Source organism: Arthrobacter sp. Y3225209 (assembly GCF_059090685.1).
Genome location: NZ_JBNHFW010000006.1, coordinates 1 through 113105, shown reverse-complemented (window position 1 = coordinate 113105; position 113105 = coordinate 1). Strand labels below are relative to the sequence as shown.

Sequence of the window (113105 nt, the reverse complement as noted above, 5' to 3'; positions counted from 1 at the left end):
CACCACCACAAGCCCGGTACCCAGTTCCCTGGCAGCACGGATGCCGGCGCTCAGGGCCGATTCGCCCTCCGGTGTGGGGACGTATCCGACGACGACGCTCATGGTCTCCTTCTTCCTGATGTGTACGGGCCGTGCCTTCGCACCTAATTCAACTCCGTGGGGTCGGTAAACCGGGTCCTGCGTGCCTTGACGGCACGGTTCCAGAACCAGGTCAGCACCCAGAGCACCAGGCCCAGGAGCAGCAGGATCCCGGCGATGCGGTATTCGATGGGATCCTGGGCCCACGGGCCGAGCAGGAAGGCACAGGTCAGGGCGCCGATGAAGGGCATGATGCCGGGGGAGCGGAAGTGCGGCCGGTCCGTTGGCGTCCGGCGAAGCACGATGCACGCAATGTTCACCACCGTGAAGACGGCCAGCAGCAGCAGCGCGGTGGTTCCGCCGAGGGCCGTGACCGTTCCCCGGCCCATGAAGTTGGTGACCACCACAATGAGGCCCACGGCAATCGCCGTCGTAAAAACAATGGCCGCCCACGGCGTCCGCCGTCCGTGCAGTACCAGCGAGAGCCCGCGCGGCAGCACATCCTGCCGCGCCATGCCGTAGAGCAGCCGGCTGGCCATCAGCATGTTGATCAGGGCGGTATTGGCTACGGCAAAGATGGACAGGAACGGATAGATACTGTCCACCGGCAGGTTCGGGGCTCCTGCCCGCACCACTTCCAGCAGCGGTGTTGCGCTTTCGGAGAGCTGGCCCACGGGGACCACGGCCACCGCCGCGATGGACACCAGCAGGTAGACCGTCACGGTGATGCTCAGGCCAGTCAGCATCACTTTCGGGAAGATCCGCACCGGGTCGTGGGTTTCCTCCGCCATGTTCACGCTGTCTTCGAAGCCAACCATGGAGAAGAAAGCCAGGGCGGTGGCGCCCGTGAGCGCAAGGAACACGCTCTTGCCCGCCTCGGTCTCGAACACCACCACGCGGGAGAAGTCCGCATTCCCCTGGCCCATGGCCCAGAAACCAATAATGATCACAATCAGCAGCCCGGTCAGTTCAATGGCTGTCAGGACGATATTGAAGCGCACACTCTCCGCGGCTCCGCGCAGGTTAATCGCGGCCAGCAGCAGCATAAAGGCGACCGCTATCCAGGTGACTCCGGTCTGCCCCCATTCCAGCCGGAATCCGACAATGAAGTTTTCGGCCAGGAACTTGGCCGCAGTGGACGCGGAGGTAATACCCGAACAGAGCACAGCGAACGTGACCAGGAAGGTCAGGAAATGTACCCCGAAGGCCTTGTGGGTGTAGAGCGCCGCTCCGGCCGCCTGCGGATACTTGGTGACCAGCTCCAGATACGACAGTGCCGTGATGGTGGCCACTGCGAAGGCCAGCAGAATCGGCGCCCACGCCGCTCCGCCGATCTCACCGGCGACCTGCCCGGTGAGGGCGTACACACCGGTTCCCAGAATGTCACCGACGATGAACAGCAGCAGCAGTTTGGTCCCCATGACCCGCTTGAGCTCGGTCTGACCGGTTTCCGCTTTGATGTCAGCCATGGCTGTCCTCCCGGACGTTCACCGATACCGCATTGGTCGGTATTCTGCGCGGTGCGCGAGGCTAAGGCAATGGCGCCGGGCCACCCGGCTGCCCGGCTGACCCGGGAATCACCCGGACGGCCCCGATCCTGCGCCGGCGTACGCCCAGGACCTCCAGCCGGCACCCCGGTGCAGCGACACTGTCCCCGGGGCGGGCCATGCGGCCAAGCTGTTCAAGGATGTATCCCGCCACCGTCTCGTACTGCCCCTCCGGCAGGCCGATTCCGGTCAGGCGTTCAAACTCCTGAAGGATCAGCGCCCCGTCCACCACCAGCTGGCCCTTTTCCTTCCGGAACCGGTCTTCCGGGTCGCGCCCGGTGTCATATTCGTCGTAAATCTCGCCCACGAGTTCCTCGACCAGATCCTCCAGCGTGACAATGCCGTCCGTTCCGCCGTATTCATCCACCACAACCGCAATATGGCTCTGCTCGGCCCGCATCCGCGACAGCGAGGGCACTACGGTGGCCGTCCCGGGCAGGAACAGCAGCGGGCGGACAATATCCGCGATGGTCCGAGTTTCGCCCCGGCTTCCGCCCGTGGCGTTCGCCCCGCCGTCCCCGTCTCCCCGCAGGAGGTCACGGACGTGGATGAAGCCGATGACGTCATCCGGGGAGTCCCGGATGACGGGGTACCTGGAATACGGCAGCGAATGGACTGCCACCCTTGCCTGGGGCAGTGTCAGGTCCGCCTGCAGGAAACGTACCTCGGGCCGCGGGCGCATCACTTCCTGGAGCAGGCGCTGGCCTGCGCCAAAAACGTCCGAGAGGATCCGCCTGCTATCCTCCGCCAGGACCGGACTGGCCGCGACCATGTCCCACAGTTCCTGCGAGCTAATGGGCGGGGTTTTGACCCGGGGGTCACCGCCCAGCAGGCGGACTACCGCGTCCGTGGATACGGACAGCGCCTTGATCACAGGGCGCATCACCACGGCAAAGACGTTCAGCGGCGGGGCGAGGATCCTGGTCACCCGCTCCGCGTTCTGCATTGCCAGGCGTTTGGGGACCAGTTCTCCCAGCACCAGGGACAAATAGGCGACGGCGAGGGTGAGCAGGATGAAGGCGGCAGCATCTGCGGCTGCCGGTCCCAGCCCCGCGCCGCGCAGCAGCGGTGCCACGGCCGGGGCCAGTGCCGAGGCGCCGTATGCGGCCGAGAAAAAGCCTGAAAGCGTGACGCCTATCTGGATGGACGAAAGGAAGAGGTTGGGGTTGCGGGCCAGCGCCGCGATCTTCTTTCCGCCGGTGCCCGTTGCTTCGATCCGGTTGATCTGGCTCTCGCGCAGGGACACCAGTGCCATTTCGGCACCGGCGAAGACTCCGCCAAGGAGGATGAAGAAGACAACCAGCAGGAGGTTAAAGCCAGTACCGCCGTCCATGACTCCGAGCGTACCGGCGCCCGGGCGTACAGGACACGTTCCACCGGAATCCCGGGGACGCGGGCGGCCAGTCCGGCGCGTATGCAGTGCCGTCAGCCGCCGCGGGAAGTAAGAAGGGCCGTCACGCGGGGGAGGCCCCGGCACCGCCGGCCCTTCGCCGGCTGATCCTCCGGCGCCGCGACCGGATGGCGGCGTCCTCCGCCGAGAGCAGCGGTTCAAGCTCCGTCCGGTCGCCGGTGACCGGCCGCCACCAGGACAGGGACGGATTCGAGTCCAGCAGGATGGTCCGCACCAGCAGGGTGAGCGGGATGGCCAGGACGGCACCCACCGGTCCGAGCACCACGGCCCAGAACAGGACCGAGATGAAGGTTACCGACTCGCTGAGATTCACCGCGTTGCCCACATACCGGGGCTGCACAATTGACTGGATGACGGCGTTGACGCCGCCGAAAATGATCACCACGGCAACCACCGTCGGCCAGCCCCCGGTGAGGTAGCCGAAAAACAGCGGCGGAATAATGGCGATGAAGTACCCGATGTTCGGTATAAAGCTGCAGATGAAGGACAGCAGCCCCCACAGCAGTGCCCCGGGAATCTGCAGGATGAGCAGGACCAGCCAGTTGAAAAGCCCCTGGAGCAGCCCCAGGACAGTGGTGGCAACCATGTAGCGGCGCACGCTGCAGGCATAGTCCTTCAGCGCCGTCACCAGGACGGGACGGTGGCCGCCCAGGTGCTCCAGCAGGGCGGGCATCCGGGAACCGTCCACGGCCATCAGGATGAGCAGCGTAAGGATAATGACCAAGGCCCCGACCAGCCCGGTGACGTTGCCCAGCAGACCCCCGATGAATCCGAGCAGCCGTTCGGGGGTCAGGCTCTCACCGGCTGCCTGCACCTGCTCCGGCCCGAAGCCCGCAGCGGTCAGTGCGTCCGCCAGCGACGCCCCGGCCTCTTCCAGCTGCCCGGCGTACTGCGGCAGCAGAGCCGAAAACCGGCCCAAGGCCGCCACCAGCACCGCGGCGAAACCGGCGAGCAGGGCAAAAACGGTGACTATCCCCGTTCCGGTTGCCAGACCACGGGGAACGCCGTGGCCATGCAGCCACTGACTCAGCGGATGGACGCAGAGGGTAAGTACCAGAGCAAGAAAGGCCGGGGTGAAAACATCCCTGACGGCGGCAAGGCCGAAGGCTGCTACGGTCCCTCCCGCCAGAGTGAGCAGGATAACGGCGCTCCGCGGAAGCGCGGACGCCCTGCCGGTACCTTCTGTCTCCGAAGCCACGGGGGCCTCCTTTTGCCTTGACGTAATCAAGGCAACCCGGATTCGGGGCACCGGCGCAACAGATAACAAAAAAGTCCCCCGGGAATCCAAAGATTCCCGGGGGACTTCGCTGTGCGCGGAGGGGGACTTGAACCCCCACCCTCGTTAGAGGACTAGCACCTCAAGCTAGCGCGTCTGCCATTCCGCCACCCGCGCAGAGAGTGGTTTATCTGCCTTGTCTGCAGCGTTTCCGCTGTTTGAAAGCTTCAAAAGCAACGGAAAAAACTCTAACACGCTTTTGGCCGTAACAACGAATCGGCCCAAGCCGGAGGGCGGTTGTGCACTTTCCAAGGTCCAAATGTGACCGTCCGCACCTCCATTCTGGCTAAGCTTGCTGGACAGCTACGAAGGAGAACCCGCATGCCCGATGATGTCCGTCCAGAGTCCGCGTCCGGACACCTCCGCGCCGAAGACGAGGTTGTTGGGATCTGCCGGAACCTGATCCGCTTCGACACCTCCAACTTCGGCGACAATTCCGGCCCGGGGGAACGGGCAGCGGCCGAATACACCGCAGGGCTGATTGAGGAGGTTGGACTCACGGCTGATCTGTTTGAATCAGCCCCCGGCCGCGCTTCGGTGGTCACCCGGATGGAGGGCAGCGACCCGTCCCTGCCGGCACTGGTGGTGCACGGGCATTTGGACGTGGTTCCTGCCCAGAAGCAGGACTGGACTGTTGACCCATTCAGCGGCGAGGAACGTGACGGCCTGATCTGGGGGCGCGGCGCCGTCGATATGAAGGACATGGACGCGATGATCCTGTCCGTTATGCGCTCCATGGCAGCCACCGGCACCAGGCCCCGCCGCGACATTGTCTTTGCCTTCTTCGCTGACGAAGAGGCGGGCGGGGACTACGGTGCCCGCTGGGCGGTGGAGCACCGCCCGGAACTGTTCGACGGCGCTACGGAGGCCATCTCGGAGGTGGGCGGGTTCTCGGCCACCATTGGCGGACGCCGCACCTATCTGCTGCAGACCGCCGAAAAAGGCATTTCCTGGCTCCGGCTGGTTGCCCACGGGCGCGCCGGTCACGGCTCCCAGATCAACACGGACAATGCCGTCACGCGGCTGGCCCGCGCCGTCGCCACCATCGGCAGCCACCCGTGGCCCATTGAACTGACCGACACCACGCGGGCCTTCCTGGACGGCGTGACGGAGCTGACCGGCGTCGAGTTCGATCCGGACAACCCGGACAGGATCCTGGCTGAACTGGGAACCGTGGCCCGGTTTGTGGGCGCTACCCTGCAGAACACCTCAAACCCCACCGTGCTGAAGGCCGGTTACAAGCACAATGTCATCCCGGGGACCGCCGAGGCCCTGATCGATGCCCGGACCCTCCCGGGCCAGGAAGAGGCAGTGCTTGCCACCATCCGGGAACTCGCCGGCGAGGGAATAGACGTCAGCTATGAACACCGGGATGTTTCACTGGAGGTCCCGTTCAGCGGCAACCTGGTGGATTCGATGGTCTCCGCCCTGCATGCAGAGGATCCGGGCGCACCGGTACTGCCGTACACCCTCTCCGGGGGCACGGACAACAAGTCGCTTAGCCGGCTGGGCATCACCGGCTACGGCTTCGCACCGCTGCGCCTGCCGGAGGACCTGGACTTCACCGGCATGTTCCACGGCGTAGATGAACGCGTACCGGTGGACTCACTCAAATTCGGCACGCGGGTACTCTCCCGCCTGCTGCAGGACTACTAGGCCCCCGGGCCAGACCGCCTTCTGCGAAAGGAGCGCCGCCGTGCCGGCCACCGAAATCCTCAGCCCCGAACTGCTGGAGCGGCTGCGCTCCCGCGCGGCCGGCTATGACGAAACCAATTCCTTCTTCACGGAGGACCTGGAGGACCTCCGCGCAGCAGGTTACCTTGCCCTGTTCACGCCGCTCACCGAGGGCGGGTCAGGTATGGGGGTGCCCGACGTCGTGGCCTGCCAGCGGCTGCTGGCAGGCGCGGCACCCGCCACCGCCCTGGCGGTGAACATGCACCTGGTGTGGTGCGGGGTTGCCCACCTGCTGGCCCTGCGCGGAGATGATTCCCTGGCGTTCATTCTCCGGGAGGCTGCCGCGGGGGAGCTGTTCGCCTTCGGGGTCTCCGAACCCGGCAACCCGGCGGTGCTCTTTGACTCGCACACCTCCGCGCGTCCGCTGGGGGACGGCGGCTATGCCTTCACCGGAACCAAGATCTTCACGAGCCTGTCCCCGGCATGGACGCGGCTGGGGATTTTCGGCAAGGACGCCACGGACCCCGGCGAGCCGCGGCTGGTCTTCGGATTCGCTGATCGGGGCACGGCAGGCATCAGCACGGCTGATGACTGGAACACCATGGGCATGCGTGCCAGCCAGTCCTGCACCACACGACTGGAGGGAGCCGAGGTTCCGGCGGGCCGGATGGTCCGGTCCACGCCCGTAGGCCCACACGGGGACGCTTTTGTATTCGGGATCTTCAGCATGTTCGAGACCCTGCTCTCTGCCGTGTACACCGGGATAGGCGACCGAGCCGTACAGCTGGCAGCCGAGGCAGCGGCGGGGCGCGTCTCGCCCGACGGGGTTCCGGCGTCGGCCCATCCGGAGACCCGGTGGAAGATCGCCGATGCGGCACTGCGCATGGACGGGGTGCACCTGCAGCTCGCAGCCGTCGCCCGGGACCTGGAAGAGGGCGTCGATCACGGGACCTACTGGTTCCCGCTGCTCTCGGGCCTGAAATACCGGTCCACGGAGACCGCCCGCAGCGTCGTGGAAACCGCGGTGCGCGTGGCAGGGGGAAAGGCCTACTCCCGCGGGCAGGAACTGGAGCGGCTGTACCGCGATGTCCTCGCGGGCATGTTCCATCCCTCCAGCGAGGACTCGGTGCATGCCAGTGTGGCCAATGCTGTCCTGGGGCCGGTGGACAGCGGGTAATCCGGGCTCAGGCGGTGCGCTGTACCCGCAGGATCCGGCGGCGCAGCCAGAAACGGCGGCCACCGCCGCTGTAAATCCGGCTTCGGTGCAGCTCCCACTTCCCGTATTCGGCGTGCTCAACCAGCCGTCGGCGCGCTTCGTGAAGCGGCTCAGTGGGATCTACCGACACCACCAGGTACTCATAGTCCCGGGCGTTTTCCGGCCGGCGGGAGACATCCGGTGCAAGAATTTGTTCGCGCATTTCCCTCCAATTTTGCCTACTTTACAGCTAACGTCTAGTGCATGAGCATAGATCCGCGCATCGCGCTCCAGTCCCTGATTACCGCCCTGGAGGAGCACCTTGCCGCCGCCGCAACCCGCCGCGGCGAGAAGGACCCGGTGGTGGAGAGCGCGTATCTGGCAATTGCGGATGCCTTCGAAGTCTACGAGGAAGTCCTCTACGACGCCTACGGGGAAGTCACCCCGCTGGAGATCTATGAGGACGATGACGAGGACTATGAAACCGGTGACGAGCTGGATCCGGCCGAAGACGACAGCATCGACGTCATCGGCCCGGACCTTACCGGCGATGCCCCGTCAACCCGGCCCGAAAGCCGACGCACTCCGGACACCGGAGACAACGGCAGCAACCGCCCGGCGGGCTGGTAATCCCGGAAGAACCCGCTGCCGGCACCGGGGACCCCGTCCGCGGGGCACGGAGTTCGTGTCATAGAGTTCTAGTGTGAATTGGTTTGAAGCGATCTTCCTTGGCCTGATCCAGGGCCTGACAGAATTCCTCCCCATCTCCTCCAGCGCCCACCTGCGCATTGTCGGTGAGTTGCTGCCCGGTGCACAGGATCCGGGTGCCGCCTTTACCGCCATCACCCAGCTGGGCACTGAAACGGCGGTGGCCGTGTACTTCTGGAAGGACATTGTCAGGATTATCAAATCCTGGTGGGGCTCCCTGGTGGGCCGGGTGCCGCGCAGCGATCCGGATGCCCGGATGGGCTGGCTGATCATTATCGGCACACTGCCCATTGTGGTCCTGGGGCTCCTCTTCCAGGACCAGATCGAAAACACCTTCCGCAGCCTGTGGATCGTGGCCACCATGCTGATTGTCTTCGGCATCATCCTGGCGGTGGCGGACACTGTTGGACGGCAGCAGCGCACCCTGGACAAGCTGACCTACAAGCACGGCATCCTGTACGGATTCGCCCAGGCCCTGGCACTGATCCCCGGCGTCTCGCGTTCCGGCGGCACCATTACTGCCGGCCTGCTGATGGGGTACACCCGTGAAGCGGCTGCCCGCTACGCCTTCCTGCTGGCCATACCCGCCGTCTTCGGCAGCGGACTCTTCCAGCTGGTGAAGTCAATCGACGAGCCCATGCCGTACACGGCGCTGCAGACCGGCGCCGCCACCGTGGTTGCCTTCGTTGTGGGCTTTGTCATCATCGGCTGGTTCCTGCGCTACGTCTCAACCCGCAGTTACCGCCTGTTCGTCTGGTACCGCATCCTGCTGGGCGTGTGCATCTACCTGCTGCTGGGCTTCGGCGTCATTACGGCCTAGCCGTGAGCAGTAGAGTTTGTTAGGTGATTGCCTGGAAATCCCCCTCCCTGCCCTCCCTGCCCGGAACCTCGGATGACATCCGTCTGTATGACACGGCTGCACAAAAACATGTGACCGTGCAGCCGGACGGTGCCGCCAGCATGTACGTCTGCGGAATCACCCCCTATGACGCCACCCATATGGGCCATGCCTCCACGTACGTTGCCTTCGACCTGCTCAACCGCCAGTGGCGGGACGCCGGGCACACCGTCACCTACGTGCAGAACGTCACCGACGTGGATGATCCGCTGCTGGAGCGCGCCAACGCCACGGGAGTGGACTGGCGGGAGCTCGCCGCGGAACAGACACAGCTCTTCCGTGACGACATGGAAGCCCTCAACGTCCTGGCACCGGACCACTACATCGGTGCGGTGGAGTCCGTTGAATGGATCGTCCCGGCAGTTGAAGCCCTCATGGACCGCGGACTGGCGTACCGGGTGCCCGGCAGCGCCGGGGAACCCGACGGCGATCTGTACTTCGACGTCGACGCCGCGTCAGCGCTGGCCCCGTCAGACCCGGATGCCTGGTGGCTTGGGCAGGTCTCCCACATGAGCCGGGAGGAGATGCTGCCGGTGTTCGCCGAACGCGGCGGCGACCCTGAACGGCCGGGCAAGCGCAACGCCCTGGATCCGCTGCTGTGGCGCCAGGCACGCACCGGCGAGCCGTCCTGGGACGGCGGCCGGCTCGGCCGCGGCCGTCCGGGCTGGCACATTGAGTGCTCCGTCATTGCCCAGCGGTTCCTTCCCCGGCCGTTTACCGTGCAGGCAGGCGGATCCGATCTGGTGTTCCCGCACCATGAGATGAGTGCCGGCCATGCCTACGCCTGTTCCGGTGCGCCGCTGGCCTCCCACTATGCCCACGCCGGCATGGTGGGCCTTGACGGCGAGAAAATGAGCAAGTCGCTGGGCAACCTGGTGCTCGTCTCGCGGCTGCGTGCCGACGGCGTGGAGCCGGCGGCCATCCGGATGGTTCTCCTGGGACACCATTACCGGAGCGACTGGTTCTGGACGGCCGACCAGCTGCGCGCGGCCGAACAGCGTCTCGCCGACTGGCGCAGGGCACTTGAATACACTGCCGAAGACGCCGCCAGGACCCTGCTGCAGCAGATCCGCGCCGCACTGGCAGAGGACCTGGACGCACCTGCCGCGCTGCGGGCCGTGGATGCCTGGGCATCCGCAGCCGTATCCGCGGGCACACCGGGCACCCGGGGCGGCGGGGAACTGGTTTCCGCCGCAGTCAACGCGTTGCTGGGCATCCGCCTCTAGGAACCCGCCCCCGGCTGCGCGCGTCCCGCGGGATGCTGCCGGCCGGGGGAGTGCTGTCAGTCCCGGCGCCGGCGCTTGAGGTAACGCTCGAACTCGCGGGCAATCGACTCGCCGCTGGCCTCGGGCAGCTCTGCGGTGTCCTTGGCTTCCTCCAGCTGGCGCACATACGCTGCCACTTCCGGATCCTCGGTAGCCAGCTCATCCACCCCGCGTTCCCAGGCTTCGGCCTCTTCGGTGAGCAGCTGGGTTTCCAACGGCACCTGCAGGAGTTCTTCGATGCGGTTGAGCAAGGCAAGCTGCGCCTTGGGCGACGGCGCCTGCCCTACATAGTGCGGCACCGCGGCCCACAGCGAAACCGAGGGAATGTCCGCCAGCCCCGCCATATGGGAGACCACGCCGACAATGCCGATGGGGCCTTCATAGGTCGATGGCTCCAGGGTCAGGGCATCCTGCAGGTCCGCTTCCTCGCACGTGGCGGTGACCGGAATGGGCCGGGAGTGCGGAACATCGGCGAGCAGGGCCCCGGCCAGGACAATACAGTCCACATCGAGTTCCTTGGCCAGGGCAATAATCTCGGCGGTGTAGGCGCGCCACTTGTAGGACGGCTCCACCCCGGTGACGAAGATGACGTCCAGGTTGCTGTCCGGGACTTCCGCCCTTGAAATCCGCGTGGTGGGCCACTTGATCCGCTGGGCCCCGGAGGCGGTGCGCCTGATCGCGGGCCGGGTGAACTGAAAGTCGTAGTATTCGTCGGCGTCTATGCTGGCTATTTTTTCGCTGTCCCAGTGCCTGCTCAGGACCTTCAGGGCGTCGGAGGCGGCTTCGCCGGCGTCGTTCCATCCTTCGAAGGCAGCCAGCATCACCGTGACGCGCCCTGAGGGCGAATCGTCACCAAAATAGTCCTGGAGGCCAGCGGCGCCAAAGCCATCAGTATTGCTCACACGACCACACTATGCCCCGGACCACCTCGTGTCAGGACCGCGTAGCGGGGCTTCGCGGAGAGCAAAAGAAACACACTCTGCCGCCGCCCCTTAGACTGAGGACATGCCCGAACACGCCTCAGCCAATTCCGTCCGCAGTTCCGCCGATCCGTCCCTGCAGGCTGTTTTCTGGGACATGGACGGCACCATCGTGGATACCGAACCGTACTGGATCGCCGCCGAGAAGGACCTTGCCCTGAGTTTCGGAGTGGAATGGACCGAGGCGCAGGCGGAGGCCATGGTGGGCCAGGCCCTGGAATTCGGAGCGGGTATGCTCCGTAAGGCAGGCGTGGACCTCCCCGTCCGCACGATTGTCGACCGCCTCATCAACCGCGTGGCCGATCAGGTGCGGCAGGACGTGCCGTGGCGCCCCGGGGCCCGCGAGCTGCTGGCCGGGCTGAAGGAGGCAGGCATTCCGTGCGGCATGGTCACCATGTCCGAACCGGTCCTGGCGAAGGTGATTGTCGAGTCCCTGCCGGCCGGCACCTTCGACCTGGTGGTCACCGGTGACATGGTCGACGCCGGCAAACCGCACCCGGAGGCGTACCTGCAGGCATTCGAGACGCTCGCCCGGACTGTTCCGGATCTTCGCCCCGACCGGGTAGTGGCCATCGAGGATTCGCTCCCCGGAACCGCCTCCGCCCGTGCCGCCGGCCTCGTGACCCTTGGCATCCCCAACTTCGTTCCGCTGCCACCCGGGACGGTGGAGCACGAATGGGATACGCTCGCCGGCCGGGGTGTCCGCGATCTGATCAGCCTGCTCCCCGCCACTGTCCCGGAGCCCGCCAGGTGAGCAGTACCGATCCGGCGGGAACCGGACGCAGGGAAGGCATACCGCTGGGCAGCATCGCCGGTGTGCCGATCATCCTGGCTTATTCGTGGTTCATTATCGCCGCGCTGATCGTCGCCGTGTTCGGCCCCCAGGTCCGCGGCGCGTTCCCGTACCTCGGAATCGGTGCCTACGCCGTCGCGTTCGGTTATGCCCTGCTGCTCCTGCTGTCCGTCCTCGCCCACGAAGTTGCCCACGCCCTCACCGCCAGGGCCTACCGCTGGCCCACCGCCAGGATTGTCCTCACCCTCTGGGGCGGTCACACACAGTTCGGCGACCTCCGCTCGACGCCGGGGCGTTCCCTGGTGGTCGCCCTTGCCGGACCGGCGGCCAATTTCGTCCTGGCAGCCATCGGTTTCGGCGTGCTGCAGCTGGTACCGGCCGGCAGCGTAGGCCAGCTGGTCACTCTGATCTTTGTCTACGCCAACCTGCTGGTGGCCATTTTCAACGTCCTGCCGGGCCTGCCGCTGGACGGCGGCCGGATTGTGGAGAGCGCCGTCTGGAAGGCTACGGGCTCGCAGGAGCGCGGCACCGTGGCAGCCGGCTGGGCAGGCCGCATCATTGTGGTGCTGCTGCTGGCGGCACTGTTTGTTCCTCCCTACCTGCGCGGTGAATCGCCGTCGCTGAGCCTGGTCCTGGTGGCTGCACTGCTCTGCGGTTTCCTCTGGATGGGCGCCGGGGCTGCCATCACCAACGCCCGGATGCGGCTGCGGCTGCCGCAGGTCAGCGCCGAAGCCCTGATGAAACCGGCCGTTTCGCTGCCTGCCGGGTCCACCGCCGCCGTCGCCGCGCACCTGATCCGCGAACACCCGGACGCAGCTGTGGTCATCACTGCGCCAACCGGTCAGCCGGAAGCCGTGGTGGACCGCGGTGCCCTGGCCCAGGTGCCGCCGGAACACTCGGCCACCGTCACGGTAAACGCCGTTTCCCGCCCGCTGGCCCCGGGTGCCTACATACCCGATGCCGCCTCCGGGCAGGAACTGGTGCAGTACCTTTCCAAGCTGACCGGCGGTGAGTACGCCGTGATCAACCGGGAGGGCCGGGTGGTCGGCCTGCTCCACAAGGCCGCAGTCATCGCCGCAATGACCGGCAAACCGGCCCGCCCGGCCCGGTAGCACCGGACCCGCAGCCTCCCGTATCCCACATTGACCCCGCCCCGCCCCTCACCGGTCCGAGGCAGTACAGACCCGCACAAGAACCAAAGGAAACACCATGAACTCCGATAACCAGGAGCAGGACACCGCCGCAGCGCCGCACGGAGCTGAAATCCGCAGGGGGCCGCTGCGCCCCGGCGAGCGGGTCCAGCTCACCGACGAAAAGGGACGCCGGAACACCATCACCCTCACCGAGGGCGGGGCATTCCACACGCACCGCGGCTACCTGCAGCACGACTCCGTCATCGGGCTGCCCGAAGGGTCCGTTGTCACGAACACGGCCGGCCACCAGTACCAGATCCTTCGCCCGCTGCTCTCCGACTTCGTCCTCTCCATGCCCCGCGGTGCGGCCGTGGTCTACCCCAAAGACGCGGCGCAGATCGTCACCATGGCGGATATCTACCCGGGCGCGCGGGTGGTGGAAGCCGGCGTCGGTTCCGGTGCGCTGAGCATTTCACTGCTGCGTGCCGTGGGTGACCAGGGCAGCCTGCACTCCTACGAACGGCGTGAGGAATTCGCACAGATTGCCCGCGGCAACGTGGAGACTTTCTTCGGCGGACCGCACCCGGCCTGGGACATCAGCCTGGGCGACTTCCAGGACGAAGTGGTGAAGACCCAGGCACCCGGCAGCGTGGACCGGGTGGTCCTGGACATGCTCGCCCCCTGGGAATGCACCGACGCCGTTGCCACCGTCCTGGCCCCGGGCGGTGTATGGATTTCCTACGTCGCCACGGTTACCCAGCTCTCCCGCACTGCAGAGGCCATCCGGGCCGACGGCCGCTTCACCGAACCCGATGGCTGGGAATCCATGGTCCGTGGCTGGCACCTGGAGGGGCTTGCCGTACGGCCGGACCACCGCATGGTGGCGCACACCGGTTTCCTTCTGACAGCCCGTCGGCTGGCCGAGGGTGCCACCGGCCTCGTGGCCAAGCGCCGGGCGTCCAAGACCAACTTCAGCGAAGAGGACATGAACGCGTGGACCCCCGCTGCGGTGGGCGAGCGGGAGGTCTCAGCCCACAAGCTGCGCCGGGCGGCACGGGACGCCAGTTCCACCGTCCAGCGGGGTGCGTTGGAAAGCGCTGAAAAGTTCCAGCAGGAGTCCGGCACCCCATAACGGGTAACTGCCGAAACACAAGAGACCTGACCCCGTGTTTCTCACGGCGCCCTGGGTTACTGTCGTTGGACAGACCCAGAGCAACGTGAAGGCGGTCGGCATGATGGCTGAACCCGAGAACACCGGACCGGGAACCGGGGAAACCCGGCCCGTATCCTCAGCGGCTGGAACCAGCACGGAAGCACGGCAGTTGAATGTCCTTCGTGACAAACTACGGAATCTGGACCGGCAGCTTGCTGCCCTGACACACAACAACGCCCGGCTCGTGGCCATGCTGGAGACCGCGAAGTCGGAGATCATCCGGTTGAAGGATGCCCTGGAGAACGAGGGTGCCACACCTTTCAGCTTTGGCACCGTGATCGGAGTCAACCAGCGCGGTGACGCGCAGCCCGGTGTGACCACCGCGGCAGCCGTCCAGGAGAGCCTGGACATCATCCAGTCCGGGCGCAAACTGCGCGTGGCGGTTTCCCCCCTCCTGGACCTGGGACAGATAGTCCCGGGCCAGGAGGTACTGCTCAACGAATCCCTCACCGTGATAGCTGCGCTCGGCTTTGAACGGGCGGGCGAACTGTTCACGGTGAAGGAACTCCTGGGATCGGACCGGGTGCTGGTGATCGGCCGGGCCGACGACGAGCGCGTGGTCCGGCTCAATGGTCCCCTTGGCCGGGAGAAAGTGCGGGTGGGTGACGCGCTGACCGTGGACACCCGCATCGGCTACGCGCTGGAGAAGATTCCGCGCAGTGAAGTGGAGAACCTCGTCCTGGAAGAGGTCCCGGACATCTCCTACGCAGACATCGGCGGCCTGGGTCCGCAGATCGAACAGATCCGCGACGCAGTGGAACTGCCCTTTATGCATCCGGACCTGTACCGCGAACACGGCTTGAAGCCACCCAAGGGCATTTTGCTCTACGGCCCTCCCGGCTGCGGCAAAACCCTGATTGCCAAAGCCGTGGCACATGCCCTGGCTGCCCGGGTGATGGAACAGACCGGCATGCAGGGGGCACGCAGCTACTTCCTGAACATCAAGGGTCCCGAACTGCTGGATAAGTACGTGGGGGAGACCGAGCGCCACATCCGGCTGATCTTCGGCAGGGCACGGGAAAAGGGCTCGGACGGAAGCCCCGTGGTCGTGTTCTTCGACGAAATGGATTCGCTCTTCCGCACCCGTGGAACCGGAGTGTCCTCCGACGTCGAAACCACCATTGTTCCGCAGCTGCTCAGCGAGATCGACGGCGTCGAAAAGCTGGAAAACGTGATCGTCATCGGCGCCTCGAACCGTGAAGACATGATCGATCCGGCCATCCTGCGGCCGGGACGGCTTGACGTGAAGATCAAGATCCAGCGGCCCGACGCGGAAGGGGCCGCAGAGATCTTCACCAAGTACCTGACCCCGGACCTTCCCCTGCACCGGGAAGACCTGGCCGAACACGGCTACGATCCGGTGGCCACGGTCCGCGAAATGATCCGCCGCACCGTGGAAAAGATGTACGCAGAGGACAAGGCCAACGAGTATCTGGAAGTCACCTACGCCAACGGGGACACCGAGATGCTGTACTTCAAGGACTTCAACTCCGGGGCGGTGATCCAGAACGTTGTGGACCGGGCCAAGAAGTACGCCATCAAGGACCTGCTCCAGCTGCATCAGCGCGGTTTGCGCATCGAACACCTGATGCGCGCCGTCGTGGATGAATTCCGCGAGCATGAGGATATGCCCAACACCACCAACCCGGATGACTGGGCACGGATCTCGGGCAAGAAGGGCGAGCGCATTACCTATATCCGCACCATCGTCCAGGGCAAGGCCGGTCAGGAACCGGGCCGCACCATCGAAACCGCCGCCAACCCGGGGCAGTATCTGTGACCGTGCGCCGCGTGATGGGAACCGAGACCGAATACGGGATCCTGGCGCCGTCGCTGCCCTCGGCCAACGCCACTGTGCTCTCCAGCCAGATTGTCAACGCCTACGCGGCGAGCCTGCGTGCCGGAGCGGGCAACCTCTCCGGAACGCGCTGGGACTACACGGACGAGGCACCGCTCAATGATGCCCGCGGATTTGCGGTGCCCCGGGCGGCGGCGGATCCCACCCAGCTCACCGATGATCCGCCGGTGCTCGACGCCGAACAGATCGCATTGGAGGGCGGGGGACCCGCTGCCCTCTACGGGGAGCAGACCTCCGATAATCCGGTGCTGATGAACATGGTGCTGGGTAACGGGGCACGCCTGTACGTGGACCATGCCCATCCGGAGTACTCGTCCCCGGAGGTCACCCGGCCGCGCGACGCAGTGCTGTGGGACAAGGCCGGGGACGCGGTGGTGCTCGCGGCGATGCGCCACATTGCGCGTATGCCGGGTTTTGCTCCCGTGAACCTGTACAAAAACAACACCGACAACAAAGGCGCCTCCTACGGTTCCCACGAGAACTACCTGGTGCCCCGCAGCGTCCCGTTCGGCAGCCTTGTCAGCGGTCTGGTGCCGTTTTTTGTTTCGCGCCAGGTCATTGTCGGCTCGGGCCGGGTGGGTATCGGCACCAACAACCAGCGCCAGGGGTTCCAGCTGAGCCAGCGGGCGGATTTCTTCGAAACCGAAGTCGGCCTGGAGACCACCATCCGGCGGCCGATTATCAACACGCGGGATGAGCCGCACGCGGTGGCGGAAAAATACCGCCGGCTGCACGTGATCATCGGTGATGCGAACCTAAGTGAGGTGTCCGCGCTGCTGAAGACGGGCACCACCTCCCTGGTCCTGTCCATGATCGAGGCCGGCACCGTTCCCGCCATAGAGCTCCGGGATCCGGTGGGCGCGCTGCAGGCGATCAGCCACGATCCCACCCTGCAGCAGCTGGTTGAACTGGCCGACGGCCGGATGGTCACCGGGCTGGACCTGCAGGAGATGTATCTTCAGGCTGCCGCCGCCCACGCCCGCGCGGCAGGGGAGGCGGACGCGGACACCGAGGACATCCTCTCCCGCTGGACGTCGCTGGTGGGCACGCTGAAACGGGATCCCCTGGAAGCCGCAGCCTCGGTGGACTGGGTGGCCAAGCTGAAAATCCTGCAGGCCTACCGGGAACGCGACGGGCTGGCCTGGTCCGATGCGCGCCTGCATCTGGTGGACCTGCAGTACTCGGACATGCGCCCGGAAAAGGGTTTGTACTACCGGCTGGCCGCACGCGGGCAGATGAACCGGGTACTCTCCGATGAGGAGATCGCCCGGGCCGTGACGCATCCGCCCGAGGACACCCGCGCCTATTTCCGCGGCAACTGCCTCCGACGCTTCCCCCGTGAAGTGATCGGGGCGAGCTGGGATTCCATCATCTTTGAACTGCCCTCCCGCCGGCGGCTTCAGCGCATCCCCACCCGGGAGCCGCTGCGCGGAACCAGGGCCCTGACCGAGGAACTTTTCAACGCTTCCGCCGATGCGGAGGATTTTGTCGCCAGACTCCTGACCGGTTCAGCGGCCACCGTGGCACCATAGGACTAGGATTCATCCCCCGGGCAAGAAAGGGCTTCGCATCATGGCAACCCAGGACCGCAAAACCACCGGAACGCATCCCGCCGAACAGGAGGAAACCGAAGCAGTTCCTCATCCCACAGCCGAGACGGAGGCACCCGCGGCCAGCGCGGAAACAGAAGGCGTGGACGACCTGCTGGATGAGATTGACGGTGTCCTCGAGAACAACGCGGAAGAGTTTGTCCGCGGTTTTATCCAAAAGGGCGGTCAGTGACGGATGGGCCCCCGGGACCCTGCTGCCGCTGTCCATCAAGCACCCTCGTCCTCCTTCACCGAACATCTCACCAGGCATAACCCGGAACTGCTGCCCTCATCGCGGACCCTCGGGCCCGTATCCGCGGGATCCGGAGCCGGGCTGGCTCCGCAGGCCACCACCATCGTCTCGCTGTCCTACGCGGGCGGCGTCCTGATGGCGGGGGACCGGCGGGCGACCATGGGCAACATGATTGCCAGCCGGCACATCAAGAAGGTGTTCCCGGCGGACAATTACTCCGTCCTGGGCATTGCCGGTACCGCCGGGCTTGCCCTGGACATGATCCGCCTGTTCCAAGTGGAGCTGGAGCATTACGAAAAGATCGAAGGCACGCCCATGAGCCTGGACGGCAAGTCCAACCGGCTCGCAGCCATGGTGCGCTCCAACCTGCCGCTGGCGCTGCAGGGACTGGCCGTGGTTCCGCTGTTCGCCGGCTACGACACGCAGCGGCGGACCGGGCGGCTCTTCTCCTACGACGTCACCGGCGGCCGTTATGAGGAATATGAGCACCACTCGGTAGGCTCCGGATCCGTGTTTGCCAGGGGCGCCCTGAAGAAACTCTGGCGGCCGAATATGGACGAGGACGAAGCGGTCCGGGTGGCGGTGGAATCCCTCTACGACGCAGCCGACGACGATTCGGCCACCGGCGGGCCCGATGTGGTACGCCGCCTCTGGCCCGTGATCTACGTGGTCAACAGCGCCGGGAACCGGGAAATCCCCGAACGGGAACTGCAGGAACTTTCGACTGAACTGATCCAACGGCGCTCCGCCGCCGGACTGGAGGCGTAACCGTGACCCAGCAGTTCTACGTCTCGCCCGAACAGCTCATGAAAGACCGGGCGGATTTCGCCCGGAAAGGCATCGCCAGGGGACGCTCAGTGGTGGTGCTTACCTGCCGCGAGGGGATTGCCCTGGTGGCGGAGAACCCCTCGCCGTCACTGCATAAACTCAGCGAAATCTACGACCGCATCGGTTTCGCCGCCGTCGGCAAATACAACGAATTCGAAAGCCTGCGGCAGGCAGGCATCCGGTTCGCTGACGTGCGCGGCTACTCCTATTCCCGGGACGACGTCTCAGCACGCGGCCTTGCCAGTGTCTACGCACAGAGCCTGGGCTCGGTCTTTACCACCGAGGGCAAGCCGTTCGAGGTGGAACTGGCTGTAGTGGAGGTCGGTGCCGATCCCTACTCCGACCACCTGTACCGGCTCAATTTCGACGGGTCAATCGCCGATGAAAGCAACTACACGGTAATGGGCGGACAGGCCGAAATTGTCAACGAAGCACTGGCACGCACCTGGAACCAGGACGCGGACTTCCCGTCCGCCATCCGGACGGCAGTGCGTGCACTGGCTGCCACCCGCACGCCCGAGGGCGCCGGATCCGGGCAGCCGGCTGAACCCCTGGGCGCCGGCCTGCTCGAAGTGGCCGTCCTCGACAGGGACCCGCTCTCCACACGGGGGACCGTCAGGGCCTTCCGCAGGATAAACACCGTTGAGCTGGACCGTTTGCTGTCCAGCGCGGAAGGAGACTGATGGACCGCAGGATCTTCGGCGTCGAAACGGAATTCGGCATTGCCTACTCAGGGCCGGACTCACGGCCCCTGTCCCCGGAGGAAGTAGCCCGCTACCTCTTCCGCAAGGTGGTCAGCTGGGGACGTTCCTCCAACGTGTTCCTCACCAATGGTTCCCGCCTCTACCTCGACGTCGGATCCCACCCCGAGTACGCCACCGCGGAATGCGACGACCTGGCGCAGCTGGTGGCCCATGACCGGGCCGGTGAGCTGATCCTGGACGATCTGGTGGACGAGGCCGAAGACCGGCTGAAGGCCGAAGGCTTCAACGGCAGCGTCTACCTGTTCAAGAACAACACCGACTCTGCCGGGAATTCCTACGGCAGCCACGAAAACTACCTGATCCCGCGCAGGCTGGAGTTCTCCCGGCTCGCCGATGTGCTGATCCCGTTCCTGGTCACCCGCCAGCTGCTGGTCGGCGCCGGCAAGGTGCTCAAGACCCAGTCCGGTTCCCTCTATGCCTTCTCCCAGCGCGCCGACCACATCTGGGAAGGGGTCTCCTCGGCCACCACCCGGTCCCGGCCCATCATCAACACCCGTGACGAGCCGCATGCGGACGCCGAGCACTACCGGCGCCTGCACGTGATCGCCGGGGACTCGAACATGTCCGAAACCACCCTGCTCCTCAAGGCCGGATCCGTGGACCTGATGCTGCGGATGATCGAGGCCGGGGTGCTGATGCGTGACCTGCGGCTGGAAAACCCCATCCGCAGCATCCGGGAAACCTCCCATGACCTCTCGGGCCGGCAGCCGCTGAGACTGGCCAACGGCTCCACCATCACGCCGCTGGAACTGCAGCGCATCTACCTGCAGCGGGTCAAGGACTTCGTGGCCGTGAACGGCGGGCACAACCGGCATACCGGACGCGTGGTGGACCTCTGGGAACGGACCCTGGACGCAATCGAATCCGGGAACCATTCAGGTATCGATACCGAGATTGACTGGGCCATCAAGAAGAAGCTGGTCGACCGGGTCAGTGAACGGCACGGCCTGGAGATGTCCTCCGCGCGCCTGTCCCAGGTGGACCTGACCTATCACGACATCTCCAGGCGCCGGGGTTTGTTCTACCTGCTGCAGGCACGCGGGGAAACCGCGCGGGTGGTGGAGGACAGTGACATCAAGGAGGCGGTGGACCAGCCGCCGCAGACCACCAGGGCCAAGCTGCGCGGTGACTTTGTCCGCCGTGCCAAGGCCGCCAACCGGGACTTCACGGTGGACTGGGTGCACCTGAAGCTTAATGACCGGGCCCAGCAGACCGTCCTGTGCAAGGATCCGTTTGCCTCCGTGGACGAGCGGGTGGAAGCGCTTCTGTCCACCCTCTAAGGCCGTGCCTTTAGGACCGGCTCCTGCGCCGCGCCTAGGATTCACTCAGGAGAACCCGTTAGGGTGGGCCTGTTGCGGTGTTGCGCGGCGCCCGGCTCCCGGCCGGGAAGCCCCGTGCGCCCCGGGGCCCTTGTGCCCGCCCGCATCACACCCATGTCCACCACTGAAAGAAGTACTGTGCGCAAAGTACTAGCCATCCTCCTTCCTTTCCTGCTGTTCCTCACCGCCTGCTCCGGCGGTGAGGGCGAAGGGAACGACGCCGGCCCGCTGTCCTCTGTGAAGATCGAACGGGGAGAGGACGGTGCCGCCCCCACCGTGGAGTTTGATAAGCCGCTGAGCGCGGAAGACCCCACGCTGACCCGCGTGAACAACGGTGACGGTGCCGAGGTTGCGGCCGAGCAGACGGCGATGATCCGTCTGGCCATTGTGAACCCTGAAGACGGTTCCATCAGCCAGGAGACCTACACCGCGGAACAGGCCGAAGGCATTGCCGTGGACGAAAACCTCAAGACCGGCAACTCCCAGATGTATGACGCACTGCTCGGTGCACCCGTGGGCTCCGATTTCGCGTACTACATCCCGGCTGACGAAGAGACGGGCCGTGAGGAGAACTTCCTCGTCTTCACCGTCACCGACGCCAAGGACACCGTGAAGCCGCTGACCCAGGATGAAGCAGCCGCCCGCAACGCGGACGGCAGCCTGCTGATGGCCCCGGAGGAAGTCGAATCCCTCAGCGCTGACGGCAAGCTGCCCGAGGTCACGTTCGCCGAGGACGGAACGCCGACGGTCACCATCCCCGAAGGCGCCGAGGAGCCGGAGAAGCTGATCGTGAAGGTCCTCGAGGAGGGCGACGGTCCTGTGCTGGAAGCGTCCGGCACGGTTGTGGCCGATTACCTGGGCGTGGGACTGCGCGACGGTGCCACCTTCGACTCCAGCTACGAGCGGGGAGAACCCGCCGAGTTCCCGCTGAGCAACGTCATCTCCGGCTGGACCTACGGCCTGGCCGGCCAGAAGGCCGGTTCCAAGGTGCTCCTGGTCCTGCCGTCCGAGCTCTCCTACGGTGATCCTGCCGCCGGCAGCAGCCCGTCCGGTCCGCTGGTGTTTGTCGTAGACATCCAGGAAGTCAAGTAGCCTTTAACACCTGATTTACCAGACACACCTGACTCAACCGCGAGGAGCACCATGTCATTCGGAAAGCGCGAATACGACCGTCAGAAGCCGGAGATTGATTTCCCGGAACACGACGCACCCACTGATCTCGTCATCGAGGACATCGTTGTTGGCGACGGCCAGGAAGTGAAGGCAGGCGACACGGTTTCCACCCACTACGTGGGCGTTGCCTTCTCCACCGGCGAGGAATTCGACGCGTCCTGGAACCGGGGCACGCCCCTGGACTTCCGTGTCGGAGTCGGCCAGGTCATTCAGGGCTGGGACCAGGGCCTGCTGGGCATGAAGGTCGGCGGCCGCCGCCGGCTGGAAATCCCGTCCTCCATGGCCTATGGCGACCGGGGTGCCGGTTCCGCCGTGGCTCCGGGAGAGTCCCTGATCTTCGTGGTGGACCTGCTCGGCGTCCGCTGATCCGAATCCTCCGCAAAGGGCGGAGCCGCCGTCATCACCGACGGCGGTTCCGCCCTTTGTCGTCTGCCCTGCCCGGAAGGGAGGTAGATTAGCTCCCGTGTCCGCCAAGAGAACCGAACGCCTGCTGAACCTGGTCATTGCCCTGCTCTCCACCCGCAGGGGCTTTACCAAGCACGAGCTGTTCGAAGAGATCGAACTGTATGCAGAGGCTTCCTCGCCGGAAGCACGGGAGAAGCTTTTCGACCGGGACAAGGCCTTCCTGCGCGAGCAGGGCATCCCCGTGGAGTCCTACAGCGAAGACCCCATGTTCGAGGACAACACCATCCAGCGCTACCGCATCCGGCAGGACGCGTACCGCCTGCCCGGCGTCCGCTTCACACCGGAGGAATCAGCGGTCCTGGGCCTGGCAGCGCGCATGTGGGACCAGGCCTCCCTGGGCTCCGCCGCCGCCCGTGCCCTGCGCAAACTCCAGGCCCGCGGCGTGCTGCCCGAAGACGCCGGCCGGATTCCGCTGCAGCCCACCATCCGCACCAATGACCCGCACTTCGACGAAATCTGGCAGGCCACCACGACACGCACCCCGGTCACTTTCGGTTACCGGCCGGCCGGGGCCGGAGAGCACTCACTGCGCCGCGTGCAGCCGTGGGGCATGGGCAGCCGCTTCGGCCACTGGTACCTGGCCGGTTATGACCTTGACCGCAACGCCGAGCGGATCTTCCGGCTCTCACGGATGGACGGACCCGTCCGGCTGCGGCCCGGCACCTACACCGTGCCCGCGGACTTTGACATGGATGCCTCCCTGGCCTCGCTCGACGGCGTGTTTCCCCCACGCCCGGCGGCCGTGGACGTGCGTCCCGGGTCCGGCGCCGCACTGCGCCTTGAGGCCCTGACCGTAACCGAAGGATCCGGGGGACGGGACCGGCTGCACCTGCTGGTCCGTGACCTTGATGCCCTCGCTGCCGACACGGCGGCGCTGGGAGCCGCCGCCGTCGCCGTCGAGCCGGCAGAGTACGTGGACCGCGTCCGGACCGCCCTGACGGCATCCCTTGAAGTCCAGGACAGACCGCTGCCGGCATTCGAGCTGCAGGTACCCGCGGCACCCGGGCACCGGCAGGCCTCCGGCGCCCAGGACCATCTCACCAGGCTGCTGGACCTGGTGCCCTATGTCCTGGCCAACCAGGGCGCGGATATGGCGGAAACCGCCGCCGTGTTCGGGGTGAGCAAGGAACAGCTGGCCAAGGACCTGAACCTGCTCTTTGTCAGCGGACCCCGGCATTACCCCAACGGCCTGATGGATGTCAGTTTCGATGATGACCGGATCTACATTGAGAACGCGGACGACCTGTCCGAGCCGGTACGTTTCGGGATGGACGAGGCAGCGGCACTGATCGTAGGACTGGACACGCTTTCGGCGCTTCCCGGAATCGGCTCCTCAGCGGCGGTCGCCAGTGCACTGGAGAAGCTTGCTGCGGCAGCGGGGGAGTCAGGCGGAGTCGGAACCGCCGTCGCCGCACGGCTGGACGACTCCGCGGCCGCGCCGGTCCTGGCCCAGCTCCAGCAGGCCATTGCCGGCGCCCGCCAGCTTGAACTGCGCTATCTGGTACCCAGCCGTGACGAGCTCACCGACCGCACGGTGGACCCGCGGCGCCTGTTCTCCGTGGACAACACCTGGTATCTGGAAGCCTGGTGCCACCGGGCCGAAGCAATGCGGCATTTCCGGCTGGACCGTATCCACGGCGTCCGGGACAGCGGGCCGGCCCTGACCCATGCCCCCGGAACGGATGCCGCCTTCCCGTCGAGCCTCTTCACGCCAGGGCCGCTGGACAGCCTGGTTGTGCTGGTGCTGGAGCCGTCAGCCCTGTGGGTGGCCGAAGCCTACGACGCCGAACGGCGCGCGGACCTTCCCGACGGCAGGACGGCAGTTGAATTGCGCACAGCCCATACCGACTGGATTCCGGCGTTCATTGCCCGGCTGGGCGGAGCCGCCGCCGTCGCATCACCGCCGGAGCTGCGATCAGCAACGCAGGCCTGGCTAAGGGAGGCCGCAGCGAACTATCCGCCCGCCTAGGAACCGTTGCGTTCCCGCACAGCAGACTCCACTATGCTGGGACTATGCCTTGGTGGTCCTGGATACTCATTTGGCTTGCCCTCGCGGCAGGCGCGGCGGCGTTCTACGCCCTGATCGGCTACCGGCTCTTCCAGCGGTTCCTCGGCATCCTGCGCGAGTTCGAGACCGCTTCAGCGAAACTGTCCTTCAGCGTCCCGGAGACGGTGTCCTCCACCGTCGTGGAGGAGGGCGGCGGCGGGATCTTCATGGAACCGGCAACGGCACGAACGTCCTACGAGGCCGGGAAGGCCGCGCGCCGCGACGCACGCCGGCAGCGGCGCATTGAACGCCGTACAGCCAAGGGACAGCCGCGCGCATGGCGCGATCTCCCGGATCTCTGACATAGAATTATTGCTCAACGAAAGGACCCCGCCATGAGGCTTGAAGGCTGGCAAATCATTGTCATTGTTGTACTGGCTATCCTGCTGTTCGGCGCCCCGAAACTTCCGGGCCTGGCAAGGAGCGTTGGTCAGTCCCTGCGCATCTTCAAGTCCGAGGTACGCCAGATGAAGGACGAAGACCCCAAACCCGCCACCGACCCGGTGGAGGGCCACGTGGTGAACCCTGAGCAGCAGGCACAGTCCCAGACGTTCTTCCCCGGTCAGACTCCGCCGTCCGGTACCCCCGGAAGTTCCCCGGATTCCGCGGGTAACCCGCCCGCCAGCCGCTAGCAGCCGTGGCGCTGCGTAAAGGGCGCAAATCCAACCCTGAGGGTCGGATGGCCCTCAAGGAGCACCTGCGGGAGCTCCGCAACCGCCTGGTCAAGGCCGCCGTCGCCGTGGTCCTGGGCACCGTGGGCGGGTTCTTCCTGTACCTGCCCGTCTTCGAAGCCCTGACCAGGCCCCTCATCGATGCGGGCAACAGCGACGGCCGCTTCACCACGATCAACTTTGAGGGTGTGGCTACCCCCTTTGACCAGATGATCCAGGTCTCGGTCTTTATCGGCCTGCTGGTCTCCAGCCCTGTCTGGCTCTACCAGGCATGGGCCTTTGTCACGCCGGGGCTAAAGACCAAGGAACGCCGGGCGGCCCTGGGGTTCCTCGCTGCCGCCGTCCCGCTGTTCCTGGCCGGTGTCGGCCTGGCCTGGCTCATCCTGCCCAACGCCGTGCGTGTGCTGACCGAGTTCACCCCCGAGGGCGGCTCCAACGTCATCACCGCCTCCGTCTACCTGGCCTTTGTGCTGCGGCTGCTGCTGGCCTTCGGCATCGCCTTCCTGATCCCTGTCTTCCTGGTGGGACTGAACCTTGCTGGCCTGCTCACAGGTAAAACCGTGCTGAAGTACTGGCGGATTACGGTGTTTGTGATCTGCCTGTTTGCGGCCATGGCAGCCCCCGGTGCCGACGCCCTGAGCATGTTCTACCTCGCCGCGCCGCTGCTGCTGCTGTTTGCCGTTGCCGTTGGCATCTGCCTGATCAATGACAAGCGCCGGATCCGCAGGCAGGCATCGAGGGAAGCCGCCGTGGCAGCGGACGTGAACACCGCCACGCCCGTACACGAGCTCTGAACCGGCCCCGTCCACGTTCGCCCACCGATGATATGGCGCAGTGCCGGGCACACAGAGCATAGGCTGGGTTTATGACGTCTCCTTCGGAGCGGTATCTCGCCGCAAAACAACGTTCCGAACATCGCAAAACCTCCCTCGGAATCTTCGAGAAGTCGCTGGGCTTTGAACTCGATGCCTTCCAGTCGGAGGCGTGCCGTTCCCTGGAAGCCGGCCGCGGCGTCCTGGTGGCCGCTCCCACCGGGGCAGGAAAAACGGTGGTGGGGGAGTTTGCCGTCTACCTCGCCCTTGAAAAGGGTTTGAAGGCCTTCTACACCACTCCCATCAAGGCGCTGAGCAACCAGAAATACACGGAGCTGGCGGCCGCGTACGGCAGTGAACGCGTGGGGCTGCTCACCGGGGACACCAGTATCAATCCGGACGCCGACGTAGTGGTGATGACCACCGAAGTGCTGCGGAACATGCTCTATTCCGACTCCGATGCACTGATGGACCTTGGTTATGTGGTCATGGATGAAGTGCATTACCTGGCTGACCGGTTCCGCGGAGCGGTGTGGGAGGAAGTGATCATCCACCTTCCCTCCGATGTGCTGGTTGCCTCACTGAGCGCCACGGTTTCCAACGCCGAAGAGTTCGGGGCCTGGCTGGACACCGTGCGGGGAGACACCGACGTGGTGGTCTCCGAACACCGGCCGGTTCCGCTGTGGCAGCACGTCATGGTGGGCAGGGACATTTACGACCTGTTCGAATCCGATGTCTCGTTCGACGAAGCCGCAGACGAACAGCCCGGCATCAAGGAGCGCTACCGGGTAAACCCTGAACTGGCCGAACTCGCGCGGGCCGAGTCCCGCGTGAACCAGCGCGGGCACTGGGGCGGCGCCCGGGGATCATCCCGCGGCGGGCGCAGCGACCGGCACCGCGGCAACCGTCCGGGCGGCCATGGAAACGGCGGTCCGCCGATCACCCGGATTCCTCGTGCATCCCGCCCGCAGGTCATTGCCCAGCTGGACCGCAACGGCCTGCTGCCGGCCATCACCTTTATTTTCTCCCGCAACGGCTGCGAGGGCGCCGTGCGACAGTGCGTCGACGCCGGTCTGTGGCTGACCACCGAGGAGGAACGCCGGGAAATAGCCCGGGTGGTGGATGAGGCTACCCAGGACATTCCGGAGGATGACCTGGAAGTGCTGGGCTTCTGGACCTGGCGCGAAGGCCTGGTCCGCGGATTCGCGGCCCACCATGCCGGCATGCTGCCCACCTTCAAGGAGGTGGTGGAACGTCTCTTCGCAGCCGGGCTGGTCCGTGCCGTTTTTGCCACCGAAACCCTGGCCCTGGGCATCAACATGCCGGCACGATCAGTGGTGCTGGAAAAGCTGGACAAGTTCAACGGCGAAGCCCACGTGGACATCACGGCAGGGGAGTACACCCAGCTCACCGGACGTGCCGGACGCCGCGGAATCGACGTCGAGGGCCATGCCGTGGTGCTGTGGCAGCCCGGAACCGATCCTGCTGCCGTTGCCGGCCTGGCATCACGGCGGACCTACCCGCTAAACTCCAGCTTCCGGCCCACCTACAACATGAGCATCAACCTCATTGCCCAGTTCGGCCGGGAACGGGCACGCGAAATCCTTGAATCCTCCTTCGCCCAGTTCCAGGCCGACCGTTCAGTGGTGGGCCTGGCCAAACAGGTCCGTTCCCGTGAGGAATCACTGGCCGGGTACGAAAAGGCGATGACCTGCCATCTCGGGGACTTCACCGAGTACTCGGCGCTTCGCCGGGAACTATCGGACCTGGAATCCGCAGCTTCCAAGTCCCGTGCCCGGAACAGGCGCAGCTCCGCCGCCGCGTCGCTGGAGAACCTGCGTCCCGGCGACATCATCCTCATACCCGGCGGCCGCATCGGCGGCCACGCCGTGGTCCTGGACGTGGATGCCGCCGCACACGAGGTGCGTCCCTCGGTCCTGACGGAGGACAAGCAAATCAGGCGGATCAGCAGCATGGACCTGGACGGTCCTGCCGAGGCCGTCTCGCACATCCGGATCCCCAAATCCTTTAACTCCCGTTCCCCCAAGGACCGGCGCGACCTTGCCTCCTCACTGCGTAACGCGCTGCATGACCACCGGCCGCCGCGTCCTGCCGCTGCACGTGCCAATACGCTGCACACTGCCGGAACCGAACGGCAGGAGAAGGCCATTGCCGAGCTGCGCCGCAAGCTGCGTGCGCATCCCTGCCATGGCTGCAGCGAACGGGAAGACCATGCCCGCTGGGCTGAGCGATGGTGGAAGCTTCGCCGCGAGACCGACAACCTGGTCGGCCAGATCCGTGGCCGGACCAACACGATTGCCAAAACCTTCGACCGGGTCTGCGACGTCCTCACCCGCTACGGCTATGTGGCGCCGGATGCCTCCGGTACTGACGCCGTCACACCGGCAGGCCAGAAGCTGCGGCGGATCTACGGCGAAAAGGACCTCCTGGTTGCCCTGGCACTGGAACAGGGTGCCTTCGATGACCTGGATGCAGCCGAACTCGCCTGCCTTGCCACGGCACTGGTCTACCAGGCCAAGCGTGAGGAACGCGGCCTGCGGCCCAAGATGCCCAGTATCTTGCTGGAGGTCGCCGTGGACACGGTCATCCGGCAGTGGTCCGAGCTGACCGATATGGAAGAGGCATCCCGGTTGCCCGAGACCGGGGAACCGGAACTCGGGCTGGTCTGGCCAATGTACAAGTGGGTCAAGGGCAAGCACCTGCAGGTCGCCTTGAACGGCACCGAGCTGGCCGCCGGCGACTTTGTGCGCTGGGCCAAGCAGGTGATTGACCTGCTCGACCAGCTGGCCAAGGTGCCGGACCTGCCGCCGGGAATGCGCCGCCGCTTCCTTGACGCCATTGCCCTGGTGCGGCGCGGCGTCGTCGCCTACTCCAACGTGGGCTAACCACGTTCCGTACGTTTTACCGATAGTTCTACAGAAAACAGGTGAGTCCTTGAACGGCAGTCCCATCCAGAGCGCCCCCACCCTGACGCTCTACCGCAACGGCTCGGTCTACAGTGCCGCTGACCCTTTCGCCACCGCCATGCTCGTCGATGGCGACACCGTGGCCTGGGTGGGTTCCGAACACGCCGCCACCTCCATCCAGGACAGCAGGATGGAGGTGGTGGACCTGCACGGTGCGCTGGTGGCCCCGGGCTTCGTGGATGCACACGTCCACACCACCGAACTCGGCATGTCCCTGGAAACGCTGGACCTCAGCGGCTGCAGCTCCCTGGCGGACCTGCTCGGGCGGGTCAGCAGCTACGCGAAGGGGACCGCGGGACTGATCCTTGGTTCCGGATGGGATGAATCGTCCTGGCCCGAGCGCCGGGTCCCCACCGCCGCCGAACTGGATGCGGCCTCCGGCAACCGTCCGGTGTACCTCTCCCGCACCGATGTCCACTGCGCGGTGGTTTCCGGCACCCTTGCAGCCGACATGCAGCTCCACGAATATGACGGGTGGGACAACGGCTTTGTGGTGAGGGCCGCGCACGAAGCGGCCCGTACCGTCTCCCGCGCCATTGACCCGGACCAGCGTGCGGTCTTCCAGCAGGCAGCCCTGAGGCATGCCGCTTCCCGCGGCATAGTGGCCGTGACGGAAATGGCGGCCCCGCACATTGCGCCTCCCGAGGACCTGCGCCGGCTCCTCGGACTGGACGGCGCCCTTCCGGAGACTCCGCTGCCGCAGGTACTGCCGTACTGGGGCCAGCTGGTGGAAACGGAGGCGGAGGTAGCCGGGCTGCTGGACTTCTTTGAGGGCAGGCTGCTCGGTCTGGCAGGAGACCTGAACATAGACGGTTCCATCGGCGCGAGGACGGCAGCCCTGCGTGAGCCTTACACCGACGAACCCGGCGGCACCGGAACCCTGTACCTGACCCCGGAACAGGTAGGCCGGCATCTGGAGCTGATGACCCGGGCAGGGCTGCAGGGCGGCTTCCACGTCATTGGCGACGCGGGCATGGATGTTGCCCTGGCCGGGCTGCAGCTGGCAGCCGACGCGGTGGGCGAGGCAGCCATCCGTGCCGCCCACCACCGGCTCGAGCATGCCGAAATGACCGACGATGCGGCTATTGCCGGGCTCCTCCGCTTCGGAGTGGGCGTAAGCCTGCAACCGGGCTTTGACGCTGCCTGGGGCAACCCGGGCGGGCTGTACGAACAGCGGCTGGGGGAGAGGAGCCGGCAGATGAACCGGATGGCTTCGCTGCTCTCCGCCGGGGTCCCCGTGGCCCTGGGCTCGGACACCCCCGTCCTGGCCGTGGATCCCTGGGCCGGGGTCCGGGCAGCCGTCTTCCACTCGAACCCCAAGGAACGGGTTTCCGCACGGGCCGCATTTATCGGACACACCCGGGCAGGCTGGCGGGCGGCAGGTGAGAGCAATTTCATGCTCGGCCAGCTGGCCCCGGGCGCGCCGGCATCCTTTGCCGTCTGGGAGGTGCAGGAGCTTATGGTGCAAACCCCGGATGCCAACGTGTCGGCCTGGAGTACGGACCCGAGGGCCGGTACGCCGCTGCTCCCGGCGCTGGATACCGGTGATGAACCGCGCTGCCTGCAGACCGTTCATAACGGCATAGAGCTGTACCGCGCATCGGACCTCGCCGGGTAGCTGGCAGCCCGGCAAAAATGCCAACCAATCCATGCACCGCGGAATGCCGCTCTGACCTGCGACAATACGGAAAACCCCTAGTCAGCAGCCTTATTGACAGTTGAGGGTCAGCACGTAGGCTATGAGAACCGCAGTCGGGACCGTCCGTTTCGAAGGCGCACAGAGGCCTTGTCCGGCTACACCCGGCCGTCGTTTTTGTGCTGCTCAGATCGGCCGTGACCGTGCTGCAAGGGCCGCGATACAACGCGCCGGGGTTTCGCGTACGCCGCAGGCCGCCGGTCTCCGGGTCCAGTATTAGCGCACTCGGGTGGGTTCAACCGTCAGTAGAAAACAGGCCCGGCATTCAGCCGGTACTGGCCCGAAGACGGCTGAACCCGCCCGGATGTGTGCGCCTCCGCAGCTGCCGGCCGGAAGAACACCAACACGCACTCCCATATACTGGGTACTCTGCCGGGGGAGAGATCCCCGTGCCGGCCGCGAACAGCGGCGGCGTGCGTCCACGAAAGGCTTAGCGAGTGCGTGTCCTGACCATCATCCCTACTTACAACGAGATCGAGTCGCTGCCCAAAACGCTCACGCGTCTGCGGAACGCCGTCCCCGACTCGGATGTATTGATTACGGACGATAACAGCCCGGATGGTACCGGCGCCTACGCAGACGAAATCGCCGCCAAGGACCCCCAGGTGCATGTGCTGCACCGCCGGGGCAAGGAAGGTCTTGGCGCTGCCTACATCGCCGGCTTCCGGTGGGGACTGGAGCGCGGTTACGACATCCTTGTAGAGATGGATGCGGACGGTTCACACCGTCCCGAAGAACTGCCGCGCCTGCTGGAGGCATCCAAGGCCGGCTCGGACCTGGTGATCGGTTCGCGCTGGGTACCCGGTGGCTCCGTAGTGAACTGGCCGCTTCGCCGGAAGCTTCTCTCCCGGGCCGGGAGCACCTATTCCCGCCTGATGCTCGGCATCTCGGTGCGGGACATCACCGCGGGCTACCGCGCCTTCCGACGCAGCACCCTGGAGCAGCTGGACCTCGGAGCCGTTGAGTCCGTTGGCTACGGCTTCCAGGTGGATATGACGTTCCGGGTGGCCCGGATGGGGCTGCGGATTACCGAGGTGCCCATCACGTTTGTCGAGCGTGAATTCGGTGCCTCCAAGATGAGCGGCAACATTGTGTTCGAAGCCATCGCCAACGTCACCCGCTGGGGCCTGTCGGCACGCTGGAAGAAGCTCACCGGCCGCGGCTAGGATTCCGGGCACAAAAAAGCAGGGCGGCTGCCGTTACGGCAGCCGCCCTGCTTGTGTCTTCAGTGGCGCCGGGCCGAGGCCTGTGCGGATGCAGGAAGACTAGGCGCTGGTGCGCTCTCCGCGGCGTTCGCGCAGAAGCGTCAGGCGGTCCTGGAGGATCTGCTCGAGTTCCTCGATGCTGCGGCGTTCCAGCAACATGTCCCAGTGCGTACGCACCGGCTTGTCGTTGCTGGTGTCCGGCTTCTCACCGTCTACCAGAAGCGCTTCCTTGCCGGTCTTGGAAATCCAGACCGGGGGAATGTCCGCTTCGGCAGCGAAAGTTACGAAAACACGCTCGCCGTCCTCACAGCGGTATTCCACCCGCTGGCGGGGAGCCGGCTCTACGCCGGATTCTGTCTCCATGCTCTGCGCGCCCAGGCGCATACCCCGCAGGCTACGATCGCTCATCTTTTCTCCCTCATCAATACGCTGGATCCGCTGGCGGACCCTCTGTCATGCCGGTGCCGTCGCCCTGTCGTCCCCGGTAGGCATCCGGCCGGCCACCCCTGGCCGCCTGTTGTTGCACTTGGAACAACGCCGGCGACGCCGTCGCTGTTCCCGCGTCCTGCCGCGTTTAGCGGCTACTGCCCGGCAAACAGTCAATTATACCGGCTGCAGGCCGGCACCGGATACCACAGGGCGGTCTAGGCCTTCGGATCCGCGGACGGGCCGGTCCCGTTCTGCGCCGGCACATTGCCGTTCGCGGAATGCTGCTTGGGGTCGGGTACAAAGTCGCCCAGCGCACTGCCAACACCCTTCAGTGCCTCACCGAGTTCACTGGGAATGATCCACACCTTGTTCGAGCTGCCTTCGGCGAGCTTGGGCAGGGTCTGCAGGTACTGGTAGGCGAGCAGCTTCTGGTCCGGGTTCCCCTTGTGGATGGCACCGAAAACCTTCGCAATGGCCTGGGCCTCGCCGTCGGCACGCAGGATTGCTGCCTTCGCGTCACCTTCGGCAGCAAGGATGGCCGCCTGCCGGCGTCCTTCGGCGGTCAGGATCTGCGACTGCTTCGAACCCTCGGCCGTCAGGACGGTGGCGCGGCGTTCCCGCTCGGCACGCATCTGCTTTTCCATCGAATCCTGGATGGTCAGCGGGGGAGCGATGGTCTTCAGTTCCACCCGGGACACCCGGATGCCCCAGCGGCCGGTGGCTTCATCCAGCACGCCGCGCAGCTGGCCGTTGATCTGGTCGCGGGACGTCAGCGCCTCTTCCAGGTTCAGGCCGCCCACCACGTTTCGCAGGGTGGTGATGGTCAGCTGCTCCACACCCTGGATGTAGTTGGCAATCTCATAGGTGGCTGCACGGGCATCGGTGACCTGGAAGTAGACCACCGTGTCGATGGAGACAACCAGGCTGTCCTCCGTGATGACCTGCTGCGGCGGGAAGGACACCACCTGTTCGCGCAGGTCCAGCAGCGGCAGCATGCGGTCAACGAAAGGAATCAGGATGGTCAGGCCCGGGGTCAGGGTCCGCTGGTACTTGCCGAGGCGTTCCACTACTCCGGCCCGCGCCTGCGGAACGATCTTGACGGCCTTGACCAGGACCACCAGGACAAAAATCACCAGGACGGCTAGTACTACTATCAGGACGGCTGTTCCCGTTCCCATGTTCCCCCTCGGGTTTGCGCGGGATCCGCGGATCCTGCTCTGTTGTCTCCGGTGCGGCGGCGCCGTCCCGGCTGTAGTCTCAGCGTGCTTCGTTTTGGTTCGGAGCCGGATGCTCCGCAGGGCCGCCACTGTGCGGCGCTTCCACGACGGCGGTGGCGCCGTCTATCCGGGCAACGCTGACCTGCACGCCGGCCGGCAGCACGGTGGAATCGGCGCTGCGTGCAGACCAGGTCTCTCCGCCGAGCTTGACCGTTCCCGCCGTGCCGGACACGGGTTCCAGAGTCAGCGCGGGAGCACCCAGCAGCCGGTCGATGTTCGACAGCTGGTCCTTGGTGCTGTGCCTCAGGTGCTTCAGGGCCAGCGGCCGCACCACGCCGATCATCAGCACCGAGACCAGCGCAAAGACCACCACCTGCAGGAAAAGCGGTGCGGCAAAGAGGGAGGCGATCATGGCCGCCAGCGCACCGACTGACAACATCCCGAAGAACAGGTCCAGGGTGAGTGCTTCAACAGCTGCAAAGCCCAGGAAGAGCACCAGCCAGAGCGCCCAGCCGTAGCTGAGCATCCATTCGAAAACGTCCTGCATCGTGTGATCCCCTCGGTTCCCCGGTCCGCCGCCTGTGGTGCTGATGTTGGGCGCCGGTCTCCGGTATCTTGCGGGCGTATGCGTTCATTCTGCCTGAATTTCCGCCTCAGACCTAGGGCCCGGGGCACCGGATGGATAACGTTTTGTAAAGGTGTGCCTATTCCGCCCGGAACAGCTGCAGGGTGAACGAGGCGGTCACCTGCATCGGATCCGGCAGTGTTGCAACCGCAGCGCGGAGGGCTGCCTCGTCCAGATGCCGGGCCGAAGGGCCCATGAGTGCCACGTTCCGAATATCGGAGGAAGAAAGCTGCATCGGATACGTGCAGGTGCCGGTATACACGGGGGTGAATCCCGGCGCAACGGCCGCAGCGACATCGCCTTCCTTGTTGCCTGCGATGTCCAGCATCCCGGCCGCACCGCGGATTTCCTGCAGATGCTCGGGGCGGGGCGTCACCACAGCCAGGAGCCCGCCCGGCGTAAGCACCCGACGGAATTCGGCGGGGTTCCGCGGGGCGAAGACATTGAGCACCACGTCCACCGACGCGTCCGGCAGCGGCAGCCGCCGCCACACATCCCAGGCCAGGCAGTACGTGCCGGGCAGCGCGCGGGCTGCCCGCCGCAGCGCGTACTTGGAGATATCCAGCGCCACCGCTGTTGCGGACGGCAGGGCCGCGAGCACCTCAGCCAAGTAGTAGCCGGTGCCTGCGCCGGCGTCGAGCACCACTGCCTGTTCCGGCGCCGATTCCGCGGCCAGCCGGGCGAGTTCGGCTGCCAGCGGACGGTAATACCCGGCGGCCAGGAAATCGGTGCGGGCTGCCACCATAGCGGCGGTATCGGCCTGGAATTTCGTGCCGCTGCCGGTGAGCAGGTTGAAATACCCCTGCTTCGCGGCGTCGTACCGGTGTCCGGCAGGGCAGGTCAGTGTTGCGCGGGCGGAATCCGGTTCGAGCCTGCCGCCGCAGACCGGGCAGGCGAGGGGCGGCAGGGGAGGCATATGTCCATCCTAAGGCGGCAGTTGGCCGGGAAGCCGGTGATGATTAGGCTTCGAAGCGTGAATCCATGTGACCTGCCTCTCCTCAATTCCCTTTCCGCCCCCGCCGTGCATCCCGACGCCCTGCACTGCGTCGTGTCGGTGACCCGCCCCGATTTTGCCTCCGACGCCTACACCGGACAGTTGTGGCGGGTTCCCCTGGCAGGGGCCGGCCAGCCCCGCCGGCTCACCCGCGGCTTCCGGGACACCATGCCAAAGTACAGTCCCGACGGCGCCTCCCTCGGCTTCCTGCGTGCCGGGGCGGGGGAGCCGCCCCAGTTGTTTGTGCTGGGTGCCGGCAGCGGCGAACCCGTCCGGGTGACGGATGCGAAGCTGGGCGTAAGCTGGTTCTCCTTCTCGCCGGACGGGCAGCAGGTGGTTTTCTCCGCGCGTGTGCCCGAGGAAGGCCGGTACGGCACCGTCAAGGGCGTTCCCGCCGCTGCAGAGGACCCCCGCCTGATCACCACGCTGAAGTACCGGATGAACGGGACGGGTTACACGGGGGACAAACCCACCCAGGTTTTCCTGCTGGACCTGCCGGACCTTGATGCCGAGCCGTATGTTGAACCCCGGGGACGCGCGGCGGCCGGACCCGAGGCCCGCCCGGATTCCGGCGGCATACCTGCGGCTCTGCAGCTCACCACTGCACCGGCCGATCACCTGCAGCCGGTTTTCTCCGCAGACGGGACCCGCATCCTCTACTCCCGGGAGCAGGATGACACCACGCTCGTGAGCGACGTTTACAGCATCACCACCGACGGTACCGGGCTGCGGAAGCTGACCAACCCGGGCGGCCGGACGCCGTTGTCCGTTTCGGATCCGGTGGAAAGCACCAACGGGGCCTGGCTGTTCTACCTCGGCCAGGAGCTCGCGGAAAGCGGCACGGACTTCGTGGCGCGCAATACTGCCCTGTATGCCGCGCCGACCGCAGATCCGGCCGCCGTCCGGAGGCTCACGGATCCGGAACACACGGACCTTGCCGAAGGCACCGTCCTGGCCCACCGCGGCGCCGAGGCACTGGTCTTCAACCGGCACCGCGGCACGGGTGAGCTCCTGTCCGCGGATCCGCGGGGTGGTGTTCAGACGCTGGTCTCGGGGCCCCGGGTGGTTACCGCCGCCGGGTCCGCGGACGGCACCGTGGTGGTGAGCTACACGGACGCGGGCACTGCAGGGGACCTCGCCGTCGTCGAGGAAGGCGGCTTGCGGAGCGTCACGGATTTCTCCGCCGACCTGCGGGAAAAGTGCCCGGTATCAGCACCCATGGAAGAGACGTATTCCTCCGCGGACGGCTATCCGGTCCACGGCTGGCTGGCACTGCCCGACGGCCCCGGCCCGCATCCGGTGCTGCTCAACATCCACGGGGGCCCCTTTGCCCAGTACGGCTGGGGATACTTCGATGAGACCCGGATCTACACCCGCGCAGGCTATGCGGTGCTAATGTGCAATCCGCGCGGATCCGCCGGATACGGGCAGGAACACGGCAGGGCCATCAAGGGCGCCATGGGAACCCATGACCTCGCCGATGTCCTGGCGTATGTTGACGGCGCCCTGGCCGCCCACCCCGAGCTGGACAGCAGCCGGCTGGGAATCATGGGGGGATCCTACGGCGGATACCTCACCGCGTGGACTATTGCCCACGATCACCGGTTCACGGCTGCCGTGGTGGAACGCGGTTTCCTGGACCCGCTCTCCTTCATCGGGTCCGCCGACATTGGCTGGTTCTTCAGTGCCGGGTACACCGGCACCGACCATGCCGGCGTACTGGCTCAGAGCCCGATGGCGTGTGTGGAGTCCGTCCGGACACCCACCTTTGTGGTGCATTCCGAAGATGACCTGCGCTGCCCGGTGGAGCAGGCCCAGCGCTATTACACTGCCCTGAAACTCCGGGGAGTGCCCACGCAGATGCTGCTTTTCCCGGGGGAGAACCACGAACTCTCACGCAGCGGCACGCCATGGCACCGCCGGCAGCGCTTCGAGCACCTGCTGGACTGGTGGGCGCGATGGCTTCCGACCGCGCAGAACCCCGCTCCGGACGAAGCCCGGAAAACGGAGGCTGCCCCTGTTTAGGGGCTAGAACCCAAGCACGTGCCGGGCCTCGCCGATATCCGGCGAGGCCCAGCGCCGGGCATATTCGGTATTGCTGCACAGGGAGCGGGTCAGCATCCGGTCCACATACACGGTTCCGTAGAGGTGGTCCGTTTCATGCTGGACAATACGGGCCTGCCATCCGCTGAACCGCTCCATGTGCTGCCGGGACTGCGCGTCGGTGTAATCCAGCACCACGGACGCGTGCCGGCGGACCACCCCCTGGTATCCCTCAAAGGACAGGCACCCCTCATAAAACTCGGCGGACTGCTCGCCGTCGGCCTCATAACGGGGATTGATGATGGTGAAAAAGGGCAGGGGAGACCGTTCCCGGACCGCCGCCACTTCAGCGCCCACCTCGAAGGTGTCTTCAAGCACCGCGATCTGCAGCGGGATACCCAGCTGCGGCGCCGCGAGCCCCACGCCGGGGGCAGCATGCATCACCCTGCGCATAAGGCTGATCAGGGCCTGCAGTTCGGCAGCGTCCAGTTCGCCGTCGAAGGGCAGGGCAGTACGCCGGAGGGCAGGGTGCCCGAGCTGGACAATCGGCACAAGATCCTGCTCCAGCATGGGAAGAACCAGGTCGCGCAGCAGGGCAGTGGAATCGGTGGGCACCGCTTTATCCTAGTGCCCTCCACGCTGTTGTTGTGCGTGCGTGAAGCGTACCCTCGGCTGGACCATGACAGAGCAGCAGCCCTATACCGTCCTGGGCCAATACCCCGGCTTCGAACTGCGCCACTACCCGGCGCACGTCCTGGCCCAGGTGACGGTAAATGCCGGGTTTGAAGGCGCCGGCAACACCGGGTTCAGACATCTGTTTGCCTACATCAGCGGGCAGAACTCCTCCCGGTCTGTGCTGGAGCCGGATCCCCCCGGGAAGGTGCGGTTCGCGGAAACTCTGGCCATGACGGCGCCGGTGCTGCTTGAGCCGAGCCCTGTCCCCGGCGCCTACAGCGTGGCTTTTGTCCTTCCAGCCGATCTGACCGCCCCTACCGCACCGGTACCGGCGGATCCGGCGGTCAGCATTGTCCCGGTCCCGGGCCGGACCGGCGCAGCCGCTTCCTTTAGCGGGAGGTGGAGCGAGGCCAATTTCCAGGGCCACCTGGCCGGCCTGCTCGGGGCCGTCTCCGCAGAGGGTTTCACGCCGCTGGGCAGTCCGCGCTTCGCCCGGTTCGATCCGCCGTACCGGCCGTGGTTCCTGCGCCGCAATGAAGTCATCCAGGACGTGGAGGGGCCGGGGGACTGACGGCGGGGCAGGTTCCGGCCATGCTCTCAGTCCGCCGGGGGAACGAACCCGAGCGGCAGGAGATCGCGGGCCTCAACGCTTACCGGGCCCTCCGGTGCCGGCACAACAACGCGGATGCCGGGATAGTAATCGCTGAGCACCTGCCGGTCGCGGCCGCAGGGGCTCTGCACGCCGCGGCCGTGGTTGCCGACGGCCACAATATGGGTCGGCTGCCCCGCTCCGGCTGCCCCGCTCCGGCGGCCCGGGCTGCTGCCAGGGCAACAAGTTCCGCACAGGGACCTCCGGTGAAGTGATAGAGGTTCACGCCCGCATACGCCCCGCCGTCGGCTGTCCGGACCGCTGCACCCATGGTGTGGATGCCGTCCTCGTCCGGGCCGGCATCGGTGGCTGCGTCGATGGTCCGGCGGGCAAGTTCCACCAGGGCGTGGTCTGCCGGGCCAAGCTGCCGGGCTGAGGCGGGAAGCGTGATGCTCATCTGGAAATCCTAGACGCGAAGGGGGTGGCACCCGGCAGGCGGCGGGGCGTTTCGGGCAGCAAAAAACCGGGCCCCGCCTTACGGACGGAACCCGGCTGGTCCAAGCGGGGAGTGCTTAGCCTTCGCAGTCCAGGCAGTAGGCCTCGCCGTTCTTCTTTTCGCGGGCAATCTGCGAACGGTGGCGGACGAGGAAGCAGGACATGCAGGTGAATTCGTCAGCCTGCGGGGGAACAACCTTGATCAGGAGTTCCTCGCCGGACAGGTCCGCACCCGGAAGGTCAAAACCGTCGATCGCGTCCGACTCTTCGACATCAATGACGGCAGTCATCGCTCCGCCGCGCTGCTGAGCTTTCAGTCCCTCCAGGGAGTCTGTCGGCTGGTCTTCTTCCTTGACGCGCGGGGCATCGTAATCGGTAGCCATTTTGTTGTGTTTATCTCCTGATTTGGGGGGGTTTGAGCGTAGATCATATAGGCAATCAAAGTCGCTGCACCAAACCGTACAGCGACGGCGGGCCCGTCATGGCGAAATATAGCGTCAAAGTGACCAACATCCCGTTTGTTGGACCGGACCGGCATGCCGTGCGGGTTCAGGGCTCGGCCGCCGCCGGTGCCAGGGCAGCCGGGGGAGGCAACGGCAGCCACAGGCGTCACTGCGCGGTTATGTCAACCTGCCCGGATACCTCTGCCAGCCTGCGGGGGACGTTATGTCAACTCGTTCATCGGTGCGCTGCGGGCCGCCCGGCGACGGGAATCTGCGTGACCAGGTCAGCCGTTTTCCGGGATTCGGACGCCTGCGCGGCGCACCCGGCGATCTAGGCGGCAACACCGCAGAACTGGGGCACAGCCGGCCGCGCGCCGAAAAAACACTCAAATCGGTGAAAAATCCGGGGGATCAGGCACAGAAGGAGTTATATGTACCAGAGGCAGAATACGGACAGTAAAGCTCCTTCCGCGAACTCCGGATAAACGCCGATAATCCACATTATGTCAACTAGCGTATTGGGAGAGGTCCCCCGAGCCTTCCGGGAGCCCCTGCTGACCGGCGCCGGCGCTACAGGTAGGCTTCCGCTAATTGTCCGGCTTCCCGGGAAGGGCTTTATGAGCAGGTATGGCTGGCTTTCCGTGGTGGCGGCACGCAGCGCCGCTGTGCTGGCTGCCGTGCTGGCCCTGGCTGCCGTGCTGGCCCTGGCTGCTTGCGGCACCGGCGGAGCGGACAGTCCCAACGGACGCCCGGACCGCTGGACGGTGAGCGCTTCCGACCCCGGAACCGGTTCATATGAGCAGTGCCTGGAGGATCCGTTGGTTGAGGAATCATACGTGTCCGCCGATTACCCCGCCTCGCATCTGGGTATCTCCCTCGCGGGCGCCGCCACCGATGAAGACGCACAGCGCGTTGCCGAGTGCCTGCGGCAGGCCCTGCCATCCGCGACGGTTTCGGTCATGGGCCCGCAAACCGGCAGCTGAGTCCGGATAAAGCAGATAACCCCGGCTTATGTCCGCCAACAGCCCACACCGCCGAACTCCCGGATCCGATCAAACGCCGCCTACTCCCCTGCCGTTCCGGCCTGCCGTTCTGGCCGCCCCGGCCCCCGGATTCCGCCTCCGTCAGGCCCGCCTGGCGGTTACGAGCAGATATTCCCAGTCCATGGTCATGCCGCCCGCCTGCGTGCTGTACCTCTTCACCAGAGCCAGCAGCTCCGCATCCAGGGCGCTGCCCCGCTCCGGCGCCGACGCCAGGGACGCGTAAACCGCCATGACCGGTCCGTAGTGTGCCTTCAGGAACACCAGGAAGTCCTTCGGCGTCGAAAACCGGTCAATAAGCAGGGTGCTGCGTTCCGCGCGGAATTCCCGCACCCGGCCTTCCAACAGGGACTCCACATGCTCCCGGTTTCCCCACAGGGGCGGAGACTGCGTTCCGGGCGGCGGTGGCGGTGAGTACGGCTTCATGGCGGCGAACATGCTGCCGATAAAGCCTTCGGGCGTCCAGCTGATGATCCCGATGCCTCCCCCGGGCCGGCAGACGCGAACCAGTTCAGCGGCAGCCAGTCGATGGTGCGGGGCATACATCACCCCCACGCAGGAAACCACGGCATCAAAGGACGCGTCTGCATAGGGCAGATCCTCGGCGTCGGCCACAGACCAGGTCAGCCGGACGGACCGGGCCAGCGCCAGGCGTTTGCCGGCATTCAGTAAATCCGGTGCCAGGTCCGACGCCGTAACGTCCGCTCCCGTTTCGGCAGCCGCGATGGCCGCGTTTCCGGTCCCTGCGGCAATGTCCAGGACCCGGTCGCCGGCACTGACCCCGGCGGCCCGAACCAGGGCCGGTCCCAGAGGCTCAACGGTTTGCGCGGCCACGGCCGCATAGTCCCCCATCGACCAGATGGCCCGCAGACGGTCCTTGATCTCCCTGTCCGCACCGGCGTCGTCCGGAAATGTGGCCATATCCTCACGTCCTTGGAAAATGCTCCCGGGTCCGGTCAGGCCCGGCTCCCGGGTCCGGTTAGGCCCGGCTCCCGGGAAATGCGGGCCGGGAGGGGCTGCTGTGTGCGGCGCAGCCCCGGGCATGGGCACACTCTAGAACTCCGCAGCGTCCCCGGGAAGCCCGGGACAGGCACCGGGACAGGAGCCGGGAAGGAACCGGGGATCCTGCGAGAAGCCGTCAGCAACTCCGAACGCGGCCGCACCGCGGGCAGAGTAGAGTCCAACCAGACCATTTCCACGGGCACCGCACCCCATCGCCAAAGGACCACCTTGACCACAACCCCGCAGCCCTTCCCCTCCGACGCCGATCCCATGACGGATCCCCACTGGTGGCGGCAAGCCGCCGTCTATCAGGTGTATCCGCGCAGTTTCGCGGATACCAACGGCGACGGCCTGGGCGACCTGCAGGGGGTCACCGCCAAGGTTCCCTACCTCTCCGCACTCGGGATCAACGCCGTCTGGCTGAGCCCCTTCTATCCCTCCGCCCTTGCGGACGGCGGATACGACGTCGACGATTACCGGGACGTCGATCCGCGCCTGGGCAGCCTGGCAGATTTCGATACGATGGCCGCCGCCCTGCATAACGCCGGAATCAAACTCATCGCCGACATCGTCCCCAACCATTCCTCCAACCGGCACACCTGGTTCCGTGAAGCGCTGGACTCTCCCCCGGGTTCCGCGGCCCGTGAGCGGTACATCTTCCGGGACGGCACGGGCCCGGACGGCAGTGAACCGCCGTCGGACTGGCAGTCGGTCTTCGGCGGCAGCGCCTGGGAGCAGGTGCCGGACGGACAGTGGTATCTGCACCTGTTCGCCCCGGAACAGCCGGACTTCAACTGGGAGAACCGGGAGGTCCGGGACGAATTCCTGGCGACCCTGCGGTTCTGGTCCGACCGCGGCGTGGACGGCTTCCGGATCGACGTGGCCCATGCCCTGGCCAAGGATCTGAGCGAACCGCTGCCCTCACAAGCCGAACTCATAGCGGAAGGTGAGGGCACCGACGGCGGGCACCCGTTCTGGGACCGGGACGAGGTGCACGAGATCTACGCCGAATGGCGCACCCTTTTCAATGAGTACACGCCTCCGCGCACGGCCGTGGCCGAGGCCTGGGTCCACGCTTCCCGCCGCGGACGCTACGCGAGCCCCGAGGGCCTGGGCCAGGCCTTCAACTTCGACCTGCTGCAGGCCGATTTCGACTCCGCCCGCTTCCGTTCGGTCATCACGGCAAATCTGGAGCAGGCAGCTGCCACCGGCGCTTCCTCCACGTGGGTGCTCTCCAACCACGACGTGGTCAGGCATGCCACGCGGTACGGGCTGCCGCCCGCGCCGGAGGACAGCGGGAAGGGGCAGGACGGCAAGGCCTGGGTGTTCGCCGGAGGACCCGAGGACCAGCTGGACCGCACGGCCGGCCTGCGCCGTGCCCGGGCAGCCACCTTGCTGATGCTGGCGCTGCCCGGTTCGGCCTATCTCTACCAGGGTGAGGAACTGGGTCTTCACGAGGTAGCCGGCATTCCGGATGCCGACCGGCAGGATCCGACGTTCTTCCGCAATGCCGGCGTGGAAAAGGGCAGGGACGGCTGCCGTGTGCCGCTGCCGTGGACCACGGACGGGCCGTCCTTCGGATTCAGTACCGTCCCGGCCCATCTGCCCCAGCCGAAGGAGTACGGGCCGGCGGCCGTGACGGTTCAGGATGCCGACACGGAATCCACCTTGAACTTCTACCGGCGTGCTTTGGAACTCCGGGACAAGCAGCAGTGCGCGGAGGAACTGGCCTGGCTGCCCAGCGCGGATTCGGTGCTGCACTTCGAGCGTCCCGGCGGCTGGCAGAGCATTACCAACTTCGGGCATACTGCTGTCGCTCTGCCCGCCGGGACCGTACTGCACACCAGCGCGCCGCTGCAGGACGGGATGCTGCCGCCCGACACGACCGCCTGGCTGGGCTGAGCGGACCGCTGACTCCCCCCGGCGACCTGGTCGAGGCGGCCGGCGGCCCTGTTGCCGAAGCCCGCGGCTGGTTAGCGTGGAACCTACCGCTTTTCGGAACGAGCCCCGATGGAATCCGTCCCCTCCATCCCCGGCATCAATGCTTCGGTTCCGCCCAGCGGCCCGGGCTGCGTGGAATGCACGCAGCAGCAGGGCTGGTGGTACCACCTGCGACGCTGCGCCGAATGCGGCCACATAGGCTGCTGCGACAACTCCCCCGGCCGGCATGCCACCGCCCATGAACAGGACACCGGGCACCCGATCATCCGCAGCTACGAGCCCGGCGAGGACTGGTTCTGGAACTACACGGACGCCTCGGTCTTTGCCGGCCCCGTGCTGGCTCCGCCGGAGCATCATCCGCTTGACCAGTCAGTCCCCGGCCCGGCAGACCGGGTTCCGCCGGACTGGCCGGAACGCCTGCGCTGACTGCCGGCCTGCGCTGGCCACCAGTTGCGGGTTTTTAGCGGCCCTGCCACCGCTCTGTTAACGGGTTTACACTGTAAACATGACTAGAACATATATCGTCACCGGATCGGCTTCGGGCATCGGAGCAGCCACCGCCAACCTGCTGAAGGAGGCAGGCAACAACGTCATTGGCGTTGACCTGCGCAACGCCGACGTCGAAGCGGACCTGAGCACCCCCGAGGGCCGCTCGACCGCCGTCGCCAGGGCCATTGAGCTGGCCGGCGGCAACGTCGACGCCGTGATCGCCTGCGCCGGCATTTCCGCCCCGGCACCCATCACCGTGGCAGTGAACTTCTTCGGCGTCACCGATTTCCTTACCGCCCTGGCGCCCACGCTGGCCAAGAGCAGCGCCCCGCGCGCCGCCGTCGTCAGCTCCATGGCCAGCCTGCAGCCCAGCTCCCCCGAACTGGTCGAGGCAATGCTGGCCGGCAATGAGGAGGAAGCCCTGCGGATTGGCAAGGAACTGGCAGACCAGGGCCCGCAGACCGGCTACCTGAACTACCCGTCCAGCAAGCGTGCCCTGAGCCGCTGGGTTCGCCGCGAAAGCATCTCCCCGGCCTTCGCCGGAGCCGGCATCCCGTTGAACGCCGTTGCCCCGGGCACCGTATTATCGGCGATGACCCGCGAACTGCTCGCCACCCCCGAAGGCCGGGCCATGGTGGATGAAAACGTTCCAATGCCGCTCAACGGCCACTCCGAGCCCGAGGTCATTGCCCGCCTGCTGATCTGGCTGACCTCCGAGGAGAACACCCACACCACCGGCCAGACCATCTACACCGACGGCGGCGCTGACGCGACGCTGCGTGGTGACGATATCTGGTCCTAGGGTCGCTGCAGGGCGTCGGCTCCGGGTTCCAACCCCGGCACCGATGCCCTGCGCCCTGCGGGATTAGGGAAAACCCCTCAGTTGTCCTCGACTGCATGTTTCTGACAGTATGTTGGTATGTTACCGACAAGCTGTTGGCAACATCTGCATACGATCCAGCAAGGGGTTCCGATGTTTTTAGCGCTTCGCGAGTTGCGTTTCGCACGGGCCAGGTTCGGACTGATGGGTGGCGTTGTCGCCCTTATAGCCGTTCTTATGGTCCTGCTTTCCGGCCTGTCCTCAGGCCTCGTCAATGACGGTGTGTCCGGCCTGAAGTCCATGCCGGCCACCGCCTTCGCCTTTAATGAAGGCACCAAAACCGATAATGCGTTCTCCCGCAGCGTGGTGGACAGGGGCCAGGCCGAAACCTGGGCCGAGCAGCCCGGCGTCGAGGAAGCGGCCCTGATGGGCACCGCCATGATGAACGGCACCACCGGCGACGGCACCCAGGTTGACCTGGCACTGTTCGGCGTCGAAACGGATTCCTTCCTGGCTCCGCAGATTGGCGAAGGCCGCAGCATCAGCGCTCCCGACGAGATCGTGGTCTCCTCCACGGCCGCGGACGCCGGCCTGGCCATCGGCGACGTCGTGACGCTCGAGCGCATCGGCGTCGACCTCACCGTGGTGGGCTACACCGACGGACAGGCAACCTTCGGACACGTTGACCTCGCCTACCTGCCGCTGGACACCTGGCAGTACCTGGCCAGCGGCCAGAGCGCCCCCGGCACCCCGACACAGGACGCCATTGACTCCGTGGACTTCGCCACGGCCAGCACCGTGGCCCTGAAGGCCGCCGACGGCGCGGACATCGACTTCGCAGCCGGCGACGCCGCCGCGGGCACCGTCACCTCCACCCTGGCGGAATCCTTCAACGCTTCCCCCGGCTACTCCGCCGAAACCATGACCCTGGAAATGATCCAGGTCTTCCTTTACGCGATCTGCGCACTGGTGGTCGGCGCATTCTTCACGGTGTGGACCATCCAGCGCCGTCACGAACTGGCCGTGCTGCGCGCCGTCGGCGCCTCCACCGGCTACCTGCTGCGTGACGGACTGCTCCAGGCCGCCATCATCCTCGTCGTCTCCACCGTGATCGGCATCCTCGCCGGACTCGGCATGGGCGCCGGCCTGAGCGGCACGGCCATGCCGTTCGCCCTGGAAGCCGCCCCGATCGCCACTGCAACCGTGCTGACGATCCTTCTGGGCCTGGTGGGCGCCGCCCTTGCCATTGTCCGGATTTCCCGCGTAGATCCCCTGGTGGCACTTGGAGGACAGCGATGAGCACCGAAACACAGGCACACACTCCCGGCACCCGTACCGGCGGGCTGGTCATCGAGGCAGCGAACCTCGCACTGGGCGACGGCGAAAGCACCGTCCAGGCACTCGACAACGTCACGCTGTCGGTTGCACCCGGGGAAATGGTGGCAGTGGTTGGCCCCTCCGGTGCCGGCAAGTCCAGCCTGCTCGCCGTGGCGGGCGCCCTGACCACCCCGGATTCGGGCACCGTACAGGTGAACGGTGTGGACCTGGGCACCCTCAGCAAGTCCGACCGGGCCAGGTTCCGGCTGAAGGAGATTGGTTTTGTCTTCCAGTCAGGCAACCTGATTCCGGCCCTGAATTCCGCTGAACAGCTGCGGCTTATGCTCAAGCTCGCAGGCAGCCGGGACGGGTTGGATCCCATGGAACTGCTCGCAGCGGTAGGCATGGACCACAAGGCCAAGAGCCGCCCCGACCAGCTCTCCGGCGGTGAACGCCAGCGCGTGGGTATTGCCCGCTCGCTCGTGAACCGGCCCACCCTGCTGCTCGTGGACGAGCCCACGGCGGCCCTGGACCGCGCACGCAGCCAGGACGTAGTGGCCCTGCTGGCACGCGAAACCCATGAGCGTGGCGTTGCTACAGTTATGGTGACGCACGATCACGACGTCCTGCACCACTGCGACCGCGTAGTGGAGATGGTCGACGGTCGGCTGGCCGGCTAACCCCGGCGCACAACGCTTGGACAGTACGAACAGGAGGATCAGTGCCCCGAATTAATGCCCCCACGGTGGCCGAACACCGGGCGGCACAGCAGCGGGCGCTGCTGGACGCGGCACGTACCCTCCTGGCCCGCACGGGCGAGGCACCCAGCATGGCCGAAGTTGCCGCGCTGGCGGGCCTCGCCCGTCCGAGCGCCTACCAATACTACAAATCACGGCAGGACCTGCTGCACGCGCTGGTACTGGACGTCTTCCCCCGCTGGACCCGCCGGGTCCGGGAGGCCATGGACGCGGAGCCGGAGCCCGCTGACCGGATCATGGCCTACGTCCTGACCAACATTGCGCTGGTGGCAGAGGGGGAACACGCGGTAGGCAACGCGCTGGCCGCCGTTGCCCCGGGCGAGGAACTGGACAATCAAAGCGCCATGATGCACCGGCAGCTGCTCACGCCCCTGGTGGAGACACTGACCCTGCTCGGCGTTGAGGATCCCGCGGTCACCGCCGAACTCATCAACGCGATTGTGCATTCCTCCACCCGGCTGCTCGAATCAGGCACCGGGCGCGAATCAGTGGAAGCACGGGTACGCGAACTGATCGGACCCTATGTGCGCGAAAACGCGGTAGGACAGAAGGCATGAACATGACCAACACTCCCCGATCCGCGGAGCCTGCGGGCGCCTCGCGGGGCACCGCCGCCTCCCGGGCGCAGCGCCGCAGCTGGCCGGTACTGCTGGGCGCGGACCTGGTGCTCATCACCATCTTCGCCGCCCTGGGCCGGCAGAGCCACGAGCACGGGCTCGCCGTGACCGGAATCCTCCTTACCGCACTGCCCTTCATCCTTGCCTGCCTGGCCGCCTGGGCCGTTATGCGGGCGTGGCGCCGTCCCGGGCAGCTGTGGCCCGCCGGCGTCGTAATCTGGTTTATCACCGTGGCGGCAGGCCTGGGCATCCGGGCGCTGGCCGGCGGTGGCACCGCACCGAGCTTCCAGCTGGTAACCCTGCTGGTGCTGGGCGCCTTCCTTCTCGGCCACCGGCTGGTGTGGCATGTGGTGTCCCGGCGAGGGGCGCAGAACCCCCGGCCGGAACGGATCAACTAGGCTCAAAGGGAAAACAGGCGCCACGGCGCCACCCCAGCAGCGAAAGGCCCGCCATGATCACCGCTTTTGTACTCATCCAGACGGATGCGGCCCGGATTCCGGAATGTGCCGAAGAGATTTCAGAGATCGAGGGCATCAGCGAGGTCTATTCGGTCACCGGCGACTGCGACCTGATCGCCATCGCGAGGGTCCGCCGCCACGAAGACCTGGCGGACGCTATCGCCAACCGGCTCTCCAAGGTCGAGGGCGTCATCGGGACCACCACACAGATTGCGTTCCGGGCATACTCCCAACACGATCTCGACGCCGCCTTCTCCCTCGGCTTCGACAGCTGAGCCGCCGCCGTCAGCCGCGGGGGACCTAGCGGGTTACCTCCACCCAGCGGTCCAGGGCAGCCTGGGCCGCACCGCTGTCAATGGATGCAGAGGCCCGCTCCAGCCCCCGCGCCAGCCGTTCAGGCAGGGTGCCCTCAGCCTCCGGATCCAGTGCCACGAGGGCCGCGGCGGCGTTGAGCACTACAGCATCACGCACCGGGCCCTTGTCACCGGCCAGCACGCTGCGCACAACGGCGGCATTGGCGGCCGCGTCTCCGCCCCGCAGATCCTCCAGCGTGGCCCTGCTGATCCCCAGGTCCAGGGGATCCACTACTGACTCGCTCACGGCCCCGTTACGGACCTCCCAGACGGTGGACACGCCGGTGGTGGTCATCTCGTCCAGGCCGTCATCCCCGCGGAAGACCAGGGCACGCACGCCGCGCCGCGCCAGCACCCCCGCCATCAGCGGCGCCAGACGCGCATCCGCCACACCGATCGCCGAGGCGCTCGGCCGCGAAGGGTTGGTCAGCGGTCCCATGAAGTTAAACGCGGTGGCCACCCCCATCTCGCGGCGCGGCACGGCCGCGAACCGCATGGAGGGGTGGAACACCTGGGCGAAGCAGAACGTGATTCCCGCCTCCACCGCAGCCTGCGCAACGCGGTCCACCGGAAGGTCCAGCCGCACGCCGAGTGCCTCGATCACGTCGGCTGATCCCGAGGACGACGACGCCGCCCGGTTGCCGTGCTTTACCACCTTCGCTCCGGCGCCGGCACAGACCAGGGCAGCCATTGAGGAGATATTCACCGTATTGTGCCGGTCCCCGCCGGTGCCCACGATGTCCAGTGTGTCACCGGGAATATGGATGGGCCGTGCGCTGGCGAGCATGGCCTCAACCAGCCCCGTGAGCTCGTCAACGGTCTCCCCTTTGGCCCGGAGGGCAACCAGGAAGCCCGCAATCTGCGAGTCCGTGGCCTCCCCTGCCATGATCGCGGCCATGGCCCATCGGGTCTGCTCCGTCCCGAGGTTCCTGCCCTCAATCAGGGCAGTAATCAGGCTCGGCCAGGTGTCCGTTGAAGTCGGAATGGTAGTCACACACCTTAGGTTATCTACGATTCGTAGAAATTGCTGGATTGTTTCTGGAACCCCCATTTCCGCGCCAGTACTGGGATCCGGGGGTCCGGTCGCCTTCCTGGACGCGCCGAGCGCCTCCATCTGTTGGAGAACTGGGCGGTTTTACCGCCATAATGTCTATGTGACAACAGCGACCCATGCCCCCAGTACCCCGGCTCACCCTACGCTGAACCGCCCCAATATGGTTTCCGTTGGAACCGTGGTGTGGCTCTCCAGTGAACTGATGTTCTTTGCTGCCCTGTTCGCCATGTACTTCACCCTTCGCTCCACGTCGAGCGATCTGTGGGCCATGGAGACGGAGAAGCTGAATGTTCCGTTCGCTTTCGTTAACACGGTGATCCTTGTTTCCAGTTCCTTCACTTGCCAAGCTGGCGTTTTCGCCGCAGAACGGCTTCAGGCACGCCGCACCGGAGGGCTCCTGAAGCTTTCCCGCTGGGGCATGACTGAGTGGTTCCTGCTGACCTTCGTACTCGGAGCGATCTTCGTCTCCGTACAGGCCTACGAATACGCAATGCTCGTCTCTGAAGGCGTATCCCTCTCGTCGAACTCCTACGGTTCCGCGTTCTACCTCACCACCGGTTTCCACGGCCTGCACGTGGCCGGCGGACTGATCGCGTTCCTCTTCATCATCGGCCGTGCCTACGCCGCCAAGCGCTTCGGACACTTCGAAGCGACCTCGGCGATCGTCACCTCGTACTACTGGCACTTCGTTGATGTGGTCTGGATTGCCCTGTTCGTCATCATCTATTTCCTCAAGTAACACTGCTTGAGGACCGCACCCACGAAATACCCCAAAGTGGCACCTGTTTCCCAAAGACCACATAAGTTAGGAACTACGAAGTGAAGGCACTATCGCAAAGGCGGCGTCATCCCCTCGCAGCAGTCGCGCTGCTGCTGTTGGGACTCCTCGTTACGGGTGGTCTCTATGCCGTAGCCAACGGCACCAACCAGGCCCAGGCCGCGACCACCACGTACACTGCCGAAGACGTCAGCGAGGGGCAGAAGCTCTTCGTCGCCAACTGTGCAACGTGCCACGGCGTTGAAGCCACCGGCACCGAGAACGGGCCTTCGCTGGTAGGCGTCGGCGCCGCATCTGTGGACTTCCAGGTGGGCACCGGCCGTATGCCGATGGCCATGCAGGGCCCGCAGGCCCAGCAGAAGCCTGTCCAGTTCGATGAGGAGCAGACCGCTCAGATGGCTGCCTTCGTTGCGAGCCTCGGCGCCGGCCCTGCAGTTCCGGATTCGGAATACCTTGAGCCGGACACCTCCGACGAGGAAGCTTCCGCCAACGGCGGCGAACTGTTCCGCGTCAACTGCGCCATGTGCCACAACGCCGCCGCAGCCGGCGGTGCGCTGACCCGCGGCAAGTTCGCCCCGTCCCTGGACGGCGTCAGCGAAAAGCACATCTACGAGGCCATGGTCACCGGCCCGCAGAACATGCCTGTCTTCAACGACACCAACATCTCCCCCGAGGACAAGCAGGACATCATCACGTTCCTGAAGGACATCGAGACAAGCGGCTCCCCCGGTGGAGCGCAGCTCGGCTCGCTGGGTCCGGTCTCCGAGGGTCTCTTTATCTGGACCGCTGGTCTGGGAATCATCATCGCTTTCACCATTTGGTTGACCTCCCGGTCTTCCTAACCACCGCCGCGCTCACCCGCACGGGTGACATCACAGTTACACATAGGTCTATAAATGCAGTTTTCAGAGAAGGATGAGGGGGATCATGGGCGACCATAGTCACGGCAGTCCGAACACCTCGGGCACCGTCGCTACGGCTGGCCAGGGAGATGGGGAGAAGTTCCAGGATCCGGGACTTCCTCCGCACCGCCCTCGTCTAGCCGACGTTAATCCCCGCGCCGAAAAGCGGGCCGAACGGCAGGTGGCGCTTCTGTTCGTCATCTCCATCATCGGTACCATCGTGTTTTTCATCGGGTACTTCAGCATCCAACTGGATGATGCCAGCATCGCTACGCTGCGGCTGCAGAACATCCTCCTCGGCCTGGGTACCGCCTTTGCCATGCTCGGCATCGGTGTCGGTATCGTGCACTGGGCCAAGACCCTTATGCCGGACCACGAGATCGTGGAGGAACGCCACGAGATCCGGCCCGAAGAGGACCGCGTCATCGCTGAAAAGATGGTGGGCGACATCATCGAGGAGACCGGCATCAAGCGCCGTCCCCTGATCCGCAACACCCTCCTCGGCGCCATGATCCTGGCTCCCCTTCCCGCCATTGCCGTCTTCCGCGACCTGGGCCCGCTGCCCGGTGACACGCTGCGGCACACCATGTGGGAAAAGGGCCTGCGTCTGGCACGCGATCCCAGCGGCACTCCGATCAAGGCCTCCGATGTCACCATCGGTTCTGCCTTCCACGTGATTCCGGAAGGCCTGCAGGACCTGGAGGAGCACAAGCTCGAGGAGAAGGCCAAGGCAGTTGTCCTGCTGATGCGCCTGGACCCCTCCGAGCTGAACCCGTCCCCCGGCCGGGAAGACTGGGCCGTTGACGGCATCGTGGCCTACTCCAAGATCTGCACCCACGTCGGCTGCCCGGTGGCACTGTACGAACAGCACACGCACCACCTGCTGTGCCCGTGCCACCAGTCAACCTTCGATGTGACCCAGGAATGCAAGGTCATCTTCGGCCCGGCCGGCCACGCGCTGCCGCAGCTGCCGATCGGCGTTGATGATGAGGGTTACCTGATTGCAACTGACGACTTCCAAGAACCCGTTGGACCGAGCTACTGGGAGCGTGGCTAACCATGAGTGTTCCCTCTGCTACGCCGTACCAGGCCAAGACCCGTCTTGGCCGCATCACGAACTTCGTTGACTCCCGGGTTAGCGGTTCGGCCATGGTCAAGGAGTTCGGCCGCAAGGTCTTTCCCGACCACTGGTCCTTTATGTTCGGTGAAGTTGCACTGTACTGCTTCGTCATCCTGCTGCTCACCGGTACGTTCCTGACGTTCTTCTTCGATCCGTCCATGGCGGAAACGCATTACGCAGGCAGCTACGTGCCGCTGCGCGGCGTGGAGATGTCAGTGGCCTATGAATCCTCCCTGAACATCTCCTTCGATGTCCGCGGCGGCCTCTTTATGCGCCAGGTACACCACTGGTCCGCACTGCTCTTCGTAGCGGCGGTCTCCGTGCACATGCTGCGCGTGTTCTTCACCGGCGCCTTCCGCAAGCCCCGCGAACTCAACTGGGTGGTGGGCGGTACGCTGCTCATCCTCTCCCTCGCCGCCGGCTTCACCGGCTACTCCCTCCCCGATGACCTGCTCTCCGGTAACGGCCTGCGCATCATCGACGGCGTGATCAAGTCGGTTCCCGTGGTGGGCACCTACATCAGCTTCTTCCTCTTCGGCGGTGAATTCCCCGGAACCGCGATTATCGGCCGTCTGTACGTGCTGCATATCCTCCTGGTTCCCGCGCTGATCCTGCTGATGATCGCCCTGCACCTGTTTATGGTTGTCATTCACAAGCACACCCAGTTCCGCGGCCCCGGCCGTACGAACAACAACGTGGTCGGCTACCCTGTCGGCCCCGTCTACGCAGCCAAGGCCGGTGGATTCTTCTTCATCGTCTTCGGCGTGATTGCCATCATCGCGGGCCTGTTCACGATCAACCCGATCTGGAACTACGGTCCCTATGACCCGTCGCCTGTGTCTGCCGGTACCCAGCCTGACTGGTACATCGGCTGGGTTGACGGTGCGCTGCGCCTGATGCCAGGGTTCCTGGGTGCGTTCCCCTTCGAATGGGTTATCCCGTTCCCCTGGGGCGATAACACCCTGGTCCTAAACGTCCTGCTCCCGGCCCTGGTGCCGGCAGGCCTGGTCTTCACCCTGCTGTTCGCATGGCCGTGGATCGAAGCCTGGCTCACCAAGGACTACCGGACACACAACCTGCTTGACCGCCCGCGAAACGCACCGTTCCGTACGGCAGTCGGCGTTGCCGGCATCACGTTCTACAGCGTTATGTGGGCTGCAGCCAGCTCCGACCTCATCGCCACGCACTTCCATGTCTCGCTCAACGATGTGACCTACTGGCTCCGTGTCCTGTTCTTCCTCGGCCCGGTACTGGCATTCATCATTACCCGCCGCATTGCCCTGGCACTGCAGCGCAAGGACCGCGAGATTGTGCTCCACGGCGTGGAAAGCGGACGCATTGTCCGGCTGCCGCACGGTGAGTACATCGAGGTGCACGAGCCGCTGGACGAGTACAAGCGCTACCGCCTGGTGGACTTCGAGTCCTACAAGGCACTGCCGGCCCAGCCGGATGCCAACGGCAAGATCTCCCGCAAGGAAAAGCGCCGTGCGAAGATCTCCCGCTTCTTCTTCGAAGACCGTGTCGCCCCGGTGACGCCGTCCGAGCTGGAGAACGCACATCACCACGAGTCGCCTGCCGAGGTTGAGGCCAAGGCCGACGACCAGGCATCGATCGAACAGCACTGATCCAGCCGTAAGGCGTATCAGCACCAAAGGGAAGGGCCCGACCGGATCATCCGGTCGGGCCCTTCCCTTGTCTGTCCCCGGCTACGTACCGGTGCCGCGGCCGGCTAGGCCAGTGTAAAAGGCTGCTTGGCGGGCAGTGGGTGGCGCTTACGCAGCGCCCCTAGGTCGGTCACCGGGGCGGACCCGATGGAGAGCTTGGTAAAGTCCAGCAGCGGATCGCGCAGCACCACTTTGAGCCCGGCCACCGCAAGCTTGACGTCCGGCACCAGGCAATAGATGTTCAGTTTCCGCGGTGCGAACTCAGTGTGGTCCACCTCCCCCAACCCTCGCCACAGGAAGTAGGACGAGATGGCCTGGGTGGCCTTGTGCTCCAGGTAGCGGTCCCGTTCCGTGCCGGAGACGGTCTTGAGAGCGTACTGGGCGATAACCCAGTGCTGCTCGTCCGGTTCCAGCTCGGAGTAGCCGTCTTCCGCCGAGGCCACGGCGAAGGCATGGAGCAGGCCCTCCGCCGCCTCCGGAGCCACCTGCTGGACCTTCGCTGAGCCTTCATGGCCCACCGGGCCCGAGGTCAGCATCAGCTGCCCCTCGTCCTCCTCGTAGAGGGCCTCGCGGAAGTGCAGCACCCCTGCTTCATCGCGCTTATACATCCGGATGGTGATCATGATTTTCTGTCCTCTTCGTGCTGGGGGTGTGGTGCCGGCCGCGGTATGGCCGCTGTGGCCGGCTGGCCGCCAGGGCCGGGAAGGCGGCTGGCTGGCTATGGAAGGAAATTGGCTGGCCGGGGGCCGGCGGCTAGGAACCGGGATGCCGGCGCGGGTGATACGAACGCGGTGTGCGGACGCCCGGGCGCTGGAGCGGCACCCACAGTTTGTACCGGTCCGCCCGGTAGTAGGACACGGAGTAGTCCACCATCGACCGCGAGACATAGGCATGCCGTTGGATCTTCAGCACGGGTGCACCGAGTTCCACGTTGAGGAGCCGCCCAATTGACGCGGATGCTGCGGTTGCCTCGATGGTATCCTCACCCCATTCCATCACCAGGCCGTACCGTTCACTCAGCACGTTGTACAAGGACGTCGGCGGATCCTCCTCGAGGATTCCCGGCACATAGTGTGCCGGGATGAAGTTCTCGTCAACGCTCATGGGTTCACCGTCTGCGAGGAGCTGACGGCGAAAGCGCACCACGGGCTGTCCGGGATCGATCTGCAGCTCCCTGGCCACCAGCGGGGATGCGCCCACCTGCTCGAAGCTGAGGACATGTGCATCGGGCACCATCCCCCGCCTGTGCATTTCTTCGGAGTAGGAGGTCAGCTGGACCTGGAGGTCCATTTTGGGGCGTGCAACGAACGTGCCCAGGCCAACCACCCGTTCCAGGACGCCGTCGGCGACTAGGGCGTCCACGGCCTGCCGGATGGTCATGCGGGCCACGGCGAAGTGTTCGGAGAGTTCCCGTTCGGATGGAATGACATCGCCCGCCCGGGCGTGCGTTTCCACGAAGCGGCGGAGGATACCCTGCAGCTGGACGTGCTTGGCAACTCCCGTGCCGGTATCTATGCCTTCGCTGAGCAGGCGGAGCCGATGGCTGTTCACAGTAGAGTTCCCGTGCCGGGCCTTGTTCCGATTCGTTGCATTCTGTTGCTTCGCCCCTTCCGCCGGGAAAACCAGTGCCGTCTAAGAATACCGGCATCGCCGGGGCACATCCCGCCGGGCGCCGGGACCCGGACATGCCGCAGGTACTCAGCCTCCGCTGCCCTGCAGCGCCTGCAGGAAACGTTTCATGGGGCCTTCCACGTTCCACTGTGCTGCCAGTGCTTCCAACCGCGCCCTGTCCTCCCCTGCCGGCGCCTGCAGGCGTGCACCGGCGTCGTTGAGTGAAGGAACGGCAACGTCCCGCGCCACCCGGACAACTTTCGGTGCGTTGGCGAGGTAGTCACGGGCTGCGCTGAGCCGGGCCCGGACCGGGGCGGATACCGGGCTGTCCGGCTCCGCGGCGGCCGTCAGGAGGGCCTGCAGCGTGCCGTATTCGCCCAACAGCGCGGCGGCCGTCTTCTCCCCGATCCCGGCTACCCCCGGCAGTCCGTCGGACGGGTCTCCGCGCAGGGTGGCGTAGTCGGCATATTGGCCCGGAAGGACGCGGTATTTGGCCACCACCGCTTTTTCGTCCAGGACGGCGAGGTTCTTCATCCCCCGTGCGGTGTAGAGCACGCGGACCTCCCGGGCGTCATCGATCAGCTGAAACAGGTCCCGGTCCCCCGTAACCACGTCTGCCGGCATTTCGGCGGTTGCCGCATATGTTCCAATGACATCATCGGCCTCATATCCGTCCCGGCCCACAACGGCGATCCCTGATGTGGCCAGGACCTCCCGGATCAGGGGTATTTGGGCGGTTAGTCCGGCGGGCACCTCCTCGGCGCCGCTAGGACCGGCGGCCGACAGCCGGTGCTCCTTGTAGGTGGGAATAAGCTCCACCCGCCACGCCGGGCGCCAGTCATTGTCCCAGCAGGCCACCAGATGGGTGGGGCGGAACTCGGCCACAAGCCGGGCGATCATGTCCAGCAGGCCACGGAGGGCGTTCACGGGTGTGCCGTCGTCGCGCCGGATGGTATCCGGGATGCCGTGGAAGGCGCGGAAGTAGAGGGAGGCAGTATCGAGCAGCATAAGGCGCTGGGGCATAGCAGCACCCTACACACTGCACTCCCCCCGCGTGCGGCTGCGCCCTGCAAACGCACGAAAAAGAAGGACCCGCAGTTACCTGCAGGTCCTTCTCTTTACTGGCTAAGCGTTGCCGCTTGTCCTAGTGTGCGTGGTTTCCGCGGCTGTATTCGAAGACCCAGCCGACCAGGGCGATGATGGCCATACCCATACCGATGTACAGGATCCACCAGCCCACTGCCATGCCGAGGAATCCGGTGGCTGCGGCGGCACCGAGCAGCAGCGGCCACCAGCTCCAGGGGCTGAAGAAGCCCTGTTCGCCGGAGCCTTCATGGATTTCGGCATCCAGCCGGTCCTCGGGACGGGGACCAACGCGCTTGCCGGTGAAGCCGATGTAGAAGGCGATCATGCCGGACATGCCTGCGGTCAGGAAGAGCGCGAGGTAACCTACGGGCTCCATCCATTCCACCAGGTAGCCGTAGACCACACCGACCACCAGGAAGAACGGCGTCATGTAAGCGAAGAGCTTAGTCTCTACTTTCATTTGACCTTTTCCTCCCGGTCGCCGGGGCCGAAGACCTTGGCCGCGGCTGATTCGTCAGTTACATGCTGCTGCAGTTCCGGATGGTGCAGGTCCAGGGCCGGACGCTCCGAGCGGATACGGGGCAGCGAGGTGAAGTTGTGGCGCGGCGGCGGGCAGGACGTAGCCCACTCGAGCGATCCGCCGAAGCCCCACGGGTCATCCACTTCCACCTTCTTGCCGTGGCGCCAGGTGATGTACACGTTCCAGAAGAACGGGATCATCGAGGCAGCCAGGACAAAGGAGGCAATGGTGGAGAACTGGTTCATTGCGGTGAAGTTATCCTCCACCAGATAGTCCGCGTAGCGGCGCGGCATGCCCAGCACACCGAGCCAGTGCTGGATCAGGAAGGTGCCGTGGAAGCCGACGAACAGGAGCCAGAAGTGAATCTTGCCCAGGCGTTCGTTGAGCATCTTGCCGGTCCACTTGGGCCACCAGAAGTAGAAGCCGGCGAACATTGCGAAGACCACGGTTCCGAAGATCACGTAGTGGAAGTGCGCCACCACGAAGTAGGTGTCCGAAACGTGGAAGTCCAGCGGCGGTGCCGAGAGGATGATGCCGGTCAGGCCGCCGAAGAGGAAGGTAATCAGGAAGCCGATGCTCCAGAGCATGGGGGTCTCAAACGTAATCGAGCCCCGCCACATGGTGCCGATCCAGTTGAAGAACTTCACGCCGGTGGGCACCGCAATCAGCATGGTCATGAAGGCGAAGAACGGCAGCATAACAGCACCGGTGACGTACATGTGGTGTGCCCACACGGTCACGGAGAGTGCGGCAATGGCGATGGTCGCGTAGACCAGGCCCTTGTAGCCGAAGATCGGCTTGCGGCTGAAGACCGGGAAGATTTCCGAGACGATGCCGAAGAACGGCAGCGCGATGATGTACACCTCGGGGTGGCCGAAGAACCAGAACAGGTGCTGCCACAGGATGGCACCGCCGCGTTCGGGGTCGAAGATCATTGCGCCGAACCGCCGGTCCGCACCAAGGGCGAACAGTGCAGCAGCCAGGGGCGGGAACGCCATGAGCACCAGGATGGCGGTGACCAGGGTGTTCCAGGTGAAGATCGGCATACGCCACATGGTCATGCCCGGGGCACGCATGCAGATGATGGTGGTGATGAAGTTGACCGCACCCAGGATGGTGCCGAAGCCGGAGAGCGCCAGGCCGAAGACCCAGAGGTCACCGCCGACACCCGGCGAGAACGTGGTGTTCGACAGTGGCGCGTAAGCGAACCAGCCGAAGGACGCAGCGCCCTGAGGGGTGATGAAGCCGGCCACCGCGATGGTGCTGCCGAAGAGGAAGAACCAGAACGCCAGGGCATTCAGACGCGGGAAGGCAACGTCCGGCGCACCGATCTGGAGGGGCATGATGACGTTGGCAAACCCGGAGAACAGCGGGGTGGCGAACATCAGCAGCATCACGGTGCCGTGCATCGTGAACAGCTGGTTGTACTGTTCCTTGGTCTGCAGGATCTGCATACCGGGTTCAAACAGCTCCGCGCGGATGACCAGTGCCATCACGCCTGCGAGGCAGAAGAAAATGAATGAGGCAATCAGGTACATGTACCCGATCGTCTTGTGGTCAGTGGAGGTGATCCAGTTGACGACAATGCGTCCCTTGGAGACGGGTACTACGCGTGGTGCAACCTTGGTGCCGGAATCTTCCGAAGTGTATTCGAGAGTAGTCATAGCGTCCTCCTACCTCCTTACTTCGCTTGATTCTGAGTTGTACATACGGTCGTACTCGCCCGTGACCTGTCCGTCGGGCAGACCGGCTACGTATTCGTTGTAATCGTCTTCCGAGACCACGTCGACGTTGAAGAGCATTTCGGAGTGGTACTCGCCGCAGAGCTCGGCGCACTTGCCGTCGAAGGTTCCGATCTTGCCGGTTTCGAGGGTGATGTAGTTCGTGCGGCCGGGGTAGACGTCCATCTTCTGCAGGAAGGCAGGCACCCAGAAGGAGTGCTGCACGTCGCGGGTGTTCAGCTGCAGTTCGATTGTCTTGTCAACGGGCAGTACCAGCGTCGGGAACTTGTCCTGCGTGACTTCCTGGCCGTCGAGGTTTACCTGGACGCCCTGGCTGTACTTGTCTTCGTTGACGTAGTTGAAGTCCCAGGACCATTGCTTGGCGCGGACGTCAATGACGACCTTGTCCGGATCATCGCTGCGCTCGTTGAGCGCCTGGATGTCCTGGTTGGTGAAGTAGAACAACACCAGGACCATAAACAGCGGGATCACCGTGTAGAAGATTTCCAGCGGCAGGTTGTAGCTGAGCTGGCGGGGGTAGCCCGTCTCATTCTTCCGGCGGCGGTAGGCAACCATGCACCACAGCAGAAGCGCCCAGGTAAGGACACCTACTGCCAGTGCGGCGATCCATGAGTTGACCCAAAGGTCCATGATGCGGCCGGTGTGGTTAGTGGTGTCGCGGTCCGTAGGCAGCCAGCCCTTCTGGACATCCGATGTACACCCCGATAAAAACAACGCGCCGGCCGACGTTACGGCTGAGATCTTTAAGATCCTGGCGCGTCGGCTGCTGGTTCGGTCCTGCGAACTCACAGACGGCCCTTCCTCTTGTTGCGTGCAAGTGCTGTCCGGCCGGAGACAAAAAAGTTCCCGGCTGCGGACATTAGTTTTACTACTACGTGTAGAGCTTACCCGTACGGGCGGCGATCCAGTGACAGATCGCCGCCGCGCCGGGCAAAAAAAGCTCTGCTGTTACGGGCCGTCAGCCTTTTGCGTCTTAGTGGAAGGAATCTCCACAGGCGCAGGATCCTCCGGCGTTGGGGTTGTCGATGGTGAACCCCTGCTTCGAAATGGTGTCTTCGAAGTCGATGGAAGCGCCGGAAAGGTACGGAACGCTCATCTTGTCCACAATGACCTCAACCCCGTCGAAGTCCCGGACGGCGTCGCCATCGAGGACGCGCTCGTCAAAGTACAGCTGGTAGATGAGTCCCGAGCAGCCTCCGGGCTGCACCGCCACCCGGAGGCGGAGGTCGGTACGGCCTTCCTGCTCCAGCAGGCTGCGGACCTTCTGGGCGGCCACATCCGAGAGCAGTACTTCATGCGTGGGCAGTTCTGCCTCTGCCGCAGCGGTCTTGTTTTCGCTCGTGGAAACGCTCATAGTTTCTCTCTTTCCTCAGCTGGCCGTCCGTTCGGCAGGCCGTCGCGCCTGCCGCGGACCGCGGCCAGTGTCTCAATGGTACGTCTGGTGGTCCCCATCGATCTAACAGATGCGGGGCAGGAATCAATTCCCGCCCTGCATCCGTACGCAGGCAGTTCTAACCTTGCCGGGCACCCAGGCGGGCAAGCAGGAGCGCTTCGGCCAGGATGGCGTTGCGGAAGTCATTCAGGTCCAGTGACTCATTGGCGCTGTGCGCCCGGGAATCCGGGTCTTCCACACCGGTGATCAGGATCTGGGCTTCGGGGAACAGGTCCACCAGGTCCGCGATGAACGGAATGGAACCGCCCATTCCGGATTCCACCGGTTCCACGCCCCAGGCCCGTTCCAGGGCCCAGAGTGCTGTGCGCGCCGCACTGGCACTGGTATCGGTTGCGAACGCGTTGCCCTGCTCCCCCGGCGTGAACGTCACCTTGGCGCCGAACGGGGCGTTGGCCTGCACATGGGCCTCAATGGCCTCCATGGCTGCCTCGGGGCTCTGGCCCGGAGCGAGCCGCAGGCTGAACTTGGCCCGCGCCTTGGGCTGGATGGTGTTGGAGGACATGGCGACGGTGGGGACGTCGATGCCGATGATGGAAAGGGCGGGCTTGGTCCACAGCCGGGAGGCAATCGACCCCGTGCCGGCCAGCCGGACACCCTCGAGCACCGAGGAATCCGCACGGAAGTCCGCTTCCGGATACTCCACAGCTGCGTCATCACCGGAGACCAGGCCCTCGATGGCGACGTCGCCGGCGTCGTTGTGGAACGTGGCGATCAGCCGGGCGAGCAGTGTCGGCGCATCCAGCACCGGACCGCCGAACATGCCCGAGTGCACTGCGTGGTCCAGGACCTGGACCTCCACCGTGCCGTCCACCAGGCCGCGCAGGCTTGTGGTCAGGGCCGGAACGCCCACTTTCCAGTTGCCTGAATCGGCGACAACAATGACATCGGCGCGGAGCAGGTCCTGATAGGTCTCAAGGAAGGTGCGGAAGGTGGGCGAACCGGCTTCCTCCTCACCCTCGATAAAGAGTGTGACGCCGACCGGCGAGTCCTCCCCCAGCACGTCCGTCAGGGCCCGGAGGGCACCGATGTGGGCCATAATGCCGGCCTTGTCATCGGCAGCACCCCGCCCGTACAGGCGGCCGTTGCGCTCCTGCGCCGTAAAGGGATCGGACTCCCACAGATCGGGGTCTCCGGGCGGCTGCACGTCATGGTGGGCATACAGCAGCACCGTGGGTGCACCGTCGCGGGCGGGGCGGCGGGCGACGACGGCGGGGCCGCCGGGGGTGCCGTTGTTATCCACGCGCAGCACCTGCACATCCTCGATGCCGGCCTCACGGACGAGGTCGGCGACGGCGGCGGCGCTGCGGTTGAGGTGCTCGGGGTCAAAGGAATCCCAGGCTATGCCCGGAATGCTGACCAGGGATTTGAGCTGTTCGACGGTGCGGGGGAAGTCTGCGGCCACGCTGGCGCGCAAGGAGTCTTCATGCACGTCCGGTGACGAGTCGTGCTCGGGGGCAGGGTTGGAAGTCATAGCCAAAACCCTACATCCGGCCCGGGTTCGCATTGAAGTGTGCTGCCTGCCGCCGGGCGGGCAGCAGCACAGGCGTTACCCGCCGCTCCCCCGGACTGCAAACGGAGTTTCCGGCGGATCATTCGCGGTATCCTTGGGGTGTGTTTGGACGAAAGAATGAAGCGCCCACCGCGCAGGAAACTGTGGACCAGGCAGCCGCCGCACAAGCCGGTGCAACGGAACGGGTCGGCAAGGGTGCGCCCACGCCCCGCCGCAAGGACCAGGAGGCTGCCCGCCGGCGCCCGCTGGTACCCGATGACCGGAAGGCAGCCAAGGCTGCCAACCGCGAGGCCCTGCGCGAAGAACGCATGAAGACCCGCCGGGCCCTGGACACCGGTGAGGAGCGCTACCTGCCGCTCCGCGACAAGGGACCCAACCGCCGCTTTGTCCGCGACATAGTGGATGCCCGGTGGAACCTTGGCGAGTTCATCATGATTGCCGCCCTGGTGTTTGTTCTCTTCAGCTTCATCCGGAACATCGATATCCAGCTGATTGTGATGGCGGCCTTCTGGGTCCTCATCCTGCTGGTCATCGCCGACAGTTTTATGCTGCGCCGGCAGATCAGGAAGCGCCTGACCGCGAAGTTCGGGGCCCCCAATTCCGGGGATGTCTGGTACGGGGTCTCCCGGTCCCTCCAGCTGCGCCGCTTCCGCCTGCCGAAGCCGCAGGTCAGCCGCGGACAGTACCCCTCCTGATCCCCACGCACCGCACCAAAAAGGGACCGCCTTCCGGCGGTCCCTTTTTTGATGGGCGGTCCCTTTTTGATGCGCGGACGGGTCTGATGCGCGGGCCCGCCCGGGGTACGGATTCCTCTGCGCGGCGCCCGCCTAGCGGGACCGGGCCAGGCTGCGGTTGATCCGGGCAGCCCAGAACGGTCCCTCATAGAGGAACGCCGTGTATCCCTGCACCAGCGTGGCCCCGGCATCAAGGCGTTCCTTCACGTCCGAGGCCGTCTCCACTCCCCCGACGGACACGATGGCGGGGCCGTCCGCTCCCAGCCGGCTGCGGAGGCGGCGCAGGACGTCGAGGGAACGCTGTTTCAGCGGGGCGCCGCTGAGTCCGCCGACTCCGCAGGCGGTTACGGTTTCCGGATCCGTCACCAGGTTCTCCCGGGTGACGGTGGTGTTCGTGGCAATCACACCGTCCAGCTGCAGGGACAGGGCCAGATCGGCGACGTCGTCAATATCGGCGTCGCTGAGGTCAGGGGCGATCTTCACCAGCAGGGGTACGTGGCGCCCGGCGGACTCATCCGCGGCCTCCCGCACCCGGGTCAGGAGCGGGCGCAGCGACTCGATGTCCTGCAGCAGCCGCAGGCCGGGAGTATTCGGGGAACTGACGTTGACCACCAGGTAGTCGGCCTGCGGAGCGAGTTCCCGGGCACTAAGCAGGTAATCCTCCACGGCATCCGCCAGGTCCACCTTCTTGGTTTTGCCAATGTTCACACCGATCACCGGCCGTCCCGCACCGGATGTCCGGGCCAGGGCGGCCCGGGCCGAGGCGAGCCGGGGCGCCACCTTCGCGGCGCCGTCGTTGTTGAACCCCATTCGGTTGATCACGGCGCGGTCCTGGACCAGGCGGAACAGCCGTGGCTTCGGGTTTCCCGGCTGGGCCTGCGCCGTCACGGTGCCCACCTCGACGTGCCCGAAACCCAGGTTGGTGAGCGCCAGGATGCCGGATCCCTCCTTGTCGAAACCGGCCGCCAACCCGAACGGTGAGGGAAAGTCGATGCCGAAGGCCCTGGTCCGGAGCTTCGGGGACGGGCTCATCAGCCGCCGCATCACCGGCCCGGCGGGGGTACGTGCGGCGGTGCGGATCAGGGTGAAACCGATCCGGTGGGCACGTTCGGGGTCCATCCCGGAGAACACAAGACGGAAAAAGGCAGGATAAATGCGCATGGCTTAAAGATTCCAGAACCCGGACCGGCAACCAAACCCCGCACTTCCCGCTACGCCGGGTCGACTATTCTCGAAACCATGGGTGAGACGCAGGCGGACTGGATTCCGGACATTCTCGGCGACGGATTCCGCAGCCTGACCCTTGACCTGGGAGAGGATGCGGAAGGCCCCGTTGCGGCTACCCTCGTTTCCTATGTTCCTCCGGCCGATCTGGCGGCCGTCCTGCCCGTCCGCACTGTGGGCGGCGTGGACGCCGTCCTCTATATTCACGGCTGGAGCGACTATTTCTTCCAGACCGAGCTGGCCCGCTTCTGGGCGGCGCAGGGCGTGGCGTTCTACGCCGTGGACCTGCGCAAGTACGGCCGGAGCCTGCGCCCCGGGCAGTCGGAGGGTTATGTCGCGGACCTGCAGGAATATGACGCCGATATTGAGGCTGCCCTGGCCGCCATGGACACCGATCTCAGGAACCGTTTCGGTTCGGACACTGCGGTGCGGACCACCCTGATGGCCCACTCCACGGGCGGGCTGGTGGCCTCGCTGTGGGCCCACCGGAACCCGGGGCGGATCAGGGCCCTGATCCTGAACAGTCCGTGGCTGGAGTTCAGCGGCAGTGCCATGCTTCGCTTCGCGACCAACGGGCTGCTGGAACCCGTGGCCCGGCGGCGCCCGCTGGCCCGGCTGAAGATCCCGGAGTTCGGCTTCTACTACCGGAGCATCAGCGCGGAGATGGAGGGTGAGTGGAACGTGGACCCTGCCTGGCGCCCGCCGTTCAGCTTTCCGGTCCGCGCCGGCTGGATCAAGGCTGTGCTGGCCGGGCACGCGCAGGTGGCCCGCGGTTTGGACATCCGGGTGCCGGTCCTGCTCATGGCTTCGGCTGCCTCCACGATCGCGCCTACCTGGAATCCGCTGATGCTCAGCACCGACAGCGTGCTGGACGTGGGCCTGATGGTCCAGCGCGGCCTGCTGCTGGGCCCGGAGGTTACCGTGTTCCGGTATGACGGCGCCCTGCACGACACCCTGCTCTCAGCCCTTCCGGTGCGTACCCGCGTATATGCAGGGCTGGCACGCTGGGCCGGGGCGTTTATGCTCGGGCGCTAGTCAGAGGGCGGTGGCGGCCTGGTCCACCGCACCGCCATAGCGCCTGTCCCGGCGGGCGTAAATCTCCACGGCCTCCCACAGGGTCCGCCGGTCCACGTCCGGCCAGAGGGTGTTCATAAAGACCATTTCGGCGTATGCGGACTGCCACAGCATGAAGTTGGAGAGGCGCTGCTCCCCCGAGGTCCGCAGGAACAGGTCAACGTCCGGCAGGTCCGGCTCGTCCAGGTATTTCTGGATGGTTTTCTCGCTAATGGAGCCCGGACGCAGCCGGCCCTTTTGAACGTCGGCGGCGATCGCAGCCACGGCGTCGGCAATTTCCGCCCGGCCGCCATAGTTCACGCACATGTTCAGGGTGCAGACGGTATTGTCCCGGGTGGCCTCTTCGGCGACCTCCAGCTCCCTGACCACGCTCTGCCAGAGCCGTGGCCGGCGGCCGGACCAGCGGATCCGTACACCCCATTCGTTGAGCTGGTCCCGCTGGCGGCGCAGCACGTCCCGGCTGAAGCCCATGAGGAAGCGGACCTCTTCGGGTGACCGTTTCCAGTTCTCCGTGGAGAACGCGTAGACGGACACGTGCCGGATCCCCATTTCGATGGCCCCGGCCATCACATCCAGCAGCGCAGCTTCACCCGCCCGGTGGCCTTCGGTGCGCGGCAGTCCCCGCTGGTTGGCCCAGCGGCCGTTGCCGTCCATCACAATGGCTACATGGGCGGGCACCAGTTCAGCCGGAACCGCCGGAGGCAGAGCGCCGGACGGGTGGGGTGCGGGGTAGCCGGGGGATCCTGCCGGGACACCGGCCGCGGATTTCGAACGCAAGGTCAGACACGCTCCACATGTTGAAGGGACCGCAGCACCCGTTCCAGGTGCCACTGAAGATAGCCGGCTACCAGCCCGGCGGACTCATGCCGCGGCTGCGGGCCGGAGGCATCGGCCGTGTTCCAGTCACCGCTGAGCAGGGCGGCCAGCAGCGTCATCGTTTCCGGTGACGGCGACGCCGAGCCGGGGGGACGGCAGGCTGCGCAGACGGCCCCGCCCAGCGGCGCCGAAAACGCCGTGTGCGGCCCGGGGGCACCGCAGCGGGCGCACTCGGTGAAGCTCGGCGCCCAGCCGGCAGTGGCCAGGGCCCGCAGCAGGTAGGAATCCAGGATAAGTTCCGGGGCATGCGCGCCCCGGCTGAGCGCGGCAAACGCACCGATGACCAGTTGGTAGTGGGCCTTCGCCGAATCACCGTCAATGTCGGTGAGGCGTTCAGCGGTTTCGGCGACGGCGGCCGCGGCGGTGTAGCGGGCATAGTCGGCGACTATCCCGTGCCCGTAGGCCCCCTTGGTCTGCGCCTGCGTCACGATGTCCAGGTTCCGGCCGTGCGAGAGCTGCAGTTCCGCCACCATAAACGGTTCAAGCCGGGCACCGAATTTGCTGGAGGTCCGCCGCACGCCTTTGGCCACGGCGCGTACCTGGCCGTGTTCCCGGGTCAGGAGGACCAGGATACGGTCCGCCTCGCCCAGCTTGTGCGTGCGCAGGACCACTGCGTCATCCCGGTAGGTGCGGGATGCAAAGGATTTTGCCACGCTGCTATTTTCCCACGTCCCGGGGCGCCCGGCGGACTGCTGCCGTCCGGGCGCGCCCCGATGGTGCTCAGGCCTGGTCGCGGATGGCCCGGTTGACTGCCGAAATCACTGCCTTCAGGGCAGACATGGTGGTGTTGGCGTCAATACCGACGCCCCACAGCACCCGCTCCCCCACGGCCAGTTCCACGTATGCTGCGGCGTGCGCGTTTCCGCTGGCGGAGAGGGCGTGCTCGGTGTAGTCCAGCAGCCGGACGTCGATGCCGTCCTGGCCCAGGATTTCCAGCAGCGCCGCGATGGGACCGGTACCGCTGGCCATCCGCCGCTGCGACACCCCGTTCGCGCTCAGGGTGGCCGTCAGGTTGAAGCGGCCGTCCGCGGGGGTATCCGCGTTCACCGAGGTGAGTTCGTAGTGTCCCCACGCCTCGCCGTCGGACTCGGGGGTGTGCGGCAGGTATTCGTCCTGGAAGACCTTCCACAGCTCCGCCCCGGTGATTTCGCCGCCGGCGGTGTCGGTACGGCGCTGGATGACGCCGGAGAACTCGATCTGCGCGCGGCGCGGCAGGTCCAGGTTGTGTTCGTGCTTGAGCAGGTAGGCAACCCCGCCCTTGCCGGACTGCGAATTAACCCGGATCACGGCTTCATAGCTGCGGCCGATGTCCTTCGGATCGATCGGCAGGTACGGCACGGCCCACGGGATCTCGTCCACCGTCCTGCCCTCGGCGGCTGCGTCCTTTTCCATCGCCTCGAAGCCCTTTTTGATGGCGTCCTGGTGCGAGCCGGAGAACGCGGTGAAGACCAGGTCGCCGCCGTAGGGGGAACGTTCGGGAACGGGCAGCTGGTTGCAGTACTCCACCGTGCGGCGGATTTCGTCCATGTCGGAGAAGTCCAGCTGCGGATCAATGCCCTGGCTGAACATGTTCATGCCCAGGGTTACCAGGTCCACGTTGCCGGTCCGCTCGCCGTTGCCGAAGAGGCAGCCTTCAATGCGGTCCGCGCCGGCCAGGTAGCCCAGTTCAGCGGCTGCGACGCCGGTTCCGCGGTCATTGTGCGGGTGCAGGGACAGGATCACCGAATCGCGGCTGGCGAGGTTGCGGTGCATCCATTCGATGGAGTCCGCGTAGACGTTCGGGGTGGTCATCTCCACCGTGGCGGGCAGGTTCAGGATCATCTGCCGGTCCGGCGAGGCCTCCAGGACCTCAGCCACGGCGTCGGAGATCCGTGCGGCGAAGTCCAGCTCGGTGCCGGTGTAGGACTCGGGCGAGTATTCGTAGGTCAGATCGATTCCGCGCAGCTGTTCTTCATACTTTTTGCACAGCCTTGCACCGGAGAGGGCGATGTCAACGATGCCGTCCCGGTCGGTGTTGAACACTACCCGCCGCTGCAGCACCGACGTGGAGTTGTAGAGGTGGACGATCGCGCGGTCCGCCCCCTCGAGGGACTCGTAGGTGCGCTCGATCAGGTGTTCCCGGGACTGGGTCAGGACCTGGATGGTGACGTCGTCCGGAATCCGGTCCCCCTCAATCAGCTGGCGGACAAAGTCAAAGTCCAGCTGGGAGGCTGACGGGAACCCGACCTCGATCTCCTTGAAGCCCATTTTGACGAGCAGGTCAAACATCTTGTGCTTGCGCTCGGGGGTCATCGGGTCAATCAGCGCCTGGTTGCCGTCCCGCAGGTCTACGGCGCACCAGCGCGGTGCCTTGCTGATCCGTTTGTCCGGCCAGGTCCGGTCCGGCAGGTCCACCGTGATCTGCTCGTGGAACGGGGTGTACTTCGACGTCGGCATGCCGGATGTCTGCTGTGCGTTACGCATGGTGTTGAAAGGGCCTTTTCTAATCGAACTTCGCAAGAGAGTGGCCGGCAACACAAACTCCGCAGCGAGGAACCGGCCTAAGCAGGTGCTTGTGTGGCCTCGCCGCGGCAGCTAAGAAGTAGGGTCTCTGCGTGCACGTGATCAGACTAACACGCACCTCTTACGCGGCTTCAAACGCTAGTTCCCAAAGGCGGACTGGCACGTAACCTGCGCTGCGGTCTGTCCGCTCAGGTCCCCCAGATCGCCCAGGTCCTTCATGGCCGAACCCGAGGCAAAGTCGGCGCCGATTTCCACGGACACGCCGGCCGCGGCAGGGCTCAGCACTACCTGAACATCGGGGATATTCAGGACCCGTGCCACTTCCAGTGCCATTTCTTCATAGCCATAGCCGAAGAACACCTGGGTTGCCGGGCTCTCCGCTGCGGCCGTGCCGCCGGCGAGGGCCTGGACAAAGCCCTGGGACACCAGGGACTGAGCTACGGAAGAGTCGCGTCCGGCAGTGCCGGATGCGTTGAGCAGGGTCACGGGAACGGCAGCCGGATCCACTGTGACAGCCGGTTCCTCAACCGGTGCTGCCGGCTCCGTGGCGGCATCCGTCGGTGCCGGGGTTTCTTCCGTGCCGTTGGTGATGCCCTTGTCCGCCTGAAGTGCGTCAAAAAGAGGCTGGGCGTTGGGTTCGTCGAGGACAAGGCGGTTCGGATCGTATTCGTACGGAACCACGGGCGCCGTCACGAATGCGATGCTGCCCAGGTCGGTATCCTTCAGCCGGGTGGCCAGGGATACCAGGTCCGGGATCTGGGCCAGGCCGTCATCAACAGTGAGGTTTTTGGTGACGGTCTCGGCGATCGAGTACAGCTTGGGCAGGTTGTTCAGCGTGCCTTCGTCCTTGACCTTGCGGACCATGGAGGCGAGGAAGCTCTGCTGGGCACGGATACGGCCCTCATCGCCGCCGTTGCCGAAACCGTGCCGGGTCCGCAGGAAGGCCAGGGCCTGTTCACCCTGGACACTGCTGACACCGGCGGGGATATTCAGGCCGGAAAGCGGGTCATCCACCGGCTGATTGACGCAGACCTCCACGCCGCCCAGCGTATTGGACAGTTCTTCCACGGCATCAAAGTCAGCCATCATAAAGTGGTCGATGGTCAGGCCGGTCAGCTCGTTGATGGCCGCGACCGTGCAGCCGGGGCCGCCGTTGCCCAGGGCTCCGTTCAGCTGTCCCAGGTCCATGGCCTCGTAGACAAGGCCGGATTCCGGGTCCTGGCACTGCGGCAGCGGAACCAGCAGGTCACGCGGGAAGCTGACAACGGTCACGTTGGAACGGTCGGCCGAAAGGTTGACCAGCATCATGACATCGGAGTTGTTCGAATTCTGGCCGTCCCGCTGGTCCGTGCCGAGGACCAGGATCTGCATGGGATCAGTGTTGGCATCCACCTGCTCCACTGAGTCGCCGGAGCCCAGGTTCAGCGGCTGTGTATCGAAGTTGCCCTGCAGGCGCAGTACCTGGACCACGCCGAAGACAACCCCGGCGACGAGCACGAGGGAAAGGAACGCGGCAATGCCCTTAAGAACCGGGTGGCCGGCGGACGCCCTGCGGGACAGGTGTCTGCCGCCGGGTACGGCGGAAGCGCCCGACCCTCCGGTAGATTTTCCCGAGGGGCCGCCGCCCGTTGCGGCACGGCGAGATGACATAGCCGGTCCCCTTCATGAATCGATATGCTCAAACGAATGTTCAAAGTGTAAGGGCTGCTGCTGGGAACAGACCCCTGCCGGTACTTCCGGCCCGGCCCGCTGCCCGGAGGCAGGGACCGGCCGGGCCTAGAAGCCCAGCTTGACGAGCTGTTTGGGATCCCGCTGCCAGTCCTTGGCTATTTTCACATGCAGGTCCAGGTAGACCCGGGTGCCCAGGAGCGCTTCAATACCGCGGCGGGCGGCGGTACCAACCTCGCGCAGCCTGGATCCGCCGCGGCCAATGATGATGGCTTTCTGGGAGGAACGCTCCACGTAGAGGTTGACCCGTACGTCCAGCAGCTGGTTGTCCTCGCTGCGCCCTTCCCGGGGAACAATCTCCTCCACCACAACGGCCAGCGAGTGAGGAAGTTCATCCCGCACGCCTTCCAAGGCGGCCTCGCGGACGAGTTCGGCGACCATAACGGCTTCAGGCTCATCAGTGAGCTCACCGTCGGGGTAAAGCGGCGGCGAGGCAGGCATGTGGCCTACCAGTACGTCGGCTACGGTATCCACCTGGAACCCGTCGGCAGCCGAGACGGGCACAACGTCGGCCCACCCCTTCTCGCCGAGCACCTCATGGCCCAGCGCCGTGACGGACATCAGCTGCTTCGCCAGTGCCGCGCGGTCCACCAGGTCCGTTTTGGTGACCAGGGCGATCACGGGGGTACGCTTCAAGGCCGCCAGCTGGGCCGCGATGTAGCGGTCACCCGGCCCAACCGCCTCGTTGGCAGGCAGGCAGAAACCGATCGCATCCACCTCGGCCAGCGTGTCCGCCACCAGCTCGTTCAGCCGCTTGCCCAGGAGGGTACGCGGGCGGTGCAGGCCGGGAGTGTCCACGAGGATCAGCTGGGAGTCCTCGCGGTGCACGATGCCGCGGATGGTGTGCCTGGTGGTCTGCGGCTTGGCGGAGGTGATGGCCACCTTGGAACCGACCAGCGCATTGGTCAAAGTGGACTTGCCGGCGTTGGGCCGGCCCACCAGGGAAACAAATCCTGCGCGGAATTTCGGGTCAGTCATTTCGGGGTACCAATTCTGTAGAGCGGGAGCGGTGGGCAGTGTTCCTGCCGTCGTCGCGGGATTCTTCGTTTTCTGCTGCAGGGGCCGCTTTCCACGCCAGGACGTGGGAGACGCGGTTCCGGCGTCCCTCCAGGCGTTCGGCGTGCAGGGTGATGCCTTCGACCTCTACCTCGCTGCCGACAATGGGGACACGGCCGAGGACCTTCGCGAGCAAACCGCCCACGGTGTCCACTTCATCATCCTCCAGTTCGATGTCGAAGAGCTCACCGAGGTCATCAATACCGGCTTTGGAACTCACCCGGTAGCGGCCGCCGCCCAGGTTTTCTATCTCGGGGCGCTCGGAATCGTACTCGTCAACAATCTCCCCGACGATCTCTTCGATCAGGTCTTCGAGGGTGACCAGTCCGGCGGTGCCGCCGTATTCGTCGATGACGATGGCCACGTGGGTGGACTCGCGCTGCAGTTCCTGCAGCAGTTCGCTGACGGCCTTGGACTCGGGCACGTAGCGCACGCTCCGGGCAAAGTCCTCAACCTTCTGCACGGAGGCGTGATCCGGGTCGCTGTGGACCTGGGCGGCAACGTCCTTCAGGTACAGGATGCCCACCAGATGGTCCGCGCTGTCCTCGATCACCGGGACCCGGGAATAGCCCGAGCGCAGGAACAGGGACATGGCCTGGCGCAGGCTGCTGCCGGCGTCAATGCAGACCATGTCGGTACGCGGGACCATCACCGACCTGACCTTGGTGTCTCCGAGTTCGAAGACGGAGTGGATCAGTTCCGCTTCCGTGTCCTCGATCATGTCCGCATCCGAGGCGCGGTCCAGCAGTTCGCGGAATTCCTCTTCGGTGAAGAAGGCGGCATCCGGTCCCTGGGTGCCGGGTGCCACCGCGGTTCCGAGCCGGACCAGCCAGCCGGGAACCGGTCCGAGCACCGCGCGCAGCACCCGCACCAGTCCCGCCGTCATCACGACGACGGCGGTGACGTGCTTGCGCCCGATCTGCCGGGGTGAAACGCCCACCAGGACGAAACCGACGGCTGCCATGGTGACCGTGGCCAGCAGCCCGGCGAGCCAGATGTTGTCCAGTACCAGCTGGAACAGGGTGGCCACGGACACCGCCATGGCCATTTCAAACCAGACACGCCAAAACCGCAGGGCGTGCATATGGGCCACGGGGTGGGCAAGGATGCGCCGCAGCGGGGCACCGGCCTTGCCGTTCAGCAACGCCTCGGCGTCCTGCCGGGGAAGGTAGCCGTAGGCGGATTCCGCAGCGGTCAGCAGACCTGCCAGGAACATAAACGCCATGGCCATAACGATCAGGACGCCAATACTCAACTGCGCGTCTCCTTGGGCGCTTCTTTGCCCGTGTAGGCAGAGAGCAGGCGGCGCTGGAGGCCGAACATCTCCTTCTCCTCCTCCGGCTCGGCGTGGTCATAGCCGAGCAGGTGGAGCACGCCGTGTGTGGTGAGGAGTAGGAGTTCGTCCTGGGTCTCGTGGCCGGCATCCTGCGCCTGGCGGGCTGCCACCTGCGGGCAGAGCACAATATCGCCAAGCACGCCGGCGGGAGTTATCCGTCCTGCCGTGCCGGGGCGCAGCTCATCCATGGGGAAGGAGAGGACATCTGTGGGGCCGGGAAGGTCCATCCACTCGATGTGCAGCTTCTCCATGGCGTCCTCGTCCACCAGGATGATGGACAGGTCCGCTTCCGGATGCACGTAGAGGCTGTCCAGCAGGTACCGGCCCAGCCGGGCCAGCTCTTCCTCGTCAATGGCCGGGGCTGAGGATTCGTTATTGACTTCGATGCTCATTTACGGGCCTCCCGCCCGTGCTGATTGGATAGTCCGCGGTTGTTGGCACGTCCGCCGCCGCCCTCGGCCGGGGTCCGGCTCAGCCGGCGGGTTTCATCCCACTCGCTGTAGGCAGTAACAATGTCACTGACCAGCCGGTGCCGCACAACGTCGACGGCCTGCAGCTCGGAGAACGCGACGTCGTCAATGTCACCGAGGATGTCGTGGACGATGCGCAGCCCGGAGGCAGTGCCGCCCGGCAGGTCCACCTGGGTGACGTCACCCGTGACCACCATCTTGGAGCCGAAGCCGAGGCGGGTAAGGAACATCTTCATTTGTTCCGGCGTGGTGTTCTGCGCTTCGTCGAGAATGATGAAGGCATCGTTGAGGGTCCGGCCGCGCATGTAGGCCAGGGGTGCCACCTCGATGGTGCCCGCCGCCATCAGCCGCGGAATGGATTCCGGGTCCATCATGTCGTGCAGTGCGTCGTACAGCGGACGCAGGTAAGGATCAATTTTGTCGCTGAGGGTGCCGGGCAGGAAGCCGAGCCGCTCCCCCGCTTCCACCGCGGGGCGGGTCAGGATGATCCGGTTCACTTCCTTCTGCTGCAGCGCCTGGACGGCCTTGGCCATGGCCAGGTAGGTCTTGCCCGTGCCGGCGGGGCCGATGCCGAAGACCACCGTGTTGCGGTCAATCGCATCCACGTAGTTCTTCTGGTTCAGGGTCTTGGGCCGGATGGTCTTGCCGCGCGTGGACAGGATGTTCTGCGTGAGGACATCCGCCGGGCGGACGGCGGTCTGGTCCCGCAGCATGCTGATCAGCTGCTCCAGGACCTGCGGCGTAACCCGGGTCTGGTTGCGGGCCAGGATCCGCACTTCGTTGACCAGCCGCACCGTCTGTTCCACGTCCGCGGACGGGCCGGATACGGAAAGCTCATTGCCCCGCACCAGCATGCTCACCTCGGGGTTGGCCGCCTCAATGATCCGCAGGGCCTCGTCATTGGCCCCCAGCGACTGGACCATGTGTTCCGTGGAATCAAAGACTATTGTCTGGGTGTCCCGCCGGATGGTGCCGATTTCCATTGAAGATTCGGTCATATAGTCGGCCCTCGCAGGCCTTTCATCGCCCCTTTTGGTAAGTCGCGTTCAGAGTTTGGAATGGTGCGGTCGCCGGGTGGCGCCGGCTCGCGCCCGCAGCACCCCGCAATGTCAACGCCGGCACGGCGCCGGTTATTTCCGGTGCGCGACGGCGCCGGCGGGTCTGCCGGCTACCTAAATGTTACTTGATGTGCCCCGTCCCGGGCGGGAGCGGAGCCGGAATATCTCGGCATCGCAACGGTGATGTCTCAATCGTGTTTCAGTCCGGACGCCAGCCGCAAACGGCGCCGGATGGCCACAAACCGTATGTAAAGGTTGAAGACGTACATTTTGCCCCGACCGCCTGAGGAGGATTGATGGTCACCCTGTTGCCGGGCCGAGCATCCTCCCCTGACGCCGCCCGCCGCAGCCGCAGGCTGGTCCGTGCGGGTGCCGGTGCCGCACTGCTCGTGGCAATGCTGGCCACGGGCGGCTGCGGAGTGGTGGCGGAGTATCCCACCACCACCATGCCCACGGCCTTCAGCGCCGAGTCCCGCAGCCTGGCACCGATGACCATTTCACCGCCGGCGGAAGCAGGTTCCGGCACGCTGATGCCCGTCTACTGGCTCGGACTGAACGACACCACGGTGAGCCTTTACCGCGAATTCCTGCAGTCCGACAATACCGGCGACCCCATCGGCGAAGCGGTCCGCGCCATGACGGCAGGGAAGCCGCTGGATCAGGACTACTTCACGCCGTGGCAGCCCGCAGACAAGGTGACCGCTTCCATTTCCAGCAAAAACGTCATCACGGTGGACATCCCGTCGAAGGCCTTCAAGGGATCCCTGGACGCCGGCATGGCCCACCGAGCGGTGCAGCAACTGGTGTACACCGCCACCGCCGCGGCGGTGAACGCCGGACTGACAACGGTAGGCCAGGAAAGCACCGTGGTGGTGCTGGTGGACGGCAAAGCCGGCTACCGTGCCTTCGGCCACGAATCCCTGGAAGAACCGCTGCGGCGCGATCCGTCCCTGGTAGCCCCCATCTGGATCATTGATCCGCAGGAATCCCAGGTCCGGTCAACCTCGCTCACCGTCACCGGCACAGCCGCATCGCAGCCGGAGGGCCTGTACTGGCGGGCCGAACCCGTAGTGGATGGCCGGCCCTCCTCGGACGCCGTGGCCTCCGGCCGGGTCGACTTCCACGAAGGACCGGGTTCCACCCGGGAATTCACCTTCTCAACCACCCTGGCCCCCGGCACCTACAGCCTCAAGGTGTACTACAAGGGCCATGAGGCGGCAGGCGATTCCAAACGCATCACGGTCACCGCAGCGCCGGGAGACCCGGAGAGCTGACACCGGGCGCGGGACTTCGTTCCGCTACCAGCGGCCCAGCAGCTGGTTCAGCACTGCCAGGGCTGCGGGACCGGCGGTGGAGGAGCGCAGCACATGCGGTCCCAGCCGTACAGCCAGCGCCCCGGCGCCGCGCAGCAGTTCCAGTTCTGCCGCGCTGATCCCGCCCTCCGGACCGACCACTATCGCTATCTCTGCCGGCGCCGCCGTCCTGCCGGTTGCGTCTGCGCTGCGGCCCGGGAGGTTCCGCACCGCGTCCGCCAGGGGCGCGTCGGCTTCCTCATGCAGCACAAGGACCAGGTCCGTGTCCGCGAGCCGGCGGGCCAGGCCCCGGCTGTCCAGGACGGGTTCCACGCCGGGAATCCAGGCGCGGCGCGACTGCTTGGCGGCCGCCGTGGTCAGGGCCTGCCACTTGGCCTGCCCCTTCACCGCCTTTTCCGTCTTCCAACGGACAATGCTGCGGTCCGACTGCCACGGAATGACGTGATCCACGCCCAGTTCAGTGGCTGCCTCCACTGCCTGCTCATCCCGGTCCCCCTTGGCCAGGGCCTGGACCAGGATGAAACGAACTGCTGCCGGTGGTTCCTCCGCCGCGTGTTCCACGCTCAGTTCCAGCAGCGAGGGCCCGGTCGCGGACACGGTACCGGTGAGGCGCCGGCCCGCGCCGTCGACAATGTCCACGTTTTCGCCCGCACTGATGCGCTTGACGGAAACGGCGTGCCGGGCCTCAGGCCCCTCCAGGCGGAATGTGTCCCCCGGACTGGCCGCGGCCACCTGCGCCGGGTCCCCGAAAAAGATGGGGTTGGTCATCTCAGAGGTTGCCCAGCCGGTCCCGCAGTTTGGCAAATACGCCGGTGCCCGAGCTGTTCAGCCGGCCTTCGCTGTATTCCTCACCGCGCAGCTGGGCCAGCCGGCGGAGCAGTTCCTCCTGCTCGGAATCCAGCTTCTGCGGGGTTTCCACGTGCAGGTGGACGCGCAGGTCGCCGCGTCCGTGGCCGCGCAGGTGCGTGACGCCGAGACCGTTGAGCACGGTGACCTCGCCGGACTGGGTGCCGGGCTTGACCGTGACGTCGCGTTCGCCGTCGAAAGTGTCCAGTGTGACCGTGGTGCCCAGCGCTGCGGCGGTCATCGGCACCGTCAGGGTGGCATGGAGGTCATCGCCCTCGCGCAGGAAGGTGGGGTCATTATTGACCCGGATTTCCACGTAGAGGTCACCGGCGGGTCCGCCGGCGAGGCCGGCTTCGCCCTGCTGGCTCAGCTGGATCCGGGTTCCGGTGGCGACGCCGGCCGGGATCTTGATGTTCAGCGTGCGGCGGTTGCGGACGCGCCCCTCGCCGGAGCACTCGTGGCAGGGATCCGGAATGACCGTGCCGAAACCGTTGCAGGTGCCGCAGGGAGCCGAGGTCATGACCTGGCCCAGGATGGAGCGGACCGCCCGCTGGACCTGGCCGGTACCGTGGCAGATGTCGCAGGTACGCGGGGAGGTGCCGGGCTGGCAGCAGGACCCGTCACACGTGGGGCATACCACGGCGGTGTCGACGTCGATCTTTTTGTTGACGCCGAAGACAGCATCCTTGAGGTCAATCCGAACAGTAATCAGGGCGTCCTGGCCGCGCCGGCTGCGCGAGGCCGGGCCCCGGCCGCCGCCGGGTGCGCCGCCGCCGAAGAAGGTGTCGAAGATGTCCTGGAAGCCGAAGCCCTGGCCGCCGAAGCCGCCACCGCCGAAACCGTTGTCGGTTCCGTTTTCGTTCCCGGTGGTGTCATAGATACGCCGCTTCTCGGGATCGGAGAGGACCTCGTAGGCGTGCGTCACGGCCTTAAACTCGTCGGCGGCACCCGGAGCGTTGTTGACGTCCGGGTGCAGCTTGCGGGCAAGCTTCCGGTACGCCTTCTTGATTTCTTCACCGGTGGCGTCTCGTCCGACGCCCAGAACCTGGTAGTGATCGCTCACTCGTGCACATCGCTTCCTGCATTGCCTGCATTACCTGCCTTCATGGCTGAAGGCGTTGTTTGGAGTCCGGCAGGTTTCCCGGCCGGCGGGGCGGCCCGCCAACGGCTGGCCGCGTGGAGTTCAATAAGCCTAGTTATTCAGTATTCGGGACAAGTATCGGGCCACGGCACGGACCGCCGCCATGGTGTTGGGATAGTCCATCCGGGTGGGGCCCAGGATGCCGACCTTGGCGGAGGCATCCGGCCCGTAGCCGGTGGCCACCACCGAGGCTTCGGAGAGGCCGCCGTACGGGTTTTCCCGTCCGATCCGGACGGCAACACCCCGGGCGTCCTGTTCCATTTCGGAGAGCAGCCGGAGCATTACCACCTGTTCCTCCAGGGCTTCCAGCACGGGGCCGATGGTCAGCGGGAAGTCTACCGTGGAGCGGGCAAGGTTGGCCGTTCCGGCCATCACCATGCGGTCCTCCCGGTTAATTCCGGCGAGCAGCTCCAGGCTGTGCCCGAGGGCGTCGGCCACCCGGCGGCGCGCCGCCGGAACGGTCGCCAGGGCTTCGGCGACGTGGCCGGTGATGCTGCTGAGCGGCGTCCCGGCCAGGGAGGACAGGAAGTGCTGGCGGAGGTCCGAAAGATCGGGTTCGGTCACGGGTTCGGGGACCGTAATAACCCGCTGCTCCACCCGGCCCGTGGTGGAGATGAGCACCACGAGCACCTGGGCCGGGGCCAGGAGCACAAACTCGATGTGCCGGATCTTGGCATTGCCGAGGTGCGGGTACTGCACAACCGCCACCTGGTTGGTCAGCTGGGACAGCAGCCGCACGGTCCGGTCCATCACGTCGTCGAGGTCGTCTGCACCCTCCAGCAGGGAGGAAATGGCGCGGCGTTCGGGTGCCGAGAGGGGCTTGACGTCGGAGATCCGGTCCACGAACAGACGGTAGCCCTTGTCGGTGGGGATGCGTCCTGCCGAGGTATGCGGGGCGGTAATCAGCCCTTCTTCCTCCAGGGCCGCCATGTCATTGCGAATCGTCGCCGAAGACACTCCCAGGTGGTGGCGTTCCACCAGGGCCTTGGATCCCACCGGTTCACGCGAATGGACGTAATCCTCAACAATGGCACGGAGGACCTCGAGTCGGCGTGGCTCACTCATGGTTTTCCCTCCCTGTTAATTGGCGGGCGCATCAGAAGGGCGCGTCCTTGTGATGCGGCGTGCGGAGCACCTGCGCCACCGGGGCGCCGCTTAGCACTCACAGTGTTCAAGTGCTAAGTCTAGTACGGAACGGCAGCGTTGTTAGCATTGAGGGATCCGCGGCCCCGCTGCGGTCAGCTCCCTGATTCAGCAACAGTAGCGAGGCAAGCAACGTGTCCAACTTCTCCTGGGGCCCGCAGGACATTACTGCGCCGGCCCGGACCACCCTGCGCAAAGTCGGTGCCGAATCCGGCCTGGTCCTGGAAGACGTCGCCACCGGCTGGGTGGGAGCGGTGATCCGGGTGGAAAAGTCCGGCGGGCTGCACCTTATGGTGCTGGAGGACCGCCGCGGCAAGCGGAAATCCTTTGAGCTCGGTTTTGGCTTCCTGCTGGAGGGCGAGCCCGTGGAGGTCACGGCCCCTCAGGCGGCCGGCACCAAAGCCGGTCCGGCGCGCACGGCGTCAGGTTCGGTGAAGGTGGCCAACCAGCGCGCACGCACCGCACGGGCGAGCCGTATCTGGGTGGAAGGCAAGCATGACGCCGAGCTGGTGGAGAAGGTCTGGGGTGATGATCTCCGGGTGGAGGGAATTGTCGTGGAGCCCCTGCACGGCGTGGATGACCTCTATTCCGCGGTGAAGGACTTCGCTCCCGGCCCGGGGCGCCGCCTCGGCATCCTGGTGGACCATCTGGTACCCGGCTCCAAGGAGTCCCGCATCGCCGCCGAAGCCATGACCTGCCCCGGCGCGCACGGGAACGTACTGATTGTGGGCCACCCCTACGTGGATGTCTGGCAGGCCATTAAACCCTCGGTGATCGGTCGCAGCGCCTGGCCGGTGGTCCCCCGGCACCTGGATTGGAAGACCGGGATCCTGCAGGGACTGGGCTGGCCCCACGCTGACCACACGGATGTGGCCATGGGCTGGAAGAAGCTCCTTGGGCAGGTAAACACCTACGCCGATCTGGAACCGTCGCTGCTGGGCAGGGTCGAGGAAGTCATCGATTTCCTGACCGTGCCGGAATGAGACACACGACTCATCCGCCGTCGCCGTTCCGTTATAAAGCGGCCCAGCCAGTACTCTTGTTCAATACGTAGTAGCGGACCGACCCTGTGTCAGCACGAGTCAGAAGGAAATTACGCCGTGTCCAACACACGCCAGAATCACCAGCCACGACCGGATGAACACGGCAGCGGACAACGCCCTGTCTATCAGGGGGCACCGGCCAACGCCCTGCCCCTGACCGCCTCCGAAGACCGGCAGTGGGCAACCATGGCGCACTTTGGCGGCATCCTTGCTTTTGTTCCGTCGCTCATCATTTACCTTGTTTTCCGCGACCGCGGACCGTTCACCGCCCAGGAATCAAAGGAAGCGCTTAACTTCACGCTTCCGCCCAGCATTGCTGCCCTGATTGTCTGGATGCTGTCCTTCATCCCTGTTGTCGGCGGATTCTTTGCCGTGCTCAACGCCCTGATCTGGGTGTACGTTGCGGTGTCCTCCGTGATCGCGGGCATTGAGTGCAACCGCGGAAGGCCCTACCGCTACCCGTTCAACCTGCGCCGCATCAAGTAGGCGACTTCCCCGGAAGCTGCGCTGCTTAGTCCGGCAGCAGCCGCCGGACCACGGCGTCGGCCAGAAGCCTCCCCCGGCCGGTCAGGATCACCCGTCCCGTCAGCGCGGCACGCGGATCAACCAGGCCGTCAGCCATCAGTCCTGCCACCGCCAGCCGCCCCGGTTCCCGGAGCCTGGACAGGTCCAGCCCCTCGGCCAGCCGCGTGCGCAGCATAATGTCTTCCACATACCGGGTGTCGGCGTCGAGCGTCTCCCGCCCGACCGCCGGCGACTCGCCCGCACCAATCCGCTGGGCGTAGGCCGTGGGGTGCTTGGCGTTCCACCAGCGCACACCGCCTGCATGGGAGTGCGCCCCGGGGCCGATCCCCCACCAGTCATCGCTGCGCCAGTAGGCCAGGTTGTGCCTGCACTGGTCAGCGGGTGTGCGTGCCCAGTTACTGACCTCGTACCAGGACAGGCCGGCGGCGCTCATCATCTCGTCGGCGAGGACGTACTTGTCCGCGTGGTCGTCGTCGTCAATGGGCGGAACCTCCCCGCGCCGCATCCGGGCAGCGAGCTTGGTGCCTTCTTCGATGATCAGCGCATAAGCGGAGATATGGTCCGGCTCGTAGCTCAGCGCTTCCTCGAGGGAGGTTTTCCAGTCCGCCATGGACTCCCCCGGCGTCCCGTAGATCAGGTCCACGCTGACGTGCAGGCCGGCGTCGCGCGCCCACTTCACCGCCTGTGGCACCCGCGAGGGTGTGTGGGTGCGGTCCAGGACCGCCAACACGTGCGGCACCGCGGACTGCATACCGAAGGACACACGGGTAAACCCGGCGTCCGCGAGCAGCTGAAGGGACTCCGGGGTGACCGAATCCGGGTTGGCCTCGGTGGTGACCTCCGCGCCGGGCTCCAGTCCCCACTGGTCGACGGCGGTGCGCAGGATAGCTGCGAGGTCTTCAGCCGGCAGCAGCGTGGGTGTGCCGCCGCCGAAGAAGACCGTGCCCATACGGCGCTCCGGCAGGCCGGAGCGGCGCATGGCGCCGGCCGCGAAAACCACTTCCCGTTCAGCCGTGCCGGCATAGGCGGCCTGCGAGGCTCCCCCGCCGAGTTCCGTGGCGGTGTAGGTGTTGAAGTCGCAGTAGCCGCAGCGGACGGAGCAGAACGGAATGTGGACGTAGAGCCCGAAATTCCGGTCCGCTGCTCCGTCCGCGGCCTGGGCGGGGAGAAGACCGTCGGCGGGTGCCGGGTCCCCGAGGGGCAGTGCGCTGGGTGTCACTTCTTGGATTTGTCCTTGGATTCGTCGGAGGAAAGTGCTGCCACGAAGGCTTCCTGCGGGACCTCCACGCGGCCCACCATCTTCATGCGCTTCTTGCCTTCCTTCTGCTTTTCCAGCAGCTTGCGCTTACGGCTGATGTCGCCGCCGTAGCACTTGGCCAGCACGTCCTTGCGGATGGCGCGGATGGATTCGCGGGCAATGATGCGGGAACCGATGGCGGCCTGGATGGGCACCTCGAACTGCTGGCGCGGAATGAGCTCGCGCAGCTTGCCCGTCATCATCACGCCGTAGCTGTAGGCCTTGTCCTTGTGGGTGATGGAGCTGAAGGCGTCCACCTGCTCGCCCTGGAGCAGGATGTCCACCTTGACCAGGTCCGCCACCTGCTCGCCGTCGGCCTTCCAGTCCAGCGAGGCGTAACCGCGGGTCTTGGACTTGAGGATGTCGAAGAAGTCGAACACGATCTCCGCCAGCGGCAGACGGTACCGGATTTCCACCCGGTCCTCGGAGAGATAGTCCATGCCGCCCAGGACACCGCGGCGGGCCTGGCACAGCTCCATAATGGCGCCGACAAATTCGCTCGGCGCCAGGATCGTGGCCGAAACCATCGGCTCGCGGACCTCTTTGATCTTGCCTTCGGGGTATTCGCTGGGGTTGGTCACCTTGACGACCTTTTTGTCCTCAAGCGTCACCTCGTATTCCACGTTGGGTGCGGTGGAGATCAGGTCCAGGTTGTATTCACGCTCAAGGCGTTCACGGGTGATTTCCAGGTGAAGGAGGCCCAGGAAACCAACACGGAAACCGAAGCCCAGCGCCGCAGAGGTCTCGGGTTCGTACACCAGGGCGGCATCGTTGAGCATCAGCTTTTCGAGGGCGTCGCGCAACACCGGGTAGTCGGCGCCGTCGATCGGGTACAGCCCGGAGAAGACCATGGGCTTGGGATCGGCGTAACCGGGCAGCGATTCGGTGGCCGGCTTGGCAAGGTTGGTGACGGTGTCGCCCACCTTGGACAGGCGGACATCCTTCACACCGGTGATGAGATACCCCACCTCACCAACACCCAGTCCCTTGGACGGGGTGGGTTCGGGTGAGCTGACGCCGAGCTCCAGAAGTTCATGGCTGGCGCGCGTGGACATCATCTGGATGCGCTCGCGCGGGGACAGTGAACCGTCGATCACGCGAACGTAGGTGACCACCCCGCGGTACGTGTCATACACGGAGTCGAAGATCATGGCCCGGGCAGGGGCATCCGGATCTCCGACCGGGGCAGGAATGTCGCGGACAATCTTGTCCAGCAGGTCCTCCACGCCCACACCGGTTTTGCCCGAGACCTTCAGGACATCCGCCGGATCGCCGCCGATCAGGTTCGCGAGTTCCTCGGCGTACTTCTCCGGCTGCGCTGCCGGGAGGTCGATCTTGTTCAGGACCGGAATGATCGTCAGATCGTTTTCCATGGCCAGGTACAGGTTCGCGAGCGTCTGTGCCTCGATGCCCTGCGCCGCGTCCACGAGGAGGATAGCTCCCTCGCAGGCGGCCAGGGACCGGGAGACCTCGTAGGTGAAGTCCACGTGGCCCGGGGTGTCGATCATGTTCAGTGCATAGGACTGTCCATCCAGTTCCCACGGCATGCGCACGGCCTGGGACTTGATGGTGATGCCGCGCTCGCGCTCGATATCCATCCGGTCCAGGTACTGGGCCTTCATGTTCCGATGCTCAACCACGCCGGTCGACTGGAGCATACGGTCGGCCAGGGTGGACTTGCCGTGGTCGATGTGGGCGATGATGCAGAAGTTTCTGATGATCGCCGGATCCGTCGCGGCAGGCACCGGCGAGAAGCGGGCCATAGGTGACACTGTGGCGGTTCCTTTACTGTTCCCGGGACTCTCCGACGCATCACGCGGGTGCGCGGGTATTCTGTGCTGGAGTCCCGGAGGGCTGATGGGTGTTCTTTCGAATTAACAGTCTCCCACGTTTGCCCGTCCGGGCAGGAACTTTGGTGCCGGGCCGTTTGCTGCGCCGGGGGCATAACGTAGTGCCATGCCATTCAACGCCCGCTCTTTTGTCTCCCTGGCCCGTTCGGCGGCACGCCTGCTCCGCCAGGTTTCCGCCACGGGCGCCCAGCCGCCGGGCACGCGTTCGGGCCCCCGTGCCGGCACCGGCGCCCGGACACCGTCGCCGCGGACACCGTCCCCCTCCCCCGGCCTGAGACCCGGCGCCGGACGTGCCGGGAAGAACAGCGCTGCCGGCGACTACCAGGGTCCGCTGAGCCCGGCCTACGCCCCGCAGCCCGACGGCGACCCTGACCCGGGCGAGGTTGTCTGGGCCTGGGTTCCCTTCGAGGATGACCCGTCGCAGGGCAAGGACCGGCCGGTCCTGCTGATCGGCCGGAACCGGGGATTGCTGCTGGGGCTGATGATGACCAGCCGGGACCGGAACAATTCCCGGAGGGCCGATCCGCGGTACCTTGATGTCGGCACCGGGCCCTGGGACAGCAAGGGCCGCCCGAGCGAGGTCAAGCTGGACCGCGTGCTGCAACTGGCACCGGAGGACGTCCGCCGGGAAGGCGCCGTCATGGACGAGTCCGTGTTTCGGCGGGTGGCCGCAGCGCTGGCTCAGCAGCGCCCGGCACGCTGAGGGCTGCGTTGGCGTACACGTGCCCAATCTCTGCTAACATTTATTGCTGTGTGTCCGCGCAGGTCGACGGGCACTTCAGCACAGGCGCCACAAACGGTATCCCCACGCCACTCAGTCAATGCCTGGGCTGAAATTCCCTCACCGACCAAGTCCGCAATACAAAGAGAGTTTATAAGTGGCCAATATTAAGTCCCAGAAGAAGCGCATCCTCACCAACGAGAAGGCGCGTCAGCGTAACAACTCGGTGAAGTCCGAGCTGAAGACCGTCATCAGCAAGGTTGATGCCGCAGTCAAGGCCAGCGACAAGGACGCAGCAGCCGAAGCGCTGAAGACCGCCAGCCGCAAGCTGGACAAGGCCGTCAGCAAGGGCGTTATCCACAAGAACAACGCTGCCAACCGCAAGTCGGCCATCTCCAAGAAGGTCAGCGCGCTCTAAGCAGCCAGTACAGACTTACATCTACGGCCGGTCCCTTCGGGGGCCGGCCGTTTTTGGTTTAACACCGTCTCTGCTCCAGGACCGTCAGCTTTTAGCCACAGGGTCTGCTTTCATCCAGAGGACGCTGCGGCGCGGCTATCGCCCGGAGGCCGCCAGGGCAATGACGGTCACGGCACGTTCCACGGCGTACACCGGATCGCGGCCGGCGCCCTTGACCTGGGCGTCGGCTTCGGCGAGGGCCTGTACGGCTTCGATGAGGGATTCCGAGGTCCACCGCTGGGCATCCCGCCGGGCCTGGTCCACCTGCCAGGGCGCCATGCCGAGCTCTTTGGCCATGGAGGCTGAGGAGCCGCGCAAATTGGCTACCCGCGCTACGGCCCGTACCTTCATGGCCAGGGCACCTACCAGCGGGACCGGGTCCACTCCGGTATCCAGGGCATGCCGCAGCATGGACAGTGCCTGCGCTGCCCGGCCGGCAAGGGCGGCATCGGCGACCTTAAACGCCGTCGCCTCCACGCGGCCGCCGTAGTAGCGTTCCACGAGTTCCTCGCTGACCTCACCGGTGGAGTCGCTGATCAGCTGCTGGCAGGCGGCAGCGAGTTCGGAGAGTTTCGAGCCGACGGCGTTGACCAGTGCCCGGGCGGCAGCAGGGTCGATGCGGCGCCGGGCGGTACGGAATTCGGAGGTCACGAAGTCGAGTTTTTCGGCGTCCTTCTTGAACGGCTGGCATTCCACCACGGGGGCACCGGCTGCCTTGACGGCGTCCAGCAGCTTCTTGCCGCGGTTGCCGCCGCTGTGATGCAGCACCAGGACTGCGTCCGGTGACGGATCCTTCAGGTAAGCGAGGGTTTCGGTGAGGAAATCCTCGTTCATGGAGGCCAGGTTGACCGCCTCGATGAGTTTGGCTTCGCCGAACAGTGAGGGACTGGACTGGAGGGTGAGTTCCCCGGACGCATAGGTCGCGGCGTCAAATTGCACCAGTTCGGTGTCAGGCTGTTTTTCCCGCAGCAGGGTGCGGATCCGGTCCCGTGCCCGGGAGGCCAGATAGTCCTCCGGGCCGGCCAGCAGCACAACGGGAGCGGGTTCCACATCGCGCCAGGAGGCCGTCGCGGATGTCTTGCTGCCGGAGGTTTTGCCGCCGGAGCTGCGCTTGGATGGAACGGCCGGATTCACAGCTGGATCTCCTGGGATGGTGCGGGCGGGCCGAGGCGGCGGGCCGAAGCGGGTTGAGCGGGCGGCGCGTATCCGCAGCGCGGACCGGCCTACTCCAAGATTGCCATGCCGGCCCGGCCCCGCCAATTTTGCACCTGCCCGTGTTTGCTTCCGGCCGGTTCCCTCCGAAGGGCAGACTCCGGGACTCCTCCGTTTTTGCCGGTTGACCCGTCCCGGGTCTTTGCCGGTTCCTCGGCCAGGTCAATTATTCACCGCAACCCGCTGATCCGCAGGGCGTCCTCCTCCCGGGCCACCACTATGGTGCCAAGGACATCGGTGCGCGCCACCGCCGTATCGGAGCGTTCCAGCCCTTCAATAATCTGCGGAGCGGGATGTCCATAGTCATTGTCCGCACCGACCGATATGACCGCCAGAGAGGGACGGGTTGCACGCAGCCAGGCGTCGCCGCCGTTGCGGGCACCGTGATGGGGCACCTTGAGGACATCCACCCCGGACCGCAGTCCGGGATGGGATGCCAGCACCGCTGTCGCGGCGTCTGTCTCCGCATCACCGGTGAGCAGGATTCTCAGGGGCGTCCGGTCCGCCGTGCCGACACTCAGCAGCAGGACGGCGCTGGCATTGTTCTCATCGTCCTCCCCCGCAGCGGACCCCGACGTGCTCCCGGCCGTTTCCGGCGGCCAGAGAACTTCCCAGCTCACATCCCCTGCACTGCCCGTCATTCCCGCCGTCAGCCGCGTACGTGGCGCCGTTGATCCGGCGAGGGCGTCCTCGAGGTCCCGGGGCAGCCCGGCTCCCGCCGTGGAATAGCCCACCTCCCGTACGGTCCGCCCGGAGATAACACCGGCGGCTCCGCCGTAGTGGTCCAGGTGTGCATGCGTGAGCACCAGCAGGTCGACGTTCTGCACACCCAGCCTGTCCAAACAGGTCTCCATGGCAGCCGGTTCCCCGCCGGTATCCACCACGACGGCGCTGCCCGGCCCGGTACGGACGGCCAGCCCGTCGCCCTGCCCTACGTCGCAGGCAGCAAGAACCCATTCATCTGCCTGGCCCGGCAGCCCCTCCCCCACGCTTCTGAGTGCCAGCACCGTTCCCGCCGGCAGGATCAGTACGACGACGGCGCCGGCTACCGTCCAGCGGCCAACCTTGCCGGGCCTGGCCTGCCAGGGAACGACGCTCCACCGTCCCGCCTTCCAACCATGGCCCCGGCGCCGGGGCGGACGGTCCCGATGCCTGCTTCTGCCGCGGGACAGGTACAGGACCAGAGCGGTCCCTCCGGCCGCCGCCGCTGCCATCAGCACGAACCCCGGTCCGCCGGCGGGCCAGGGCTGCAGCGCGCCGGGCGCGGATTCGAAGGTGCGGGCGGTGCCGGCTACCCACCAGGCACACGCGGCCGAGGCGACCAGCGGCACCGCGGCCAGCGGCGGGGCCAGGCCAACTACGGCGACGGCCAGCATGCCGACAATGGTCACCACCGGGACAACAGGGGCGGCCACTAAATTGGCGGGCACCGAATATACCGGCAGCTGCGGCTGCAGTAGAACCAGCACCGGGGCACAGAACAGCTGCGCGGCGATCGGTACGGCCAGCGATGCCGCGAACCAGAGCGGAAGTCTGCGGGAGAGCACCAGCACCAGGTGCGGCCCGAGAACCACCAGGCCCAGCGTGGCGCAGACCGAGAGGATGAACGCGTAGCTGGTACACAACCACGGATCGATGGCCAGCAGGACGGTGATGGACAGGAGCAACAGTGCCACGGGCAGGCGGCCGCGTCCGGAGAGAACTGCCACCGTGCCCAGGCCGCCCATGACCGCTGCCCGCAATACGCTGGGATCGGGCCGGACGAGCAGGACAAACGCCGCCAGTCCGGCCAGTGCCAGCAGCACTGCCGCTGCTCGGGGCACGCGGGCCGCGCGGGCGGTGAGGAAGATGAAGGCCAGGAGATACGAGCAGTTGGCGCCGGAGACTGCCGTCAGGTGGGTCAATCCGGTGTCCTTCATCGCTTGGCCAAGGTCCGGGTCCAACGTGCTGCGGTCGCCGAGCACCATTCCGGCTAAAAGCCCGTCCACGGATACGCCGCGGTCCGCAGCGGCCTGCACAAAGTCGGCCCGCAGCTGCGCGGTAGCACCGTACCAGCCTCCGGCGGGGCGGATGTCCGGGGCCGCTGCTGCACGAAGGAGCGCCAGGTTCCGGTCGCCGGGCTGAAGTTTGCTCAGTGCCCCGGCACTGCTAAACCCGTCACCCCACCGGATGCCTGCATAGTCATCTCCACCGACCACCAGAATGGGTGCGGCACTGCCAAAGCGCTTCCCGTCCGCCGTAGCGCTCTCGGCGATGGCGTCCACCAGATAGCGGGGCCTGCCGGTGAAGCGGTCCGGTGTGGCCGCCCGGGCATCGGAGACGGCACGGAACTCTCCGCTTACTGATCTCTCCGCGGCAATCACCCCGGCCATCGGACCGTTGCTGCGCTCCGCCAACGCACCGGCCGCCCCGGCACAGACCAGTGCCACGGCCGCCAGGGGCACTGCCGTCCCCCTGAACAGGGCAGCGGGATTGAACCGGGCAGGGGAATCGGACAGTGCGGCGCGATTGGACAGCTCGGCGCGGCTGGACCGCTCGGCGCGATTGGACAGTGCGGCAGGGCGGCGGCGTGCCAGGACCCCCGTTAGCAGCAGGAAACCGACACTCACCGCAGCCACGATGCCTGCTGTCAGCCATCCGGACGAGGGTGGCAGCCGGACCGCGAGGAAAGCGGCAGCCCACGCCGCCGCGGCCGTCGGGAGCAGCCGCATTTCACGCAGCGGTACCGGCTCCGCTGCCCCTAACCTGGACCGCCGGGTTGCCTCCCGCCGGATCTGCCGTCGTGCAGCAGGCACCGGTAACGGCTTCTCCGCTCCCGGCTCGGCTGAACACGGTTCGGCTGCACCAGGTTCGCTTGCACCGGGTTCGGCTGCACCGGGCATGGAGCCCCGGGCCGAAGACACATACCGGGCCCAGTCCCCCTGCTGACTCATACCGGAGCAGCTATACCGTCACGAGCGGCAGGAGCGCGGCCATCATGGCGTCACCGATGCCCGGCACTGCGTCCAGGTCCTCGGGCCGGCTGAAGCTTCCGTGCTCGGTACGCCACGCAATGATCCGCTCCGCGAGGACCGGCCCCACCCGCGGAAGCGTCTCCAGCTCGGCAGCGTCGGCGGTGTTCAGGTTGACCTTGGCAGCCGAACCGGCATCGGGCCCTGTCGCTGAACCGCCGGTGGCCGCGCCGCCTCCATTTCCCCCGCCGGTTTCCGCGTTGGCCCCGGCGGGTGGCGGGGCCTCTTCACCGATCCGGGGAACCAGTACCATCGCCCCGTCCTGCGCCGGGGCGGCAAGGTTCACGGCGGTGAGGTCCGCGTCGGCGGCCGTTCCGCCGGCGGCATCAACGGCATCGACTATCCGGCTGCCGGGCGGCAGACGCACAATACCTGGACGCTGCACGGCACCGGCGATGTGGACTACCACCGTGGCGGGACCCGGATCCGCTTCCGCCGCCTCAGGTGAAGGAACCGGGGAAGCCGGCCGGGTGCTCCCCGCTGTGCCGGTACCGGCAGCTCCTTCGGCATCTGCCGGGGCAGCGGAGGCGGGCGCGGACAGCTCAACGCTGGCCACGGGCGCAGGGCCTGTGTCGCGGAGCAGCACAGCTGCCGCTGCGCATCCCAGCAGCAGACACACTGCCAGCACTGCCGCCGGCAGCGAAAGCGCCCACCGGCGCCGAAACCCGGGAGGATCCGGGGACTCATCCTGCCCGGTGTCCGCGGTGCCCGCAGTGTCCCAACGATGCTGTGCCATCCGCCGAACCTAGCTGCAGGCCTGCCCCTCCCTGCGCACCGATTGGCAGCGAGTGGAGCGGGACCGCCGGAACGCTGCCGGCAGCCGCGGTGTGGAGGACAAGAACATAGTGTGGAGGACAAGAACATGCTGAAGGAAGACGCCGCCGAGGACAACACCCGGGAATCCCGGGCGTGCTTCCCTAGGCCTTGTCTGCAGGGGCAACCCCGCCGGATCCCAGCTCACCGGGGTTTGCGGGCCCCTCCTGTGTGCGGGTCCCGGACCCGGCAGCCCCGTCGCCGGCCACCGCCACCGCCAAAACGCCCAGCCCGGCATGGGCCGCCAGAACTGCCGGGAGCGGACAGATAAGGATTTCCACCTCCGGGGCCGCGGCACCGATGATGCCGGCAAGCCGCTCCGCCTCGGCCGCATTGCCGAAGTGGTGCACCGCGGCACGGACCTTTCCGGTCCGGCCGGCAATATCCTCCTGCACCAGTTCGGCCAGCCGGGCCAGCGCTTTCGGGGCGGTGCGGACACGTTCCAGCGGGACCACCCGACCGTCACGGATCACCAGGATCGGTTTGACGGCCAGCAGGGTACCCAGCCAGCCGGCGGCAGCCCCGATGCGCCCTCCGCGGCGCAGCTGGTCCAGGCTGGGCACGTAGAAAAGTATGTTTGAGTCCGCGGCCACGGCGCGTGCGCACGCGGAGACGGTCTCTGCCGAGTTGCTGCTCCGGGCACTCTCGGCAGCCGCGGCCACGGCAAAACCCAGTCCCATGGCCGCCGTCGTGCTGTCGATCACTTCCACCGGAACGGATGCGGAGCGGGCGGCCAGCCTGGCGGAGTCCACGGTGCCGGAGAGCTGCCCGGACAGGTGCACGGAAACCACCGAGGTGCAGCCGGCGGCTGCCAGCTCGGCATACGCAGCCTCAAACCGGCCCGGCGCCGGACGGGAGGTGCGTACCGGGTGCCCCTGGGCCAGGGCCATGGCCAGTGCCGGGATCAGGTCTTCGGAGCCTTCCCCGTAGATCTGGTCGCCGATCATCACCGGCATCGGAACAACCCGCACGAACTCCGACACCTTCGCCGCTTCGGCCCACCCCGCGGGCAGGGCGGCTGCCGAGTCGGTGACTATGCCCACGACCGGCCCGGGGGCGGCGGCAGTTGCCCGCTGCCGCCCCCTGGCCCGCAGTGCGAGCCGTTCCAGCCAGTCCATGGTTCCGGTGCCTAGGCCGGAACGATGTTCACGAGCTTGGGCGCCCGGACAATCACGGTGCGGATGCCGCGGCCGTCCAGGGTGCGCTGCACGGCCTCGGAGGCCAGCGCGGCCTCACGCAGGTCATCCTCGGAGATGTCCGCGGCCACCTCGAGGCGGTCACGGACCTTCCCCTGGACCTGGACCACGGCGGTGACCGTGTCCTGCACCAGCAGGGTTTCATCCACAGTCGGCCATCCGGCGTTCACCACGGAGGCGTCGCGGCCCAGCAGGTTCCACAGATCCTCGGCCGTGTACGGGGCGAAGAGGCTCAGGATCACCGCAACCGCCTCGGCCGCTTCGCGTACTGCCGGGTCGGCACCGCCCACGCCGGAATCGATGGCCTTGCGGGTGGCGTTGACCAGCTCCATCAGCTTGGCCACCACCACATTGAACTTGTTGTTCTCCAGCAGTTCGGTGGCGTCCGCGACGGTCCGGTGCGTCATGGCACGGAGTTTTTTGTCCCCGCCCGTGAAGGCGATGCCGGGTTCGCTGCTGACGTCCTGGCCGAGGCGCCAGGCGCGGGCCAGGAACTTCGCAGAGCCCGACGGCGAGACGTCCGCCCAGTCGACGTCGTCCTCCGGCGGGGACGCGAAGATCATGGTCAGGCGCACGGCGTCGACGCCGTACTTATCCAGCTGCTGGCCCAGGTCCACGCCATTGCCCAGGGACTTGGACATGGCCTTGCCCCCGTTGAGCACCTGGCCCTGGTTCAGCAGCGAGCTGAAGGGCTCACTTGCCGGCAGCAGGCCCATGTCATGGACCACCTTGGTGAAGAACCGCGCGTACAGCAGGTGCAGGATGGCGTGCTCGACGCCGCCCACGTACTGGCCAACGGGCATCCAGTTCTTCGCAGCCTCGGGATCGAACGGGCCCTCGGTGAAGTGCGGGGAGACAAAGCGCATGAAGTACCAGGACGAGTCCACGAAGGTGTCCATGGTGTCGGTATCGCGCTTGGCGGGGCCGGCACACTTCGGGCAGGAGACGTTGACCCATTCCTCGGCCGAGGCCAGGGGTGAGGTGCCCTTCGGCGCCAGGGCCTCGCCCTTCAGCCCGGTGGGCAGGGTGACGGGCAGCTGCTCATCCGGTACCGAAACCTCGCCGCACTTTTCGCAGTGGATGATCGGGATGGGCGTGCCCCAGAAGCGCTGGCGGGAGAGCAGCCAGTCCCGCAGGCGGAAGTTCACGAACTTCTCCCCCGTGCCCTGCTCTTCGAGCATGGTGATGGCGGCCGGGATCGCTTCGGACTTCGGCAGTCCGTCGAGGGTGCCGGAGTTGATCAGGGTGCCTTCGCCGGTGGTGGCCACGCCGCTGACGGCGGGATCCTCTTCGCCGGTGTCCAGGACCGCCTTCACGGGCAGGTCGAAGGTCCTGGCGAAGTCCAGGTCACGCTGGTCGTGCGCCGGGACGGCCATGATGGCGCCCGTGCCGTAGTCGGCCAGCACATAGTCGGCGGCCCAGACGGGCAGCTTTTCGCCGTTAAGCGGGTTCACTGCGTAGCGGCCGGTAAAAACGCCCGTCTTGGTGCGTTCGGTGGACTGGCGCTCGATGTCCGAGAGGGCCTTGACCTGTTCCCGGTACGCCGTCAGCGCATCGCGGTTCTCATCGGTGACCAGATCCATCGCCAGCGGTGCGTCTGCCGCCACGACAAAGAAGGTGGCACCGGCCAGGGTGTCCGGGCGGGTGGTGAAGACGGTGACCTGCTCTTCGCCCTTGCCGCCGGCGGCTTCGATGACGAAGCGGACGTGGGCACCTTCGGAGCGGCCGATCCAGTTCTTCTGCATAGCCAGCACACGCTCGGGCCAGTGGCCCTTGAGCTGCTCCATGTCATCGAGCAGGCGGTCCGCGTAGTCGGTGATCTTGAAGTACCACTGGTTCAGGGACTTCTTGGTGACCTGGGTGCCGCAGCGTTCACAGGCGCCGTTGACTACCTGTTCGTTGGCCAGCACGGTCTGGTCCTTGGGGCACCAGTTGACCGGGGAGTTCTTCCGGTAGGCCAGGCCACGCTCGTAGAAGCGCGTGAACAGCCACTGGGTCCAGCGGTAGTACTCCGGGTCCGAGGTGTGGATGCGGCGGGACCAGTCAACACTGATGGCGTAGCGCTTGAAGGATTCAGCCTGGGTTTCAATGTTGCGATAGGTCCAGTCGCTGGGGTGCGCGTTGTTCTTGATCGCGGCATTCTCAGCCGGCAGGCCGAAGGAATCCCAGCCGATCGGGTGGAGCACGTCGTAACCGAGCTGGCGCCAGTAACGGGCGACGACGTCGCCCATGGCGAACGCTTCGGCATGGCCCATGTGCAGGTCACCCGACGGGTAAGGGAACATGTCCAGGACGTAGCGGCGCTCGCGCGAGCCGTCGTCGGCAGGGGCGAATACGCCAAGGTCCTCCCAGACCTGCGGCCATTTCTGCTCGATGGCCGCGAAACTGTAGACGGCCTCTTCCTGCTGATCAGTCTGTGACTGCGTGCTCACTATGCTTCGCCTCTGTCCTGAAAGAAAAATGTTGATCCGCGCATTCCGGGCCCGTGTTCCCCGTCCCGGAAAACCGGGTCCTCCCCAGACACACAAAAGCCCCTCGACAAGCAAGGGGCGGCCGCGCACGGACGGTGCGCGGCTAGCTAAGGAGGAGTACTGCGCTCATTTCTCCACTTTACAACAGAGCGTGCGCTCCGGAGGCAGGATGACGGGGTGAGCCGCAGCGGGAAATTCCGACCGGCAGCGTATCTTTTTGCCGGCTCCGTGCGTCTACCGGTTAAAGACTCTGGCGCAATGCCATTGTTGGTTCAGGACCGCCGGGGGCGGCCCGGGAAAAGGAGCGGAGAAATGTCAGTGGAGACAACCCCTGCTGTGTCATTGGCGGGCATGGAAAGCAACAGTGCGGGACTGGGCGGGATTCCGCATCGGCTGCGGCAGGTCCGGCGCGATTTCCTGCTCGCATTGGAGCCGGTTCGTCCTTCCGTTTACCGTTACTGCCGAAGCCTGGCAGGAAACGTGTGGGACGCGGAGGATCTGCTGCAGGACACCCTGGCCAAGGCACTGGCCGAGGCATCCCAGCGGCACGAACCCATCCGGAACACTCAGGCCTGGCTGATCCGCATTGCCACCAACACCTGGCTGGACACCGTCCGGCGCAGCAACCGGAGCACGACGGCGGATTTCAGCACACCGGAGATGGACCGCCCCGATGACGGCGCCGCCGATCCCCTTACAGCCGTGGCCGTGGAAGCCGCCCTGCTGCGCCTGGTGCTTCTCCTGCCCCCGAGGGAGCGCGTCTGCGTGGTCCTCAAGGACGTCTTCGGCTATTCCCTCGCCGAAACCGCTGACGTGCTTGAGACCAGTGCCGGTGCGGTGAAATCGGCCCTGCACCGCGGCCGGAGTGCGCTGGCTGCCGCGCAGGAGCCGTCCTCCCGTGCCGATAGTCCGGCCGACGGTTCGGCCCGCAGTTCCGCGGGCACTCCAGCGGGCAGTTCCGCGGCGGCTCCTGCCGGGCACGCCGACTTGCTGCGCCGGCTGGCGGATGCGTTCAATTCCTACGACATTGAGTCCATGGTCAGCCTGTTCCTTGCAAACGGCCGGACCGAGGTGGTGGGCAACGTCAGCGAAACCGGACACGAGGAAATCCGTACCGGTTCGCTGGACCACACGTTCGGTCCGGATGCGCCCGAGAGCTACCGGGCCACCGTGCATGCGTTCGACGGCGAGGAAGTTATCCTGCTGTGGGAGCGGCCCAAGGACAGTCCGCACGCTGCGGACGTGGTGGCCGACGTCGTCCGGATGCGCGCAGCCGACGGCTGCCAAGATGAGGACACCTTGATCCGTGAACTCAGATGGTACTACTTCTGCCCGGAACTGCTGGCGGAAGTGGCCGGCGGCCTGGGACTGCCTTTCAAAACCAACGGAGTGTCCTACTTCTGACCGGCGGTGCTGCGGCTCCTGACCGGCAGCGCTGCGGCGCCGGGGAATTTCCCGGCGCCGCAGGCCCGCCCGTCATCCAAGTGCACCCGGCCCTAGCGTGCAGCCGCATCCCGGCGCCTGCGGGCTCCCTGCGCCTCGCCGGCTTCCTGTGCCTCGCGCGCCGCCCGAAAGGCCAGGAACGCTTCCCTGCTCGTGCGGCCGGGGGTGTAGCCGAACTCCGCTTTAAGTGCCCTGTTGTCCAGCACCGGCCGATAGCGCAGGAACCGCACCCGTTCCGGACCGTGCACCGTCAGCCGGAGCCTGCTGCCGAGCCAGAGCGCTGCGGCCAGCACCGGAGCCGGGACCGTGATGGTGCCCCGCCCCTGGAGCGCGGCGATCTCCCGGACGGTCAGTGCGCCGTCGCCGGCCACGTTGTAGATGCCGCTGCGGCCGGTGACGGCAGCCTGCACCATCACCCCGGCAACGTCTTCATCCCAGACGAAAACGAAGGGTGACTCGCTGCCCGCCACCCTCAGCAGCCGCGGGGCGTCCAGCAGGGCGGTGATCTGGTTGCGGACCCGTTCCCCCAGGATGGTGCCGATCCGGAAAACTGTCTGCTTCAGTTCCGGATGCTCAACGCGGACCCGGGCCAGCTCCTCCTCCACCAGGCGTTTGTGCTGTGAATAGGCGAATTCGTCGTTGCCGCGGATCGGGTCGGCTTCGGTCAGCCACGGGGAGTTATCCGGGTGGTAGCCGTAGGCGGCCCCGGAGGAGGAAATGATCACGTGTTTGACGCCGGCGGCAATGCAGGCCGCCAGGACGTTGCGTGACCCGTCCACGTCCACCCGGTATTCCTGTTCCCGGGTGGTGCTTTTCCCGGGGTTTACGATTGCCGCCAGGTGCACCACCGTGTCTATCCGGTGCTCTGCCAGCAACCGCGCGACCTCCGGTGAGCACACGTCTGCGAGGGCGTAGGCGACGCCGTCGAGCCGTCGCTCCGGAGCCGGTTCCCGGATGTCGAGGCTCAGTACATGGGTGATATCGGGGTGTTCGGCCAACCGTGCCACCACGGCACTGCCCAGGAACCCGTTGCCGCCCGTAACGCAGACGCGGGTCACCGGTCTGCTCCGTTTGTTGCCGCGGCCGGCGGTTCAGCAGCCGGCGGTTCAGCAGCCGGCGGTTCAGCAGCCGGCGGTTGGGCCGCTGCCCTGCCTGCCCGGGCGTCCCTGCGCCGCCACCAGGCGGCCAGCAGGAGTCCGGCCAGGATGTCCCAGATGCCCCACCAGGCAGCAACCATGGCCATACCGCCCAACCCGGCGAAAAAGGTCAGGGTCAGGCCGAGTCCCAGGCCGGTATTCCGGGCTCCCACTTCGAAGGCGAAGGCACGCCGGCTGGGCTCGTCCAGCCGAACGGCTGCCGCAGTCCAGTAGCCCACGGCCAAAGCCACGGCGTCGTGCAGCAGTACCACCAGGAAGATGGTGCCCAGGTGTTCGCGCAGCGGCCCGAGGTTGCTCGCCGTGCCCGAAACAATAAAAACCAGCAGGGCGATCAGGCCGATGCGCTGGACCCAGGGCCGCACTTTAGCGGTAATGCGCGGGTAACGCCGGGCCAGCGGCATCCCCAGGGCGAAGGGAAGTCCGATGATCAGCAGGACCTGGATCAGCATCTCCCACCGGTCCAGCGAGAATTCCCGCATCAGGGATTCGGTGCCCGGGTTCAGCCGTGCCCACAGGGCTACGTTCAACGGCATCACTGCAATGGCCACCAGGTTCGACACCGCGGTCATGGACGCCGAGAGTGCCACGTTTCCGTGGGCCCGGTGTGTGAGAACGTTGGATATCCCGCCGGGCGGGCAGCACGCCACCAGGATCATGCCCAGCGCAATCGACGCCGGCACATTCAGGAGCAGGGCCAGCCCCACGGTTACTGCCGGCAACACCAGGTACTGGGCGGCAATGCCCACCAGTACCGCCTTGGGGCTGCGCAGCACGGTTTGGAAATCAGCCGGCCGGACTTCCAGGGCGATGCCGAGGATGATGACCGCAAGGACCACGTTCAGGATCACCAGGGACCCCGGGGTGAAACTCAGGACAACGTCGTCAATGGACATCAGGCATTCACCTCGTCCCGTGCCGGGGCGGGCGCAGCCAGCTGTTCCAGGTGGGCGTCCAGTTCGGCCCGGTACGCGTCTTTGTTGACGTAGTAGCTCATTCTGTCGAGGCCGAGGTAGCGGTACCCGCCCGTGACATCCGGGCCGGGCCCGGCGATGCGCCGGGCGAACCGCTCCGCCGACGCCGGATCGTCGCGTTGGGCCGCAAGATAGGCCGCGGCCAGCTCGGCCTGCCGGTACCGGCCTTCCCAGCCCAGGCCCGAGGCTTCCACCATGCCGATCATCAGCAGGTTGGCGGCCTGCCGGCTGAAGATGTTCAGGTACAGCGACGGTGACGGTCCGGTCCAGCCCAGCAGCTGTGGATCCAGGAACGGATAGTCCAGCAGGTACCCCGTGGACAGCAGGATCAGGTCATACTCCCCCGATGTGCCGTCCCGGAAGTGCACCGTGTGCCCGTCCAGCCGGTCTATGTCCGCCCGGACCCGGAGATCGCCGTGTCCCAGGTGGTGCAGCACCAGGGAGTTCACGACCGGGTGCGACTCGTAGATACGGTAATCCGGCTTCGGAAATCCGTACCGCTGCGGATCCCCGGTGAACATGCGCAGGAGCCGCTTGTCCAGGAACTGTTTCAGGGGGCGCGGCAGTGGCCGGCCCTGGTTGAGGGTGTCCGTCGGCCGGCCGAAAACATACTTGGGCACGAAGTAATAACCGCGGCGGACACTGATATCAACGGCGGCTGCGTGATGCACGGCGTCCACCGCTATGTCGCAGCCGCTGTTGCCTGCCCCGACTATCAGTACCCGCTTCCCGGCCAGCTCAGTTGCCCGCTTGTAGGCCGCGGAATGAAGGATCTCGCCGGCAAACTGTCCGGCGAAACGCGGAACCGACGGAGTGTGCAGTGTTCCGGATGCGACCATCACCGCGCTGAACCTGCCGCTTCCGGGCCCGTCGGGACCGTCCCAGCTGACGGTCCAGGCATCCCCTGACGGTACTGCGGACGTGACCGCTGTGCCGAAGCGGATTCGGTGGCTCAGCCCGAAGTGCTCGGCATAGGCAGTGAAGTAGGCCTTCAGGTGCCTATGCCCGGGATAGTCCGGGGTTCCCTCCGGCATCGGGAACTCGCTGAACTGGGTGGTGGACTTGGAGGAGATCAGATGCGCGGACTCATAGACCGTGCTGGCCGGATTCCCGATGTTCCAGAGCCCGCCGACCTCGGTGTGGCGTTCGAAGCCCACAAAGTCGAGTCCCTGTTTTGCCAGTGCACGCATGGCCGCAAGGCCGCTGGGCCCGGCGCCGATAACGGCAACCGGAAGCGCCGTATGTGTTGTATTGGATTCGGAAGACACTTCTACCTGTTTCTGTGATCTGCATCACCATTGATGCTGACCGAACGCTACCGAACCTGTCCCGCGGCCGCCAACCAACGCGCCGAATGTGACGAACTCCGGGTACGCAAATGCCCCGGCGGATATCCGCCGGGGCATTTGCCAGCCGTTACCCGACGAGCTCTGTCGCCGGTTGGGACCGTAGGTTACTGGACGTCGTCATCAACCCAGTCGAAGGTCTTGGTGACGGCCTTCTTCCACAGGCGCATCTGGCGCTGCCGCTCGGAATCTTCCATCTGCGGGCTCCAGCGCTTGCCTTCATCCCAGTTCTGGGAGAGTTCCTCGGTGTCATTCCAGAATCCGACGGCCAGGCCGGCGGCGTAGGCGGCACCCAGCGCGGTGGTTTCAATGACCTTCGGGCGGACAACGTCCACGCCGAGGATGTCGGCCTGGAACTGCATGAGCTCATCATTGGCCACCATGCCGCCGTCAACGCGCAGTTCGGTCAGCGGAACACCGGAGTCAGCGTTCACGGCGTCAAGAACCTCGCGGGTCTGGAAGGCGGTGGCCTCCAGGGCGGCGCGTGCAATGTGGTTCTTGTTCACGTAACGGGTCAGGCCAACGATGGCGCCGCGGGCGTCGGAGCGCCAGTACGGTGCAAAGAGGCCGGAGAATGCCGGGACGATGTACACGCCGCCGTTATCCTCCACCTTGCGGGCCAGTTCTTCGATTTCCGGAGCGCTGTCGATCATGCCCAGGTTGTCCCGCAGCCACTGGATCAGGGACCCGGTAACCGCAATGGAGCCTTCCAGCGCGTAGACCGGCTTGGCGTCACCCAGCTGGTAGGCAACCGTGGTGATCAGGCCGTTCTCCGAACGGACAATTTCCTCGCCCGTGTTGAAGATCAGGAAGCAGCCCGTGCCGTAGGTGTTCTTCGCAGCACCCTTGGTGAAGGCTGCCTGGCCGAAGGTCGCGGCCTGCTGGTCACCCAGGATGCCGGCCACCGGGGTTTCGCGCAGCAGCTGCGAACCGGCCACCTGGCCGTACACCTCGGAGGAGGAACGGATTTCCGGCATCATGGACTTCGGCACGCCGAATTCCCGAAGGATGTCCTCATCCCAGGTCAGGGTTTCCAGGTTCATGAACAGCGTGCGGGACGCGTTGGTCACATCGGTGATGTGGACACCGCCGTCGGGTCCGCCGGTCAGGTTCCAGACGATCCAGGAATCCGTGTTGCCGAAGATGAGGTCCCCCGCCTCGGCCCGCTCCCGGGCCCCTTCGACATTGTCCAGGATCCACTTGATCTTTGTGCCGGAGAAGTACGTTGCCAGCGGCAGGCCAACGGTGTCCTTGAAGCGGTCCAGGCCGCCGTCCTTGGCCAATTCGTTGACGATCGGCTGGGTCCGGGTGTCCTGCCAGACAATGGCGTTGTACACCGGCTCGCCGGTCTTGCGGTCCCAGACAACGGCGGTTTCGCGCTGGTTGGTGATGCCCACCGCCGCGATGTCGTGCCGGGTCAGGTTTGCCTTGGACAGCGCGGTGCCGACAACCTCGCGCACATTGGTCCAGATTTCCTGCGGATCGTGCTCCACCCATCCGGCGTGCGGGAAGATCTGCTCGTGTTCCTTCTGCCCGGTGGAAACAATGCTTCCGTCATGGTCGAACACGATAGCCCGGCTGCTGGTGGTGCCCTGGTCGATGGCGATGATGTACCTGGGATTGTCAGGCATTGGTTCTGCTCCTTGAGTGGGGGTTTAGACGTATGGCCGGGCTGCGGCCGTGTGGGTTACAGCGGAAGGACGGGAAGGGGGATCTGGGCCCCCAGCAGGCCGCCCAGGGCGCCGCCGATGAGCGGACCGACAACCGGAACCCAGGAGTAGGACCAGTCGCTGTTGCCCTTGTTGCGGATGGGCAGCAGGGCGTGGACGATGCGGGGTCCGAGGTCACGTGCAGGGTTGATGGCGTAGCCGGTGGGGCCGCCGAGGGAGGCACCGATACCGAGAACGACCAGCGCGACGGCCAGCGGGCCGAGGCCCGACGGGGTACCTGCAAAGGCGACGATGGTGAAGACGAGGACAAACGTGCCCACGACCTCGGTGACAACGTTCCATCCGTAGGAGCGGATGGCCGGGCCGGTCGAGAAAACGCCCAGGATGTTGGCGGCGTCGGGTTCGTCGTCGAACTGCTTTTTGTACGCGAGCCAGGCGACAAAGGCGCCGATCATCGCGCCGACCATCTGTCCGGCGAAGTACACCAGCGTTGAGGCAAAGGAAACTTCGACACCGGGGGCATACTCGTCGGCGCCGCTTGCCCACAGGCCCACGGTGACGGCGGGGTTGATGTGCGCGCCGGAAATGGCGGCAGCGTAGACACCGGCAAATACACCGATTGCCCAACCAAAGTTGACCATCAGGAAGCCGCCGCCGGCTCCCTTCGTCTTGGCCAGGGCCACGTTGGCAACAACGCCGCAGCCGAGAATAATGAGAATGGCGGTACCCGCCAGCTCACTGATGAAAACTTCACCCAGAGTCACCATCGACTCCTCCGATCATTCGTATCTGTCCACAACCCAAGCGGGTGTGCGGACTCTTGGTTTCTATGCAACCAATCTTTTGCAAGAAGCGCCATTACCTTAGCCGACCTGTTTGTCGGCGCGCCAATCTTAGGGGGATGAAACAGGTAGTCAGGGCAGGATTTCAGCGCTGTGCCCCTGCCTCGGTAAAGTCGTCCTATGCAGCCGGCACCGAAAATCCCGCTCAATAACGGCGTCCTTATGGACCAGGTTGGCTTCGGCACCTACAAGGTGCCGTCCCAGGATGCGGCCGGACTGTGCCGTGAGGCCCTCACCGCCGGGTACCGCCATGTGGACACCGCGGCCCTGTACGGCAACGAAGCGGGCGTGGGTGAGGCTGTCCGTGGCTTCGTGGCGGACGGCGGTGCCAAGCGCAGCGATGTGTTTGTCACGTCGAAGGTCTGGAACAACGATCAGGGCTACGACACCACTCTGCAGGCCTTCGATGCTTCGATGTCCCGGCTGGGCCTGGACTACTTGGATCTCTACCTCATCCACTGGCCATGCCCTCAGCGCGGCGAGTATGTGAACACGTACCGGGCGCTCGAGGAGCTCTACGCTTCCGGCCGGGTCCGCGCCATCGGGGTCTCCAACTTCCAGCCCGCCCACCTCGAGCAGCTGCTGGAGGCAACAGGTATTGTTCCTGCGGTCAACCAGATTGAACTGCATCCCTGGCTGCAGCAGGACCAACTGCGCAGCCTGCATCAGCGGCTGGGTATTCAGACCGTGGCATGGAGCCCGCTCGGCCGCGGCGCCGTCCTGGCGGATCCGGTGGTTCTGCGGATTGCGGCGGAGCTGAACCGGACCCCTGCCCAGGTGATCCTGCGCTGGCACCTGGATTCGGGAAACGTGGTGATCCCCAAGGCCAGCACGCCGGAGCGGATCGCGGGCAATCTGGATGTTTTCTCCTTCGAACTCTCCGATGAACAGCGAGCCGCCATTGACGGCCTGGACCGTGGGCAGCGCTCGGGATCCCACCCGGACGAGGTCAACTGATGCCGGGCACCACGGCGGACCCGGCGTCGCATGCCGTCCCCGTGCAGCTCTCCCGGACAGCTGAGGCCCGCCCGATCACAGTTGCCGGAACGGCGCAGCGGTGCTGGGACTTCGCCCCTGCGGATACCGGCGCCGCAGGCAGTGCCGGGGACGACGCCGGCTTCCCTCCGGTTTTTATGGTCCACGGCTTTCGCGGCGACCACCACGGCCTGCTCCGTATTGTGGAGGCCCTCCCCCGCCACCGCGTACTCGTACCCGATCTGCCCGGCTTCGGCGAAGGCAGCCCGCTGCCCGGCCGGCATGATGTGCCGGCCTACGCCGGATTTGTCCGCACGGCCCTGGCGGAACTGGGCCTGGGCGCGGAAACGGTTCTGCTCGGGCACTCATTCGGATCCATCATCGCCTCCCGCGTTGCCGCCGAGTCCCCGGAGCTGATCAGCGAGCTGGTGCTGGTAAACCCCATCTGCGAGCCTGCCCTCGAAGGACCGAAGGCCATAACCAGCAAGGCTGCGGAGCTGTATTACCGGGCGGCAGCGGCGCTGCCGGAGAAACCGGGCATGGCGCTGCTGCGCAGTCCGCTGATTGTCCGCGGCATGAGCATGCTGATGGCCAAGACCAGGGAACCGGGGCTGCGCCGGTGGATCCACGGCCAGCACGATGCCTACTTCAGCGCCTTCGCCAACCGCACCGTGGTCCTTGATGCGTTCCGGGCGTCCATCTCCGAAACGGTGCGGGATGTGGCGGCCCGGCTTTCCATGCCCGTGCTGCTGGTGGCCGCTGAACTGGATGACATCGGTTCGGTTCGCGGGCAGCAGCATCTGGCCCGGACCATCCCGGATGCCGAACTGGTGATGCTGCCCGGCGTGGGGCACCTGGTGCACTACGAAAAGCCGAACGAAGCGGCGGCGGCCATCGAGGATTTCCTGGCCCGGAGGCATTCATGAGGATGCGGTTGGCGGTGGACGCCCGGTTCACCCGCACCGACCACCATGACGGCATCAGCCGGTACGGCGCCAGCCTGATCCGGGCGGTCAGCGAGCATGCCGACGTGCTGATGCTGATTTCGGACGAGCGCCAGCTGGCGCTGCTGCCGGATCTGCCGTGGGTGAAGATCAACAGCCCGATCTCCCCTGCCGAGCTCTTCGTAGCGCTCCGGGTTAACCGGCTGGGGGCTGACGCCGTTTTCTCGCCGATGCAGACCATGGGCAGCTGGGGGCGCAGGTATCCGCTGATTCTCACCCTGCACGATCTGATCTATTACCAGAACCCCACGCCCCCGGGGTTCCTGCCGCTGCCCGTGCGCGGACTGTGGCGCCTGTACCACCTGGCGTACTGGCCGCAACGGCTGCTGCTGAACCGCGCCGATGTTGTGGCCACCATCAGCGAAACCACCCGCGGCCTGATGGCCCGGCACCGGCTCACGCGCCGTCCGGTCAGGATGGTGGCCAACGCGCCGCAGGAGGGTTCGACGCCGAGGAACCCGGATGCCCCGGTGGAGAAGTCCCTGCTGTATATGGGCTCGTTTATGCCGTACAAAAACGTGGAAACCGTCATCCGGGGCATGGAGCACCTGCCGGGCTTCACGCTGCATCTGCTGAGCCGGATCAGTGACGAACGGCGTGCCGAACTGGAGGCGCTGGTACCGGCCGGCGCCCGGGTCCGGTTCCACAACGGCGTCAGCGATGAGGACTATGACCGGCTGCTGCGCCGGGCAACGGCCCTGGTCACGCTGTCCAGGGCCGAGGGCTACGGTCTGCCGGTCATCGAGGCGATGGCGGTAGGCACTCCCGTGGTGGCGAGCGACATTCCGATTTTCCGGGAGGTTTCGGGCGGCGCGGCACTGCTGGTGGACCCGGACTCCCCTGCCGGATTCGCGGACGCGGTACGTGCCCTGGCCGAGCCGGACCGGTGGCGAAAGGCGTCCGACGCCGGTGTCCGGCGGGCGAACGATTACGGCTGGGACGTCTCTGCCCGCCAGCTCATGGCAGCGGCCGGGGAGGCTGTCCGCCTGTTCCCCGGCCGCCGCCGTCGTCCTTAGTCCCTCGTCCGTAGTCCCTCGTCCGTAGTCCCTCGCCAGCTGCCCTGCTGCTCAGCCCAGGTTGACGATCATCTTGCCCTTGTTGGCGCCCTTCATCAGGTCAATGAAGGCCTGGGGCGCATTTTCGAGGCCGTCCACGAAGGTTTCGTCATAGCTGACCGCGCCTTCCTGCAGCCACGTGGCCATTTGGGTGTTGAACTCGTCCACATACCGGCTGTAGCTGCCCACAATGAATCCGCGCAGGGTGATTTCCTTGCCGATGGCGAGGGCCAGGTTGCGGGGGCCGGAGGCGGCGCCCTTGTCGTTGTACTGGGAAATCGCACCGCACATGGCCACCCGGCCGCCCTTGTTCATCACCGAGAGTGCGGCTTCAAGGTGCTCGCCTCCCACGTTGTCGAAGTAGACGTCAATGCCGTCCGCACCGGCGGCCTGCTTCAGCGAGTCCTTCACGGGACCGTCGTGGTAGTTGAAGGCCTCGTCGAAGCCGAGGTCAAGCAGGCGCTGGACTTTTTCCGCCGAACCGGCGCTGCCAATGACCTTCTTTGCTCCCATGACCTTCGCGATCTGGCCGACCAGTGAGCCAACGGCGCCGGCTGCCCCGGAGACGAACACCACGTCCCCTTCCCGAAACTCGGCCACCTTGGTCAGGCCGATGTAGGCGGTTTCACCCGGCATGCCGAGCACACCCAGATACGCACTGGCCGGGGCCAGATCGGTATCGATGACACGTGCACGGGCCCCGTCCAGGACTGCGTAGTCGCGCCAGCCGAGCCAGTGCACCACCTTGTCGCCGGGCTTGTGCGCGTCCGAGCGGGATTCCACCACTTCACCGATGGCTCCGCCTTCCAGCGGGGCGTCGAGCTTAAAGGGCGGGACGTAGGATTTCACGTCGTTCATGCGCCCGCGCATGTAGGGGTCCACGGACATGTGCAGGTTGCGCACAAGCACCTGCCCGTCCTGCAGTTCCGGGACCGGCACCTCGGTGAGGCGGAAGTTCTCTTCCGACGGCCACCCCGTGGGGCGGGAAGCAAGGTGGATTTCGCGGCCGGTTTCGGGGTACGTGCTCATCAATTGAACCTAACTGTTGGGATGGATGGTGCGGATGGTCTTACCGTGACGGTGCCTCATGGTCCTTCACCACCGCCTGCCGCAGTGCCGAATTCACCTTCGCCAGCGTGTCCTGCAGGCTGCGCAGTTCCTCCGGGTCGAGGCCGGCAGCCGCCGCAACGCGGTCAGGAAGGTCCCGGGACTTCTGTTCCAGGGCGCGGCCTGCAGCAGTGAGGTGGACCCGGACCCGTCGTTCGTCCTCGACGGCGCGGTGGCGCTGCACCAGTGCTGCCGCTTCCAGGCGTTTAATCAGCGGCGAGAGTGTGCCCGAGTCCAGTTCCAACGCCTGCCCCAGGTCCCGGACGCTTTGCCCGTCCTGTTCCCAGAGCAGGGTCATCACGAGGAACTGCGGGTAGGTGAGGTTCAGTTCCTCGAGCATGGGCCGGTACAGGGACGTGGCCGCACGGGAGGCGGAGTACAGCGAAAAGCACACCTGACGCTGCAGTGATTCGTTCATCCGCCCACCCTAGGACACGATTCAATTGTGCACAACCAAGTGGTGCACCAACCGTGGGTGCACCACAGCTGTGCCGGACATACTTCCGGGACCGGCCGTTGGTTCCCGGCTACAGCAGGCTCCGGCGCATAGGCTGTGCGGATGCACTCCCCTACAGTTCCGGTCACCGATTACCGCCGCACCGCCAGCCGCCGGCCCTGGGCCGGCCTGCCCGCGCCCGTCCGGCAGGAACTGACGGACCTGCTGGGCGGCAGCGTCACGTCCGTACGGCCGGCCGGCGGAGGGTTTACGCCGGGATTCGCCGCAGTGCTCTCCCACGGCGAAGGGCGCAGCATTTTCGTGAAGGCGGCACCGGCGTCGGACGCGTTTGTCTACCCCGCCTACGCACGGGAGGCCCAGGTGGCCCCGCTCCTGCCTCCGGACATGCCGGCGCCCCGCCTGCTGGGTACCCGCACCGTCACCGCCGCGGACACGGACTGGCTTCTCCTGGCCTACGAGGCCGTGGACGGAACAATGCCCGGGCACCCGTGGACCGGGACGGACCTCGCCGCGATAGAGGCATCCTGCACCGCATCAATCCGTCTTCTGTCGAACTTCCCGGGGCACCTCTCCAGCAGCCCGGTTTCACAGGACATCACCGCGGTTCCGTCCCCGTTCCAGGCTGTGGCCGACGGCGGGGCGGCGCCCTGGTTCCTGCCGTCCCTCACCGCCGGTGATGCCCGCCGCCTGCAGGAGCTGTGGGAGCTCAGCCCGGAAGCCCTGGCCGGGGACTCCGTGCTGCACGGTGACCTTCGGCCGGACAATATCCTGCTGCGCTCGGGCAAGGCCCTGTTCTGTGACTGGAACTTCCTGGGCACCGGTGCGGCGTGGATCGACTGGGTGGGGGTGCTGCCCTACGCGCGCGGCGGCGGTCTCGACGTCGATTCCTGGCTAACGCGGTCCGCGCTCACCCGCGGGGTTCCGCCCGAGCATATCGATGCATTCCTGGCGGCACTGCTGGCCTACATGATCCATTCCGGATGCCAGCCGGACGTCGAGTCGAGCCCGCAACTGCGCAGCCACGGGCGGCACACTGCACAGCTGATCCACGCCTGGACCTTAAGCCGGTGGGCACAGAAATAACACTTGGCACTCTAGCCATGAGAGTGCTAATCTCTTTTCGCAAGTTGAGTGACACTGACTCAACTTTGAAACCGGATACCGCTTGTCTCAAGCGATCGAATGGAGGAGTTGATTTCTTATGGCTATGAAGTTTGATCCGTTCCAGGAACTCGACCGGATGGCACAGGCCCTGCGCGGGGAAGGTTCCCTGCGCGGCATGCCCATGGACCTCTACCGGCAGGGCGACCACTACATTCTTGCGGCCGATCTCCCGGGCATCGACCCCGGATCCATCGACGTCGACGTTGACGGCCAGCTCCTGACCATCCGTGCCCAGCGCACGCTGCACGGCGCTGACGGGGTGAAGTGGCTGACCCGGGAACGTGAAAGCGGATCCTTCCTGCGCCAGCTGAACCTGGGACAGGGCATCGACACCGAGAGGATTGCCGCCAGCTACGAGAACGGCGTCCTGAGCGTGACCATTCCGGTGAGCGAGAAAGCCAAGCCGCGCAAGATTGCCGTCCAGGCGCCGGCGGATGGCGCGGTAATCCAGCAGGACGAACAGCGTGAGGCGGTATCCGCCTAGCGGCACGGACGCAAGAGGGAACGCCCGTCCGGCGGGCGGGACACCGATAGGCGCCAAGGGGTCCGGGAATATCTCCCGGGCCCCTTTTTTGCCTGCCGCAGGCGGTGGCCAATGTCACCGGCAGCGGATTCGGGCACGGCCTCCGGATGGCGGGATACTGGGTGTTAATCGGCTTTTTCTCCACGGGAAAGAGGGATGACGTTGCGAATGCCCACCATCAACCGTCCGGGCTGGATGATCCACGGCGTGCCCCGCGGGCTCCTGGGCCGGCTCTCCCGGCTGGGTACCGCAGCCCAGCTCTCGCTGCTGTCCCTGCTGGGTGCGGCAGCGGTGCTGCTGGAACTGTTGTAGCCGTGGGCCCGGGTTAGAGGACGTCTATTCCGTCGACCCGTACGTAAACAGGATCTCCGGTACGCCTGGCAGATGCTGCGGCTTTGGTGGAGCGCAGGGCAGCCGTAACGGCCGGTGCCGCCGCATAGGGGAAGAAAAGCAGTGTGCGGAAGCGGCCGCCTGCCCCGCCGAGCTGGCCGTCCCGGACCTCCCGTGCCTCCGTACCCGTTCCCGCTTCCGCCAGCGGCGCCGGTCCCACGGTTCGCGTACCGTCCGGCAGCCCCAGCCGTGCAATGAAGGCATCGAGGCCTTCCCTGGACCCGGTCAGTTCCGCATAGCGGACGGCAGGGGGCAGCCCGAGTTCGCGCCGCAGTTCCAGCTCCCGTTCGGCTGCGCCGGCCGGGTCCCAGCGCAGCAGGTGTCCCACGGTGGTGCTGTCATCGGCGGTGGCCACCACCAGTCCCTTTTCGCCAGCCGGCCGCACCAGTGCCGCAGCACTGAACCAGCGGCGCAGCGTATCCTCGCCGGCCCGCAGCGATTCGCGGGAAAGCATCGCGTTGCCGTCCAGCAGGATGGCTGCAGCGTAGCCGCCCGGCGCCACCGGCTCCGCGCCGGGCGTGGCAACCACCAGTGCCGGGGCATCGGGAATCTCGGCACGGACGTGGTCTCCGGCCGATGAGATCACCGTGGTGGAGGGAAACGCGCGGCCCAGCTCTTCGGCTGTGCGTCCTGCCCCCGCAGTGGAGCCGCGCAGGTGCACTCCCCCGCAGTTGCTGCAGTGCCACATAGGCTCCGGCCGGCCACACCAGCGGCAGGCCGGAGTACCGTTGCGACTGGCCAGCCCCAACGGGCCCGAGCAGTTCCGGCACCGCGCCGGTTCCCGGCAGTCCTGGCAGGACAGTGCCGGCGAAAAGCCGGTGCGTGCCACCTGGACCAGCACCGGACCGCGGGTCAGCCCGTCCTGTGCCGCTTTCCAGGCGGTGTGCGGTATCCGTGCCCTGGCAGCCAGCGGGTCCCGCTCCATGGTGAAGGAATCGGCGGTGCTGACCACCCGGGGCGCCGAGGCACGCACCGTGGAGCGCTCCGCAGCAATCCCTGCGGCCCAGCCGCTGGCCACCAGCCGCTGGGCCTCCGTGCTGCGCGAATGCGATGCCAGGAGCAATGCTGCCCCCTCCAGCTCGGCCCGCAGCAGCAGCACATCACGGGCATGCTGATAGGGTGCCCGCTGTTCGGCATGCAGATCATCGGCGTCGTCCCAGATCACGGCCAGTCCCAGATCCACCACCGGAGCATACGCGGCGGAACGGGTGCCGATAGCCACCCGGACATCCCCGTGCAGCAGCTGCAGGAAACTGCGGTAGCGCGGGGTGGGGCCGTCTTCGGCGGTGAGCCGGACGAAGGCGTCGGCGCCTATCCGGGCGGTGAGCGCCGTTTGCAGCCGGGCAAGATCCTTGTTGTCGGGCACCACCACCACGGCGCCCCGGCCGGAGATCAGCGTGGACCGGACCGCTTCGGCCACTTCAGCGGGCCAGTCGCGCGGGCCGTAGCCGCCCAGCGAGGAGAGTACGGCGCGCGGACTGTGCCCGGCGGCAAGATGGGTCAGGAAGCGGGGACCGTGCGGATACCGCGCAAACGGGTTGACGCCGGCGCCCTCCGGGCCGGGCAGGACATCTTCCGTTCCGCCCGGAACCCCGGCCGGAGGCTCCCCCGCCCGGGTCTGCAGCCGGGCCTCGGGGGTGAACTCCTTATCCACCCTGGCGGCCCGGGGCGGGATGGCCACTCGCAGTACGTCATGCACGGTGCCGGCATAGCGGGCGGCAACTGCTTCGGCCAGGCGCAGGATCCGGGGGGTCAGTACAGGCTGGGGGGAAATAACCTTTCCCAGCGGCATCAGCCGCGCGGTGGTATCCGCTTCGGCGGCACGTTCGGTGATGAAGCCCGGCAGTTCCTGGCCTCCGAACCGAACCTTCACGCGTGCTCCCGGCACGGCATCCCGGTCGAGTTCGTCAGGAACCAGATAGTCGAACGGCCGGTCCAGGTGCGGCAGCGGCGAGTCCAGCAGCACGCGGGCAATCGGGAGCACTGGTGCAGCCCGGGCCTTGCCTACGGGCTTGGCCGACGGCGCGAAGCCGTGCAGCAGGGAAAGCTGCACGGCTTCATCGGAGCGATCCGCGGCCATGGCGGTACTACACGTTGAAGTAGCTGCGGAGGTCCTCGACCTTGTCCTTGCGCTCCCAGGTGAAGCCTTCATCCTCGCGGCCGAAGTGGCCGTGGGCGGCTGTGCGCTGGTAGATGGGACGCTTCAGGTCCAGTCCGTTGATGATGCCCAGCGGGCGCAGGTCAAAGACTTCCTGCACGGCGTCGGCAATACGGGCCGGGTCCACCGTTTCGGTGCCGAAGGTCTCCACGTAGATACCCACGGGGCGGGCCATGCCGATGGCGTAGGCAATCTGGATTTCCGCGCGCCGGGCCAGGCCGGCGGCCACCACGTTTTTGGCCACCCAGCGCATGGCGTAGGCCGCGGAGCGGTCCACCTTGCTCGGATCCTTGCCGCTGAACGCTCCCCCGCCGTGGCGGGCGAATCCGCCGTAGGTGTCCACAATGATCTTGCGTCCGGTCAGTCCGGCATCCCCCACCGGGCCGCCGATAACAAAGGGACCGCCGGGGTTGATGATGTGCCGGACCTCGGAAATGTCCAGGTCGGTGCCTGCCAGCACCGGGTTGATGACGTGGGCCGCCATGTCGGCGCGCAGCTGCTCAAGATCAAGATCGGCGGCGTGCTGGGTGGAGACCACCACGGAGTCCACGGATACGGGGCGGTCTCCGTCGTAGCCGATGGTGACCTGGGTTTTCCCGTCCGGGCGCAGGTACGGGAGCGTTCCGTCCTTGCGGACTGTGGTGAGCCGCTCCGAGAGACGGTGGGCCAGCCAGATGGGGGTGGGCATCAGGACGGAGGTTTCGTCGCTGGCGTAGCCGAACATGATGCCCTGGTCCCCGGCGCCCTGGGCGTCATAGGGGTCCTCAACCTTGCCGGTGCGGTTCTCCAGTGAGTTGAACACGCCGGAGGCAATTTCCGGGGACTGCTGGCCGATGGAAACGGAAACGCCGCAGCGGGCGCCGTCAAAGCCGTTGGCCGAGGAGTCATAACCGATGTCGAGGATGGTGTCGCGGACCAGCTGCGGGATCTCAACGTATCCCTCGGTGGTCACCTCGCCGGCTACATGGACCAGGCCGGTGGTTACGAGTGTTTCGACGGCTACCCGGGATTCGGGATCAACCTTGAGCAGGCCGTCGAGGATTGCGTCACTGATCTGGTCACAGATTTTGTCCGGGTGGCCTTCAGTGACGGATTCCGAGGTGAAAAGGCGCAGGTTGGACTGCGTCTTGGGAGAGGCGGAAGTAGAAGTCACAGCATTTACTCTACCGGGCGGCCCGGACACTCCCCGAACCGCCCGCATGCGTGCTCAGGTCTGTCAGGGGCGGCGGGCAGCCAGTTCGGCGGCAATCCTTGCAATGATGCGTGCCGAAACCTCGGTTTTGCTGCCGGCCGCGCTTTCCCCGGCGGACCCGGCGGGCTCTGCCGGTGAGAGAATCCTCACCTCGGTCTGGTCCTGGCCGAAGACCAGCGACTTGCCAACCTGGTTCAGGACTAGCAGGTCGCAGCCCTTGCGGGCCAGCTTCCGGCGGCCGTATTCCAGGACATCAGTGGTCGCGTCGCCGGTTTCCGCAGCGAACCCCACGATAAGTGCCGGCGTGGCACCGGTGCCCCGGGCCTGCACGATCTCCTGGAGAATGTCCGGGTTGCGCACCAGCGTGATCACCGGGTCGGCAGTGTCGTCGCTCTTTTTGATCTTGGTCTCCACCACCTTGTCCGGGCGGAAGTCGGCGACGGCGGCAGCCATCACCACGACGTCGGAGTCGGCGGCAGCCTTGTGTACCGCCTCGCGCAGTTCAAGGGCGGTTTCCACCCGCACCAGTTCGACGCCGCCGGGCGCCGGAACCTCCATGTGCGCGGCGATCAGCCGTACCCGGGCACCGGCGGCGAGGGCTGCTTCGGCCAGTGCGGTGCCCTGTTTCCCTGACGAACGGTTGCCCAGGAACCGGACCGGATCCAGGGGCTCACGGGTTCCGCCGGCCGTGACCGTGACGGTAATGCCGGACAGCAGGCCGGAAAGCTCTCCGGCCGAACCGGGGGCCTCTTCCACAGCGGCAAGGGCGGCGGTGAAGATGGTTTCAGGTTCGGGCAGGCGGCCCGGGCCGGAATCCCGGCCGGTCAGCCGACCCACTGCGGGATCGATCACGACGGCGCCGCGGCTGCGCAGGGTGGCCACGTTGGCCACGGTGGCGGGATGCGCCCACATCTCAGTGTGCATGGCCGGGGCAAACACCACCGGGCCGCGGGCCATCAGCAGGGTGTTGGTCAGCAGGTCATTGGCCTGCCCCGTTGCAGCCCGGGCCAGCAGATCCGCGGTGGCCGGAGCCACCACAATCAGGTCCGCCTCATGGCCCAGGCGCACATGGTTGACTTTGTCCACCTCGTCGAACACCGACGTGGACACGGGGTTCCCGGAAAGTGCTTCCCAGGTGGCAACCCCGACAAACCGGGTGGAGGATTCGGTGGGGACAACGGTGACGTTGTGCCCGGCCTCGGTAAAAAGCCGCAGCAGCGACGCAGCCTTGTAGGCGGCGATTCCGCCGCCCACACCCAGAACTATGCGCACGTTGCTGCCTTCCCCCGGTGAACTGCCGCTGCTTATTCGGCGGTCTCGTTCGGGCGGACCACCAGCATGCCGTCATTGATCTCGCGCAGGGCGATGGACAGCGGCTTTTCGTTCAGCTTGGTTTCCACGAGCGGGCCGACATACTCGAACAGACCCTCGTGCAGCTGGGAGTAGTAGGCGTTGATCTGGCGGGCACGCTTGGCACCGTAGATGACCAGCGCGTACTTGGAATCGGCTGCTTCGAGCAGGTCGTCGATCGGCGGGTTGATGATGCCTTCAGACACAGGGTTCTCCAAAATTCTTGAACGGGATTCGCGGTTTGTCAGCGCTGGCGCGGACTGATTCCCATGAGTGATACAAGCTCAGCTGCAGCCCGCTGGACGTCATCATTAATGACGGTGTGATCGAACTCGGACTCGGCAGCAAGTTCCAGTTTAGCTGTTTCCAGCCGTTGCTGCTGCTCTTCGGGCGTTTCCGTGCCGCGCCCGACCAGACGGCGGACCATTTCGTCCCAGGTGGGCGGGGCCAGGAAGACGAAATTTGCCTCCGGCATGGACTTCTTGACCTGCCGGGCACCCTGCAGGTCAATCTCCAGGAGCACGCTGCGGCCTTCGGCCATGGCGGCCTCAACGGTGCGGCGAAGGGTTCCATAGCGGTTGCGGCCGTGGACTACGGCCCATTCCAGCATCTGGTCCTGCTCGATCATGGAATCGAACTCTTCGGCGCTGACGAAGAAGTAGTGCACACCGTCTTCTTCGCCGGGGCGCGGGGCCCTGGTGGTGGCGGATACGGAAAGCCAGACCTCGGGATAGTTGTCCCGGATGTAGGTGGATACAGTGCCCTTGCCAACTGCGGTTGGACCTGCCAGAACTGTCAGCCGCGGTTGCGACACGTAAACCTCATTCACTCGGTGTTTCTTTGGTGGTGCCGGGACCTCAGTGGTGATCCAGCAGGTCGATCAGCGCCTTGCGCTGATGCACTCCCAGCCCCCGGACCCGGCGGGTAGGCGCTATACCTACCGTAGCCATTATTCCAGCTGCGCGGCGTTCCCCGACACCAGGCAGTGCGCGGAGCAGATCCATCACTTTCAGCCTGCCCACTGCTTCCTCTCCGGAACGGGAAAGAATGACTTCTTCAATGGAGAGGTCCCCGGATTTAATACGTGACTTGATGTCGGCGCGGACGGCCCGGGCCGCTGTGGCTTTTTCCCGGGCCCGGGTGCGCTCGGCTTCTGTCAGTGGCTTGAGGTTCAAAAGACACTCCCGAACGAAGACGTACCGCTGTCAGCGGCTCTGCTGGTAGCTCCGAACCTATCCGCATTGGAAGCCCAATTGCAATGGAGCCGTCTCAGCGGTCCGTGCCGCTCCGTCCGCCGTTACCCTGCGGCCGCCAGCTCCCGTCCGGTCTGCAGGGCGGCTTCCCGCAGCTTCTGCGGATCGGGTCCGGCCCGCAGGATTCCACGGCTGGAGGTGGCCAGCACATTGGGATAGGCGGCCCCGAAGGTCACGGCCAGATCTGCTGCCGTGGCCCCCTGCGCACCCAGTCCGGGCGCCAGCAGCGGCGCGCGCGTGGCAGCGAGGTCAATTCCCAGATCCGTGAGCGCGGTACCCACCGTAGCCCCCACCACCAGGCCCACGGAGCCCAGGCCGCCGTCCGCGGTGCCCTCAGTGCCAGTGCCGTTCTCTGCCGCTGCGGCGGC

The 113105-nt window shown here is 65.9% G+C and carries 107 protein-coding genes, 1 tRNA gene and 2 pseudogenes (1 of these 110 running past the window's edge); 53 read left to right on the top strand and 57 right to left on the bottom strand.

Annotation, left to right across the window (positions count from 1 at the left end; all coding sequences use genetic code 11):
* The 5 genes from AC5RVB_RS05800 to AC5RVB_RS05780 form a co-directional block, all read right to left on the bottom strand.
* A protein-coding gene (locus tag AC5RVB_RS05800) for a universal stress protein (protein ID WP_494142192.1) crosses the window boundary here: on the bottom strand, positions 1-102 show its start. It extends 291 nt beyond the left edge of the window; 102 of the gene's 393 nt are visible here — the first part of the coding sequence; its start codon is at positions 100-102; the stop codon falls past the left edge of the window.
* A 41-nt stretch (positions 103-143) separates the two neighbouring features.
* On the bottom strand, positions 144-1547 hold the full coding sequence (locus AC5RVB_RS05795; protein ID WP_494142191.1) for an APC family permease: 1404 nt from the start codon (positions 1545-1547) through the stop codon (positions 144-146).
* A gap of 61 nt (positions 1548-1608) precedes the next feature.
* A complete protein-coding gene (locus AC5RVB_RS05790; RefSeq protein WP_290245047.1) occupies positions 1609-2958 on the bottom strand; it encodes a hemolysin family protein in 1350 nt (449 codons plus the stop codon).
* 121 nt (positions 2959-3079) lie between these two features.
* Positions 3080-4234: an AI-2E family transporter gene (locus tag AC5RVB_RS05785; RefSeq protein ID WP_494142190.1), complete on the bottom strand. Its 1155-nt coding sequence runs from the start codon at positions 4232-4234 to the stop codon at positions 3080-3082.
* 112 nt (positions 4235-4346) lie between these two features.
* Positions 4347-4429: transfer RNA gene (locus AC5RVB_RS05780), tRNA-Leu, on the bottom strand.
* Positions 4430-4633: 204 nt separating this feature from the next.
* On the opposite strand from AC5RVB_RS05780, the gene AC5RVB_RS05775 reads away from it, so the two are divergent.
* Together AC5RVB_RS05775 and AC5RVB_RS05770 are read left to right on the top strand one after the other, a co-directional pair.
* A complete protein-coding gene (locus AC5RVB_RS05775; protein WP_494142189.1) occupies positions 4634-5968 on the top strand; it encodes a M20/M25/M40 family metallo-hydrolase in 1335 nt (444 codons plus the stop codon).
* A gap of 40 nt (positions 5969-6008) precedes the next feature.
* Positions 6009-7163: an acyl-CoA dehydrogenase family protein gene (locus AC5RVB_RS05770; RefSeq protein ID WP_494142188.1), complete on the top strand. Its 1155-nt coding sequence runs from the start codon at positions 6009-6011 to the stop codon at positions 7161-7163.
* A gap of 7 nt (positions 7164-7170) precedes the next feature.
* Here the strand turns inward: AC5RVB_RS05770 and AC5RVB_RS05765 are convergent, their stop codons facing one another.
* The gene (locus AC5RVB_RS05765) at positions 7171-7404 is read right to left on the bottom strand and encodes a DUF5703 family protein (RefSeq protein WP_227901863.1); all 234 of its coding nucleotides are present in this window, start codon (positions 7402-7404) and stop codon (positions 7171-7173) included.
* 41 nt (positions 7405-7445) lie between these two features.
* Here AC5RVB_RS05765 and AC5RVB_RS05760 point away from each other — a divergent pair.
* The 3 genes and pseudogenes from AC5RVB_RS05760 to mshC form a co-directional block, all read left to right on the top strand.
* Positions 7446-7712: pseudogene (locus tag AC5RVB_RS05760) on the top strand (hypothetical protein); the annotation flags it as partial.
* Positions 7713-7884: 172 nt separating this feature from the next.
* Complete coding sequence (locus AC5RVB_RS05755; RefSeq protein WP_227901861.1) at positions 7885-8709, top strand: undecaprenyl-diphosphate phosphatase; 825 nt, start codon at positions 7885-7887, stop codon at positions 8707-8709.
* Positions 8710-8732: 23 nt separating this feature from the next.
* Positions 8733-10013 (top strand): cysteine--1-D-myo-inosityl 2-amino-2-deoxy-alpha-D-glucopyranoside ligase, encoded by a 1281-nt coding sequence (gene mshC, locus AC5RVB_RS05750; RefSeq protein WP_494142187.1) that lies wholly within the window; start codon positions 8733-8735, stop codon positions 10011-10013.
* A 56-nt stretch (positions 10014-10069) separates the two neighbouring features.
* Here the strand turns inward: mshC and AC5RVB_RS05745 are convergent, their stop codons facing one another.
* Positions 10070-10954, bottom strand: a complete 885-nt coding sequence (locus tag AC5RVB_RS05745) for a PAC2 family protein (RefSeq protein WP_227901859.1) — start codon at positions 10952-10954, stop codon at positions 10070-10072.
* Between the two features lie 103 nt (positions 10955-11057).
* Here AC5RVB_RS05745 and AC5RVB_RS05740 point away from each other — a divergent pair, with 103 nt between their 5' ends.
* The 18 genes from AC5RVB_RS05740 (at position 11058) to AC5RVB_RS05655 (ending at position 31799) form a co-directional block, all read left to right on the top strand.
* Positions 11058-11786 carry an HAD family hydrolase gene (locus AC5RVB_RS05740; protein WP_494142186.1) on the top strand — a complete coding sequence of 243 codons (729 nt, stop codon included), beginning with the start codon at positions 11058-11060 and terminating at the stop codon, positions 11784-11786.
* On the top strand, positions 11783-12937 hold the full coding sequence (locus AC5RVB_RS05735; RefSeq protein ID WP_227927797.1) for a site-2 protease family protein: 1155 nt from the start codon (positions 11783-11785) through the stop codon (positions 12935-12937). The genes AC5RVB_RS05740 and AC5RVB_RS05735 overlap by 4 nt, the downstream gene beginning before the upstream one ends.
* 97 nt (positions 12938-13034) lie before the next feature.
* Positions 13035-14090 carry a tRNA (adenine-N1)-methyltransferase gene (locus AC5RVB_RS05730; RefSeq protein ID WP_227901856.1) on the top strand — a complete coding sequence of 352 codons (1056 nt, stop codon included), beginning with the start codon at positions 13035-13037 and terminating at the stop codon, positions 14088-14090.
* 100 nt (positions 14091-14190) lie between these two features.
* A complete protein-coding gene (gene arc, locus AC5RVB_RS05725) occupies positions 14191-15951 on the top strand; it encodes a proteasome ATPase (protein WP_227901855.1) in 1761 nt (586 codons plus the stop codon).
* 14 nt (positions 15952-15965) lie between these two features.
* On the top strand, positions 15966-17561 hold the full coding sequence (gene dop, locus AC5RVB_RS05720) for a depupylase/deamidase Dop (protein WP_494142202.1): 1596 nt from the start codon (positions 15966-15968) through the stop codon (positions 17559-17561).
* A 40-nt stretch (positions 17562-17601) separates the two neighbouring features.
* Complete coding sequence (locus tag AC5RVB_RS05715; protein ID WP_494142185.1) at positions 17602-17811, top strand: ubiquitin-like protein Pup; 210 nt, start codon at positions 17602-17604, stop codon at positions 17809-17811.
* Positions 17812-17814: 3 nt separating this feature from the next.
* The gene (gene prcB, locus AC5RVB_RS05710) at positions 17815-18639 is read left to right on the top strand and encodes a proteasome subunit beta (RefSeq protein ID WP_227901853.1); all 825 of its coding nucleotides are present in this window, start codon (positions 17815-17817) and stop codon (positions 18637-18639) included.
* 2 nt (positions 18640-18641) lie between these two features.
* Entirely contained in the window at positions 18642-19382 is a 741-nt protein-coding gene (prcA, locus tag AC5RVB_RS05705; protein WP_494142184.1) for a proteasome subunit alpha, read from the top strand.
* Entirely contained in the window at positions 19382-20743 is a 1362-nt protein-coding gene (gene pafA, locus AC5RVB_RS05700; protein ID WP_227901851.1) for a Pup--protein ligase, read from the top strand. Before prcA ends, pafA begins: the two co-directional genes overlap by 1 nt.
* Positions 20744-20920: 177 nt before the next feature.
* Positions 20921-21874 (top strand): FKBP-type peptidyl-prolyl cis-trans isomerase, encoded by a 954-nt coding sequence (locus AC5RVB_RS05695; RefSeq protein WP_227901850.1) that lies wholly within the window; start codon positions 20921-20923, stop codon positions 21872-21874.
* Positions 21875-21925: 51 nt separating this feature from the next.
* A complete protein-coding gene (locus tag AC5RVB_RS05690) occupies positions 21926-22321 on the top strand; it encodes an FKBP-type peptidyl-prolyl cis-trans isomerase (RefSeq protein WP_227901849.1) in 396 nt (131 codons plus the stop codon).
* A gap of 97 nt (positions 22322-22418) precedes the next feature.
* Complete coding sequence (locus tag AC5RVB_RS05685) at positions 22419-24389, top strand: helix-turn-helix transcriptional regulator (protein WP_494142183.1); 1971 nt, start codon at positions 22419-22421, stop codon at positions 24387-24389.
* Positions 24390-24433: 44 nt separating this feature from the next.
* The gene (locus tag AC5RVB_RS05680; protein WP_227901847.1) at positions 24434-24769 is read left to right on the top strand and encodes a hypothetical protein; all 336 of its coding nucleotides are present in this window, start codon (positions 24434-24436) and stop codon (positions 24767-24769) included.
* Between the two features lie 33 nt (positions 24770-24802).
* Positions 24803-25099: a Sec-independent protein translocase subunit TatA gene (gene tatA / locus AC5RVB_RS05675; RefSeq protein ID WP_227901846.1), complete on the top strand. Its 297-nt coding sequence runs from the start codon at positions 24803-24805 to the stop codon at positions 25097-25099.
* Between the two features lie 47 nt (positions 25100-25146).
* Positions 25147-25932 carry a twin-arginine translocase subunit TatC gene (gene tatC, locus AC5RVB_RS05670; RefSeq protein WP_227901845.1) on the top strand — a complete coding sequence of 262 codons (786 nt, stop codon included), beginning with the start codon at positions 25147-25149 and terminating at the stop codon, positions 25930-25932.
* Positions 25933-26003: 71 nt separating this feature from the next.
* A complete protein-coding gene (locus AC5RVB_RS05665; RefSeq protein WP_494142182.1) occupies positions 26004-28856 on the top strand; it encodes a DEAD/DEAH box helicase in 2853 nt (950 codons plus the stop codon).
* Between the two features lie 49 nt (positions 28857-28905).
* Positions 28906-30555, top strand: a complete 1650-nt coding sequence (locus AC5RVB_RS05660; RefSeq protein ID WP_494142181.1) for an amidohydrolase — start codon at positions 28906-28908, stop codon at positions 30553-30555.
* Between the two features lie 515 nt (positions 30556-31070).
* Positions 31071-31799 (top strand): polyprenol monophosphomannose synthase, encoded by a 729-nt coding sequence (locus AC5RVB_RS05655; protein WP_494142180.1) that lies wholly within the window; start codon positions 31071-31073, stop codon positions 31797-31799.
* A 99-nt stretch (positions 31800-31898) separates the two neighbouring features.
* On the opposite strand, the gene AC5RVB_RS05650 is transcribed toward AC5RVB_RS05655, so the two are convergent.
* From AC5RVB_RS05650 to AC5RVB_RS05635, 4 genes are all read right to left on the bottom strand, one after another.
* Positions 31899-32246: an RNA polymerase-binding protein RbpA gene (locus tag AC5RVB_RS05650; protein ID WP_227901841.1), complete on the bottom strand. Its 348-nt coding sequence runs from the start codon at positions 32244-32246 to the stop codon at positions 31899-31901.
* 236 nt (positions 32247-32482) lie between these two features.
* Entirely contained in the window at positions 32483-33445 is a 963-nt protein-coding gene (locus AC5RVB_RS05645) for an SPFH domain-containing protein (protein ID WP_227901840.1), read from the bottom strand.
* Positions 33446-33524: 79 nt separating this feature from the next.
* On the bottom strand, positions 33525-34031 hold the full coding sequence (locus AC5RVB_RS05640) for an NfeD family protein (protein WP_494142179.1): 507 nt from the start codon (positions 34029-34031) through the stop codon (positions 33525-33527).
* Positions 34032-34188: 157 nt separating this feature from the next.
* Positions 34189-35025 (bottom strand): methyltransferase domain-containing protein, encoded by an 837-nt coding sequence (locus AC5RVB_RS05635; RefSeq protein WP_494142178.1) that lies wholly within the window; start codon positions 35023-35025, stop codon positions 34189-34191.
* A 57-nt stretch (positions 35026-35082) separates the two neighbouring features.
* Between AC5RVB_RS05635 and AC5RVB_RS05630 the strand changes: the two genes are divergently transcribed.
* On the top strand, positions 35083-37128 hold the full coding sequence (locus tag AC5RVB_RS05630) for a S9 family peptidase (protein WP_494142177.1): 2046 nt from the start codon (positions 35083-35085) through the stop codon (positions 37126-37128).
* Between the two features lie 3 nt (positions 37129-37131).
* On the opposite strand, the gene AC5RVB_RS05625 is transcribed toward AC5RVB_RS05630, so the two are convergent.
* On the bottom strand, positions 37132-37761 hold the full coding sequence (locus tag AC5RVB_RS05625; protein WP_341482010.1) for a peptide deformylase: 630 nt from the start codon (positions 37759-37761) through the stop codon (positions 37132-37134).
* A gap of 64 nt (positions 37762-37825) precedes the next feature.
* On the opposite strand from AC5RVB_RS05625, the gene AC5RVB_RS05620 reads away from it, so the two are divergent.
* Positions 37826-38392 (top strand): SOUL family heme-binding protein, encoded by a 567-nt coding sequence (locus AC5RVB_RS05620; protein ID WP_494142176.1) that lies wholly within the window; start codon positions 37826-37828, stop codon positions 38390-38392.
* 79 nt (positions 38393-38471) lie between these two features.
* On the opposite strand, the gene AC5RVB_RS05615 is transcribed toward AC5RVB_RS05620, so the two are convergent.
* Entirely contained in the window at positions 38472-38867 is a 396-nt protein-coding gene (locus tag AC5RVB_RS05615; protein ID WP_494142175.1) for a hypothetical protein, read from the bottom strand.
* A gap of 115 nt (positions 38868-38982) precedes the next feature.
* Positions 38983-39288 carry a DUF4193 domain-containing protein gene (locus AC5RVB_RS05610; protein WP_227901834.1) on the bottom strand — a complete coding sequence of 102 codons (306 nt, stop codon included), beginning with the start codon at positions 39286-39288 and terminating at the stop codon, positions 38983-38985.
* Between the two features lie 283 nt (positions 39289-39571).
* On the opposite strand from AC5RVB_RS05610, the gene AC5RVB_RS05605 reads away from it, so the two are divergent.
* A complete protein-coding gene (locus AC5RVB_RS05605) occupies positions 39572-39808 on the top strand; it encodes a hypothetical protein (RefSeq protein WP_494142174.1) in 237 nt (78 codons plus the stop codon).
* Between the two features lie 157 nt (positions 39809-39965).
* Positions 39966-40331 (top strand): hypothetical protein, encoded by a 366-nt coding sequence (locus tag AC5RVB_RS05600; RefSeq protein ID WP_494142173.1) that lies wholly within the window; start codon positions 39966-39968, stop codon positions 40329-40331.
* A gap of 141 nt (positions 40332-40472) precedes the next feature.
* Here the strand turns inward: AC5RVB_RS05600 and AC5RVB_RS05595 are convergent, their stop codons facing one another.
* Entirely contained in the window at positions 40473-41309 is an 837-nt protein-coding gene (locus tag AC5RVB_RS05595; protein ID WP_494142172.1) for a class I SAM-dependent methyltransferase, read from the bottom strand.
* 351 nt (positions 41310-41660) lie between these two features.
* Here AC5RVB_RS05595 and AC5RVB_RS05590 point away from each other — a divergent pair, with 351 nt between their 5' ends.
* From AC5RVB_RS05590 to AC5RVB_RS05555, 8 genes are all read left to right on the top strand, one after another.
* Positions 41661-43292 carry a glycoside hydrolase family 13 protein gene (locus AC5RVB_RS05590; RefSeq protein ID WP_494142201.1) on the top strand — a complete coding sequence of 544 codons (1632 nt, stop codon included), beginning with the start codon at positions 41661-41663 and terminating at the stop codon, positions 43290-43292.
* A 108-nt stretch (positions 43293-43400) separates the two neighbouring features.
* Positions 43401-43757 (top strand): UBP-type zinc finger domain-containing protein, encoded by a 357-nt coding sequence (locus AC5RVB_RS05585; protein WP_227901831.1) that lies wholly within the window; start codon positions 43401-43403, stop codon positions 43755-43757.
* A 79-nt stretch (positions 43758-43836) separates the two neighbouring features.
* The gene (locus tag AC5RVB_RS05580) at positions 43837-44622 is read left to right on the top strand and encodes an SDR family oxidoreductase (protein ID WP_494142171.1); all 786 of its coding nucleotides are present in this window, start codon (positions 43837-43839) and stop codon (positions 44620-44622) included.
* Positions 44623-44793: 171 nt separating this feature from the next.
* Positions 44794-45939 (top strand): ABC transporter permease, encoded by a 1146-nt coding sequence (locus tag AC5RVB_RS05575; protein ID WP_227927784.1) that lies wholly within the window; start codon positions 44794-44796, stop codon positions 45937-45939.
* Positions 45936-46637, top strand: a complete 702-nt coding sequence (locus AC5RVB_RS05570) for an ABC transporter ATP-binding protein (protein ID WP_494142170.1) — start codon at positions 45936-45938, stop codon at positions 46635-46637. The genes AC5RVB_RS05575 and AC5RVB_RS05570 overlap by 4 nt, the downstream gene beginning before the upstream one ends.
* Positions 46638-46678: 41 nt before the next feature.
* On the top strand, positions 46679-47272 hold the full coding sequence (locus tag AC5RVB_RS05565; RefSeq protein WP_227901826.1) for a TetR/AcrR family transcriptional regulator: 594 nt from the start codon (positions 46679-46681) through the stop codon (positions 47270-47272).
* Positions 47269-47730, top strand: a complete 462-nt coding sequence (locus tag AC5RVB_RS05560; RefSeq protein WP_494142169.1) for a DUF3054 domain-containing protein — start codon at positions 47269-47271, stop codon at positions 47728-47730. The genes AC5RVB_RS05565 and AC5RVB_RS05560 overlap by 4 nt, the downstream gene beginning before the upstream one ends.
* Before the next feature lie 53 nt (positions 47731-47783).
* Entirely contained in the window at positions 47784-48065 is a 282-nt protein-coding gene (locus AC5RVB_RS05555) for an Lrp/AsnC family transcriptional regulator (protein WP_227901824.1), read from the top strand.
* A gap of 25 nt (positions 48066-48090) precedes the next feature.
* Here the strand turns inward: AC5RVB_RS05555 and trpD are convergent, their stop codons facing one another.
* Positions 48091-49137, bottom strand: a complete 1047-nt coding sequence (gene trpD, locus AC5RVB_RS05550; RefSeq protein WP_227901823.1) for an anthranilate phosphoribosyltransferase — start codon at positions 49135-49137, stop codon at positions 48091-48093.
* A 160-nt stretch (positions 49138-49297) separates the two neighbouring features.
* On the opposite strand from trpD, the gene ctaE reads away from it, so the two are divergent.
* From ctaE to qcrB, 4 genes are all read left to right on the top strand, one after another.
* Positions 49298-49936 carry an aa3-type cytochrome oxidase subunit III gene (gene ctaE / locus AC5RVB_RS05545; protein ID WP_227901822.1) on the top strand — a complete coding sequence of 213 codons (639 nt, stop codon included), beginning with the start codon at positions 49298-49300 and terminating at the stop codon, positions 49934-49936.
* 80 nt (positions 49937-50016) lie between these two features.
* Positions 50017-50817, top strand: coding sequence for a cytochrome bc1 complex diheme cytochrome c subunit (qcrC, locus tag AC5RVB_RS05540; RefSeq protein ID WP_227927781.1), 801 nt, complete (start codon positions 50017-50019; stop codon positions 50815-50817).
* 85 nt (positions 50818-50902) lie between these two features.
* Complete coding sequence (gene qcrA / locus AC5RVB_RS05535; RefSeq protein ID WP_227927780.1) at positions 50903-51934, top strand: cytochrome bc1 complex Rieske iron-sulfur subunit; 1032 nt, start codon at positions 50903-50905, stop codon at positions 51932-51934.
* A gap of 2 nt (positions 51935-51936) precedes the next feature.
* On the top strand, positions 51937-53622 hold the full coding sequence (gene qcrB, locus AC5RVB_RS05530; protein WP_227901819.1) for a cytochrome bc1 complex cytochrome b subunit: 1686 nt from the start codon (positions 51937-51939) through the stop codon (positions 53620-53622).
* Positions 53623-53726: 104 nt separating this feature from the next.
* On the opposite strand, the gene AC5RVB_RS05525 is transcribed toward qcrB, so the two are convergent.
* From AC5RVB_RS05525 to AC5RVB_RS05490, 8 genes are all read right to left on the bottom strand, one after another.
* Positions 53727-54284, bottom strand: coding sequence for a hypothetical protein (locus AC5RVB_RS05525; RefSeq protein ID WP_227901818.1), 558 nt, complete (start codon positions 54282-54284; stop codon positions 53727-53729).
* A gap of 130 nt (positions 54285-54414) precedes the next feature.
* Positions 54415-55212, bottom strand: coding sequence for a GntR family transcriptional regulator (locus AC5RVB_RS05520; protein ID WP_423723316.1), 798 nt, complete (start codon positions 55210-55212; stop codon positions 54415-54417).
* Between the two features lie 147 nt (positions 55213-55359).
* A complete protein-coding gene (locus tag AC5RVB_RS05515) occupies positions 55360-56295 on the bottom strand; it encodes a 5'-3' exonuclease (protein WP_494142168.1) in 936 nt (311 codons plus the stop codon).
* A gap of 121 nt (positions 56296-56416) precedes the next feature.
* Complete coding sequence (locus AC5RVB_RS05510; RefSeq protein ID WP_227901816.1) at positions 56417-56818, bottom strand: cytochrome c oxidase subunit 4; 402 nt, start codon at positions 56816-56818, stop codon at positions 56417-56419.
* Entirely contained in the window at positions 56815-58542 is a 1728-nt protein-coding gene (gene ctaD, locus AC5RVB_RS05505) for an aa3-type cytochrome oxidase subunit I (protein ID WP_227901815.1), read from the bottom strand. Before ctaD ends, AC5RVB_RS05510 begins: the two co-directional genes overlap by 4 nt.
* Before the next feature lie 9 nt (positions 58543-58551).
* Positions 58552-59409, bottom strand: a complete 858-nt coding sequence (ctaC, locus tag AC5RVB_RS05500; protein ID WP_227901814.1) for an aa3-type cytochrome oxidase subunit II — start codon at positions 59407-59409, stop codon at positions 58552-58554.
* A 184-nt stretch (positions 59410-59593) separates the two neighbouring features.
* A complete protein-coding gene (locus AC5RVB_RS05495) occupies positions 59594-59974 on the bottom strand; it encodes a HesB/IscA family protein (protein ID WP_227901813.1) in 381 nt (126 codons plus the stop codon).
* Between the two features lie 157 nt (positions 59975-60131).
* Positions 60132-61544, bottom strand: coding sequence for a dipeptidase (locus AC5RVB_RS05490; RefSeq protein WP_227927778.1), 1413 nt, complete (start codon positions 61542-61544; stop codon positions 60132-60134).
* Positions 61545-61684: 140 nt separating this feature from the next.
* Between AC5RVB_RS05490 and AC5RVB_RS05485 the strand changes: the two genes are divergently transcribed.
* The gene (locus AC5RVB_RS05485) at positions 61685-62278 is read left to right on the top strand and encodes a DUF3043 domain-containing protein (RefSeq protein ID WP_494142167.1); all 594 of its coding nucleotides are present in this window, start codon (positions 61685-61687) and stop codon (positions 62276-62278) included.
* Between the two features lie 132 nt (positions 62279-62410).
* Here the strand turns inward: AC5RVB_RS05485 and AC5RVB_RS05480 are convergent, their stop codons facing one another.
* Complete coding sequence (locus AC5RVB_RS05480; RefSeq protein WP_494142166.1) at positions 62411-63478, bottom strand: quinone-dependent dihydroorotate dehydrogenase; 1068 nt, start codon at positions 63476-63478, stop codon at positions 62411-62413.
* A gap of 78 nt (positions 63479-63556) precedes the next feature.
* Between AC5RVB_RS05480 and AC5RVB_RS05475 the strand changes: the two genes are divergently transcribed.
* A complete protein-coding gene (locus AC5RVB_RS05475) occupies positions 63557-64576 on the top strand; it encodes an alpha/beta hydrolase (RefSeq protein WP_494142165.1) in 1020 nt (339 codons plus the stop codon).
* On the opposite strand, the gene AC5RVB_RS05470 is transcribed toward AC5RVB_RS05475, so the two are convergent.
* The 8 genes from AC5RVB_RS05470 to AC5RVB_RS05435 all read right to left on the bottom strand — a co-directional run bounded on the left by AC5RVB_RS05470 (position 64577) and on the right by AC5RVB_RS05435 (position 73566).
* Positions 64577-65392, bottom strand: coding sequence for an isoprenyl transferase (locus AC5RVB_RS05470; RefSeq protein ID WP_227927775.1), 816 nt, complete (start codon positions 65390-65392; stop codon positions 64577-64579).
* Between the two features lie 2 nt (positions 65393-65394).
* On the bottom strand, positions 65395-66144 hold the full coding sequence (gene recO / locus AC5RVB_RS05465) for a DNA repair protein RecO (RefSeq protein WP_227901807.1): 750 nt from the start codon (positions 66142-66144) through the stop codon (positions 65395-65397).
* Between the two features lie 67 nt (positions 66145-66211).
* Positions 66212-67954 (bottom strand): 2-isopropylmalate synthase, encoded by a 1743-nt coding sequence (leuA, locus tag AC5RVB_RS05460; protein WP_227901806.1) that lies wholly within the window; start codon positions 67952-67954, stop codon positions 66212-66214.
* 177 nt (positions 67955-68131) lie between these two features.
* The gene (locus AC5RVB_RS05455) at positions 68132-69643 is read right to left on the bottom strand and encodes an LCP family protein (RefSeq protein ID WP_494142164.1); all 1512 of its coding nucleotides are present in this window, start codon (positions 69641-69643) and stop codon (positions 68132-68134) included.
* A gap of 126 nt (positions 69644-69769) precedes the next feature.
* Entirely contained in the window at positions 69770-70699 is a 930-nt protein-coding gene (gene era, locus AC5RVB_RS05450) for a GTPase Era (RefSeq protein WP_494142163.1), read from the bottom strand.
* Positions 70692-72008 carry a hemolysin family protein gene (locus AC5RVB_RS05445; protein ID WP_494142200.1) on the bottom strand — a complete coding sequence of 439 codons (1317 nt, stop codon included), beginning with the start codon at positions 72006-72008 and terminating at the stop codon, positions 70692-70694. The genes era and AC5RVB_RS05445 overlap by 8 nt, the downstream gene beginning before the upstream one ends.
* Positions 72009-72028: 20 nt before the next feature.
* Positions 72029-72505 carry an rRNA maturation RNase YbeY gene (gene ybeY, locus AC5RVB_RS05440; protein ID WP_227901802.1) on the bottom strand — a complete coding sequence of 159 codons (477 nt, stop codon included), beginning with the start codon at positions 72503-72505 and terminating at the stop codon, positions 72029-72031.
* The gene (locus AC5RVB_RS05435; protein ID WP_479768622.1) at positions 72502-73566 is read right to left on the bottom strand and encodes a PhoH family protein; all 1065 of its coding nucleotides are present in this window, start codon (positions 73564-73566) and stop codon (positions 72502-72504) included. Before AC5RVB_RS05435 ends, ybeY begins: the two co-directional genes overlap by 4 nt.
* Before the next feature lie 371 nt (positions 73567-73937).
* On the opposite strand from AC5RVB_RS05435, the gene AC5RVB_RS05430 reads away from it, so the two are divergent.
* The gene (locus AC5RVB_RS05430) at positions 73938-74915 is read left to right on the top strand and encodes a GerMN domain-containing protein (RefSeq protein WP_227901800.1); all 978 of its coding nucleotides are present in this window, start codon (positions 73938-73940) and stop codon (positions 74913-74915) included.
* Positions 74916-74939: 24 nt separating this feature from the next.
* On the opposite strand, the gene AC5RVB_RS05425 is transcribed toward AC5RVB_RS05430, so the two are convergent.
* The 3 genes from AC5RVB_RS05425 to hrcA form a co-directional block, all read right to left on the bottom strand.
* Positions 74940-75722, bottom strand: coding sequence for a 16S rRNA (uracil(1498)-N(3))-methyltransferase (locus AC5RVB_RS05425; protein ID WP_227901799.1), 783 nt, complete (start codon positions 75720-75722; stop codon positions 74940-74942).
* Position 75723: 1 nt separating this feature from the next.
* Positions 75724-76863 (bottom strand): molecular chaperone DnaJ, encoded by a 1140-nt coding sequence (gene dnaJ / locus AC5RVB_RS05420; RefSeq protein WP_227901798.1) that lies wholly within the window; start codon positions 76861-76863, stop codon positions 75724-75726.
* A gap of 129 nt (positions 76864-76992) precedes the next feature.
* Positions 76993-78006, bottom strand: a complete 1014-nt coding sequence (gene hrcA / locus AC5RVB_RS05415) for a heat-inducible transcriptional repressor HrcA (protein WP_227901797.1) — start codon at positions 78004-78006, stop codon at positions 76993-76995.
* Between the two features lie 212 nt (positions 78007-78218).
* On the opposite strand from hrcA, the gene AC5RVB_RS05410 reads away from it, so the two are divergent.
* Positions 78219-79067, top strand: coding sequence for a DUF3097 domain-containing protein (locus AC5RVB_RS05410; RefSeq protein ID WP_227901796.1), 849 nt, complete (start codon positions 78219-78221; stop codon positions 79065-79067).
* Positions 79068-79184: 117 nt separating this feature from the next.
* The gene (locus tag AC5RVB_RS05405; RefSeq protein WP_227901795.1) at positions 79185-79613 is read left to right on the top strand and encodes a DUF4870 domain-containing protein; all 429 of its coding nucleotides are present in this window, start codon (positions 79185-79187) and stop codon (positions 79611-79613) included.
* A 25-nt stretch (positions 79614-79638) separates the two neighbouring features.
* On the opposite strand, the gene hemW is transcribed toward AC5RVB_RS05405, so the two are convergent.
* Together hemW and lepA are read right to left on the bottom strand one after the other, a co-directional pair.
* Positions 79639-80871: a radical SAM family heme chaperone HemW gene (gene hemW, locus AC5RVB_RS05400; protein WP_227901794.1), complete on the bottom strand. Its 1233-nt coding sequence runs from the start codon at positions 80869-80871 to the stop codon at positions 79639-79641.
* Complete coding sequence (lepA, locus tag AC5RVB_RS05395) at positions 80868-82721, bottom strand: translation elongation factor 4 (protein ID WP_227901793.1); 1854 nt, start codon at positions 82719-82721, stop codon at positions 80868-80870. The genes hemW and lepA overlap by 4 nt, the downstream gene beginning before the upstream one ends.
* A gap of 184 nt (positions 82722-82905) precedes the next feature.
* Between lepA and AC5RVB_RS05390 the strand changes: the two genes are divergently transcribed.
* Both AC5RVB_RS05390 and rpsT read left to right on the top strand, forming a co-directional pair.
* On the top strand, positions 82906-83502 hold the full coding sequence (locus AC5RVB_RS05390; RefSeq protein WP_494142162.1) for a type II toxin-antitoxin system PemK/MazF family toxin: 597 nt from the start codon (positions 82906-82908) through the stop codon (positions 83500-83502).
* A gap of 175 nt (positions 83503-83677) precedes the next feature.
* The gene (rpsT, locus tag AC5RVB_RS05385) at positions 83678-83938 is read left to right on the top strand and encodes a 30S ribosomal protein S20 (RefSeq protein WP_146361896.1); all 261 of its coding nucleotides are present in this window, start codon (positions 83678-83680) and stop codon (positions 83936-83938) included.
* A gap of 135 nt (positions 83939-84073) precedes the next feature.
* Here the strand turns inward: rpsT and holA are convergent, their stop codons facing one another.
* From holA to leuS, 5 genes are all read right to left on the bottom strand, one after another.
* The gene (holA, locus tag AC5RVB_RS05380; RefSeq protein ID WP_423723306.1) at positions 84074-85111 is read right to left on the bottom strand and encodes a DNA polymerase III subunit delta; all 1038 of its coding nucleotides are present in this window, start codon (positions 85109-85111) and stop codon (positions 84074-84076) included.
* A gap of 248 nt (positions 85112-85359) precedes the next feature.
* Positions 85360-87984 (bottom strand): ComEC/Rec2 family competence protein, encoded by a 2625-nt coding sequence (locus tag AC5RVB_RS05375; RefSeq protein WP_494142161.1) that lies wholly within the window; start codon positions 87982-87984, stop codon positions 85360-85362.
* A gap of 148 nt (positions 87985-88132) precedes the next feature.
* The gene (locus tag AC5RVB_RS05370; protein ID WP_494142160.1) at positions 88133-88936 is read right to left on the bottom strand and encodes a ComEA family DNA-binding protein; all 804 of its coding nucleotides are present in this window, start codon (positions 88934-88936) and stop codon (positions 88133-88135) included.
* 181 nt (positions 88937-89117) lie between these two features.
* The gene (locus AC5RVB_RS05365) at positions 89118-90131 is read right to left on the bottom strand and encodes a DegV family protein (RefSeq protein ID WP_227901789.1); all 1014 of its coding nucleotides are present in this window, start codon (positions 90129-90131) and stop codon (positions 89118-89120) included.
* 11 nt (positions 90132-90142) lie between these two features.
* Positions 90143-92644 carry a leucine--tRNA ligase gene (gene leuS, locus AC5RVB_RS05360; RefSeq protein WP_494142199.1) on the bottom strand — a complete coding sequence of 834 codons (2502 nt, stop codon included), beginning with the start codon at positions 92642-92644 and terminating at the stop codon, positions 90143-90145.
* A 348-nt stretch (positions 92645-92992) separates the two neighbouring features.
* Here leuS and AC5RVB_RS05355 point away from each other — a divergent pair, with 348 nt between their 5' ends.
* Positions 92993-94084 (top strand): sigma-70 family RNA polymerase sigma factor, encoded by a 1092-nt coding sequence (locus AC5RVB_RS05355; RefSeq protein WP_494142159.1) that lies wholly within the window; start codon positions 92993-92995, stop codon positions 94082-94084.
* Between the two features lie 92 nt (positions 94085-94176).
* Here the strand turns inward: AC5RVB_RS05355 and AC5RVB_RS05350 are convergent, their stop codons facing one another.
* From AC5RVB_RS05350 to AC5RVB_RS05330, 5 genes are all read right to left on the bottom strand, one after another.
* Positions 94177-95181 (bottom strand): SDR family oxidoreductase, encoded by a 1005-nt coding sequence (locus AC5RVB_RS05350; protein ID WP_494142158.1) that lies wholly within the window; start codon positions 95179-95181, stop codon positions 94177-94179.
* Positions 95178-96173 (bottom strand): bile acid:sodium symporter family protein, encoded by a 996-nt coding sequence (locus tag AC5RVB_RS05345; RefSeq protein ID WP_494142157.1) that lies wholly within the window; start codon positions 96171-96173, stop codon positions 95178-95180. Before AC5RVB_RS05345 ends, AC5RVB_RS05350 begins: the two co-directional genes overlap by 4 nt.
* Positions 96173-97519, bottom strand: a complete 1347-nt coding sequence (locus tag AC5RVB_RS05340; RefSeq protein ID WP_494142156.1) for a flavin-containing monooxygenase — start codon at positions 97517-97519, stop codon at positions 96173-96175. The genes AC5RVB_RS05345 and AC5RVB_RS05340 overlap by 1 nt, the downstream gene beginning before the upstream one ends.
* A 185-nt stretch (positions 97520-97704) precedes the next feature.
* The gene (gene glpK, locus AC5RVB_RS05335) at positions 97705-99228 is read right to left on the bottom strand and encodes a glycerol kinase GlpK (protein WP_227901783.1); all 1524 of its coding nucleotides are present in this window, start codon (positions 99226-99228) and stop codon (positions 97705-97707) included.
* 56 nt (positions 99229-99284) lie between these two features.
* Positions 99285-100031: an MIP/aquaporin family protein gene (locus AC5RVB_RS05330; RefSeq protein WP_227901976.1), complete on the bottom strand. Its 747-nt coding sequence runs from the start codon at positions 100029-100031 to the stop codon at positions 99285-99287.
* 198 nt (positions 100032-100229) lie between these two features.
* Between AC5RVB_RS05330 and AC5RVB_RS05325 the strand changes: the two genes are divergently transcribed.
* The 3 genes from AC5RVB_RS05325 to AC5RVB_RS05315 are packed head-to-tail and all read left to right on the top strand — an operon-like array spanning position 100230 to position 103104.
* The gene (locus AC5RVB_RS05325; RefSeq protein WP_494142155.1) at positions 100230-101066 is read left to right on the top strand and encodes an aldo/keto reductase; all 837 of its coding nucleotides are present in this window, start codon (positions 100230-100232) and stop codon (positions 101064-101066) included.
* Positions 101066-102010 carry an alpha/beta fold hydrolase gene (locus AC5RVB_RS05320; protein WP_494142154.1) on the top strand — a complete coding sequence of 315 codons (945 nt, stop codon included), beginning with the start codon at positions 101066-101068 and terminating at the stop codon, positions 102008-102010. Before AC5RVB_RS05325 ends, AC5RVB_RS05320 begins: the two co-directional genes overlap by 1 nt.
* 2 nt (positions 102011-102012) lie before the next feature.
* Positions 102013-103104, top strand: a complete 1092-nt coding sequence (locus tag AC5RVB_RS05315; RefSeq protein ID WP_494142198.1) for a glycosyltransferase family 4 protein — start codon at positions 102013-102015, stop codon at positions 103102-103104.
* Between the two features lie 51 nt (positions 103105-103155).
* Here the strand turns inward: AC5RVB_RS05315 and AC5RVB_RS05310 are convergent, their stop codons facing one another.
* On the bottom strand, positions 103156-104172 hold the full coding sequence (locus AC5RVB_RS05310) for an NADP-dependent oxidoreductase (RefSeq protein WP_290245007.1): 1017 nt from the start codon (positions 104170-104172) through the stop codon (positions 103156-103158).
* A 40-nt stretch (positions 104173-104212) separates the two neighbouring features.
* Positions 104213-104668, bottom strand: coding sequence for a MarR family winged helix-turn-helix transcriptional regulator (locus AC5RVB_RS05305; RefSeq protein ID WP_227927761.1), 456 nt, complete (start codon positions 104666-104668; stop codon positions 104213-104215).
* A 141-nt stretch (positions 104669-104809) separates the two neighbouring features.
* On the opposite strand from AC5RVB_RS05305, the gene AC5RVB_RS05300 reads away from it, so the two are divergent.
* The 3 genes from AC5RVB_RS05300 to AC5RVB_RS05290 all read left to right on the top strand — a co-directional run bounded on the left by AC5RVB_RS05300 (position 104810) and on the right by AC5RVB_RS05290 (position 106706).
* Positions 104810-105790 carry a phosphotransferase gene (locus AC5RVB_RS05300; RefSeq protein WP_494142153.1) on the top strand — a complete coding sequence of 327 codons (981 nt, stop codon included), beginning with the start codon at positions 104810-104812 and terminating at the stop codon, positions 105788-105790.
* Positions 105791-105908: 118 nt separating this feature from the next.
* Positions 105909-106355 carry an Hsp20/alpha crystallin family protein gene (locus AC5RVB_RS05295; protein WP_227901777.1) on the top strand — a complete coding sequence of 149 codons (447 nt, stop codon included), beginning with the start codon at positions 105909-105911 and terminating at the stop codon, positions 106353-106355.
* 207 nt (positions 106356-106562) lie between these two features.
* Positions 106563-106706, top strand: a complete 144-nt coding sequence (locus tag AC5RVB_RS05290; RefSeq protein ID WP_290245005.1) for a hypothetical protein — start codon at positions 106563-106565, stop codon at positions 106704-106706.
* Between the two features lie 13 nt (positions 106707-106719).
* Here the strand turns inward: AC5RVB_RS05290 and AC5RVB_RS05285 are convergent, their stop codons facing one another.
* From AC5RVB_RS05285 to AC5RVB_RS05255, 7 genes and pseudogenes are all read right to left on the bottom strand, one after another.
* The gene (locus AC5RVB_RS05285; protein WP_494142152.1) at positions 106720-108864 is read right to left on the bottom strand and encodes a primosomal protein N'; all 2145 of its coding nucleotides are present in this window, start codon (positions 108862-108864) and stop codon (positions 106720-106722) included.
* 7 nt (positions 108865-108871) lie between these two features.
* The gene (gene metK / locus AC5RVB_RS05280) at positions 108872-110095 is read right to left on the bottom strand and encodes a methionine adenosyltransferase (protein ID WP_494142151.1); all 1224 of its coding nucleotides are present in this window, start codon (positions 110093-110095) and stop codon (positions 108872-108874) included.
* Between the two features lie 63 nt (positions 110096-110158).
* Positions 110159-111442, bottom strand: coding sequence for a bifunctional phosphopantothenoylcysteine decarboxylase/phosphopantothenate--cysteine ligase CoaBC (coaBC, locus tag AC5RVB_RS05275; RefSeq protein ID WP_494142197.1), 1284 nt, complete (start codon positions 111440-111442; stop codon positions 110159-110161).
* Complete coding sequence (gene rpoZ / locus AC5RVB_RS05270) at positions 111439-111702, bottom strand: DNA-directed RNA polymerase subunit omega (RefSeq protein ID WP_186764241.1); 264 nt, start codon at positions 111700-111702, stop codon at positions 111439-111441. The genes coaBC and rpoZ overlap by 4 nt, the downstream gene beginning before the upstream one ends.
* A gap of 26 nt (positions 111703-111728) precedes the next feature.
* Positions 111729-112313 (bottom strand): guanylate kinase, encoded by a 585-nt coding sequence (gene gmk / locus AC5RVB_RS05265; RefSeq protein WP_227927755.1) that lies wholly within the window; start codon positions 112311-112313, stop codon positions 111729-111731.
* A gap of 28 nt (positions 112314-112341) precedes the next feature.
* Positions 112342-112659, bottom strand: coding sequence for an integration host factor, actinobacterial type (mihF, locus tag AC5RVB_RS05260; protein WP_227901770.1), 318 nt, complete (start codon positions 112657-112659; stop codon positions 112342-112344).
* Between the two features lie 122 nt (positions 112660-112781).
* Positions 112782-113105 (bottom strand): annotated as a pseudogene (locus tag AC5RVB_RS05255) (orotidine-5'-phosphate decarboxylase); the annotation flags it as partial.

Excerpts from the sequence above, each read along its gene's own strand:
- dop (WP_494142202.1), top strand. The coding sequence starts at position 15,966 with ATGGGAACCGAGACCGAATACGGGATCCTGGCGCCGTCGCTGCCCTCG.
- AC5RVB_RS05555 (WP_227901824.1), top strand. The coding sequence starts at position 47,784 with ATGATCACCGCTTTTGTACTCATCCAGACGGATGCGGCCCGGATTCCG.
- AC5RVB_RS05355 (WP_494142159.1), top strand. The coding sequence starts at position 92,993 with ATGTCAGTGGAGACAACCCCTGCTGTGTCATTGGCGGGCATGGAAAGC.
- AC5RVB_RS05680 (WP_227901847.1), top strand. The coding sequence starts at position 24,434 with ATGCCTTGGTGGTCCTGGATACTCATTTGGCTTGCCCTCGCGGCAGGC.
- AC5RVB_RS05560 (WP_494142169.1), top strand. The coding sequence starts at position 47,269 with ATGAACATGACCAACACTCCCCGATCCGCGGAGCCTGCGGGCGCCTCG.
- AC5RVB_RS05310 (WP_290245007.1), bottom strand. The coding sequence starts at position 104,172 with ATGAGCACGTACCCCGAAACCGGCCGCGAAATCCACCTTGCTTCCCGC.
- AC5RVB_RS05775 (WP_494142189.1), top strand. The coding sequence starts at position 4,634 with ATGCCCGATGATGTCCGTCCAGAGTCCGCGTCCGGACACCTCCGCGCC.
- glpK (WP_227901783.1), bottom strand. The coding sequence starts at position 99,228 with ATGCCTGACAATCCCAGGTACATCATCGCCATCGACCAGGGCACCACC.
- hrcA (WP_227901797.1), bottom strand. The coding sequence starts at position 78,006 with ATGAGTGAGCCACGCCGACTCGAGGTCCTCCGTGCCATTGTTGAGGAT.
- AC5RVB_RS05585 (WP_227901831.1), top strand. The coding sequence starts at position 43,401 with ATGGAATCCGTCCCCTCCATCCCCGGCATCAATGCTTCGGTTCCGCCC.
- leuA (WP_227901806.1), bottom strand. The coding sequence starts at position 67,954 with ATGCGTAACGCACAGCAGACATCCGGCATGCCGACGTCGAAGTACACC.
- AC5RVB_RS05595 (WP_494142172.1), bottom strand. The coding sequence starts at position 41,309 with ATGGCCACATTTCCGGACGACGCCGGTGCGGACAGGGAGATCAAGGAC.
- qcrB (WP_227901819.1), top strand. The coding sequence starts at position 51,937 with ATGAGTGTTCCCTCTGCTACGCCGTACCAGGCCAAGACCCGTCTTGGC.
- AC5RVB_RS05525 (WP_227901818.1), bottom strand. The coding sequence starts at position 54,284 with ATGATCACCATCCGGATGTATAAGCGCGATGAAGCAGGGGTGCTGCAC.
- AC5RVB_RS05575 (WP_227927784.1), top strand. The coding sequence starts at position 44,794 with ATGTTTTTAGCGCTTCGCGAGTTGCGTTTCGCACGGGCCAGGTTCGGA.
- AC5RVB_RS05435 (WP_479768622.1), bottom strand. The coding sequence starts at position 73,566 with ATGGAAATCGGCACCATCCGGCGGGACACCCAGACAATAGTCTTTGAT.
- AC5RVB_RS05795 (WP_494142191.1), bottom strand. The coding sequence starts at position 1,547 with ATGGCTGACATCAAAGCGGAAACCGGTCAGACCGAGCTCAAGCGGGTC.
- AC5RVB_RS05730 (WP_227901856.1), top strand. The coding sequence starts at position 13,035 with ATGAACTCCGATAACCAGGAGCAGGACACCGCCGCAGCGCCGCACGGA.
- AC5RVB_RS05605 (WP_494142174.1), top strand. The coding sequence starts at position 39,572 with ATGTCAACTCGTTCATCGGTGCGCTGCGGGCCGCCCGGCGACGGGAAT.
- AC5RVB_RS05510 (WP_227901816.1), bottom strand. The coding sequence starts at position 56,818 with ATGAAAGTAGAGACTAAGCTCTTCGCTTACATGACGCCGTTCTTCCTG.
- ctaD (WP_227901815.1), bottom strand. The coding sequence starts at position 58,542 with ATGACTACTCTCGAATACACTTCGGAAGATTCCGGCACCAAGGTTGCA.
- AC5RVB_RS05295 (WP_227901777.1), top strand. The coding sequence starts at position 105,909 with ATGGCTATGAAGTTTGATCCGTTCCAGGAACTCGACCGGATGGCACAG.
- era (WP_494142163.1), bottom strand. The coding sequence starts at position 70,699 with ATGACTGACCCGAAATTCCGCGCAGGATTTGTTTCCCTGGTGGGCCGG.
- AC5RVB_RS05300 (WP_494142153.1), top strand. The coding sequence starts at position 104,810 with ATGCACTCCCCTACAGTTCCGGTCACCGATTACCGCCGCACCGCCAGC.
- AC5RVB_RS05600 (WP_494142173.1), top strand. The coding sequence starts at position 39,966 with ATGAGCAGGTATGGCTGGCTTTCCGTGGTGGCGGCACGCAGCGCCGCT.
- arc (WP_227901855.1), top strand. The coding sequence starts at position 14,191 with ATGATGGCTGAACCCGAGAACACCGGACCGGGAACCGGGGAAACCCGG.
- AC5RVB_RS05490 (WP_227927778.1), bottom strand. The coding sequence starts at position 61,544 with ATGACTTCCAACCCTGCCCCCGAGCACGACTCGTCACCGGACGTGCAT.
- AC5RVB_RS05365 (WP_227901789.1), bottom strand. The coding sequence starts at position 90,131 with ATGGACTGGCTGGAACGGCTCGCACTGCGGGCCAGGGGGCGGCAGCGG.
- AC5RVB_RS05475 (WP_494142165.1), top strand. The coding sequence starts at position 63,557 with ATGGGTGAGACGCAGGCGGACTGGATTCCGGACATTCTCGGCGACGGA.
- tatA (WP_227901846.1), top strand. The coding sequence starts at position 24,803 with ATGAGGCTTGAAGGCTGGCAAATCATTGTCATTGTTGTACTGGCTATC.
- AC5RVB_RS05515 (WP_494142168.1), bottom strand. The coding sequence starts at position 56,295 with ATGCCCCAGCGCCTTATGCTGCTCGATACTGCCTCCCTCTACTTCCGC.
- AC5RVB_RS05315 (WP_494142198.1), top strand. The coding sequence starts at position 102,013 with ATGCGGTTGGCGGTGGACGCCCGGTTCACCCGCACCGACCACCATGAC.
- AC5RVB_RS05715 (WP_494142185.1), top strand. The coding sequence starts at position 17,602 with ATGGCAACCCAGGACCGCAAAACCACCGGAACGCATCCCGCCGAACAG.
- AC5RVB_RS05445 (WP_494142200.1), bottom strand. The coding sequence starts at position 72,008 with ATGGCCATGGCGTTTATGTTCCTGGCAGGTCTGCTGACCGCTGCGGAA.
- AC5RVB_RS05765 (WP_227901863.1), bottom strand. The coding sequence starts at position 7,404 with ATGCGCGAACAAATTCTTGCACCGGATGTCTCCCGCCGGCCGGAAAAC.
- AC5RVB_RS05790 (WP_290245047.1), bottom strand. The coding sequence starts at position 2,958 with ATGGACGGCGGTACTGGCTTTAACCTCCTGCTGGTTGTCTTCTTCATC.
- AC5RVB_RS05495 (WP_227901813.1), bottom strand. The coding sequence starts at position 59,974 with ATGAGCGTTTCCACGAGCGAAAACAAGACCGCTGCGGCAGAGGCAGAA.
- AC5RVB_RS05640 (WP_494142179.1), bottom strand. The coding sequence starts at position 34,031 with ATGCAGGACGTTTTCGAATGGATGCTCAGCTACGGCTGGGCGCTCTGG.
- AC5RVB_RS05580 (WP_494142171.1), top strand. The coding sequence starts at position 43,837 with ATGACTAGAACATATATCGTCACCGGATCGGCTTCGGGCATCGGAGCA.
- AC5RVB_RS05285 (WP_494142152.1), bottom strand. The coding sequence starts at position 108,864 with ATGGCCGCGGATCGCTCCGATGAAGCCGTGCAGCTTTCCCTGCTGCAC.
- qcrA (WP_227927780.1), top strand. The coding sequence starts at position 50,903 with ATGGGCGACCATAGTCACGGCAGTCCGAACACCTCGGGCACCGTCGCT.
- tatC (WP_227901845.1), top strand. The coding sequence starts at position 25,147 with ATGGCCCTCAAGGAGCACCTGCGGGAGCTCCGCAACCGCCTGGTCAAG.
- AC5RVB_RS05740 (WP_494142186.1), top strand. The coding sequence starts at position 11,058 with ATGCCCGAACACGCCTCAGCCAATTCCGTCCGCAGTTCCGCCGATCCG.
- AC5RVB_RS05305 (WP_227927761.1), bottom strand. The coding sequence starts at position 104,668 with ATGAACGAATCACTGCAGCGTCAGGTGTGCTTTTCGCTGTACTCCGCC.
- AC5RVB_RS05290 (WP_290245005.1), top strand. The coding sequence starts at position 106,563 with ATGCCCACCATCAACCGTCCGGGCTGGATGATCCACGGCGTGCCCCGC.
- AC5RVB_RS05425 (WP_227901799.1), bottom strand. The coding sequence starts at position 75,722 with ATGACCAACCCCATCTTTTTCGGGGACCCGGCGCAGGTGGCCGCGGCC.
- AC5RVB_RS05665 (WP_494142182.1), top strand. The coding sequence starts at position 26,004 with ATGACGTCTCCTTCGGAGCGGTATCTCGCCGCAAAACAACGTTCCGAA.
- AC5RVB_RS05690 (WP_227901849.1), top strand. The coding sequence starts at position 21,926 with ATGTCATTCGGAAAGCGCGAATACGACCGTCAGAAGCCGGAGATTGAT.
- AC5RVB_RS05615 (WP_494142175.1), bottom strand. The coding sequence starts at position 38,867 with ATGAGCATCACGCTTCCCGCCTCAGCCCGGCAGCTTGGCCCGGCAGAC.
- AC5RVB_RS05455 (WP_494142164.1), bottom strand. The coding sequence starts at position 69,643 with ATGTCATCTCGCCGTGCCGCAACGGGCGGCGGCCCCTCGGGAAAATCT.
- AC5RVB_RS05430 (WP_227901800.1), top strand. The coding sequence starts at position 73,938 with ATGGTCACCCTGTTGCCGGGCCGAGCATCCTCCCCTGACGCCGCCCGC.
- AC5RVB_RS05610 (WP_227901834.1), bottom strand. The coding sequence starts at position 39,288 with ATGGCTACCGATTACGATGCCCCGCGCGTCAAGGAAGAAGACCAGCCG.
- AC5RVB_RS05650 (WP_227901841.1), bottom strand. The coding sequence starts at position 32,246 with ATGAGCGATCGTAGCCTGCGGGGTATGCGCCTGGGCGCGCAGAGCATG.
- AC5RVB_RS05570 (WP_494142170.1), top strand. The coding sequence starts at position 45,936 with ATGAGCACCGAAACACAGGCACACACTCCCGGCACCCGTACCGGCGGG.
- AC5RVB_RS05390 (WP_494142162.1), top strand. The coding sequence starts at position 82,906 with ATGCCATTCAACGCCCGCTCTTTTGTCTCCCTGGCCCGTTCGGCGGCA.
- AC5RVB_RS05645 (WP_227901840.1), bottom strand. The coding sequence starts at position 33,445 with ATGGGAACGGGAACAGCCGTCCTGATAGTAGTACTAGCCGTCCTGGTG.
- AC5RVB_RS05590 (WP_494142201.1), top strand. The coding sequence starts at position 41,661 with ATGACGGATCCCCACTGGTGGCGGCAAGCCGCCGTCTATCAGGTGTAT.
- AC5RVB_RS05345 (WP_494142157.1), bottom strand. The coding sequence starts at position 96,173 with ATGTCCATTGACGACGTTGTCCTGAGTTTCACCCCGGGGTCCCTGGTG.
- AC5RVB_RS05320 (WP_494142154.1), top strand. The coding sequence starts at position 101,066 with ATGCCGGGCACCACGGCGGACCCGGCGTCGCATGCCGTCCCCGTGCAG.
- prcB (WP_227901853.1), top strand. The coding sequence starts at position 17,815 with ATGGGCCCCCGGGACCCTGCTGCCGCTGTCCATCAAGCACCCTCGTCC.
- AC5RVB_RS05620 (WP_494142176.1), top strand. The coding sequence starts at position 37,826 with ATGACAGAGCAGCAGCCCTATACCGTCCTGGGCCAATACCCCGGCTTC.
- AC5RVB_RS05370 (WP_494142160.1), bottom strand. The coding sequence starts at position 88,936 with ATGGCACAGCATCGTTGGGACACTGCGGGCACCGCGGACACCGGGCAG.
- pafA (WP_227901851.1), top strand. The coding sequence starts at position 19,382 with ATGGACCGCAGGATCTTCGGCGTCGAAACGGAATTCGGCATTGCCTAC.
- AC5RVB_RS05325 (WP_494142155.1), top strand. The coding sequence starts at position 100,230 with ATGCAGCCGGCACCGAAAATCCCGCTCAATAACGGCGTCCTTATGGAC.
- AC5RVB_RS05635 (WP_494142178.1), bottom strand. The coding sequence starts at position 35,025 with ATGCCTCCCCTGCCGCCCCTCGCCTGCCCGGTCTGCGGCGGCAGGCTC.
- ybeY (WP_227901802.1), bottom strand. The coding sequence starts at position 72,505 with ATGAGCATCGAAGTCAATAACGAATCCTCAGCCCCGGCCATTGACGAG.
- AC5RVB_RS05480 (WP_494142166.1), bottom strand. The coding sequence starts at position 63,478 with ATGCGCATTTATCCTGCCTTTTTCCGTCTTGTGTTCTCCGGGATGGAC.